Consider the following 115,343-nt stretch of genomic DNA (forward strand, 5'->3'; position numbering starts at 1 on the left):
ACAATCGCTACGTCTGGAAAATCTTTGTCGTTTTTGTTTAATAGTAATTCGATAACCACATTTTCGTCGAGCGAGCTTGCGTTTAAACTATATGTTCCAGGTAAATCGAGGATGGTTGCCTTAAGATTTGATGATAATTTGCAAACACCTTGTTTTTTTTCGACGGTAATTCCGGGATAATTTCCCACTTGTTGATTTAACCCAGTAAGTTGGTTAAATACCGAAGTTTTCCCAACATTTGGATTTCCAATTAAAGCAATATTAATGTTACCGACTTTCATTATAGTTGGTTTTCTTTAGAAATTTCTACTTCGATAATAGAAGCAGTTTCTAATCTAATGGCGACATGACTATCGTTTATGTTCAAATATAAAGGATCACCAAAAGGCGCAATTTGAATAACTTCGACCATATTTCCAGGCAAACAACCCATTTCTAATAACTTTAGAGGAATATTGTTAATGTCAAAATCTTTGATGATTGCTTTTTGACCAATGGCGAGATTTGAAATGGTTAAGTTCAAGTTTATTTAGATTGAATAAATGTAAAGCAAAATTAATCCTTTTTATTGGATTCACACAAAAAAAGAATGTCTTGCAGTAATTTTTCGACTTCTTCACGTTTGGTACCATCATAAAAACCGCGAACTCTTCTTTTGTTATCAACTAAAACAAAGTTTTCGGTGTGTACCATATCATATAATTCCGATGGTTTTCCAGTTTTTACCGCTAAATAAGATTTTCTAGCAATGTAGTAAATGTCTTTTTTGTTTCCGGTTACGAGATTCCATTTGGCATCAATAACACCTTTTCTTTTGGCGTAAGCTTTTAGCACCGAAACACTATCAATCTCTGGCGTTACCGAATGGGAGAGCAACATCACTTTCGGATTGTCTTTAATTTGGTCTTGTAACCAAACCATATTATCTGTCATCATTGGGCAAATTGTGCCACAAGTAGTAAAAAAGAAATCGGCTACATAAATTTTGCCTTCATAATCTTTTTGGGTAATTATTTTTCCGTTTTGGTTGGTAAAAGCAAAATCGGCAATGATATGTTTATTGGCAACATATTGAATTGTCGAATCGACCAACTCAGGATTTACCATCGATGGTGTAAAAACGGGAAGTGTTTTACGATTTAAGACATTATAAAATAACCAAATTATAATTACTGATAAAAAGAATAGTACTATAAATAAGGTTTTAAATTTTCGTAAAAAATGAAGCATGAGGTAATTTTTTTGCAAAAATACGAAATAATAAAATTATCAAACATTATAAAATAATTTTAAAATCATTGTTAAAAAAGCGAAAAAATGAAAAAAACTTACTATTTTTGACAAAACACACAGCAAAATGAAAAAAATATACCTACTTATTGCATTATCTTTTTTTATTAATGTAAATGCGCAGTTTTACTCAGATGCGCCTTGGATGAAAAACAAAACTTCACAAAAAAACCAAGAACCTACTTTTGACGAAATAGTAAATTCATTTAATGAATATTGGAAAGACAAAGATCATTCTAAAAAAGGAAGTGGTTTTAAACCTTTTAAACGTTGGGAAAATTATTGGGAAAATCTTGTAAAAGAAGATGGAAAAATAATTTCACCAGAAGAATTTATGTCGGCTTGGCAACAAAAAAAGCAATCAAAAAGCAATAAATCTACTTTGAGTTTACCAGTAAGTAACTGGACTCCGGTAGGGCCTTTTACGCATACCAATACAGGTTCTTGGTCTTCAGGACAAGGAAGAGTTCAAGAGATTTGTGTTGATCCATCAAACCCAAATACATTATATGTTGGTTCGCCAGCTGGAGGAATCTGGAAATCGACCGATGTTGGTATTACTTGGACACCACTTACGGATAATTTACCACAAATAGGAGTTTCTGGAATTGCGGTTGATTATTCTAATTCAAACACAATATATATTGCTACTGGCGATAAAGATGGTGGAGATACCGCTTTTGTTGGCATTTACAAATCTACTGATGGAGGAACCAACTGGATAGCTACTGGCGCAATGTCAGGAGTAACTCGTGCTGGAGATTTAGTAATACACCCAACAAACAATCAAATTTTGTGGTGTGCTACCAATTCTGGTATTTGGAAAACTATAAATGGAGGTACAAGCTGGACAAATGTACAAGCTGGAAGTTTTCATCAAGGAGCCATAAGGCTTAAACCAACTGATCCAACTAATGTTTATGCGGTAAGTAATACTAATTTTTATAAATCTACCGATACAGGAACTAGTTTTGTAAATATAATTACTGGATTACCTGCAAGTTCTAGTAGATTACTATTAGATGTTACTCCAGCAAACGCGAATTATATTTATATTTTAAGTGCAACAGGCGGTGCTTTTCAAGGGATTTATCGCTCTATTAATGGTGGAACAAATTGGACAAAAACAACATCAACTACCGATGTGTTTGAATCTAACCAATCAGGATATGATTTAGCACTTGCAGTATCTGCCACAAATGCTAACGAAATTTATACAGGTTGTTTAAATATTTGGAAATCTGTCGATGGCGGAACAACCATGACCAAAGTAAATAACTGGAGTTCTCCAACAAGCACTTCCTATTCTCATGCGGATATTCACTTTTTAAAATATTTCGGAAACAATCTTTATGCAGGAACTGATGGCGGGATATATAAATCAAGTAATTCAGGAGTAAATTTCACAAGCTTAACAACAGGACTTCAAATTAGCCAGTTTTATAAAGTGGCAGTTTCTAAACAATCGGCAGGGAATATGGTGGGCGGCTTGCAAGATAATGGTGGTCATGCCTTTAGTAATAATGGTTGGAAAAATTATTATGGTGCTGATGGTATGGATACAGGAGTAGACCCAAATAATGGCAGCAAATATTATGGCTTTATACAGTTTGGAGGCAGTATGTATATAAGTACCGATGGCGGAAACTCGTTAGGTTCTGGAGTTGGTGCTCCTGCGGCAGAAACTGGTACAAATGACGATGGTGGAAACTGGGTAACACCAATGGCTATAAATAGTCTGGGTGAAGTTTTTGCAGGTTACTCGAGATTATACATGTTAAACGGTGTGGCTTGGGCGCAACAAAGTTCAGGAACAATTGGTACTGGAGATATAGAACTAGTTTATATAGACCCAAGTAATGATAATATTATGTATGTGTCAAACGGGACACGATTATATAAAAGTATAAATAAAGGAGTAGCGTTTACACTTGCATATACTGCTGCAACTTCTATTACTTCAATTTGTGTAAATTCTTTAAATAATAATATTGTATATCTTACCACTTCGGGAACTGGAGGATTGGCATTAAAATCAACAAACGGAGGAACAGTTTTTGCTTCATTTTCGACAAATTTACCTGCAATTGGGAAAAATGTGATAAGACATCAAGGAAGAAATTCTTTAAATCCATTATATTTAGGAACAAGTTTAGGTGTTTATTATAGAGACGATTCGATGACACAATGGGAGCCATTCGATATTAATTTGCCTAACGTTTCAGTTACCGATTTAGAAATAAATTTAGAAGAAGGAAAAATTATAGCAGCAACTTATGGTCGCGGTATTTGGCAAGCTTCAATTCCTATCGAAGTTCCTACGAACGATATTGCATTAACCGCGATAACTCCAATAATCGATATTGATTGTGACGGCCTAGTTTCACCTGAAATAACCGTAAAAAACAATGGAACAAATCCTATTTTATCAGTAAGTATAACTTACGATTATAATGGAACACCACAAAATTATATATGGACTGGAAGTATCGCTACTGGAGCTTCACAAATAATTACTATTCCGAGTTTTACAATAAGCACAAGAGGTGCTTATAATTTAAATATTACTTCGACAATTACTTCCGATGCTTATTCAGATAACAATAAAGGAATTACTCAATTGTATATTGACAATTCTGGAACAATAGGAGTTTTAAATACATTTGAAACTGTTGCGTCAGAATTATTAACCTTCAATGACGGAGTTACTTCTAGCCAATGGAAAAGAGGCATAAATACAAATGGTGCTTTAGCAACGCCAGGAAACAACGTGTATACAACCAATTTTACAGGAAATTATCCAGATAGTACTAAATCTTATTTGTTTTCTCAATGTTATAACTTGACCAATGCTGTAAATCCTCAAATTAAATTCAAATTGGCTTTCGATTTAGAGCCAGATTATGATTTGGTTTACGTTCAATATTCAACAAATATGGGACAAACATGGACTGTTTTAGGAACACAAGGTGCAAATTGGTATAATAGTAATAGAACACCAGCAACTTCTGGAGTAGATTGCGAAAACTGTCCAGGAGCACAATGGTTAGGAACAAATACTACACTAACTGAATATTTTTATCCTTTAAATAGCTTAATAGGTCAGTCGAATGTTATTTTTAGAATTGTTTTTCATTCAGATAGCGGAGCAAACCAGTTGGGAGTTGTTGTAGATAATTTTATTATCGAAGGAACTTTATCTAATCAAGATTTCGAATTAAAAAATATTGCTATTTATCCAAATCCATCAACAGGATTGTTTACCGTATCTACAGGAAATAAAGCTATCGATAAAGTAGAAGTTTATGATGTAACTGGAAAAGTTGTGTTGTCAAAAAATAATTTTTCAAATGCAAATTCACAAACTGTTTTAGATATGAAAAACGTTTCAAACGGAATATATTTTGTAAAAATATCATCGGAAGAACAAAGTGTAGTAAAAAGAATCATAAAAAATTAATTGTGGATTCATTAACTAATCAAAAAATTGTTCTTATCAGACAGTTTAAAAAAAACCTTTTTTACGAAAGGTTTTTTTTTTTGATATAAATCATAGGTTTTTAAAAATTAAGGATAGAAAGTGGCATTTTAACATAATTTTTATCAATATCTTTACAAAACTAATTAAACCATCGAAATAAATGAAAACATACCTAAGAAAACAATTGGTTTTCGTGATTCTTACCATCATTAGTTTTTCGTCAATTTTTGCACAAACCACTCCGAAAACAAACACACAAGGTATCAATGTATCAAATATGGATTTGTCGGTTAGGCCTAACGACGATTTTTATAAATTTGTAAATGGAGGATGGCTTAAAAAAACTAACATTCCTTCCGACAAAACACGTTGGGGGAGTTATGATGAGTTGCGTCAAAAAACAGATATAGATGTTTTAAATATTCTAAAAGAAGCAGCAACTAATCCACTATACAAATCGAATACAGACCAAGGAAAAGCCATAAATCTTTACAAATCCATTATAGACACGGTTGGGAGGGACAAAAAAGGCTTATCTCCACTTAAACCGTATTTGGCAAAAATTAAAGCAGTAAAAAATATTCGGGATTTACAGGCGTTGTTAATTGAAATGGAACCCATTGGTGGTATAGGATTTATGGGTGTTAGCATTAGTGAAGATGCTAAGAACAGTAATAGAAATGTTATATATATTGAGCCCAGAAGTGTAGGATTGCCAGATCGAGATTATTATGTTTCTGATGACAAGGATTCTAAGGAGAAAAGAGATAAATATGTTTTACATGTGTCTAGAATGTTGCAGTTTTTAGGAGAAAAACCCAAAAAAGCAAAATCAGATGCAAACAAAATTTTGGCATTGGAAACAGCGATGTCTCAACCAAGATTTGATAGAGTGGAAAGACGTGACAGAAGAAAATCGTACAACCCTATGACTATTTCTGATTTGCAAAAACTAACACCTTCCATAGATTGGGAGGCTTATATGACAAACATTGGTTTGAAAAATGTAGATTCCTTGATTGTTTTACAACCGAAATATATGGTTGCTTTAGAAACGATTTTCAAAGAAAATAAAGTGGAAGATTGGAAAGCCTACATGCGTTGGACTTTGTTAAGTAGTTCAGCAGGTAAATTGTCTAAAAAGGTTGAAGTAGCAAACTGGGAGTTTTACGGAAAAACCTTGACAGGAGCATTGAAACAAAGACCTTATGACGAAAGAGCTTTGCAGGTAATTAATGGATCTATTGGCGAATCACTGGGTAAATTATATGTGGAGAAAAAGTTTCCGCCAGAGGCAAAAATCAAAGCAGAAAAAATGATTAAGAATATTTTTCTTGCTTTCGAAAATCGAATCAATAATTTATCTTGGATGACATTAGACACCAAGGTAAGCGCAATTAAAAAATTGCACAAAATAAAAGCGAAAATTGGTTATCCTGACAAATGGAAAGATTATTCCGCTTTAACTTTAAATAGCCCAGAAGAAGGAGGGACATTTTTTGATAATTCAAATAATATTCGTCGTTGGAATTTTCAAAAAGACAGAGATAATCTTCATAAACTTGTTGACAAAACAGAATGGAAAACATCACCACAAACAGTAAATGCCTTTTATAATCCTTCGTTTAACGAAATTACGTTTCCAGCTGGAGTTCTCCAGCCTCCGTTTTACAATTATCAAGCAGATGAGGCCGTAAATTATGGTTCAATTGGATGTACAATTGGACACGAAGTTTCTCATGCGTTTGATGATTCGGGATCACGGTATGATGCAGATGGTAATTTAAAAAATTGGTGGACCGCCGAAGATTTAAAATTATTTACTGTATTAACAGGTACGCTGGCTGATCAATTCTCTGCAATAGAGCCTTTACCAGGAATTCACATAGATGGGAAATTCACATTGGGTGAAAACATTGGAGATTTAGGAGGAGTAAACGTCTCTTATGACGGATTGCAACTATTTTTAAAAGAAAATGGAAGGCCAGAATTAATAGATGGTTATACTCCTGAACAACGGTTTTATATTTCTTGGACAACGAAATGGCGTTCACAAATACGGGATGAAGCTTTGAAAAATCAATTAAAAACCGATCCACATTCTCCGGGAATGTACAGGGCGTATGTTCCATTGCAAAATGTTGATGCTTTCTATCAAGCTTTTGATATTAAAGAAGGAGATAAACTATTTGTAAAACCAGAAAATCGTGTGAGGATTTGGTAATAGTTTTAATAAAATAAAAACGGCTTGTCGAGTTATTTGACAAGCCGTTTTTTTACGCTAAAATTTGAAAAGTATAATCTAAAGTTTCCATTAGTTTTTCGCTCGAAATTACTTTCCCAACAGATGGTTTTTCTTTATTAAATTTAGGGACAATCAAATTTAATTCAATCGCTTTTTGAGTGTAGTATTCCTCTCGTGTTGGGTGAAAAGGAGTCACGGCATTGAAAATTTGGTTCCATGAATTTATTTCAATGATTTTCAAAATAATCCCAATACAATCTTTTTGATGAATTAGATTTATGGCTCCGTCAGGATTTTCAATATTTTCTCTTCCAGCAAGGAATTTTATAGGATGACGGTCTTCGCCTATCAATCCGCCAAAACGTAATATAGTAGTTTCAAAATTTTTATTGTTTTGCAACAACTTTTCGGCTTCTAACAATTGCTTTCCACCTTCAGTTTCTGGTTTTGGGATTGTTTTTTCGTTAACCATCGAAAGGTCATCGGCATAAACAGAAGTTGAACTCACAAATAAAACTTTCGTTACCGATGATTTTTCGATAAATGGAATCAATGTTTTTATTTTGGCTACAAAATTCTCAACAGCATTTCCTCGTAATTTTGGCGGAATATCAATAATTAAAACTTCCGAATTTTCTAAAAAAGCATCAATATTCCCCGTAATTTCATTTTCATTTAACGAAAGTAAAAAGGGTTGAATCTTATTTTCTTCCAATACAGGAAGTTTATTTTGGGAAGTTGTAGAGCCTTTTACCGAAAAATCAGTTGCGATTAATGCTTTTGCCAATGGCAAACCCAACCAGCCACAACCTAATATTGAAATGTTTTTATAAATCATTTAGTTCTCTTTTTTTACTAGCATATAATAATCATCTTCCAGAATTCGATAGCCTTGATCGTACAAAAAATAATAAGTATTCCCAGTTTTTGTAGTCAAAACGGATGTAAAAAACTCGAAATCGAAACCTTTACTTAATAATTTTGTTCTAGTTGTTTTACCTTTTCCTTCAGGATTCAAATCGGACAAAATGCGATAATTTTTGCGCAACTTGTTGTTTATGTTACGCATTAAGTTGGTCGAATCCTTGTTTATTTTGTTGTTATACGCATTGCGGCAACCATCGCTACAAAACTTTTTGTCTTCGCGACCTATAATTTTTTCGTTACATTCTAAACAGTTTTTCATCTTTTTTTAAAATTTTCCTTTATGCATTAATGCCTGTTCTATATGCGCAAAATGATGGTTGCAATGCCAAGCGTACAAACCAATTATTTCCTTTAGTTTGTATGTTTTTTTGCTTTCTGGATGTATAAATGTTTTGGCTAAATCTGATGTATCAAAACTTTTTAGCAACATGGTCCATCTTGTATGAACTCCTTCCAGAATAAGTAATGAAGACGAAATATCATCGCAATTTCCATCTATAAGTTCTGCCCATTTTGATTCGTCGTAGGGTTTTATAGTCGGATTATCTTCGGTAAGTGCCAGCTTGAATCGTATAAAACTATTTATGTGGCTGTCGGCACAATGATGAATAACCTGTTTTATTTTCCAACCTTCGGGACGGTATTTCCAATTAAGTTCTTCGGCAGATAAATTGGAAACTGTATTTTTTAATTTTGATGGAAACATTTCAATTGTTTCAATCCAGTTTTTAATGTCCTTTTCTGAAATTAAATCTGGTTTTGTAAAATGTCCTATTGGAAATTTTAGGGTTTCTAGATTTTGTGTATTTTCCATCTTTTACTTTTAAAATCAATCAAATATAAATAAAAAATTCCAATTACAAACGGTTACAAACAATTACAACCGAAAGTAAATGAATGATAACCGAATACATTTTGCCAATCGCTACATCTTTGCACTGTCGAAATCAAATAACAATCGACACTAACAAAAAATAACAATTTAAATTTACACGCCATGAACACATTAAGAAACAAAGTACAGTTAATTGGAAACGTAGGAAACGATCCAGAAATTAAAATCCTTGACGGAGGAAAAAAACTAGCGAAACTAACCATTGCAACAAACGAATCATATTATAACGACAAAAACGAGAAAGTAACCGATACCCAATGGCATAATCTTACTGCTTGGGGAAAAACTGCCGAAATTATTGAAAGTTTTGTAACCAAAGGAAAAGAAATTGCTGTTGAAGGAAAACTAACACATCGTAGTTATGATGATAAAGAAGGTATAAAAAGATATTATACGGAAGTAGTAGTAAACGAACTATTGTTGTTGGGGAGCAAATAAAATATTTTAACACACAAAAAGCGGCAAGTGATTTGTCGCTTTTTGTGTATTAAATACTTGGTTATTTTGATAATTTAATAAAAATTAACACAAAATACCAATGAAATTATTAGATTTGTGTAAATTTCAAAAGCCCCATGAAAAAAACTACATTAATACTATTACTACTAACAAGCGTATTTGGCTTTTCTCAAGACGAAAAATATAGCACGGAAAATATTGCTGAGGCAGAAATGAAATCTGCTTCAAAAACAATGAATATGACCGTGAATTCTAATACATTAAATTATGATGTTACCCATCATAATTTAGAATTAACAGTCGATCCTGCAGTGTATTTTATATCAGGAAAAATCACTACTACATTCACAGCATTGTCAAATATGAATACTATTACTTTCGATTTTGCTAATGATTTAACTGTAAGTTCAGTAAAACAAGGCGCAACAAATTTAGCTTTTGTTGAGAACACAAATAATGAACTAATTATTACATTACCTACAGCCCAATTATCAGGAACTTCGGCAACTATTGAAATTGTTTATTCAGGAGCGCCTCCAGCAAGTGGTTTTAGTGCTTTTGCTACCGACACACATGGTGGCAGCGACACACCAGTTATGTGGACTTTGTCCGAACCGTATGGTGCTCGCGATTGGTGGCCTTGTAAACAAGATTTAAATGATAAAATCACATCTGTAGATATTCGTGTTACAGCTCCATCTGTCTACAATGTTGCTGCAAACGGACTAGAACAATCTAGAACAATAAATGGCGCAAATGCAACCACTCATTTTCGTCACAATTATCCTATTCCTGCATATTTAATTGCCTTTGCGGTTACTGATTATCAGATTCACAATCAACAAGGAGGATTAGGAACCGCTGGGAGTCCTTTTTTCCCTATTGTAAATTATATTTATCCTGAAACAGCTGCAAGTACAATAACAAGTTTGGCTGTTACACCAACTATTATAAATCTCTACGAAACTAAAATTGGAAATTATCCTTTTAGAAACGAGAAATATGGCCATGCCGAATTTGGTTGGGGCGGAGGAATGGAACACACAACAGTTTCCTTTATGGGCGGCTGGAGTCGAAGTTTAATTGCTCACGAAATGGCACACCAATGGTTTGGCGACAAAGTAACTTGTGGTTCTTGGAAAGATATTTGGCTTAACGAGGGAATAACTGAATATATGTCTGGATTGGTTGTCGAAAATATAGATGGAGCCGCGGCATTTGTTTCATGGAAAAACAGTAAAATTAACAATACAATTGACGGTATAACTTTAAGTCCTACAGGAAATTTATATTTATATGACTCGCAATTAACAAACATAGGCAGAATTTTTAGTAGTCGTTTAAGCTACAATAAGGGTTCTATGGTAACTAATATGTTGCGTTTTAAAATGGGTGATACAAATTTCTTTCAAGGATTAAGGAATTATTTAAACGATCCAGCATTAGCTTACGCATACGCATTAACACCACAATTTCAAACGCATATGGAAGCAGTTTCTGGCGCTCCAGGCAGTTTGCAAGAATTTTTTAATGATTGGGTTTATAACGAAGGTTATCCGACATATACAATAAATGCGTTTAATTCTGGTGCAGGACAAGCGACGGTTCAAATTAGTCAGACACAATCAATAACAAATCCAGCTCAAACAGGGTATGTTTCTTATTTCGAAATGCCAGTTCCAGTAAGATTAACAGGCGCTTCAGGACAACAATTAGATGTCGTTTTAAATAATACAACAAACGGGCAAATTTTTGTAGTTCCGGTAGGATTTACAGTAACAGGAATTTTATTTGATCCTAATAAAGATATTATTTCACGCAATAGCACTGCGACACTTGGAATAGAAAATTTTAATTATGACACAGCAATAAACATGTACCCTAATCCGTCATCGGATATTTTAAATATCGATTTGCCGTCAAATATGATTTTGAAAAAAGTAAGTTTATACAATACCTTAGGGCAAAAATCTTTAGAAACTACTCAGAATAATATTGATGTTTCAGGTCTTTCGTCAGGAATGTATATTGTAAAATTTGAAACTTCTGAAGGGACTTTTCATAAAAATTTCATAAAAAAATAAACTAGGCACATAATTTGTAAAAAAGTAAGGTGAAAACCTTACTTTTGTTTTTTACATCAAAAATTAAAATTAATAAATGGATACTTTAATACAAATAGCACAAATCTTATTTATACTTTCTGTACTTGTAATTCTTCACGAATTTGGGCACTATATTACCGCAAGAATGTTTAAAGTTAGAGTCGAAAAATTCTATCTTTTTATGGATGCTGGATTCTCATTATTCAAAAAGAAAATAAACGATACCGAATGGGGAATTGGTTGGTTGCCAATAGGTGGTTATGTAAAACTATCAGGAATGATGGACGAAAGCATGGACACCGAACAAATGGCACAGCCAGCACAAGCTTGGGAATTCCGTAGCAAACCAGCTTGGCAACGTCTAATTATTATGTTGGGAGGAATTACGGTAAATATTATTTTGGCGTTTTTAATTTATACTATAATGTTTAGTACAGTTGGACAAAAATATGCTTCAACAGAATTGTCTCAAAAAAAAGGATTAATGTTTGGAGAATCTGGACTTAACGCAGGTTTTAAAAATGGAGATAAAATTTTGAGTGTTGATGGTAAAGTTCAGCCAAAATTCAACCGAATGATTATCGATGTTTTATTGGGAGATAAAGTTGAAGTAGAAAGAGATGGACAAAAGCAAACTCTAACCATTACCGATGAGCAAAAAAGTAAAATTTTAGGTTCTGAAGGAAAAGGTTTTATGATGCCAAGATTAACCGAAATCTATGTAGATTCTATTGTTCCTAAAAGCGAATCAGATAAAGCTGGATTATTAAAAGGAGATAGAATTGTAAAAGCAAATGGTCAAAGCATTAAATTTTACGATGAACTGTCTACAACTTTACAAGCTAAAAAATCAGATTCAATTCAATTAACTGTTTTAAGAGCAGGAAAAGAAATCTTAGTATCATCTAAAGTTACGCCAGAAGGAAAGATTGGTTTTAGACCAGCTTCTCAAGATAAAGAAGATTTTATAATCACAAACAAATTAAGTCTTTTACAAGCCATTCCTGCTGCTGTAAACGAGTCTTACACGCAGTTTATTTATAACATCAAACAATTTAAATTAATTCTTAGACCAAAAACCGAAGCCTATAAGCAAGTAATGAGTCCAATAGGAATTACTCAGAAACTTCCAACAGAATGGAACTGGGAGTTTATATGGGGGTTTACAGCTATGTTTTCGATAGGATTAGCGTTTATGAACTTGTTGCCTATTCCGGGTCTTGATGGTGGGCATGCTATATTTACCATTGCCGAAATGATTACAGGTAAAACTTTGAGCATAAAAGCTGCCGAAAGAGTTCAAACAGTTGGAATGATTATCTTGCTGAGCCTAATGGCTTTAACCTTTGGAAAAGACATCTATGCCATAATAGCGAAGAATTTTTTCTAAAAAAGAGATAATTTTATTTGCATATAATAAAAATGGTGCTATCTTTGCACCGCTTTAAAAGTGAAAAACACTTTCCTTCTTAGCTCAGTTGGTTAGAGCATCTGACTGTTAATCAGAGGGTCCTTGGTTCGAGCCCAAGAGAGGGAGCAAAAAGCGAAAAGACTATCAGAAATGATAGTCTTTTTTTTGTTTAAAGTTTTTGAATTTGAAAGTTAAAAAAATTAGTCTCGCTTCAACCAACCCGTCACACTCATTCTTCTTTCGTTGGTAACCAAAACTTCATGAACCAATTCATTACTTTTGAAGAAAACCGTTTTGCCTTGCGTAGGCGATATTTTCTGGTCGTTGTCTAACTGATGAATAAGTAATTCGCCACCATCATGTTCTTGCCAGTTGGCATTTAAGTAGCTAATCATCGAGAATTGTCTGCTCGAATTATCCTGAAACTGATCTAAATGTTTCCTATAAAAACTACCTGTTTCGTACAAAGAATAATGAAACTCATAGCCTGTAATTCCTGCATAACAAGAAATGTTTAGATACTCTATAAAAGCTTCTATTTGTACAAAAAAAGCATTTTCGTGTGCGTTATTGTTCTTTTTATCGAGCCAATAAATCACATCGTTTCGTATTGCGGTGTTGTGTATCAGTTTGTCGGCGTTGCCAGTTCCTGCGGTGAGTAATTTATTATCGTGGTGCAGAGAAAGTAAATTTTCTTTGAGGTGGTTGGCTAGTTCGTCGCTCAAAAAATGTTGAGAGATACCTACTTTACTTTCAATATAAGAGGCAATTAGTGTTTCAAAACTATTTTCCATGGGATTGTTTGACTACCTGAATAGACAAGCAACGGCACAAGGTAGTCTTAATAAACTACAATCGACTTTAATTAACTTTTTGTACAGTTTGTCATTGTCTTTCCCGCGCAGGCGGGAATCTACTTTTGGGGATTTAATAGTTGTACAAATTACAAAATACTCATCTTGATATAGTTAAAAATTCTTCTAACTAATATTAATGAGATTTAAATATCATTAATATTAGTGATTGTGGAGGTGGAGGTAATAGGTTAGGTTTGGTGATATGATTGTACATGTTTATAAGTTGGCTGTAATTTTTGGCCATGAGAAGCTATAATTACATCGATTCAAATCTAGGTGTTAACAAACTGTAAATAAATATTTTAGATTAAATTATTATAAATGGAAAAAATCACAATTAAGGAATTGATAGACTTTCGCGGAAGACCTTCTGGTAAATTAAAAAATAATTTTGCTTTCAAATTGAAAACTCGCAAACCAAAAGAAAAACTAGAAGATGCTAAAGATTCTGGGGGGAATTATTGGGCAATTAGTACAAGTAGTATTTATAATACTTTCAAATCAGGAAAAGATGAGTATTATGATGTAAAAATTGATGATGTAATTTCGCGTCAGGCTAACACAGACAGCGAAAAAGACAAAGTGATGTACCAAAGAAATTTAGATATTCTTAATAATTTTAAAGAATTTGATTTACACCTTTTGCGTCCTTTAGATATTACTAATTTTGAAACTGTACATAAAGAACAGAAAATTATTTTGATTAATAGTCTTCCAATCTATATTAATCCAAGTTTAGTTTTTTGTTTTGAGCGAAATGGAAAAAAAGAAATCGGAGCTATCGCATTGATTCCACAATTGGGCGGATACCAAAAATCTCAACTAGGAATGTTTTGTGAAATGCTTTATAAATTTTTACATAAACATTATTCAAGCGAATTTCAAATTGCTGAAGATTTTTGTATTGCGATTGATACATACAATGCTCAAAAAATTATATATTTAGAGTTGTTAACTGGAAAAATTCCACGATTAGTTGATTTAACTGTAGAAGAGATAAAATCATCATAAACCCAGATAGTGCGGATTTGCAACCATACACATTTATAAATTAATGGCAAGCATACAACGACACCTAACAAACACAAGTATTGACATATGAAAATCAAAAAAATAAAGATTAAGAATTTTAGAAGCTACAAAGACGAAGTAGAAATTGAATTTGATGACTTAACTGCTTTTGTAGGTAAAAACGACATTGGAAAATCAACTGTTTTAGAAGCTTTGGACATTTTCTTCAATGATGGCAAAGGTGTGGTAAAGCTTGACAAAGATGACATAAACAAGCAAGCGGTTGCTGAAAATGACAACGAAATAGTAATATCAGTTTGTTTTGAAGAATTGCCAAGAACAATAGTAATTGACAGTACAAACGAAACTACCTTACAATCAGAATATTTATTAAACTCTAATAATCAACTTGAAATAATAAAGAAATATCCAAATGCAGGTAAAGAAAAAGTTTTTGTTAGAGCAAATCACCCGACAAACGACAATTGTAAAGACTTATTACAAAAGAAAAATACTGACTATCAAAAAACGATAAAGGAAAACTCAATTACTTGTACTAATCAAACGATAAATGCAGTAATGCGGACAGCAATTTGGACACATTTTAATTCTGACCTACAATTATCTGAAATGGAAATTGATGTAACTAAAGGTGACACCAAATCCATTTGGGACAAATTACAAAATTACTTACCCCTTTATTCGTTATTTCAATCTGATAGAAAAAATAGTGATGGAGATAGTGAAGTGCAAGACCCGTTAAAAGAAGCAGTAAAACAAATTTTGAATGACAGAATACTTAAACAAAAATTTGCTGAAATTGCATTAGAAGTAGAAAATAAATTAAGAGAAGTTTCTGCGAGAACACTTGAAAAAGTAAGGGAAATGAATCCCGAAATTGCGAATAGTTTAAATCCAATTATTCCACCCGTTGAAAGTTTAAAATGGACTGATGTATTTAAAAGTGTTTCCATTACAGGCGATGATGACATTCCAATTAATAAAAGAGGTAGCGGAGTGAAAAGACTTATTTTACTTAATTTTTTCAGAGCAGAAGCGGAAAGAAGAAAAGTAGAAGAAAATATACCTAGTATTATCTATGCAATTGAGGAACCAGAAACTTCACAACATACAGACCATCAGAAAAAATTAATTTCTGCTTTTTTGGAACTCGCTACAACACCAAATACACAAGTAATTATTACGACACATAGTGCAACATTGGTTAAAGCACTAAAATTTGAACATTTAAGGTTAGTTACAAATGCTAATAACACAAAAAACATAGAAGCCATTTTACCAAATCAACTTCCTTATCCTTCACTTAACGAGGTTAATTTCCTAGCGTTTTCAGAAGTAACCGAAGAGTATCATAACGAACTGTATGGCTACATAGAGTTAGAAGGGGAATTAAATAATTTCAGAAATTCAAAACCAACTATTACTTATAATAAACAAACGCGAGACGGAACATTGAGGGTAGAACAAATAATTCTGACAGATTATATTAGACACCAAATTCATCATCCCGAAAACACAAATAATACAAAATATACTTTTGACAATCTCAATGACTCAATAATTATGATGAGAACATTTATTCAAACAATAGCACCCTAAAAATGTCAGCAGGCAATCAATGCTGTAAATATGACATAAATCCGCACTATCAGATAGTCTTAATAAACTACAATCTACTTTAGTTATATTTTTTGATTAATTTAGTAGCATAAAATTTTTTACTATGAAAAAAATACTGCTTTCCATATTCTTATTTTCTGCTTTGGCACAAGCTCAAACCAAAGAAACGGCAAATATAAATACAGTTTTAGACAATTGGCACAAAGCGGCGGCTGAAGCAAAATTTGACACTTATTTCGGGATGATGTCCGAAGAATCTATTTTTATTGGCACTGATGCTACCGAAAATTGGAACAAAAAAGATTTTATGGCTTTTGCAAAACCTTTTTTCGACAAAGGCAAAGCGTGGAGTTTTACAGCCTTAGAACGTCATGTTTATTTCGACAAATCAGGAAAAACAGCTTGGTTTGACGAATTACTAAACACCCAAATGAAAATTTGTCGTGGTTCAGGCGTTTTGGTAAAAACAGGAAATGAATGGAAAATAAAACACTACGTTCTTTCTATGACGATTCCTAACGACAACACTAATGAAGTCATTAAAATAAAGGAAGTTATCGAAAATCCAATTATCGATAAATTGAAGAAATAAAAATGAACAATGAATTAATAATAAGAGAATATAATTCTGAAGATAAACCAAAACTACTTGAAATATTAAAACTAAATGTTCCCAAATATTTTGCAGAATCTGAAATAGTTGACCTAGATAATTATTTAGACCATGAAATAGATAAATACTATGTTTTGGTATTTGAAAATCAAATTATTGGAGCTGGAGGAATTAATTTTGAAGAGAATAACACCATTGGAAAAATTAGTTGGGATTTTATCCATCCAAATTTTCAAGGAATTGGTGCAGGAACAAAACTACTCAAACATCGTTTAGATATCCTAAAATCGATGCATGAAATTAAAACCATATCGGTTAGAACGTCACAATTGGTTTATAAATTTTATCAAAAAAATGGCTTCGTACTTAAAGAAGTACAAAACGATTATTGGGCGCCAGGTTTTGATTTGTACAATATGATATATGAACAATAAAACCGCTTTTTTAGAGCGGTTTTTTTATAGAATTCAATCAAAATTTATTGGTATATATTTTCTTTTAGTTTGGTAATCATTTCTACCGTCATGTTTTCCATATCGAAATCATTTTTCCAGCCCCAATCTTTTCTAGCTTCACTATCATCGATGCTGGCTGGCCAAGAATCGGCAATTTTTTGACGAAAATCGGGTTCGTAATCTATTGTAAAGTCAGGAAAGTGTTTTTTAATTTCTTCAGCAATTTCAGCAGGTGTAAAACTCATACCAGACAAATTGTAGGAAGAACGAATTTTTACATTTTCTGACGGAACTTGCATGATGTTTACGGTGGCTTTTATCGCATCGTCCATATACATCATTGGTAAACCTGTATTTTCAGATAGGAACGAAGTGAATTTCCCATCGGTAATGGCTTTGTGGTAAATATCTACAGCATAATCGGTCGTTCCACCACCTGGAGGCGTACTCCAACTGATAAGGCCAGGATATCTAATGCTTCGCACGTCAACACCATATTGTTTGTGGTAATATTCGCACCAGCGTTCTCCGGTTTGTTTGCTAATTCCGTAAACCGTACTTGGTTCCATAATGGTGTATTGTGGCGTATTTTCTCTTGGCGTTGTGGGTCCAAAAACCGCAATACTCGAAGGCCAAAATATTTTTTTTATTTTTCCAGCTTTCGCTAAATTCAAAACATGGAAAAGCGAATTCATATTCAAATCCCAAGCAAAAGCTGGGTTTTTTTCGGCTGTTGCCGATAGTAATGCCGCCATCAAATAAACATCGGTAATCTGATATTTTTCTAACAAATGTTCAATCTGGTTGTAATCTAAAGCATTTACCACTTCAAAAATTCCTTCGTTTACAATATCCGTATTTAGTTTCCTAATATCGGAAGCAATCACATTATCTTTGCCGTAAATCGTTCGTAATTTGTTCGTTAGCTCGGTTCCAATTTGTCCGCAAGCACCTATAATTAATATTTTTGTATCCATTTTTTGTTATGTTGAAATACAAATATACCATTTTCGTAAAATATAGCGTTAACATCTTTAACACTTTGGTAAACCAAAAACCAAAAATAACTACATTTGCTTTTTAGTTTAATATTTTGAATATGAAATATATTTTTTCACTGTTTTTGTTATTGATGGTTTTATTCACAGGCTGCAAAGACGATGATAATACACATGAAATGCAGATTGCCAAGGCTTTGAAAGAAAAAGAATTGGTTTTTAGCACCATCAACAAAACATGGAATTTTGCACCACGAACTTTAAGCCCAGAAGCGCAAAAGATTACAAACGAGTGGGGCGATTGGCGATTGTTTACCTCAGAATTGTACCAAAAACCAAAAGGAACGATTGGTGCTTTTCAGCGAAAAACCAAGGGTTTGGTTGTAAAAGTAGAAACGCTGAACTATACGATTCCTGAAAGAATTAGTAAACCGCAAATAAAAAGTAGACTGATGGCAATAGTTACAAAAGTAAAAGCCTTAAATACGTTTATAAATCTAGATAGAATTCCTGAAAAAAAAGTAGCTACTCTGATTACCGATTTGAATGTTGAATTGATGGCTTTTCAGGATCAAATAGAAGAAATTGTACGTCGTAGCCACATTCAGAAAGAAGAAGGAGAGCAAGAAATGCTTAATTCATTAAACGGTTCGCAGCCAACAAATGTTCCTCCGATTAATGAAACTAATAATATTGAAAATTGATAGTATATAATTACATTTGCAAAAAATAAAGACATGATTAAAAATTACACTTCAAAATATTTTGGTTTTTTTACTTTTTTAGTATTAATTCTAGTTTCAAACATCGGTCAAGCACAAAACGTAACTTGGGACGGAACTTCTTGGAGTCCTAATCCTCCAACCATAACGAAAAATGCTATTTTTACAGGAAATTATACTTCAACTGCAGATATTGTTGCAAAAGCGGTTACTGTTACAAATGGTGCAATTGTTACTATTAGCGGAGGTGTTTCTGCTCATACTTTTACAGTAGCAAATGGCATTACGGTTGATGTGGGTTCAAAATTAGTTTTCGAAAACAATGCTAGTTTGTTACAAAATAATGTTTCGGCAGTAAATACAGGAAGTATAAACTTCAAAAGAAACGCAACGCCAATGAGAGGTTTAGAATATACCTATTGGTCATCGCCAGTTGTAGGACAAACATTGGTTGGTTTTTCTCCACTTACTAGAGCAGATAGATACCATAGTTTTAACGCAACCACAAATGCTTGGGTAAATGAATCAGCTGCAAACACTATGGAAGCTACGAAAGGATATGCAGTTAGAGCACCTGAAAATTTCACATCGACACCACAAATTTTTAACGGAGAATTTATTGGCGTGCCAAATAATGGTGATTTGCCTACAAATGTAGTTGCTTTTAATCCAGCTTTACTAAATTATAATTTTATAGGAAATCCTTATCCGTCGGCAATTAGTGTTGCTAATTTGTTTGTCAGCCCTACTTTAGGAACTTTGTATTTCTGGACACACAATACAGCAATTGCAAGTAATGTTTTTACAACAAACGACTATGCTATTAGAACCCGAACAACTGGAACAGCAGCAATATCGGGTGGAACAGTTCCGGGAGATTATATTGCAGCTGGACAAGGCTTTTTTGCGTCGGCAGGAACCACCACCACCTTTTTATTTACAAATAGTATGAGAGTTGCGGGTAATAATGCTCAGTTTTACAAAAATGCACAAGCCGTTCCTTTAAATTATTATGTTCATTTAAACTTAACAAATACTTTAGGCGCTTTTAAACAAATTGCTTTTGGATACGAAGAAGGGGCAACAAACGGATATGATTTTGGAACTGATGCGTTGGCATCTACAGAAGGTGCCATCACTTTTTACTCGATGATTCCTACTTATACTTCTGGTTTCGGAATTCAAGGAAGAGAATATCCTTGGAATATAAATGACATAGTCGACTTAGGTTTTAATGCAACAATTGCAGGTGATTATACCATTACTATCGATCATGTAAATACTTTTTTTGATGATAAAGACATTTTTCTTGAAGACACAAGCAACGGAACTTATCATAATTTAAAAATAAGTTCTTATAATTTTAATACTGCTGTAGGAACATTTAATTCTAGGTTTAAAATACATTACCTGAATCCACTATTAAGTAACAATGATTTTACTATAAATGAAAATTCAGTTTTTGTAAACACAAATAATAATGAAATCGTTGTTAATTCTACTTCTGAAAAAATAAAATCTATTCAGGTTTATGATGTTTTAGGTCGTTTAATTTTTGATAAAAAAAATGCAAATGAAAACAAATTTGTAATTGAAAACATTCAAAAACAAAACCAAGCATTAATCATTAAAACCGAATTAGAAAACAATCAAATAGTTACTAAAAAACTAATTTTTTAATTTCAATTTGTACTAAAAAAATCCTGTCTCGTTCTAGAAATGAGGCAGGATTTTTTTTGCATAAAAAGTCAAAGTATATTTGTATAAAATAATTCCCATTGAGCACCGAAATCCTATCTAAAAAATACAGCGAACAAGCTAAAATTGTTTCAATAACTAAAGCAATTACTGGCGACAACAAGATTCATATTAAAGGATTGGTTGGTTCGTCATTTTCGTTTGTCATTCAAGCTTTGTTTGCAAAAAGCGAAAATTCGTTCTTGTTATTGTGTAACGAAAAAGAAGAAGCGGCTTATATTCTGAACGATTTAGAACAACTCGTTGGCGATCAAGACGTATTATTTTACCCAAGTTCTTACCGAAGACCATATCAAATTGAAGATACTGACAATGCAAATATTTTGCTTCGCTCGGAAGTTTTAAATCGAATAAATTCTCGCAAAAAACCAGCCATTATTGTTTCTTATCCAGAAGCCATTTTCGAAAAAGTGGTAACCAAGAAAGAATTAGAAAAAAACACGTTAAAAATCTCGGTTGGCGACCAAGTTTCTATCGATTTTATAAATGAAGTTTTATTCGAATATGAATTCAAAAGAGTCGATTTTATTACCGAACCTGGAGAATTTTCAGTTCGTGGCGGAATTTTAGATGTATTTTCTTTTTCGAACGACAATCCGTACCGAATCGAGTTTTTTGGTAACGAAGTAGATAGTATTCGAACCTTCGATGTTGCCACACAACTATCAATCGAGAAGAAAAATAAAATTGCGATTATTCCTAATTTCGAAAATAAATTTTTACAGGAAAACAGGGAAAATTTCTTGGAATATATCAATGCAAGAACAACTATTTTTATTCAAAACACCGATTTATTATTAACGCAATTAGATAAATTATTTGGCAAAGCCGAAGAAACTTTCGAGAAGTTAAATAAAGATATCAAACACGCTTCGCCCGAACAATTATTTCTAAATCAGAAGGAATTCATCAAGCAAGCTTTAAATTTTTGTGTGGTCGAAACGGCTTCGAAACCTACTTTTAGAACATCGGAAACTTTCGAATTTCATATCAAGCCACAACCATCGTTCAACAAGCAATTCGATTTGTTGTTAAATAATTTGAAAGACAATCAAGAACATAATTACAAAAATTATCTATTTTGTTCAAATCAGCAACAAGCCAAACGATTTCATGATATTTTTGAAAGTTTAGACGAACAAAATCACGAAACCATAACCAAGCAATACGAAACTATTGTTTTGCCGTTGTATCAAGGTTTTATTGATGAAGAAAACCAAATTGCGTGTTACACCGACCATCAAATTTTTGAACGTTATCATAAGTTTTCAATTAAAAATGGCTATTCAAAAAAACAAACCATAACCCTCAAAGAACTGACTTCATTAGTGGTTGGCGATTATGTAACGCACATAGATCACGGAATTGGAAAATTTGGAGGACTGCAAAAAATACAAGTTGATGGCAAAACGCAAGAAGCTATAAAACTAGCGTATGCCGATAATGATATTGTGTATGTAAGCATTCATTCGCTACATAAAATATCAAAATATACGGGTAAAGATGGTGCGCCACCCAAGATTTACAAACTCGGTTCAGGTGCTTGGAAAGCTTTAAAACAAAAAACCAAAGCCCGAGTAAAACATATTGCTTTCAACTTAATTCAGTTGTATGCGAAGCGTCGTTTAGACAAAGGATTCGCATTTGCGCCCGATAGTTATTTGCAGCACGAATTAGAAAGTTCGTTTATTTATGAAGATACACCAGACCAATTAAAATCGACACAAGAAGTAAAAACAGACATGGAAAGTGATCGCCCAATGGATCGTTTGGTTTGTGGTGATGTAGGTTTCGGAAAAACAGAAGTTGCCATAAGAGCAGCATTTAAAGCGGTTGATAACGGAAAACAAGTTGCTATTTTAGTGCCAACGACGATTTTAGCATACCAACATTATCGAACATTTACCGAAAGGTTAAAAGACATGCCGGTGACGATTAATTATGTAAATCGTTTTAGAACTGCCAAACAAAAAGCAGAAACACTCAGAGATTTAGAATCGGGAAGACTTGATATTATCATAGGAACGCATCAATTGGTGAGCAAAAATGTGATTTTTAAAGATTTAGGATTGCTTATTGTTGACGAAGAACAAAAATTTGGGGTTAATGTAAAAGACAAACTCAAAACCATTACCCAAAATGTCGATACACTAACACTGACAGCAACACCAATCCCGAGAACTTTACAGTTTTCGCTTATGGCAGCAAGAGATTTATCGGTAATTACTACGCCGCCGCCCAACCGTTATCCTATCGAAACGAATGTAGTTGGTTTTAATGAAGAAACGATTCGTGATGCTATTTCGTTCGAAATTGAACGTGGCGGACAAGTGTTTTTCATTAACAATCGAATAGAAAACATCAAAGAAGTAGCTGGAATGATTCAGCGATTGGTTCCCGATGCCAAAGTAGGAATTGGTCACGGACAAATGGACGGGAAGAAACTGGAAGAGCTCATGTTGGCATTTATGGAAGGCGAATTTGATGTTTTAGTTGCTACAACTATTATCGAAAGTGGTTTAGATGTTCCGAATGCGAATACGATTTTCATCAATAATGCTAATAATTTTGGTTTGTCCGATTTGCATCAAATGCGAGGTCGAGTTGGTCGAAGCAATAAGAAAGCCTTTTGTTATTTTATTTGTCCGCCGTATTCTGTGATGACTGAAGATGCTCGAAAACGTATTCAAGCTTTAGAACAATTTTCGGAACTGGGAAGTGGTTTGAATATTGCTATGAAAGATCTCGAAATTCGTGGTGCAGGAGATTTATTAGGTGGCGAGCAAAGCGGTTTTATAAACGAAATAGGTTTTGATACTTATCAGAAAATTATGAATGAAGCTATCGAAGAACTTAAAGAAAATGAGTTTAAAGATTTGTATGAAAACGACGACGAAACAGTAGAAAAAGAATATGTAAAAGATTTACAGATTGATTCTGATTTCGAATTATTGTTTCCAGATGATTACATCAATAGCGTGACCGAAAGATTGGCTTTGTATAATGCGTTGGCGATTATTAAAGATGAAAATGGTTTGCAGGAATACGAAAAACAACTGATTGACCGTTTTGGACCTTTGCCCAAACAAGCCATCGCTTTACTGAATAGTTTGCGAATAAAATGGATTGCTACCCAAATTGGAGTCGAAAAACTAATCCTAAAACAAGGCAAAATGGTTTGCTATTTTGTGTCAGACCAGCAAAGTGATTATTACCAATCGAAACGTTTTCATCAAGTATTACAATTTGTACAAAAGCAACCGCAATTGTGCAAAATGAAAGAAAAAGAAACTAAAAATGGACTTCGTTTACTATTAACTTTCGAAAACGTAAAAAGCATCAGAAAAGCTTTAGAGTTGATGGAAATGGTTTAGATTTTAAAAAAAAATACCGCAGATTCACAGATTTTAATAGTTAGATTTTAAAATCTGCGAATCTGCGGTAAATATTTTTAGCATTACAAATTACCAATAATTTTATCTTTAGGATATTTTACTACATAACTTATCCTTATTTTCTTGGTTTCGTTGGGTTTTAAATCTAAATCCCAAGTTAAGATTCCAGTTTCAAGATTGGCTTTGGCGCCATCTTTTTGAAGTAATTCTATTTCTATTTCCTTGTCAGAACTTAACGGATATTGGTCTTTTAGCAACATCACGATAGCCTCTTTTTTGTTGTTTCTTACTGTGATATCGTAAGTAAAAGTTTGTTCTTTTTTAGAAGACAAGAATTTAGTTCCAGATTTATCGACTACTTTTTCGCGCTTGATAGATACTTTTTTATCGCGTCCCATACTCAAATTTAAAGTATCGGAAGTTTGGTTTGGATTTATCATTGTTTTTCCAACATACATGCCTTCAAAAATAATATTTGCTTCGCCAGGTAGTAAATTGTATTTAGAATAATCGGCAATTTCTGCTAGTAAAAACGCTTCTTTTTCGACTCTTGGAGCCGCATAATATTTGTAAGAAGCTGGGAGTTTTATTTCTTTAAGTGCTACACTGTGTGCTTTTCCGTTAGATAAAATGTCGTAAGGAATATCAATATCAAAAGAAACATTCAATTGGTTTTCGTTGATAGAAGTATAATCGTCCATACCTTGTTTTGTTGTAACTATTATTGCTCCATATACTCCATCTGAGCCATATATTGCACTGGCCCTATCTCCTTTTAAACTTTCTACGCTTTTAATGCTTTGAGGAGGGATTTGGGCTAAAATTTCAGTGGTTGAAACAACTCCGTCAATTATTACTAATGCTTTATTGCTATTTGTGACACTTTTAGCTCCTCTAAAAACTATTCTTGATTCTCCTTCATCTTTTTGAACCTCTAACCCAGAAACTTTTCCAGATAAAGATTGAATTACATTTTGAGTTCCATTTTGATTATATCCATATTGTGGAGGATTTCCATATCTCAAAAACCAAGAACTCAAAATAGGCGCTTGATTGTTCTGATTTGGGTTTCCAGAAGACAACGTTAGCTTTACTTTTTTCCAATCGATACCAGTATTTTGAACCACTTGCGCTTTGTACATCATATTTATTGGAGACGTAACATTGTCTGCTCTCAAATCATAAAATGGCGACCACGAAGCATTATTTGTAATGTACGAAATTTCTAAAGGAACATTGCCAGCAGTAGTATTCATAACCTGTAACACGAGTTTTCCTGATGAGGTTTTCTCTTCTTTGGTTGTATCGAGTTCGAGTTTGTTGTTTAGTTTTGTGATTAACTCGTTTAGTTTTTTTTCTTTTTCTTCAAGAGTGTTTATTGTATTGCTAATTTCAGTTCGTTTCGATTTGTAATAATCGACCATTTTTGTTAATTCTATCACGCTCAAACCAGAATTTTGCCCAAAAACTTGTTGGTTTTTATCCAATAATTCGATGGTTTTGCTTTCGGAATTTTTAGAATTTTTCACTCGATTTAGTTCTTTTTGAACCAAAACAATACTGTCTTTTACTTTTCTAATCGCTGGCGAATTTTCATCAATATCATATTCCGACATATAATCGTTTGTAAATTGTACCGAAAGTACCGTTAGCGATGATGGCGCGCCAATTTGAACCGAACTTTCATTCAAATAATTGGCGACATTTTTTACCACAATTTCGCTAGTTCCAGAAGGTAATGCGACGTTTGTAGTTTGTGAAATTTCGGCCGCATTAAAATATACAGTTGCTGATTTTACTTTGGCAGAAGTAAAAATAGGTTTCTGTGCAAATGATAGTGCCGAAACCAAAAGAGTGAAAATTAGAATTATTTTTTTCATGACAGATATGTTTATAGTTGTATAGAGTTCTTTTCTATACAAAAGGTTGGGAAGGCAATGAAATTAATTAAAATCAAACTCATTAAAAAGAGAATCTACAGCGATAGAATCTTGCACTTTAAACTTCATGTGTGTTCTTGCACGACCCGAAATAGAAAGCGGAATTTGCTGTCCAATCGTGTCTTCAGGAGTTAATAATCCTCGACGCAACATGAGTTTACTCATAAATTCTTCATGTTTGTTTGCAAAAGATTTTAGTTTTCCTTCATCATCAAATTGATACATGAATTTTTTAGGTTTAGGTACAATCGAAGCCAGAAACAAACATTCTTTTAAGGTTAAATCGATTGGTTTTTTCTGAAAATAAAAAGCCGATGCTTCTCCAATTCCATATACATTTGGTCCCCATTCTATCACGTTAAAATAAACTTCGAGCATGCGTTCTTTGCTTGCAATTCGGTTGTTTTCTAATAAGTAAACCAATAATATTTCTTCTAATTTTCGGGATAATGTTTTCTCGCGGGTCAAAAAAACATTTTTGATTAATTGCATACTAATGGTGCTGGCTCCTCGAGAAAACTTTTTGGTTCTAATATTTTTAGTAATAGATTGTTTGAAAGCTTCATTAATAAATCCGCGATGAGAGAAAAACGAAGGGTCTTCAGATGTGAGTACACATTTTTGAAGATACGGCGAAATTTGTTCTAAAGGGGTGAAATTAGGGTTAGAATCTCCCACTAAAACAGGACGTTGCAATACATTATTTTCGATGGCGCGATATACAAATTCTCCGTTTAGCTTGTTTAAATTGGCTTCACCATATTTTAGAATTTTAAGATTCTCTTTATTTAGATTACTGTTAAAAACCAATGCGTATGGCTTGTTTTTGTTGTATTTGAAATTGAGTTTATAATCAAAGTTTCCTTCCGTTTCCATTCCTGTAAAATGAGTGAACAATCCTTCGGGAAGCGAAGAAATAAAATCTTGAGCCTTCATTTTTGGAATCAAAATTCGAAGCTTATAAATCGTGTCTTCTTCGGTATTATATTCAGCAAAAGGTTGTAATTTGATGTTATTTATTTGTGCTGATGAAGTACTGTCTATCGATACAAAATCGCTTCCTAATAAAAATCGATAATCGAAACTAGCTGTTTTTATGAGCACCTCTTTTTTTGCGATTTTAGGATGGCTTATAGTAAAATCTTCTACCGAAACCAATCCGTCAAGATGAAGTTCGTTACTTTCTAAATCGAATTTATCCAATTTCAAATGAACGTTTTTAAAACCAGATTTAAAACCAAAACGTTTGTAAATATAAGGCAATTGTATTTTTGAAGTATCACTATTATAAATTCTTACATCTGCTTTTTTAGCTCTAGGATCTACGAAACCTGAAATGTTCCATGTTTGGGAAAATTCGTTTTCTGTAACATTAATATTGGTTTGTAATTGATGGTTTTTTAATTGTAATTTGGGCAATTGCATTGTTACTTTAATCCCCAAATCGTCCATCCGTAATGCTATGTTTTCGAGCTGCATTTCGGTTGGAACTAAGTTTAGCATTTTAGATAATAATCGGTAGGCTAATTTGGCGTAATTCCTTTTTTCATTACTATCATCGCTTTTGTCTTTTTTAAGAAAAGCGTCAAAATTGCGACCTTTTTCGTTTTTTACCAGTTGAATAAATCCATTTTTCACTTCAAGATTTTGCAACTGGACATCGCCAGTAATCAATTGAAATAAACTGATTTTTGTTTTTATTTTTTCGACAGAAAACAGCGTGTCTGCTTCTTTGGGAACTAAAATAATATTATTTAATTCGATACTCGAAGTACCATCGAAATGAGCGTTTTGTACAGAAAAATTACAATTATAATCTGCTTCAAATTTTGAAGTTGCTTTCTCAATCACTTTTTGCAATAAAACATCACGGAAAAAGTAGATTCCTGCTACAGAAAATAACAAGAATACAATTAGGATTTTAAGGAACAGAAAAAACTTTTGTTTTTTGTTTCGCATAAAAAAATTATTATGATAATGAAGTTACAAAGGTATCTACTTCTTGTTTTTGTACCGCATATTTTATTTGTAAATCGGAGTTCTCACCCATTTTTGTATAATAACTTAAGGCTTTATTGGCAAAAAATAATAATTGGTGTTTGGGTAAGTTAGGAATTTGAGGGTATTTTTTATGAAAAAGCATTTCGTAATACGCTTGCCACTCCCTTTCGTTTCGGTCATCAACAAATTGTCCAGTTACTTTCTGATCTACATGAACCATTTCGTGGGCAATGAGGTTAAGCATTAATACAAATTCAAACTCGAACGTATTTTCTGGAATTCTGATGATTTGAGGCAAACCAAAAGTACCTTCGGTTGTCATGAGAATATATTCGGCTTTCGCTTTTTCTCGTAATTCGAAGCCTTTGAAGTTTGGGTGTTTGATGCTATATTCTTCAATAACAAAATTGGCGGCTTGGATGGTTTCGCCTAATTCGTGATAAGTTTGAATTAATTGTAATATTTCAGAATAAGGTTTCATAATTTAAAATTTATCCAAACAATTCACTTACAATATCTTCAATTTTTGCTACTAATTGTATTTTAATTCCAGTATTTTTCAACGAAATTTTGTTGTATTTAGACACATAAATGGTCGAAAAACCTAATTTTTCAGCTTCCTGAATACGTTGGTCTACGCGATTTACGGGACGAATTTCTCCCGAAAGTCCGACTTCTCCAGCAAAACAGAAATCTTTGTTAATAGGAATATCTTCGTTTGATGATAATATGGCAGCGACAACGGCTAAATCTATCGCAGGATCATCTACTGAAATTCCACCAGTAATATTTAGGAAAACATCTTTGGCGCCCAAACGGAAACCAGCTCTTTTTTCGAGAACGGCGAGAATCATATTGAGTCGTTTGGCATTGTAACCAGTGGTGCTTCGTTGTGGTGTTCCGTAAACAGCGGTTGATACTAAAGCTTGAATTTCTATCATTAAAGGACGCATTCCTTCGAGAGTTGAAGCAATTGCAGTTCCTGATAATTCTTCGTTTTTGTGCGAAATTAAAATCTCTGATGGATTAGAAACTTCTCGTAATCCTGAACCTTGCATTTCGTAAATTCCTAATTCCGCTGTAGAACCAAAGCGATTTTTTAGAGAACGAAGAATTCTATAAACATGGTTTCTGTCGCCTTCAAATTGCAAAACAGTATCGACCATATGTTCCAATATTTTGGGGCCAGCAATGCTTCCGTCTTTGGTAATATGACCAATTAAAATGACAGGAACATTGGTTTCTTTAGCAAATTTTATGAGTTCGGCAGTGGTTTCTCGGATTTGAGAAATACTTCCTGGAGAAGATTCAATATAGTCGGTATGTAATGTTTGAATCGAATCGATAATCACAATTTCGGGTTCAATTTCCTGAATTTGACGAAATATATTTTGGGTTTTGGTTTCAGTAAGAATGTAACAATTATCACCGTTTGTAGTAATTCGTTCGGCGCGCATTTTTATTTGTTTCTGACTTTCTTCGCCCGAAACATATAAGGTTTTGTATGGTAATTTTAACGAAATTTGAAGTAAAAGCGTACTTTTTCCAATGCCAGGTTCTCCGCCTAAAAGGATTAATGATCCTGGAACTATTCCACCACCAAGTACTCGATTTAGTTCGCCATCGCAAGTGTCCATTCGGATTTCTTGTGTCGAATCTATTTCTTTTACTAAAAGCGGTTTAGAAGCTTTTTTTACTTCCGATGTTTCGGCTTTCCAAGCTGCTTTTTCTTCTTTTTGAATAATCTCTTCAACAATGGTATTCCATTCTTTACAAGCGTTGCATTGTCCTTGCCATTTGGAGTATTGTGAACCACAACTTTGGCAAAAAAACGACGTTTTTACTTTGGCCATTATTATGGTTTTTTCTCTTCGGTTGGGGTTTCTACAGGCGTTTCAGTAGGAGCGTCTGTTGTTGGCGTATCGGTTGGAGGAGCGTCAGTTGTTGGAGTGTCAGTTGCTGGAGTTTCTTCAATAATTTCTTTGGCTTTACCACCTTTTAAACCTTTAGCTTTTACAGGGATTAATTTTTTTAAATCTTCTGCTTTATTCATCATCATGTCTTTTGTTAGTTCACGAATTTCTGTTTTCATAAACGCATTTTGATAAAATTTCATTGCTTTTTTATAGTCCTTTGTTTTTTCGTAAAACATCGCCATGTGGTAATCGTACAACATACTTTTTTCGTACTGCTGACCAGAAATTTGGGCTAATTCTTCGTATCCTTTGAAGTCGCCAGTTTTTAAAATAGCTGCTTCGATGGCTTTAAAATCTCCCAATCTGACATTCATTTTTATACCCAATGATTTTTCGATAGTTTCGTATTTGTCAACAAGATATTTTGCATGACTGTCTGGTAAAACGGCAATTTTTTCTTGGTATTCTAAAGAAGATATTGGTCTGTAAACAGAGAAAATTTGGTATAAAGCGTTCGGAATCCCGTTTAATACCAACGAATAATGTGAGGCATTTTTAAAATCATCAAATTTGTAGTTTAACAACGGATTTTTTACGGTTGCAATATTTTTGTCTAAAGCTTTTATTTGGTTTTGAAATTTTTTCAAATCGCCATCTGATGTTGCTTGGTAATAAAACAAAGGTTCTTTTGTGGCTGCGAGTCTTTCAGGAATTCTTTCTATCATTCCTTTTGCTAGCTCAGGACTTAAAGAAATATAAGCGCTAAATTGCGGAATATCTTTGTACAGAAATGAGTTTAATAATCCTGCGGTTGCGTCTAGCCCTGCAACAATTTTGAATGGTGCGATTCGGTATTTTTTCTCAAGATGTGGAATTAATTCTGCACCAATAAATTCGAAAAAAGCGCCTCCTTTTTTTGATGGTAAACCAGTTGTTTCATCAAATTCAGAATCGTCGTAACGTTCATCTTTTTTGTTTTGGTGTATTCCTATTAAAATAACTTCTGGAATATCATCCCAGTAATTTCCAAAAGCTATATTTCCTGCAAAAGGAGCAAATAAATACTCGCTATCTAAAACTAAAACTAAAGGATATTTTTTTTCGAGATTCTTTTCGTATGAAGCAGGTAACTTAATAGTTATTTCTCTGTCAGCGTCTAATTTTTCTGAGTGAATTACATCTGTGGTTTGAGAAAATAGTGTTGCAGAAAGCAATAATGATATAGCAATGAATATATTTTTCATAATATTAAAAATTATAATAGCGTGATTTTTTGAACTAGCAATATAATAATTTATTTTCTTTTACCCACGATTGGAAGCGCTAAAAAAGAAAAAACACCAAGAAGGACTGTTATGATGAGTTGTGATATCCAAATAATCCAACCCAATGCGTTTCCTGCTTGCTCAGGAATGCCATATAGCAATAATATTTTTGCAATTAGTACAGGAAAAAAACCAAAACCCCCGTTGGTGAAAGTCATCACTAATCCGCCAATAACAAAGGCTACAATTGTTGTTCCTAATGACATTGAATCCGTTGCTTCTATTGAGCAAACAGCAAAATAAAACATTAATATATAGGAAAGCCAGATAAGGAATGTATATACTAAAAAAGGAAATTTATTAGGCATTTTATAAACACTAAAAGCACCTTCTTTTAATCCTTCAACTTTAGATTTTATGAAAAGAATCCATTTCCATTTAGAATGTTTATACAAATAAACGGTTGCAATAAGTCCTAAGGAACAAAATATAGCAAACACAATTAATAACTTAATAGGAATGTAATATAAAAGGAATTTTTTGAGTGTCGAAAATTCTAATATTATTGAGGTAACAATTAAACACAAAAGAATGATAAAATCGACTATTCTTTCAGCTATAATGGTTCCGAAGGCTTTGTCGAAAGGAACATCTCGGTATTTTTTTAGTACCAAAGCTCTAGAAACTTCGCCAGAACGAGGGATTCCTAAATTCACGAAATAACCGATACTTACGGCTAAAAAATTAATTTTGAAGCCGGTATAACTACCTATTTCTGCTAAAGTGTATTTCCATCTATACGCTCTAAAAACATAGCCTAGTATGGCAATTACAAGCGAAAACGAAATGTAATTATAATTTGCAGATATTACATAGCCTTTCATTTGCGCTAATTGTGTAGCGGTAAAAGAATTATAGATATACAATGTAAGTCCTAAGCCTAGTAAAATAGGAAGAATCACGCCAGAATAGGTGCTTAGTTTGTTTCTCACGTTACGTTAACGAATTGTCTTTTTCGTTAGGAAAAACCAACCATGGTTTGAAGGTTTTTGCTTTTTCAAAATCCATACGAGCATAAGACATAATGATAATAACATCGCCTTTGTGAACCTTACGAGCCGCAGGACCATTTAGCGTGATTTCGCCCGAATTTTTTGCGCCTTTTATAGCGTAAGTTTCAAAACGTTCTCCGTTATTTATGTTTACAATATTCACTTTTTCGCCTTCAATAATATTAGACGCTTCGAGTAGAACTTCGTCAATAGTAATGCTTCCGATATAATTTAAATCGGCGCCAGTTACTGTTACTCGGTGTATTTTAGATTTTACAACTTCAATTTGCATAGCACAAAGGTAATTATTTTAACCCGTTGGGTGTAATTAAATTATTATTATTTTAACTATATAGAATCATAGAATTTGAAATTTTATAAAAGCATTTCACTTTGTTATAGTAAAATAGAGCTTTGTGAAGCAAGAATTGGTTTATCTAATTCTTGTTTCTATGTTTCTATATGGTTTTATTTTAATGAAATGTTATCAATCAATCTTATGTTGTTAACGAAAACGGCAATAAAAGCACGATATTTTTTGTTTTTACTTTTTCGTTTGCAAGTAAGAAGCGTTTGTTCATCGGCAATTTCGAAATATTCTAATTCAAACAGCGATTGGTTTTTGAACATTTTTTCAGTCCGTTTTGTTACTTCGTTAGCGGTTTTCGTGGCAAAAAGTTTTTTGGCTTCCGCCAAAGTTTTATAAATTATAGCTGCTTTTGCTCTTTCATCTGCCGAAAGGCGTTCGTTTCTAGAGCTCATCGCTAGTTTGTTTGCTTCACGAAAAATTTCGCAACCTACTACATTTACTGACATGTTGTTTTTTTGAACTAATTTTCGAACAATTGCCAATTGTTGAAAATCTTTTTCACCAAAATAAGAATTGGTTGGATTTACAATTTCGAATAACTTTTTTACAACTGTTCCCACACCGTCAAAATGTCCCGGTCTGTGTTTGCCTTCCATTTGGAATTCTAAACCATCATAATCGAAAGATTTTGAAACTGTTTTTCCTTCATAAATATCATCGACAGTAGGGGCGTAAACTATAATTTTAGGGTTTAATGTTTTTATTTTTTCGACATCACTTTCTAAAGTTCTAGGGTATTTTTTTAAATCCTCTGGATTGTTAAACTGGGTTGGATTTACAAAAATACTAACCACTGTATAATCGTTATTTTTTAGCGATTCATTCATTAATGATAAATGACCTTCGTGTAAAGCGCCCATGGTAGGAATAAATCCTACGGTTTTTTTGTCTTGTAAAAACGGTTTCAAATAAGCTTTTACCTCGGTTTGTTTATCAAAAATGATCATGCGTAAAACATTAAAATTCAGTGCAAACTTACTATTTTAGTCAATATCAACATAAATTTTCGTAAATTTGCAAGTGATTTATGTCCCATAAACAAAACAAAACTAAAAATGGAGGATAAAAGAATTTTATATGTATCATCAGAAGTAGTGCCTTATCTTGCTGAGAATGAGGTGTCTTTGATGTCATACGATGTGCCAAAAATGATTAATGATCAAGGTGGGCAAATAAGAATTTTTATGCCTCGTTACGGTAATATAAATGAAAGAAGACATCAATTGCACGAGGTTATTCGTCTTTCGGGAATGAATCTTGTGGTAAATGATGTAGATATGCCGCTAATTATTAAAGTTGCATCGATACCAAAAGAGCGTATTCAGGTTTATTTTATCGATAATGATGAGTATTTTAAACGCAAAGCTACATTTACCGACGAAGAAGGAATTATGTTTCCAGACAATGACGAACGTGCTATTTTCTTTGCAAAAGGAGTTGTAGAAACCGTTAAGAAACTAAACTGGGTTCCAGATATTATACATGTGCAAGGTTGGATGGCAGCGATGCTTCCTATATATATGAAGCATTATTATAAAGATGAAGCTTTGTTTGCGGATACTAAAATTGTAACCTCAGTCTTTAATCAGTCTTTCGACGGAAGTTTAGATGCTGAAATGGGCAAAAAAGTACAGTTTGACGGAATTCCTCAAAGCGCTATTGCTGAGCTTGACAATCCTACTTTCGAAAACATTATGATGGCATCGATAAACCACTCTGATGGAATTGTGATCGCCTCAGAAAGCATTTCTTCAAATTTAACAAAATTTATAGATGCTTCAAAAAAACCTTTTTTACCTTTCGCCCAGAAAGATACGTTTTCGGAAGCGTACACAGAATTTTACAAAAATCAAATATTAGGTTAATGATGAATACCACTTTTTTAAGAAAAGTAACTGTAGTTTTAGTTGCTGTATTTTTTGCTTCATGCGATAAAGATTACAATACATTAGGTTCAGATATTGTAGGGAATGATAATTTTACTCTTACACCTGAACTTTTTAGCGTAAAAGCATACAATCAGAAAGTTCCAGCTGTAGAATCAAGTAACATGTTTTTTAATCAGTTAGGAGTACTTGTAAATTCTAATACTGTTTTAGGAAAAATAACAACAAATTTTGTGACTCAATTGTCATTAGCAACACTAAAACCAACATTTAAATCGCATGTCGCAATTGATAGTGTTGTGCTTACTGTTCCGTATTTTAGTACAATAATATCAACAGATGCAAACGGAATAGGAACTTATCGATTAAATTCAATTTATACAACCAACACGGCTGCAAATACCTATGACCCAATAGATTTAAAAGTATTTAGAAATGGAGTTTATCTTAGAGATTCCGATCCAGTTACATTTGGAGCACAAAAACACTATTCGGACGAAGATGCTAATTTTAGTGCTAATATAGACGGACCGATGTTAAATAATAGAGTGTATAATTCTTTAACTCCAGAAATAAGAAATGAAAATACTGCTTTTGTTCCTGATACTAGAGAATACAAGAAATATAAAGTAGTTAACAACGTTATTACTGCAGAAGTAGAATCTCACAATTCGCCAAGAATGCGTTTGCATTTAGATAATGATTATTTTAAAAATAATATAATTCTAGCTCCAGCAGCTAATTTAGATAACAACAATGCTTTCAAATCTTATTTCAAAGGATTATATTTCCAAGTAAGCGAATCTATTGCGGGCAAGGGAACTTCGATGGGATTAGATTTTGCTAAAGGAGATGTTACTATATATTACAAACAAGACCTTGTAGATGCGCCAAGTTCGCCTACACCTAGTGCAAACAGAGAAATGGCCAGTCTTACACTAAACATGTCTGGAAACACCGTTGGTTTATTTACGAACACAAATGAAGGAATAGATTATACAACTGCTATGAATAACGTTCCGCAAACAGAAGACAAAAATTTATATCTAAAAGGAGGTCAGGGCTCTATGGCATTTTTAGAGTTGTTTACTTCAGATGAGTTAGCTACTTTGAAATCTAAAAATGTATTGGTAAATGAAGCAAACTTAACCTTTACTGTAAACAAAACAGCAATGAATAGTGATAAAGACAAGTCACAACGTATTCATATTTTTAATACAGACACTAATGTTCCGCTTTACGATTATTATCTAGATAGTTCTGTAAATGCAAATGATGGGAGTTTAAATAAATTTGTGCACGGTGGTATAATAGAAACTGTAGGGACAGGAAGTACAGCAAAGGACAAATATAAAATTAGAATAACAGAACATATTAACAACATACTCAAAGAAACAACTGGTGTTACAAAAAATGTACGCTTAGGAGTTGTTGTTACTAATAATATTAATGTGTCTAGCTTTGGAGTTTTAAATCCAGTAGAATTTTCAGCACCTAGTTTTACAGATTCAAGTAAAAAAATGACTAAGTTCCCTGTTTCTTCTGTAATGAGCCCATTAGGAACGGTTTTATACGGAAGTAATTATCTTCCTACAGATGGAGATTATGATGACAGAATAAAATTTGAAATTTATTATACAAAACCTAATTAAGATAAATTATGTGTGGAATTGTTGGATATATAGGTCACAGAGAAGCTTACCCAATTGTAATAAAAGGACTAAAGCGTCTAGAATATAGAGGTTACGATAGTGCTGGAATTGTACTTTATGATGGTAAAGATTTAAAATTATCTAAAACTAAAGGAAAAGTTTCTGATCTTGAGGAAAAATCATCAAAAGAAATTTCTACTAATGGGACAATAGGAATGGGTCATACGCGTTGGGCTACACATGGTGTTCCTAATGATGTAAACTCGCATCCACACTTATCAAATTCAGGAAATCTTGCTATAATTCACAACGGAATCATCGAAAATTATGAGCCGTTAAAAAAAGAATTAATCAATAGAGGTTACACTTTCAAATCAGATACAGATACAGAAGTGTTAGTAAATCTTATTGAAGACGTACAAAAGAAAGACAACCTTAAACTAGGAAAAGCAGTTCAAATCGCATTAAATCAAGTAATTGGTGCTTATGCTATTTGTGTTTTCGACAAACAAAAACCAGATGAAATTGTGGTTGCCCGTTTGGGAAGCCCATTAGCAATAGGAATAGGAAAAGATGAATTTTTTATCGCTTCCGATGCCACACCGTTTATCGAATATACTTCGAATGCTATTTATTTAGAAGACGAAGAAATGGCCATTGTACGCTTGCACAAACCATTGAAAATTCGTAAAATAAAAGATGATTCTCTTGTAGATCCTTATATTCAGGAACTTCAAATGAACTTGGAGCAAATTGAAAAAGGAGGTTACGATCATTTTATGATGAAAGAAATCTACGAGCAACCAAACGTTATCAAAGATACTTACCGTGGTCGTCTTCATGCAAATGAAGGACTAATCAGAATGGCAGGAATAGAAGATAATATAGATAAGTTTACCAATGCAAAACGCATTGTCATAATTGCTTGCGGAACCTCATGGCACGCAGGATTAGTGGCTGAATATATTTTTGAAGAATTTGCTCGTATCCCAGTTGAAGTAGAATATGCTTCAGAATTCAGATACAGAAATCCAATTATAAACAAAGATGATGTTATTATTGCCATTTCTCAATCGGGAGAAACAGCAGATACGCTTGCGGCAATAAAACTAGCCAAAGAAAATGGAGCTTTTGTTTTCGGAGTATGTAACGTTGTAGGTTCATCTATCTCTAGAGAAACTCACGCTGGCGCTTATACTCATGCCGGACCAGAAATTGGAGTAGCTTCTACAAAAGCTTTTACCACACAAATTACTGTTTTAACAATGATTGCCTTGCGTTTGGCTAAAGCAAAAGGAACTTTATCAAATTCAGATTTTCATAGATACTTACAGGAACTAGAAATTATTCCTGAAAAAGTTGCCGAAGCACTGAAAACAAACGACAAAGCCAAAGAAATAGCAGCAGTTTTTAAAGATGCTACAAATTTCTTGTATTTAGGAAGAGGTTATAATTTTCCAGTAGCATTAGAAGGTGCTTTGAAGCTAAAAGAAATCTCTTATATTCATGCAGAAGGTTATCCAGCTGCCGAAATGAAACACGGACCAATTGCGTTAATAGACGAACAAATGCCAGTAGTTGTTATTGCCCCTAAACAAGGGCATTATGACAAAGTGGTAAGTAATATTCAGGAAATTAAATCAAGAAGCGGAAAAATTATTGCCATTGTAACCAAAGGAGATACACAAGTTCGTGATTTAGCCGATTATGTTATTGAAATTCCAGATGCTGCCGATGCTATGTCACCATTGTTAACTACTATTCCGTTGCAGTTATTATCATACCATATTGCGGTTATGAGAGAGTGTAATGTGGACCAGCCAAGGAATTTAGCCAAGTCTGTTACTGTAGAATAGCTAAAAAAGAACATATTTTTTATTAAAAGTGAGATTTTATCTCACTTTTTTTATGTAATTCATTTATTTTAAAAGCTCATTATTTTTAAATTATTATTAGCATAATTCGTTTTATTATGTATGCATAGTAATTTTTGTGTAGGTAAATGTTAAATTTTTGATAAAAATTTAAAAAAGAGCAAAAACGAAAAACAAAAATAATCGACAAACTGCAAAATTGTCCCTAAATTTTTCACGAATCTTTTCATTTGGTAATAAAAATATTTGTAATTTGGCTATCTAAACCAATAAAAATCAAAACGAATGAGAATCTATTTTATTATTTTGTCATTGTTTTTTTGCGGACTTTCGTTTGCGCAAAATACAATTTCAGGAACAGTTACGGACGCTAACAATCAGCCCATTCCTGGTGCTAATGTTAAAGTTGTAGGAAGTTCTACAGGAACCTCTGCGGGTTTCGATGGAAAATTCACACTTAAGAACCAGAACTCTTTTCCTTTTTCTCTCGAAGTTTCAATGATGGGCTACTCAAGTCAAACAGTTGTAGTAAATTCGAAAGAACAAGAAATTATTGTAACTTTATCAGAAGAAGCAACCTCTCTAAACGAGATTGTGGTATCTGCTTCTAGAACTCCAGAGAGAATCCTAGAATCTCCAGTTACTATCGAAAGAATGGGACTAAAAGATATTAAAAACACAACTGCGCCTTCATTTTACGAAGGATTAGAAAATCTAAAAGATGTGCATTTTAATACAAGTAGTTTTTCTTTCAAATCAGTAAACACACGTGGTTTTGCAACCATTGCAAATTCACGTTTTATGCAGTTAGTTGATGGTATGGATAATTCTTCGCCAGCGCTTAACTTCGCTCTTGGAAACTTATTAGGAGTTTCTGATATTGATGTAGCTAGTGTTGAGGTCTTGCCAGGTGCATCTTCTGCATTATATGGTGCAAATGCATTCAACGGAATTATGTTTATGAACAGTAGAAGTCCTTTCGTTAAAGAAGGAATTTCAACTTACATGAAATACGGACAAACATCTCAAACAACAGCTGGAAACAATCCTTTTTACGATTTCGGATTTAGAGCAGCTAAAAAATTTACAGATCATTTTGCTGCAAAAGGGAATTTTTCTTATTTAGGTGCTAAAGAATGGATTGCTTCAGATGACAGAAATGTTTCTAACGGAGCTCTAGATGGTGGAGCAATAGGGCATGCAAACAATCAAAACTATGATGGAGTAAATTTATATGGTGATGAGGTTACAACTTTTATTCCAAATGTTGGACAAGTAAGTAGAACGGGTTATAGAGAACAAGATTTGACTGACAATAAGATTGAAAGCGTAAAAGCAGATTTCTCTTTACACTTTAAGCCTTGGGCAAATGATTTCGAAATCATCTTGCAACACAAATTAGGTTTTGGTAACACAGTATACCAAGGGGCTAACAGATATGCGCTTAAAAACTTCTACATGGATCAAACCAAATTGGAAGTAAAAGGGAAAAATTTCTTCGCAAGAGTTTACAGAACAGCTGAAAATGCTGGGGATTCTTACGATACACGTTTTGCTGCTTGGAATGTAAATAGAGCTGCTAAATCGGATACAGAATGGTTTACAAACTATGCAACTGCATTTCAATTATCTCAAGCCTATTTAGGTTCAAGTGCAAGTCAGGCAGCTGCTATTGGTAGAAATTATGCTGACTATAACAACTTACCTACAACTGCTGGTTTCAATACATTACCACAGTTTGCATCAGCTCCTATAGGAAGCCCAAGATTTGAGGCAGGATCTGCACAGTTTAACCAAGCATTAGCAACAATTATTAAAGATCCAGATTTTACAAAAGGAGCTAAATTCCAAGACAATTCTAAATTATATCATGCAGATGTAAATTATAATTTTAAAGATTTAGTAAAATTTGCTGAAATTCAAGTTGGTGGTTCTGGAAGACAATACGTAATGAATTCTTACGGATCTATCTTTACAGATTATACCGAACCTTTAAAATATAATGAATACGGAGTTTATACTCAAATTCAAAAGAAATTTATGGAAGATAGATTGAAATTTACAGGATCTGTACGTTACGATAAATCTAAAAACTTTGATGGAAACTTCTCTCCAAGAATATCTTTTACTTATGGTGCTGGTGCAAACAAGCAACACAATCTTAGAGTTTCTTACCAAACAGGTTTCCGTAACCCAACCACACAAGATCAGTATATTGGTTTAGATTTAGGTCCATTCGCATTAATTGGTTCTGCACCTGAGAACTTAACAAGATATGTTGAAACAAGAAGCGTAAGTGCTGCTGGACAAGCTTTAGGAAATGCAGCAACTGTTACATTAACAGGAGAAAATGCTTATTATAAAGCTTATACGGTTGAATCTTATAAATCTTATGCTGCAGCTAGAGCAAGCGGAACACCATTAGCAACTGCTTCTTCATTACTTGTGGTTGCAAGCCCTACTTTGGTTAAGCCAGAAAGAGTGCAAGCAATAGAATTAGGATATCGTACAATCATTAAAGATTTCTCTGTAGATCTTAATGGTTATTATAATAAATACAATGACTTCTTAAGTCAAACTAACACAATTGCACCTTTATACGGAGCAATTGGAACAGCTGATGCTGCAACGGCGTTAGACAATGGAGATAGAAGAACATTCAATGTATATACAAATTCTAAAGCGGTTGTAAAATCATTAGGAGTTGGAGTGGGATTGTCTAGAAAAGTGTACAAAAACTTCGAATTAGGAGGTAGTTATAACTATTCTCAATTTGATTTTGACCAATCAACAGATCCAAGTTTCGAAGCAGGTTTCAATACGCCTAAACACAGAGCAAAAGCAAGTTTTGGTAACGACAAATTATTCAAAAACTTTGGTTTCAATACAAACGTAAGATGGAACAGCGAATACTTATGGCAATCAACATTTGTAGATGGTATGATTCCAGAAAACGTTGTTTTCGATGCGCAAATTAACTACGCAATACCATTCTTAAAATCAGTTATAAAAGTTGGTGGAGCTAATCTAGGAGGTAAGGACTACATACAAGTATTAGGAGCTGGAGCAATTGGGCAACAATACTATGCATCTTGGACTATCAACCCGTAATAAAAATATAATAATTTTATAAATAAAGAATTATGATAAAAAATATCAAATGGCTACTATTAGTTTCTTTAAGCTTTGTAGCATGTAATAATGATGATGATGAAACAACTGCAGAAGTTCCTGTAACGGCAGGTTCAGCTAATTTTTCTACATACGTAGCATTGGGAGATTCATTTGCTGCTGGTTATAGCGACGGAGCTTTGTTTAAAAAAGGACAAGAAAATTCTTACCCAAACATTCTTGCAGGGCAGTTTGCTCAAGCTGGTGGTGGAGTATTTACAACACCTTTTTGTGGAGATGACAATAAAGGAGGTCTGTTGTTTAGTGGAAATACAATACAAGGAACAAGATTGTATTTTAATGGAGTTGGTCCAACACCAGTAGCTGGTCCAGTTGTAACAGAAGTACTTAATCATTTGTCAGGAACATTTAGTAACTTAGGAGTTCCGGGGGCTAAAAGTTTTCATCTATTAGCTGCAGGTTATGGTAATGCTGCAGGTGTTCCTGGAGGGTTAGCAAGTCCTTATTTTTCTAGATTTTCTTCGTCTGCAAGCACTACGATATTGGCAGATGCATTATCTCAAAACCCTACTTTCTTTTCTTTGTGGATTGGTGGTAATGATGTTTTAGGATATGCTACAGGAGGTGGGGTAACTACAACAGAATCAGCTTCGACAGGTAGTAATATTACTCCGGATGCAACTTTTGATGGTGCGTATAACTCTTTAGCTACTCAATTAGCTGCTGGAGGAAAAAAAGGTGTGGTTGCAAATTTACCATACGTAAGTACGTTGCCTTATTTTACAAGAGTTCCTTATAATCCAGTAACGCTTAATGCTGCCCAAGTAGCTCAATTAAATTCTGGTTTCGCTTCATATAACGGAGGTTTAGCATTTGCGGTGGCTAATTTAGGATTGTCTCAAGCGGAGGCAGATAGAAGAAAAGTTGTTTTTGTTGTGGGTAAAAATCCTGTAATTATTGTTGATAATTACCTGACAAATCTTACGCCATATTCTATTCCTTCATATAGACCAGCAACTGCTGAAGATTTCTTAGTATTGCCATCAAGTTCATTTATAGGGACTTTAGTAGGTGGTAATCCTGCTGCTATTAATGGGGTTAGTGTGCCATTGGCTGATAAATGGGTGTTGTCTAAGGATGAAGCAGCTGAAATAAAAGCCGCTACAGATCATTATAATATAACTATTGAAGCTGCTGCAAATACAAATGGATTAGCATTTGTTGATGCTAAAGCGATTATGGATCAGTTGGTAAATGGAGGAATCCGTTTTGGAAATTATCACATGTCTGCAACTTATGTAACTGGTGGCGCTTTCTCTCTAGATGGAATTCACCCAGGTGCTAGAGGATATGCGCTTATTGCTAATAAATTCTTAGAAGCAATTAATGCTAAATACGGTTCTACATTGAGACCTGTCGATTTAGGAAATTATCAAATACAATATCCTGCTTCTTTATAATAAAGAGCAAATAGATATCAAAACCATCAACGAAAGTTGGTGGTTTTTTGTTTTAAATAAAATACCTCAAAAATCGATTTCAAAAAGACATTAAAAAACATAAAAAAAATATTGATTTTATATTTTAAAAAATTATCTTTGCACTCTGAAAATAGACATATTTTCAACAAACCTAAATAGCTATTTAATAAATACATAAGCAATGTCAAAAGTAATAGGAAAAGTTTCGCAAATCATCGGGCCAGTTGTAGACGTAGTATTCAACGGTAAAGATGTTGAGCTTCCAAAAATTTATGATTCGTTAGAAATCACTAAGAAAGACGGTACATTATTAGTACTAGAAGTACAATCTCATATCGGAGAAAATACAGTACGTACAATTTCTATGGACTCTACTGATGGTTTAAGTAGAGGTTATGAAGTTGTTGGAACTGGAAACCCAATCAAAATGCCAATTGGAGCAGATGTTTACGGACGTCTTTTCAATGTAATTGGTGATGCAATTGATGGTTTAGGAAATTTACCAAAAGATGGTGATAACGGAATGTCTATTCACCGTCAAGCACCAAGATTCGAAGATTTATCTACTTCTTCTGAAGTTTTATTTACAGGAATCAAAGTAATCGATTTAATTGAGCCTTACTCAAAAGGAGGAAAAATTGGATTGTTCGGTGGTGCTGGGGTTGGTAAAACAGTATTGATTCAAGAATTAATCAACAATATTGCAAAAGGTCACGGTGGACTTTCAGTATTCGCAGGAGTAGGAGAAAGAACACGTGAAGGAAATGACTTACTTCGTGAGATGTTAGAGTCAGGAATTATAAAATACGGTGATGATTTCATGCACTCTATGGAAAATGGAGGATGGGATTTATCTAAAGTAGATATGCCAGGAATGAGAGAGTCTAAAGCTACTTTCGTTTTCGGACAAATGAATGAGCCACCAGGAGCTCGTGCACGTGTGGCACTTTCTGGATTATCTATTGCAGAATATTTCCGTGACGGAGCAGGAACTGATCAAGGTAAGGATGTATTGTTTTTCGTAGATAATATCTTCCGTTTTACACAAGCAGGTTCTGAGGTTTCGGCACTTTTAGGTCGTATGCCATCTGCAGTAGGATACCAACCAACATTAGCTACCGAAATGGGAGCGATGCAAGAGCGTATCACATCTACAAACAAAGGATCTATTACATCTGTACAAGCGGTTTACGTTCCTGCGGATGACTTAACTGACCCGGCGCCAGCAACAACATTTGCTCACTTAGATGCTACAACAGTATTGTCTCGTAAAATTGCTGAGTTAGGTATTTATCCAGCGGTTGACCCGTTAGATTCTACTTCAAGAATTTTGACTCCACAAATTTTAGGTGATGAGCATTATGACTGTGCACAAAGAGTAAAAGAAATTCTTCAAAAATACAAACAATTGCAAGATATTATTGCGATTTTGGGTATGGAAGAACTTTCTGAAGAAGATAAATTATCGGTATCAAGAGCAAGACGTGTACAACGTTTCTTATCTCAACCTTTCCACGTTGCTGAGCAATTTACAGGATTAAAAGGAGTTTTAGTTGATATTAAAGATACTATCAAAGGATTTAATATGATTATTGATGGTGAATTAGATCACTTGCCAGAAGCAGCTTTCAACCTTAAAGGAACTATTGAAGACGCTATCGAAGCAGGAGAAAAAATGTTAGCAGAAGCATAATTCAATTAACAATGGATAATTAACAATTGACAATTCAAATAGTTATCAATTATCAATTATCAATTATCAATTAAAAAAGATGATTTTAGAAATAGTATCACCAGAAGCATCATTATTTAAAGGAGAAATCACTTCAATTTCTGTTCCAGGAGTTGATGGTAGTTTTGAAATGTTAAATAATCACGCACCAATAGTTTCGTTACTTCAAAAAGGAACTGTAAGAATTACAGCGCCAAGTTTCAAGTTTAGCAAAGAATCTAAGGATTTGTTTACTAAAGTAAATGATCAGAATTATACACTTGCTATTTCGTCAGGAACTCTCGAAATGAAAGACAATAAAGTAATTGTTTTAGCTGACTAAAGCAATTTCAACCCGAGCGAAGCGAACAGTACGCAGTAAAATAAAACTAAAAAGCCAAGCATTATTGTTTGGCTTTTTTTATTTTTGAATAATAGATAAATCAAATATTATGAAAACAAAAATACTTAGCTTCCTTTTTGGAATTATATTGTTTAGCTTTTTGACTAGTTTCAACAAGCAACAAGCGGCGGCATCATTATTACTAACCAATGCCAAAACCAATAAAAGCATCAATGTTTGCGAAAAGAATTCTGTTCAAAAAATTGAAGCAGTTTTGGGAGGCGCAATATCATTAAACAAAGAACTTCCTGATGACAAAGAAGAGCCTGTTTTTACTTTTACCTACGATGGTTTGACAATCGAAATGCAAAACGATAAGATTATAGAAGTTATTATTTCTAATAAAAAATGGAAATTAAACACCTTGTCCGTTGGAATAACGCCACAACAAATGTCACCTAAATTTGAAAGAAGCGAATTTGATTATTTGGGCAATCCGCGTTTCAAAGTAAAGGATTCTAAAGCTAATTTATTTACAGAAATAGATAAAACCAATAAAGTAAAAAGGATAAGAATTCTTTTTTAAGAGTTTTAAAGGGTTCTTTACTTGATAAAGTTTTATATTTGTTTCTATGGGTATTTTTCCAAAATCACTTCTAGCAAAATTAGAACAACGTAAGCAAAACAATGCTTTACGTAGTTTGTCTTTGCGTAATAATTTAATCGATTTTTCTTCGAATGATTATTTAGGGTTTTCAAAATCAGAATCAATTTTTGATAAAATACATCAGTTTTTATTGGATAGAAATATCAAAATAAACGGAGCTACAGGTTCTCGGCTGCTTTCCGGAAATCATCATTTATACCAAGAAACAGAAGATTTAATCGCGAAATTTCATCAGTCAGAAACGGCTTTAATTTTCAATTCGGGTTATGATGCCAATGTTGGATTTTTTAGCGCTGTCCCGCAACGTAATGATGTTATTTTGTATGACGAATTGTGTCATGCTTCTATTCGTGACGGGATTCAATTGTCTAATGCAAAATCGTATAAATTTAACCACAATGATTTTGAGAATTTAGAAAAACTAATTCTAAAATGTCAAACTGAGCTTGTCGAAGTGTACATTGTTACGGAATCTGTTTTTTCTATGGATGGCGATTGTCCAAACTTAGAAGAATTAGCACTACTATCCGAAAAAAACCATTGCAATTTGGTTATTGATGAAGCACATGCTTTAGGTGTTTTTGGAGAAAAAGGGCAAGGTTTAGTACAAGAGTTGCAATTGCAAAATAAAGTTTTTGCCAGAATTATGACTTTCGGAAAAGGACTCGGTTGTCATGGTGCAGCTATTTTAGGAAGCCAAAATTTGAAAGAATATTTAGTCAATTTTGCTCGAAGTTTTATTTATACAACTGGATTGTCACCACATTCCGTTGCGACGATTTTAGTGGCTTATAATCAATTGAAAAATGATACAATACAAATTGATAAACTTCGTGAAAACATCATTCATTTTAACCAAGAAAAACAAATATTAGGATTGAAGCCAATGTTTGTTAGAAGTAAATCATCAATACAATCTGCAATTATTCCGGGAAATCAAAACGTAAAAAATATAGCCAAACAAATTCAAGAAAAAGGATTTGATGTAAAAGCTATTTTGTCGCCAACAGTTCCTGAAGGTCAAGAACGATTGCGTATTTGTTTGCACAGTTACAATTCTAAAGAAGAAATATCTGAAGTGTTGCGGTTGTTGAGTAATTATGTATTTTAGTCACAGATTATTCAGATTTTAATATAAAAAAACGCATCCAAATAAATGAATGCGTTTTTTTCTGCTAATGTTTTATTATTATCCTTTCAAACTCGCAGATAAATATTCTCTATTCATTCTTGCAATGTTTTCTAAAGAAATTCCTTTAGGACATTCTACTTCGCAAGCTCCAGTGTTTGTACAGTTTCCGAAACCTTCTTCGTCCATTTGGCGAACCATGTTGAGGACTCTTTCGGTAGCTTCTACTTTTCCTTGTGGTAATAAAGCGTATTGAGATACTTTTGCGCCAACGAATAACATGGCAGAACCATTTTTACAAGTTGCTACACAAGCGCCACAACCGATACAAGCAGCTGCTTCAAATGATTTGTCTGCATCACCTTTGTTTATTGGAGTTGCATTGGCATCAATCGTGTTTCCTGAAGTATTTACAGATACGAATCCACCTGCTTGTTGAATTCTGTCGAAAGAACTTCTGTCAACTACTAAATCTTTTACAACTGGAAACGCTTTAGAACGCCATGGTTCGATAAAGATAGTATCTCCATCGTTAAATTTTCTCATGTGTAACTGACAAGTCGTTGTTCCAGTATCGGGTCCGTGTGCTCTACCGTTGATGTAAAGTGAACACATACCACATATTCCTTCACGACAATCGTGATCGAATGCTACTGGTTCTTTCTTTTCGTTTACTAATTCTTCGTTTAATTGGTCTAACATTTCCAAAAACGAACTTGCAGTAGAAACATTATCTAATTTATAAGTTTCCATGCTACCTTTTGCTTTAGCATTTTTCTGACGCCAAATTTTAAGGTTTATATTGATATTTTTTGCTGCACTCATAATTGTATATTATTTGTAATTTCTAGCTGCGATTTTAATAAACTCGTATTTCAATTCTTCTTTGTTAAGAATTTCTTTGCTGATATCGTAACCCATGTATTCCCAGGCACCAACGAAAGAGAAGTTTTCATCATCACGTAAAGTTTCACCTTCTGAATCTTGATATTCTTCACGGAAATGACCTCCGCATGATTCTTTTCTTTGTAATGCGTCCATTGCCATTAGTTGACCTAAATCGATAAAATCGGCAACACGAAGTGCTTTTTCAAGCTCTTGATTCAATTCGTCTGCACTTCCAGGAACATAAACATCTTTGTAGAATTCTTCTTTTAATGCAGCAATTTCAGAAATAGCTTCTGTTAAACCAGCTTCATTTCTTCCCATTCCTACTTTATTCCACATAATTAATCCCAAACGTTTGTGAAAATGATCTACTGTTTTAGAGCCATTATTGTTTAAGAATTTATTAATAGAATCTTTTACTCTATTTTCTGCTTCCACAAATTCTGGAGAATCTGTAGAGATTTTCCCAGTTCTAATTTCGTCAGCTAAATAGTTAGAAACCGTGTAAGGCAATACGAAATAACCATCGGCCAAACCTTGCATTAAAGCTGAAGCTCCCAATCTGTTTGCTCCGTGATCAGAGAAATTAGCTTCTCCAGCAACGAAACAACCAGGAATTGTAGATTGTAAGTTGTAATCTACCCAAACGCCACCCATTGTATAGTGAACTGCTGGATAAATTTTCATTGGTGTTTCGTACGGATTTTCATCTGTAATTTTTTGATACATGGTAAACAAGTTACCATATTTTTCTTCCAACCATTGTTTACCTAATTTGGTAACCTCTTCATCTGTTGGATGATGGTTTCCTTTTGCGTAAGCAGTTTGGCGACCTTTACTTTGAATTTCAGAAGAGAAATCTAAGTAAACACCTTCGTTTGTATCGTTAGCTTCAATTCCGTGACCTTCATCACATACTTCTTTTGCTGCTCTTGAAGCAACATCACGAGGTACTAAATTTCCAAAAGCTGGATATTTTCTTTCTAAATAATAATCTCTATCTTCTTCAGCTAATTGTGTAGGTTTTAATTTCCCCGCACGAATAGCTTCTGCATCTTCTTTTTTCTTTGGTACCCAAATACGTCCAGAGTTTCTTAACGACTCAGACATCAAAGTTAATTTTGATTGATTCGTTCCGTGAACCGGAATACAAGTTGGGTGAATTTGTACATAACATGGGTTTGCAAAAGCTGCTCCTTGTTTGTGTATTTTCCAACCAGCTGTAACGTTACTTCCCATTGCATTTGTAGAAAGGAAATACACGTTTCCGTAACCTCCAGTTGCAATGATAACAGCATGAGCTGAATGTCTTTCTATTTCTCCTGTAACTAAATTACGGGCAATAATTCCACGTGCTTTTCCATCAATTTTCACTAAATCTAGCATTTCGTGACGGTTAAACATTTGTATATTTCCTTGGCCAATTTGTCTTGATAATGAAGAATAAGCTCCTAAAAGTAATTGTTGTCCTGTTTGTCCTGCAGCATAAAAAGTACGTTGTACTTGAGTTCCACCAAACGAACGGTTGTCTAAATTTCCACCATAATCACGAGCAAAAGGAACTCCTTGCGCCACACATTGGTCTATAATATTTCCTGAAACTTCGGCTAAACGGTGTACGTTTGCTTCACGAGCTCTATAATCTCCACCTTTGATGGTATCGTAGAATAATCTGAAAGTACTATCTCCGTCATTTTGATAATTTTTAGCTGCATTAATTCCTCCTTGTGCTGCAATTGAGTGTGCGCGACGAGGTGAATCCTGGAAACAAAATGCTTTTACATTATATCCCATTTCTGCTAATGATGCTGCAGCTGAAGATCCTGCAAGACCAGTTCCTACTACAATAACATCAATTTTCGGTCTGTTATTTGGGGCTACTAATTTTAAATGATCTTTATAATTTGTCCATTTGTCCGCAATTGGACCTTCTGGTATTTTTGAATCTAATTTCATGCTAAATTTTGGTATTAATGATTGAAGTGATGAAATAATGCAATAAATATGAATCCGAATGGAATTACAATAGCAAAAGCATACCCAAATTTATGTGATGCTTTTGTGAATTTATTGTTTGCTCCAACCGATTGGAAAGAAGAATTGAAACCATGCCATAAATGCAATGATAATAATAAAAAAGAAAAACAATAAAGACCTGTACGTACTGGGCTTTCAAACTTTTCTGCTAATTCATGAAAATATCTTGTTGGTTCAAGCGCATTTACATCTACATATTTGTAAATCATTTCGGGAAACCAAAAATCGTAAAAATGTAATCCCAAGAAAGCCAACACCACAGATCCTGAAATAATCATATTTCTTGATGCCCAAGAAGAATTTGCTGCTCCGTCGAACTTAACATAAGAAACTGGTCTCGCGTTTCTGTTTTTTAAATCTAAAGTAAAACCCATAATGAAGTGAAAAATCACGCCTACTATAAGAATGGGTTGAATAACATATTGAACAAGTGGATTGTTTCCCATAAAATGAGAAATAGAATTGAAAGTGTCTGGACTAAACACCGAAGTCATATTAATGAAAAAATGCTGTGCTAAAAACAGCATCAAAAAAAGTCCTGAAAGAGCCATAGCAACTTTTTTTGCTATTGATGACTTCAACATGGTTGATTTTGCCATAGTATTTTGTTAATTGTTTAGTTTATGAAAAATTTAAACAAAAATAAGGCAATTTCGCTTCATCAACAAATGTTAGTAGCTTATTTATAATGAATTTAAAATGGGTTTAACTTTTGTTGAATACCAACTAGCTAAACCCACCTTTATTTATTTGTTTTTGAAAAAAACTATCTCACATAACTAGGAATTAACCCTCGTAATCCCATATCCACGACATTCTCTCCTGCAGATGGTTCGTATTTTCCGTCAGCATTTACCTCGGTCCATTCGAAACTATTGTTAATAGAAAGCGAAAGTGTCACTTCAATATTACTTGTTTCGGTTCCTGTAATTACCAAGTTATTAGCAAATTTACCTGTTACCACGCAAGAATTAGCAGGAATAGGTGATGTCGAATCAATTGGATTAGGAACCGTAGTTGCTCCAGCTGGTGCTTGTCCTGATGTTGAATATGGGAATCCTTGCAGTCCAAAAGCCCAATAACCTTGGTCACGATTTCCGTCTATAACAAACGGATAACCAGCTACGTTGTGAGTTGTAATATAGGTTCTTGTTCCAACAAAACTGGCTAAAGTCCCAACGTAATTTGCTCCAGAGCTCCAAACATTAATATTATAATTTTGATATGAAAGAGAGCATCTAACCCATTCGTAACTTCCTGCTTGAATTTGGCTTAACGGAATGCTTAAAAACGCTTCTCCTTCTGCAACAATTTTTGCCTTACTAAAATCGAAAGCGGATAATCCGCCAGCTGTAGTTGACTCTCCTTTGTATAAAATCGTTCCCGAACCCAATAATGTATTTGCATTCGGAGCAAACTCTACATAATGAGAAGCAATGGTATTAAATATTGGCGATTGTGCAGCATTTCCAGCAGGAACAGTCGACGGTTGTCCGAGATTATCCAATCGAACTTGCGTTGGGTCAAACTTAAATTTAACAATTAATTGAGGTTCTGGGGCTTGAGGAATATCGGCTTCGTCATCTTTATCTGTACAAGCAAAAAGTGTTAAGGCAATTATAGGAAGTAACAATAGGTTTTTAATTTTCATATTTAAAAGATTTTAGGGTTCAATATTAAATAAAATTTGGAGAAAATATTTTTTTATAACGGAAGTTTTTATAAAAATATTGTTTTAAAGTTTTTAACCAAAATTATTTCCGTTAAAAAGAATATTTTTGTTTAAAATTTCTTCAAAAAATGGAACTTTCAAATTCTAAAATCGCTTTTATCAATTATTTACGTCAATTTATTGATTCTGAAAGTGATGACTTTGAAGAGGCTATACAAAAAACCAAAGAATCATTCTCAGTTTTAAATCTGAAGAAAAACGAATATTTAGTCAAAGAAGGAGAAATTTGCAACTATTTCTGTTATGTCGAAAGTGGAATTTTACAACATTCAATTCTAGTTTCAGATGAAGAAAAAACATCTTATTTGGCATTGAGAAATACGGTAACATCTTCGCTTAACAGTTTTTTATTTAACAAACCATCTCGCAAAAGCGTCAAAGCCATTTTCGATTGTAAGTTGTGGGTTATTGATATCGAAAATTTTAAAACTTTAATAAAAACCAATAAAGCATTCAATCAATTTTATTACAATCTAATCGAAAAACAAATTTGTTTGATTGACGATTACCGTATCGATTTACTTACGCTTACACCAGAAGAACGCTATAAAAAATTGCTAGCAACCGAACCTAAATTATTGCAAGAAGTTCCGTTGCATTACTTGGCTTCCTTCCTCGGAATTTCCTCTCGTCATATGAGCAGAATTCGGAAAAACATAAAATAACGCCATTTGGCTACATTTTAAAAAATTACTTTCCGTATTTTTGATAAAAATTATTTTATCATGAAATACCATCAAATAGATTCCCATCTTTTCATCAAAAACAGAGCAAAATTTACAGCTCAGATGAAACCAAATAGTGTTGCCATTTTCAATTCGAACGATATTTATCCTGTTTCTGCCGATAGTACATTGCCATTTGCGCAACACCGAGATATATTTTATCTGTCAGGAGTAGATCAAGAAGAAAGTATTTTGTTACTTTTTCCTGATGCGCCTTACGAACACCTTAAGCAAATTTTATTCCTAAAAGAAACCAACGAACATATTGCAATTTGGGAAGGCGAGAAGCTAACTAAAGATCGTGCTTTTGAAGTTTCGGGAATAAAAAGCGTGATTTGGTTACAAGATTTTCATAAAACATTGAAAGAAATTATGGCTTACGCCGAAACGATGTACATAAATACCAATGAACATTATCGTGCAACCATTGAAACCGAAACTCGTGAAACTCGTTTTGTAAAATGGTGGAAAGAAAATTATCCAGCACATAAAGTCGAAAAGTCGAATCCTATTTTGCAACGCATTCGTTCTGTCAAAGAAAGTGAAGAATTAGATTTGATTCAGGAAGCTTGTAATATTACCGAAAAAGGTTTCCGTCGTTTGCTTTCATTCGTGAAGCCAAACGTTATGGAATATGAAATTGAAGCCGAATTGATGCACGAATTTCTTAGAAATCGCTCTAAAGGTTTTGCATACACACCAATTATTGCTTCAGGAAACAGTGCCAATGTTTTGCATTATATAGAAAACAATTTGCAATGCAAAGCAGGCGATTTAATTTTACTTGACATAGGTGCCGAATATGCTAATTATTCTAGCGATATGACCCGAATGATTCCTGTTTCTGGACGATTTACTGACAGACAAAAAGCAGTTTACAATGCGGTCTTGCATGTGAAAAATGAAGCTACAAAAATGCTTACGCCAGGAACTTTATGGAAACCATACCAAGTGGAAGTTGGTAAAATTATGACTTCCGAATTACTTGGTTTAGGATTACTGGACAAAGCCGATGTGCAAAACGAAAACCCAGAATGGCCAGCATACAAAAAATATTTTATGCACGGAACATCGCACCACATGGGATTAGATACGCATGATTACGGATTATTACACGAACCAATGCAAGCCAATATGGTGTTTACTGTCGAACCTGGTATTTATATTCCAGCCGAAGGTTTCGGAATTAGATTGGAAGATGATGTTGTCATTCAAGAAAAAGGAGCGCCGTTTAATTTGATGAGAAATATTCCTATTGAAGTAGATGAGATTGAGAGTTTGATGAATTCTTAATTATGAAAAAAATATTTTTATTCACTTCTCTAATAATCTTTAATTATTCGTTTGCGCAAACCGAAGGTTTTGCCGTAAATAAAGATTTATCTAAAACTTATTACAAAATTTTTGGGTCTGGAATTCCTATGCTCATCATCAATGGTGGGCCAGGAATGAATAGTAATGGTTTCGAACCAATGGCTAAAATACTTGCTAAAAAGAATCAAACTATTGTTTATGACCAAAGAGGAACTGGAAAATCTCCATTGAAAGATTTAAATTCAAAAACCATTACCATTAAAATAATGGCCGATGATATTGAATCTTTAAGAAAACACCTCAAAATTAAAAAATGGATTGTTTTAGGACATTCTTTTGGCGGAATGTTAGCATCTTATTATGCAACGGTTTATCCAAATAGTATCGATAAATTAATATTATCTTCTTCTGGTGGAATTGATTTAAGTTTGTTGAATGGACCAAATCTAATCACCTCTCATTTATCTAAAATAGAACAAGACTCTTTACAATATTGGAATGACAAAATCGACAAAGGAGATACAAGTCACGCAACCAGATTAGGAAGAGGTCGAGCATTAGCACCAGCTTACGTATACGATCGAAAATTTATTCCCATTATTGCCGAAAGACTTACGCAAGGAAATTCGACCATAAATACATTGGTTTGGTCTGATTTTAGAAAGATAAAATTTGATTGCAATAACAAACTAAAATCTTTCAAAAAGCCAGTTCTAATCATACAAGGAAAGCAAGATATTATTAGCAAAGAAATTGCAGAAACGGCTCACAAAGCTTTTACAAATTCTAAAGTGATTTTGCTAGACAACTGCAAACATTATGGTTGGCTTGATGCTGAAGAAAAATATTTTTCTGAAATTGAAAGTTTTTTGAAATCTTAAAGAAATAAAACGGTTTGTAGAAATGCGAACCGTTTTTATTTTAATGGTAATTTAATTTGTGGTAATGGTTTGCAAAGAGTTTTGTTTACAATTTTTTCTCTCATCATTTTCTTTTTATTAAAATGGCGAGAAATATTTTGAATAATATCTGTATAATTATCTTTGATTACATTACCTTCTTTATCTTTAGTTTCATGATAAAAGACTTTTATAGATCTACAATTGCTGTGTTCAAAAATTGTATTTAGCAAAGTTCTATCAGATAATCCACAAGAATGTCCCATTAAATAGACTTGAAATTTATCTGCATCTATTAAATCTAATAAACTCTTATAATTATTGGTGTTTAAATATTGAAAAGATTTAAAATTATTCAAATATTCATTATCATCGATATTTTCAATCATTTTGTAGTCTTCATCCATTTCGTCTCCAAAACCAAAATTAATTGAATTTTCTTCTGAATTTAATTCACCATGTATCTGAATTAACTTATTTTTATTTATCTCTAATTTCTCGAAATATTTTAATAGTGTACCCGTATAATTAAAATTTACGTAAAAATGCTGTATATCAAGATTTTTTTCATATTTCTGTTTTATGTAAAACTCACTTATTTCATTATCAATTTCAACCATATCATCAAATGGTATTTCTTTAAAAAATCGTTCAAGATTTTCACCTTTTAATTCTTCAAGTTCAACAATTAAATTGGAATATTCAAGAACATTATTTATGTCAAAATCATAACTGTTTTCTACTTTAGCAACTAAATATTCATGTAATAAATCCTTAATTTCTTCAAATTCTTTATTTAATTGTGTAATGTCCCAAGGGTAATTGTTTGATAAATAATTACCCTTAACTCTTCCTTTTAATATCTCATAATAAACATTCTCAATATCTACCCAATTTTCGATTGATTTTTCACAAATTACTTCAAAGAATTTATTTGTGAAAGTTAACGAACAATCATTCTTATCTGTGTATTGATAAGAGTTATATCCACTTTCATATCTTTTAACAAAGGAATTAAATTCAGCATATGAATTAATGTTTTTATGTTCTACTATAGCAATATTAAGACTCGATGACATAAACTCATAATTCACTTCAATAAAATTATCTTTGAATGAAGATTTTTTTTCATAATTGAACACACTAGTAACACTTTTCCAATAATTATCAATAAAATGACGATACGAAGTTGGTAATCCGTGAGCCAAATCAAACCCGTTTCCAATAATTACTAATCTGTTCATAAAAATGCTTTTCTCAAAAATAAGGTTTTAACTTATAAAAATCTATATGATTTCTTAAATCTGTGTATAAAAAACTATACCGACGGAATTATTTCCTCAACCATTTCGTTTCCTGCTTTGTCGTAATAAGTACAAGTCATTTTACTCATAACAACAATCCATTTTTCGACGCCAGATTTTGCACAATCCGAAAGAAAAGTCATGTAATCAGTCTTGCCTTGTTGGTGTGATTTCAAATCGGATTTAAATTGTCCTACATTACTTTCATTGGCAATTTCAAGTGTTTCTAAAAAAGCTTCCGATGTAGTTTGAAAATCATTTTTTCCGTAATAATTGGTGTGATTATCAGTCACAAAAGTTTCAAAAGAAGTTACCCCAAGTGCAATAATGTCTTGCATGTATTGAGGGAAATCGGCACCACTTTTTACTTTAGCATGAGCATCTTTAATTTGTTTAACTGTGAACATATTATAATTTTTTAATTATTCAAACATACATTTTTTAAATTTCAAAAATCTATTTTTGCAATAATATTTAACTTGCTTTTTACGTTGAAAACCGTTCATTACAAAAACACGAAAATCTCTTATTTTGACATAGGAAAAGGAACTGCTATCATTTTACTTCATGGTTTTTTAGAAAATGCCACGATGTGGGATTCTTATATTTCATCATTTACTGAAAAATATCGAATAATCACAATCGATTTATTAGGTCATGGCAAATCGGAATGTTTGGGTTATGTACACACGATGGAAGACCAAGCCGATATGGTTTATGCTGTTTTACAACATTTAAAAATTAGAAAATCTATTTTCGTAGGACATTCGATGGGTGGTTATGTTGCTTTGGCTTTCGCCGAATTGTATCCAGAAAACACAAAAGGATTTGTTTTATTAAATTCGACCACTTATGCTGATGACCACGAGCGAAAAATAAACAGAAATCGCGCTATAAAAATGGCACATAAAGAATATACTTCTTTAGTACAAATATCTATTGCAAATTTATTCAGTATTGACAATCGAGATAGTTTTTTGGCAGAAATAAACCATGTAAAAAAAGAAGCGCTAAAAACTCCTTTGCAAGGTTATATTGCGGCACAAGAAGGTATGAAGCTCAGAAAAAATAAAGAACATTTGTTGCATCTTACTTCGTATCCGAAACTATTAATTCTTGGCAAAAAAGATGGTGTTCTTAATTACGATGACAATATCAAACAAGTAGAGGAAACAAATGTGCAACTGGTTTCTTTTCCTGATGGGCACATGAGTCATATCGAAAACCGTAATGAATTAGAAAAAGTTTTGTTGGGTTTTTTTAAGAAGATTTAGTTTTTATTAACCACAAAAGACACAAAAGAATATGGCTTACTATTTATAATTCCTTTTGTGCCTTTTGTGGTTAAATTTTTTCTTCAAAAGAAATTTCAATATTTAAAATTTCATTAATTAAAACAACAATCTCCCTTTTAAAATGCTCTAAGATTTCAGGAGTTATAGTTGTAAAAACTTCTTTGTCTTGTTTGATTCCAAAAGGTAAAAAACCGCCTTTCATATTTTTGAAAGAAATAATTCCAGCTTCCATTTCTAATCCATTTGCTTGTTTTTCGTACATAAAAGCATAACAAAGCAACTGAATAATTTTGTCATTTTTTATGTCTAAAGTCAGTCCGTTCCAATCTTTAAGCTGAACGCTGTTTTTTTCTACTTTCCCGGTTTTGTAATCGATGATTCGAATTTTGTTATTTCTAATTTCTATTCTATCTACATTTCCAGCTATTTTTATAGGAAAAGGCAAACGATTGTCTTCTAAAAGTCTTTCCAACGGAGTTTCTAATGCCAAAATTTTTACGACATCACCATTTGTAATTTGCTTTTTTTCTTCAATCAAAAAATTAAAAACATTTCGTTTTGCGACTTCAAAAGCCAACAGATTTTTTCCTTTTTTAACTTCTCCTTCTTTATAAATTTCTTTAAATTGTTTGAGAACTTCATTATTGGCAATAGCCAACATTTTATCTAAATCATCTGTGGTCAAAAATTTATTGATGACTGGTTTGTATAAAGCTTCTAATGTTTCGTGTATAATTGTTCCTAAAGTATTCAGTGCAATATTTTCTTCAACTTCTTCAGATTCTCTAATTGACAATATTCTTTGGAAGTAAAACTGAATCGGATTCCTAATATAAGTAGTTAATGCCGAAGGCGAAAATCCTTTTCCTGTTGCAATTTCTTTCAATCGTATCATTACCGATTCAGATTTTGGAATTACTATTGGTTTGGAAGCAATATTTGGCACAATTGGCTGAATAATTTCATGCGTTAAATTGTGATTTGGTTGTTTTTCGACTTCCAATTGTGTGATGAAACGGCTTTTTTCGCCACCATCTAAACCGTCACTTTCGGTGTTGTAAAGCAAATAAATATTCTTTGCACGTTGCAATAAATGATAAAAATGGTACGTATAAATTGCATCTTTTTCTTTGTAAGTTGGCAAACCTAGTTCTCGTTTTACATCATATGGAATAAACGAATTGACGGTTTTTCCTGCGGGAAATTTGCCTTCATTTAATGAAGTTATAATAACCGTTTCAAAATCTAAAACACGACTTTCGAGAACACCCATAATTTGCAATCCAGACAAAGGTTCTCCTTCAAATGAAACTTCAGCAAGATCGATAACTTGTTTGTAAATGGCATGCAAAGTATCTATGTTTTCGATGTATTCATTTTTAGAGCAATAAGTAATTAGTTTATTAATGATTTTGTATATCGAATACAAAAATGTTTTAACTAACTTATCTTCTTCTAAACTTGAATCTAAATTTGATTTAATGATTAATAATATTTCGGAAATAAGTTCTAATATTCCGATAGGTTTCTGATTCCATTTCTGAAAAAGTAATTCAAAAAGACGGTTGGAATTTTCTTGAAATGAAATTACTTTTTGATGTGTTATAAACGTATAATTATTCTTTTTAATGGTCCAAATAACCTTCGATGCGTTTACATAAGACTCGATAATTGGATTGGAAAGCACATCAAGCACATCTTTGTAATAAAAAACATAACTAGATTCACTTCTGTTTAACGCATTGTTGTGCATCTTAAATAGCTTAGCAACTAATAATTGGATTGGATTGTTTTTGCTAGAATTACCCATAGTGATATTCAGACTACCAACGCTTGCCGGAAGCGAATGTAACATTGGAATAAGCATGTTTTCATCGCCAAGTACTAAAGCGACTTTGTCTAAAGAGGCATTCGGTTTTTCTAAAATTAATTTGTCAATTATTCCAGAAACAATTTTGGCTTGACCAATGGCTTTTGCAGTACCTATAATTTGGATATTTTTCTCTTCAGAATAATTAGTAACAATCCACTCGAAAGGATTGGTTTTGTAATGTGGCCAAGTATTTTTGAAACGTCGAACAAATAATCCCGCATCGTGAGAAACATCATTTAAAAAAACTGCATCAATATCCCAAAAAATTAATGCAATGTCTTTGGCAATAAGTTGTTGTGCGATTTTTTCTTCTGCTTGATTTAAAGCGTTGAAACCAGCAAAAATAATTTTTTTATTTTTAAAATTAGAAATAAATTTTTCAAGATTTAATACTGCTTCTCTATATATTAACCCTTGATAACCAATTTCCTTGTTTTTTAAATGTGTATAAAATGATTCGTAATACAAAGGGAGTAGTTTCCAAAATTCTAAGTAATTATCAATTAATGTAGTTTTATCTTCTACTTCAATTCCCCAACGTTTGATGACTTCGATATCTTGAAGATAGGAAAACACATGTTTTGGATCAAGAAGATAACGATCAATCTCGTTAAAATCCTGTAATAGTGTTTTGGACCAATTAGAAAACTGTTCGAATGTTTGTTGTTTCCCCTTTTCTGTTACTGATAAATAAACAGTATAAAACTCAAAGAGTAATTCTATCGAATCTACAGATCTAATATTTGCAATCTCTTGAATGAAATCTTCAATACTTGTGATTTCTGGTGCAAAAGTAAAGCTTGGTAGTTTTTTTTTAAATGCTTCTAAAAGAAATATTTTAGCTCTTTTATTAGGTAGGATAATGGTTATTTCAGAAATATTTTGAGTTTCATCTGAAAGTAATTTGTCAACTAAGTTTTCTAGAAAAGTATTGTTTGTCATAGAATATAAATATAAAAAAAACGCCCCGATAAATCGAGGCGTTTTAAGAATTTATTTTGGAAGTGATTATTTAACCACTTTCACTTCTACTCTTCTGTTTAAAGCTTTACCAGCTTTAGTTTTGTTTGAAGCTATTGGCATAGATTCTCCGAAACCAGCTGAAGTTAATCTAGATGCGTCAATTCCGTTTTCAACTAAGTAAGTTTTAACAGCAGCAGCTCTATTTTCAGATAAAGTTTGGTTTACAGTGTCTTTTCCATCAGCGTCAGTATGACCTTCGATAGAGAAGTTAGATGAAGGATATTCTTTTAGTATTGCAGTCATTGCTTGTAATACTACGAAAGTTCTTTTTTGGAAAGTAGCTTTGCTAGTGTCGAACAAGATAGTTTTAGCATAATCGTTTAGTTTTTTGATAGCTTCTTCAGAAACTTCAGGACAACCATTGTTAGCTACAGTACCTTTCACATCTACACATTTGTCATCTTTGTCAAGAACTGAATCTCCGTCAGTATCTGGCCATGGACAACCACCGTTATCTCTTGGACCTGCAACTGTAGGACATTTGTCTTTCATATCTGCAACACCATCTCCGTCAGTATCAGGACAACCGTTTAATGCAGCTAAACCAGCAACTTCTGGACAAGCATCATCTTTGTCAGCAATTCCGTCTCCGTCAGTATCAGGACAACCGTTTAATGCAGCTAAACCAGCAACTTCTGGACAAGCATCATCTTTATCAGCAATTCCGTCTCCATCAGTATCAGGACAACCTTGAAATTCTTTTAAACCAGCAACTTCTGGGCAAGCATCATCTTTATCGTAGATACCGTCATTGTCTGTATCTTTACCACCAAATTTGAAAGTAAGACCAGCTGTGTTTTCAAAAAGAGAAGGAAGGTCAAAATCTGTTGACGAATTATACTCTCTATCAGTAAACGCTTTTTTGTATGTAGATGCTAATGATAAACCAACTTGCTCAGTAAACCAAAAAGTTAATCCAGCTCCTATGTTTGCAGTACCACCAGATGTTTTTCCCATCCAGCTATAACCACCACCAACGTTTACAGAAGGATCAATTACTTTTGATCCTATTAGGCTCATTAAACTATATTTAATAGCTAAATCTCCTGAATAATACATTGCATTTGGATTTACAACAGTCACTGCATTTGCAGTTGGACCAGTCCAATTTACAAATTTTGTAATTTTATTTACAGAACCTGTAACTCCTACAGAAAAATTACCACCAACATTTCTAGAAACTGTTAAGTAAGAAACAGAAGGAAGAATATTCCAGTTGTCTTTTGCATTAAAAAATTCTGAAAAGTGATCTTTGAAATTAAAATCTCTCGCACCAGCGCTAGTTCTTGTGTCTATTGCGTTGGCTCCGAAAGATATTGCCCATGGATTGTCGCTGTCTTGTGCAGAAGCACTTAATCCAGCAATCATCAACATGGAAACAAAAAGTTTGTTAAGATGTTTCATACTTAATTTTATTTGATTACATTACGTTATTGTGACAAAAGTAACTAGGAAATTATTAATTACAAAATGAATTGTTAAAAAAGTTAAATAAAAAGTGAAAAAAATTATTGTTTAATAATATTTAGCTCTTCTCCAACTTCTGTAAATGCTTTGATAGCCTTGTCTAAATGCTCTTTTGTATGTGCTGCAGACAACTGAACTCTAATTCTTGCTTTGTCTTTAGGAACAACTGGAAAAAAGAATCCGATGACATAAATGCCCTTTTCTAGCAATTTTTCGGCCATAATTTGTGATAATTTTGCATCATAAAGCATCACCGGAACGATTGCGGAATCTCCATTTATGAAATCCAACCCTGCTTTTCTTAATCCTTCTTTAAAGTAGTTGGTATTCCATTCTAGTTTATCACGAAGCGTGGTATCTTTTTCTAACAATTCAAAAACCTTGATTGAAGCTCCAACAATCGCTGGTGCTAATGAGTTTGAAAATAAATACGGACGTGAACGCTGACGTAAAATTTCGATAATTTCTTTTTTAGCGGTTGTGTAGCCACCCATGGCACCACCAAGTGCTTTTCCTAATGTTCCTGTAATAATATCTACACGACCCATTACACCTTTGGCTTCTAATGTTCCTTTTCCTGTGGCACCAATGAATCCTGCCGCATGACATTCATCAACCATAACCATGGCGTCATATTTATCGGCTAAATCACAAATTTTGTCTAACGGCGCAACTAATCCGTCCATAGAGAAAACGCCATCGGTAACAATTAGTTTAAAACGAGTTCCCGCTTCAGTAGCTTTAATTAGTTGTTGTTCTAAATCTTCCATGTTGGAATTTTCGTAACGATAACGTGCCGCTTTACATAAACGAACACCATCTATTATTGATGCGTGATTTAAACTATCGGAAATAATACAATCTTCTTCTCCTAATAATGGTTCGAAAACACCACCATTCGCATCAAAAGCTGCTGCGTATAATATAGTGTCTTCTGTTCCGTAGAAATCAGCGATTTTTTGTTCTAGTGTTTTGTGAATATCCTGTGTTCCGCAAATGAAACGAACCGATGACATTCCGAAACCATGAGAATCTAAAGCATCTTTTGCTGCCTGAACTACTTCTGGGTGCGATGATAATCCTAAATAATTATTGGCGCAAAAATTAAGAACCGTTTCGCCATTAACAGTAATTTCGGCTCCTTGTGGAGAAGTGATGACTCTTTCTCTTTTGAAAATTCCGTTTTCTTCAATCGTGTTTAACTCGTTTTGTAAGTGTTGTTTAATTTTTCCGTACATTTTTATGTGTATTTGGTTATTCGACAATTTGGTTATTTGACAAGACTAATGTCTTATTTTTACAAATGTACTATTTCTAAATTCTCTCCTATATATATGAGTGATTTTTTCTGCACATTAAATCCCATTTCTATCAGCGCCAATTCGTACTCTTTTAGCTGGTTTTCGTATTTAGATTGGTGTTTTCCTGTTTTGTAATCTAACAAATAAGCATTTTGTCCAGAAATAGTAACTCGGTCTGGTTTTATAGTTTTTGAATCTTTTTTAATAATAGCTTGTTCATTAAAAATGGTATCTTTTTCATCAAAAAAGTCTTTTAATTCGGGATGAAAAATGATTTCAGTAATCGTTTTTTCTACTTCTTGTTGCTGATTTTCGGTAATCAATCCGTTTTCTAATGCTTTTTTTATGGCCAATGGAATATCATTTTTGGTTTTGATGAATGATAAAATCTCATGCAAAACATTTCCAAACTCGATTGCTTTTTGCTGATGCGTTCCCCACATGAGCGATTCTCGTTGCGCAATTTTTATAGCATTTGGATTGATAACAGAATTTACAACTTCAATATTTTTTCTTTTAGCTTCCAATGGTTTTTGTTTCGAAATTCTTTTTGGATTACCAAATTGATAACTCAAAACGGTTGAATCGAAGTTTTTGTAATCTTCTAAAAATTCAATAAATAACGAAGCGGAGTTGTTAGGTAAATCGCCAGCTTTATTCCTTTCTTTTATACTCGAAATAATATACAATTGTTCCTCGGCACGAGTTAGCGCCACATACAAAACATTAATATTATCCAACAAATCTTCCTGTGATTTCTGATTGTAAACAGAAGCTGCATTTTCGCCATATTCGGTTACTTTGCTAGATTTGTCAATTAGAAATTTATCGAAATCTAAATCGTCAGACTGAGAATCTATCCACATTTTTTCTCGTTTGGGAGCACTATAATTTTCTTCTGCAAAAGGAAAAATCACCACTGGAAATTCTAATCCTTTCGATTTGTGAATGGTCATAATCCGAATCGCATTGGATCCTTCAGCCGACGGAATACTTAGTTTATGCCCGTTTTTGTCCCAATAATCTAAGAAATCGGAAATGCTCATTTGGTATTTTACATCGCGTTCTAAAACAATATCCAGAAAATACTGAACATAAGCATTATTATTTCTAGGATTGATGCATTTTGCTACAATCAATTCTGCAATTTCGTACAATGATTTTCTTCTACTATTTTGAAACGACAGCTGTATTCCAAAATTAGAAAGCCATTTTTCTAGCTCAATTTCTTCTTTGTGTTGAATTCCTTGGTAAATAAAATCGTGTGTTTCGATATTATCTTCAATGTTTTGATCCAAATAATACAAGCCATTTGCTAATGATTCGATATCATTTTTATCATTTAAATATCGAAGAAAATTCAAGATAAACTTCACTTCCGATGACGCGTTTATTAATAAACTTTCCGACGAAATAACAGGAATGTCGTTTTCGGTCAGATAATTTGCTAGTAAAACACCGTGTTTGTTATTTCGGGTTAGCAACACAATTTCATTAAACGAAAAACCTTCGGTCTCTACTTTTCTAATGGTTTGTAAAGTAGTTTTGAGGTAAATATCGTTTTTATTTACATTTTCTTCGTCTTCTTCCGAAATAAAATCAGCATCAATTTCTGGGATGAAAGAAATATTTACATAGCCATCTTTTTTAGTATTTGATAGTTGAGAACTATAATTTTCGTACAAATCTTTGTAATCTTCGTTGGAAAATTTTTGTGATAAAAACTTAAAAAAATCATTATTAAAATCAATTACAGTATCGAAACTTCGGTAATTGGTTTCTAGATTAAAAACTTCTTTGTCTTTATTACTAAACGGATTTTTGGTCTTGGCCAAATCTATAAATTGTTCCGCTTTTCCGCCACGCCAACGGTAAATAGATTGTTTTGGATCACCTACAATCATAAGTGAACCTTGAATTCCTTGCAAATCTTCGCTCGAAAGTGCATTGTCTATTAACGGAATGAGATTTTGCCATTGCATTTCGGACGTATCCTGAAACTCGTCGATAAAAAAATGTTTGTATTTTTCGCCCAATCGTTCGTAAATGAAAGGAGCTGGCTGGTTTTGAATGTGTTCAAATATTAATTTATTAAATTCGGAAATAGACAAAATATTTTGGTCTTCCTGAATTTTAGCCAACTCGTTACTTACTGTATTTAGTAGTGAAAGTGGTGTGATGTTTTTTAGAAAGGCTTGATAAAAATCCTTCTTCTCGTAGTTTTTGTAAACCTTATATAAGATATAAATTAGTTCGTCTGCAATTCCTTCAATGATATCTTTGTCTTTTGCGTTTTTATTGATGGCAATATCATCGACAGTTCTGAACTTTTTATGAGTTGGTTTGAGTTCACTTCTCTGAATAAAACCCAAATGATTTGGAAAAGTTTCTCTAGAAAATGATTTTGTATCAATTCCTTGACTATCAATAAGTAGTATAGCTTCGTTTGCCAAATTGATATTTTCGTTTTCTAAAGATTTACAAGTTTCTTCTAATTTTGCTTTAAGAGCAATGAATTCTGGAATCGTTTTGTCTTTGAGCGACAGTATTTCTTCGCGATAATTTTCGTTAAGAATTAGTCTTCCTGTATTCATGATTTCGCTAGAAACATCCCAAGATTTGTCATCGTCAGTTTTTTCCATCGTGAAATCGACGAGTAATTTGGTTAGGACTTCGTCTTCTCCAGCTTGTGCAACAATAGCGTCTACGGCTTCTTGCAGGAGATTTTCGGTGTCTAATGAAACGTCAAAAGTGTTTGGCAAACCCAAATCGAAAGCAAAAGCACGAATTACTTTGTGGGTAAACTTATCGATAGTCGAAATGTCGAAAGCAGCATAATTGTGAATAATATTTTTTATTATTGATTGCGCTTTGGTTTTTATTTGAATGGGATTCAGATTAATTTCTTTTGCTAAATCGTCTATTAATTGAATTGATTTTTCCGTGGGATTGTCTTTAGAAAAATCGAAAAGACTGTCTATAATTCTCGTTTTCATTTCGAAAACTGCCTTGTTGGTAAAAGTTATCGCGAGAATATTCTTGTAAGCATCGTTGTGTTTGGCTTTTAGAATAATTTTTAGGTATTCTTTGACCAAAGTGTATGTTTTTCCTGAACCGGCTGATGCGTTGTATATAGAGAATGCTGGTGTTTTCATTTTATTACCACGAATTACACGAATTATCACGAATTCGTAATGTTGAATTAAATATTGTATGTTGTTTTATGACAAATGCTCTAGCCCCGATAGTAGTGAAAATCCTTTTTTGGGTTTTTCTCCCAAAAAAGATTGTAACGGATAGCGGGAATAGCTCCTAAAAAATATTTTAATGAAATTATAACAGCTTGAAATTTTAATTCCAAAGTTAAATGATTAATTTTGAATTTAAATATATACTAATCATTTTAAATATACAATTATGGCTTTCGAATTACCACAATTACCTTATGCATACGATGCATTAGAACCACATATTGATGCAAGAACAATGGAGATTCACCATTCGAAACATCATAATGCTTATACGACAAATTTGAATGCTGCGATTGCAGGAACAGATCTTGAAGGAAAAAGTATTGAAGATATTTTAAAAAATTTAGATTTGACTAAAGCTGCTGTTCGTAATAATGGCGGAGGTTTTTTTAACCACAATTTGTTTTGGACAGTAATGTCACCAAATGGCGGAGGTTTACCAACAGGAGAATTGGCGGCTGCGATTGATGCTGCTTTTGGAACATTTGCAGATTTTAAAGCGGCTTTTGCTAAAGCTGGAGCAACACAATTTGGTTCTGGTTGGGCTTGGCTTTGTGTAAAAGATGGTAAACTTGACGTTTGCGGTACACCAAACCAAGACAATACATTGATGCTTGGTGTAGGTTGTGGTGGAACTCCAATTTTAGGAATGGATGTTTGGGAGCACGCTTATTATTTGAATTATCAAAACAGAAGACCTGATTATATTGAAGCTTTTTTTAATGTAATAAACTGGAATGAAGTAGCAAGACGTTTTGCGGAAGCGAAATAATTGTTTGAAATAACAGTTTTTTTAAATGATAGACGAATAGACTTTTTTAGGAAGTTTGTTCGTCTTTTTTTGTTTCCTTGACTTTACTCCAATAAAAAAGGTAGAAGTTTAGTTCTACCTTTTTTGCCCCAAATCTACCATAACTTAACCTACTTATGTAATGGTGAAGTAAAAGTATATGGAGACTGATTTTTTACCAAATAAAAACGATGAATTGTAAAAAAATCCGATGAAGAACATCGTCTAACTAAATTTTGTTAGATTGGTTTCTAACTAAATTTAGTTAGAAACCCTTTATTTTAGGTAGTTTTTAGGTTTAAAAAAGAATTTTGTAAGGGATTTAAGAGAAAAATATAATATTCAGCATTTTTTTTAGAAAATTTTCTGACTTTTTCTTGACTTTATTCCAATAAAAAAGGTAGAAGTATTAGTTCTACCTTTTTTGCCCCAAATCTACCATAAACTTAACCTACTTATGTAATGGTGAGGCAAAAGTATAGGTAGTTTATATGGTAACCAAATTATATCGTTGAATTGTATAAATACTCGTTGAATTGCTTAATATGCTCGAGCGTCTTTTCCTTCATAGAAATTCATAAAAGCTCGGTTTACTACTCGGTTTCCGCCAGGTGTTGGATAATCGCCAGTAAAATACCAATCGCCTAAGTTTTTTGGACAAGCAATATGCAAATCTTCTACGGTTTGAAAAATAATTTTCACTTTCGCTTTTACCGAATCTTCAGTAAGCATTTCGGCAATTTTATCTGAAATTTCTTGTGGTTTGAATGGCGCATAAATTTCGGTTACGAAATTTACAACTGCATCGTCTTTTAGGTTTTCTTGTGCTTTACATTTGGCATAAACTTCATCTACGATGTGATATAGATTTCTTTCTTTTAGTAATTCTAAAGCTGCTTTAAAAGCAACCAAACCTTCTAGTTTTGCCATATCGATACCATAGCAATCTGGATAACGAATTTGTGGAGCGGAGGAAACAACGATGATGCTTTTTGGCTTCAAACGATCCATCATTTTTATGATACTCATTTTTAGTGTCGTTCCTCGAACAATACTATCATCTATAATTACTAGATTGTCAGTTGGTTTTATTACGCCATAAGTGACATCATATACGTGGGCAACTAAATCGTCTCGGCTACTGTCTTCGGTGATAAATGTTCGCAGTTTTGCGTCTTTTATAGCTACTTTTTCGGTTCTTATTTTTACCGAAAGTAATTCTTGAAGAGATTCTGTTGTTAATGTGTTACGATTGGCAAGTATAAAGTTGTTTTTTCGTTGATTTAAAAAATCTTGTGCTGCTTCGACCATTCCGTAAAAAGAGGTTTCGGCCGTGTTCGGAATATAAGAAAAAACGGTGTTGTCAGTGTCGTTATCTATCGCATGAAGAACCGCTGGAAGGATTAATTTTCCTAGATTTTTTCTTTCTTGATAAATTTCGGCATCGCTTCCGCGAGAAAAATAAATTCTTTCAAAAGAGCAGGCTTTTTTTATAGTTGGTGTAATGATTTCTTCTTCAGAAACTTTTCCGCTTTTTTTGATTATTAAAGCGTTTCCTGGTTGCAATTCTTGAACTTTTTCGAAATCGACATTAAAAACTGTTTGAATCACTGGTCTTTCCGAAGCCACAACCACAATTTCGTCATCTTGGTAATAATATGCTGGACGAATTCCTGCTGGATCACGAAATACAAATCCGTCGCCATGTCCTAATAATCCTGCCATGGCATAACCACCATCAAGATTTTTAGAGGCTCTTTTTAAAATTTTTACTAAATCGAGTCTCTCAGCAATAACGGCTGAGGCTTCTCTTTTTGAGAATCCTTCGTTTTTACAATCTTGGTATAAATTGGTTACTTCTTCATCTAGAAAATGTCCTATTTTTTCCATCACCGTAACAGTATCTGCCATTTGCTTCGGATGCTGACCTAATTCTACTAAACTATTGAAAAGTTCTTTGACATTAGTCATATTAAAATTTCCTGCTAACAGCAAATTTCTATGCATCCAATTATTTTGGCGTAAAAATGGATGTACGTTTTCAATACTATTTTTTCCAAAAGTTCCGTAGCGAACATGTCCTAAAAACAACTCGCCTATATAAGGAATATTCTCTTTTTGAAGCGCTACATTATCCGCATATTCTGGATGCGCAATCATTTCTTCGTTTACTCTTGCATTTATTTGTGCAAATACATCTTGTATAGCTTGTGCGTCGTTAGAGCGCACTCTACTTATATATCTTTCTCCAGGTTCTACGTCTAGTTTTATACTTGCAAAACCAGCGCCATCTTGCCCGCGATTGTGTTGTTTTTCCATCAGGAGATACATTTTTTGTATTCCGTAGAAAGCTGTGCCGTATTTTTCTTTATAAAACTCAAGCGGTTTTAATAATCTTAAGAAAGCTATTCCACATTCATGTTTGATTGCATCACTCATTGGGTTGTTGTAATTTTGTAGTTATTGTTTAAATCGAAAACGCCCCGAAAATTCCGAGGCGTTTTTATTATAATGCTATATCAAATTGTGTTAGAGATTTGAATTGTTTCAATCTCGCGACAACTTCTTCTTTGTTTAATTTTAACATTCTTTCGGTTCCAAATTTCTCAACACAGAACGATGCTAAGTTTGATCCGTGAATGATAGCCGTTTTCATATTCTCGAAAGAAACATTTTCGCTTTGCGTGATAAATCCTGCAAATCCTCCTGCAAATGTATCTCCTGCTCCAGTCGGATCAAAAACTTCTTCAAGTGGCAACGCTGGTGCAAAGAAAACCTCTTTGTTATGAAAAATTAAGGCACCGTGTTCTCCTTTTTTAATCACTACATATTTAGGTCCCATTGTGTGGATTTTTGCAGCTGCTTTTACAAGAGAATATTCTCCTGATAATTGGCGCGCTTCTTCGTCATTTATAGTAATAACATCGACACGTTTGATAACGTTTAGTAAATCTTCAAGTGCGCAATCCATCCAAAAATTCATAGTATCAAGAACTACTAATTTTGGTTTTGCTTCCATTTGATCTAAAACGCTGCTTTGTACCATTGGATGCAAGTTTCCTAGCATAACAACATCAGCATTTTTGAAATTTTGTGGTACTTTAGGTTGAAAATCAGCTAAAACATTCAGTTCGGTAGCCAATGTATCTCTAGAATTTAAGTCATTATGGTATTTTCCGCTCCAAAAGAAAGTTTTTCCTCCTTTTACTACTTCAAGACCTGAAATATCGATGTTTCTAGAAGTTAATAAATCTAAATATTCTTGTGGAAAATCGTCGCCTACAACGGAAACTATTGCCGATTGCAAGTTAAAATGTGAAGCCGAAAGTCCAATATATGTTCCTGCGCCACCTAAAATCTTGTCTGTTTTCCCAAAAGGAGTTTCAATAGCGTCGAAAGCAACAGTTCCAACAATTAATAATTTATTCATTTCTTTGAGTTTCAAATTAAAGTGCAAAGATAGTTTTTAAGTTACAAAGTTGCAACGATTGAAAGTTGTAAAGTTTTCATAATAGTTTGGCTTCTTCCTTTTCGTAAAAAGCATCAATAGAAAGTGTTTTTTGATTTGATGCAAAAACGGCTAATTCATCACAGCGTTCGTTTTGCTTGTGGTTGTTGTGGCCTTTTATCCACTTAAAATCGACTTGGTGTTTTCTGTAAATAATTAAAAAACGTTTCCATAAGTCGGAATTTTTTCGATCTACAAACCCTTTTTTTTCCCAACCTAAAACCCATTTTTTTTCGACAGAATCGACCACGTACTTAGAATCTGAAACAACTAAAACCTTCATATTCGGATTTTTTAGTTTTTCTAAACCCACAATTACGGCTAATAATTCCATTCTGTTATTAGTTGTATGTCGAAAACCTTCGTAGAATTCTTTTTTGAAAGTAGTTCCAACTAATTCCATCACAACGCCATATCCGCCAGGACCAGGATTGCCTTTGGCAGCGCCATCAGTATATATGTGTACTTCGTGGTTCAATTTAGGTTTTTCGGATTAGTAGTTTTTCTATTTCTTTTGGAAAATATTCCATTTCTAGTTCGTGTATTTTTTGGGCAACTTCTTCGGGTGTTTTACAATTTATAATTGAAACATTTTTTTGAAAAATAAATTCGCCTTCATCGTAATCTTTATTTACATAATGAATGGTGATTCCGGTTTCCGCTTCTTTATTTTTCAAAACTGCTTGGTGTACATTCATTCCGTACATTCCTTTTCCGCCATATTTTGGAAGCAAAGCAGGATGAATATTTATTATTTTATTTGGATACTGTTCAATAATACTTTCTGGAAATTTTAGAAGAAAACCCGCTAAAACAATTAAATCAGGTTTTATTTCGTTTATTTTATTTAAAACCGTGCCGTCAGAAAGCTCGGTTTTGTTGAATACTTCGGTAGAAACCTCAAGCTGATTTGCTTTGTCTAAAACTTTGGCATGTAGATTGTTAGTAAATACTGCGGCTACGTTTATTTGGATTTTATTTTTAAAATATAAAATAATATTTTCGGCATTAGAACCAGACCCAGAAGCAAATATCACAACCTTTTTCATTTATACGGTAATTTATATTACGCAAAAAAAAGAATAATAAATGATAATAAATAAAAATAATTGCTCTTTGTGAAAATATTTTTTTAAATTCGTAGTCAGATTTATTAACTAAAATGTGGTTTTAAGATAAAGTTTTTTATTTTTGCCATCTATTAAAATTTAAAATTAAAGATTATGTCAGACATTGCATCAAGAGTAAAAGCGATTATCGTAGACAAATTAGGCGTTGACGAAAACGAAGTTGTAACAGAAGCAAGCTTCACAAACGATTTAGGAGCTGATTCATTAGACACTGTTGAGCTAATAATGGAGTTCGAAAAAGAATTTGATATTCAAATTCCAGACGACCAAGCTGAAAACATTGCTACGGTAGGTCAAGCAATTTCTTACATCGAAGAAGCTAAAAAATAATATTTTCAAACATCTGTAAGTGAAATACCTTACAGGTGTTTTTTTATTTTTTAATGTCTTTAAAATCTTTTGTAGATTTGTAAAAAACATTGATTGTATTACAATCATAAAAATATTTATGTAATACCCCATTGTTTCTTTTAGTAATAATTAAAAGTGCTTTGGGTTTTTTTATATTAAACAAAACGAACTAAACTATGCAACTAAAGCGAGTAGTAGTAACAGGATTAGGTGCTCTTACACCAATTGGAAATAATATTCAAGAATATTGGGACGCACTAATAAGTGGGAAAAGCGGTGCTGCACCCATCACTTATTATGACACCGAAAAACATAAAACTAAGTTTGCTTGCGAGGTAAAAAACTTCAATATTGAAGATTTTATGGATCGCAAAGAAGCTAGAAGAATGGATAAATTTGCTCAATATGCTGTTGCTGCGAGTGAAGAGGCTATAAAAGATGCTGGAATAACCGATACCAATGTAGACAGACACAGAGTTGGTGTTATTTGGGGAGCTGGAATAGGCGGACTAGAAACTTTTCAAGAAGAAGTTTTAAGTTATGCAAAAGGAGACGGAACGCCAAGATTCAATCCTTTCTTTATACCAAAAATGATTGCTGATATTGCTCCTGCTCATATTTCTATGAGAAATGGCTTTATGGGTCCAAATTATACTACTGTTTCTGCTTGCGCTTCTTCTGCAAATGCATTAATCGATGCTTTCAACTACATTCGATTGGGAATGTGCGACATCATTATTTCTGGTGGTTCAGAAGCTGCTGTTACTATTGCAGGAATGGGTGGATTCAATTCGATGCAAGCTTTATCGACTAGAAATGACAGCCCAGAAACTGCTTCAAGACCATTTGACGCGACTCGAGACGGATTTGTTCTTGGTGAAGGTGCCGGTGCCTTAGTTTTAGAAGAATATGAACACGCAATTGCTCGTGGTGCAAAAATATATTGTGAAGTTGGTGGTGGTGGAATGTCATCTGATGCATATCACTTAACTGCACCACATCCTGAAGGATTGGGTGTAATTGCGGTAATGAACAACACACTTCGTGATGCAGGTATGAATCCTGAAGAAGTAGATCATATTAATACGCACGGAACTTCAACTCCACTTGGAGATGTTGCTGAATTGAAAGCGATAAGTCATGTTTTTGGCGCTCATGCTAAAAATATTAATATCAATTCGACAAAATCGATGACTGGACATTTGCTTGGTGCTGCTGGTGCTATCGAAGCTATTGCTTCTATATTATCTATCAAACACGGAATAGTTCCTCCTACAATAAACCACACAACTGTTGACGAAAACATTAACCCGGAATTAAACTTAACACTAAACGCTGCTCAAAAAAGAGACGTAAAAGTGGCTATGAGTAATACTTTTGGTTTTGGTGGTCACAATGCATGTGTTTTGTTTAAAAAATTAGTTTAATTACTCGAATGAGTCTTATTAAAAAAATATTTTCAAATTCCCGTTCTCCAGAGGACGGGCTTTTTTTTAGTAAACTCGAAAAAATATTAGGATTTAAACCTTCAAATCTTATTCATTTTCGCAAAGCATTTACGCATCGGTCGATGAATAAATTAGACGAGAAAGGAAACCCGATGAATTATGAGCGTCTAGAATTTATGGGTGACGCTATGTTGGGAAGTGTTATTGCGGCTCATTTATTCAACATGGTTCCTACTGGAGATGAAGGATATTTGACAAAAATGCGTTCTAAAATTGTAAGTCGAGAACACTTGAACGAATTAGGAAAAGACCTTAATCTGATTCAATTTTTAGAAAGTAAAGTGACCGTGCAAAACTTTGGAGAAAACATACACGGAAATCTTTTTGAAGCATTCATTGGTGCTATTTATCTTGACAGAGGTTTTGCGTACTGCGAAAAATTTATCCATAAAAAAGTCATCAAACCTTATGTAGATATCGACAAATTAGAAGGAAAAGTCATTAGCTACAAAAGTTTACTCATAGAATGGTGTCAGAAAGAAAAAAGACAGTTTCACTATGATATTTATGAAGACGACGATGCGGGAAAACTAAAATATTTTGGTGTAAAATTAAGTATCGATGGTAAAGTTATTGGCAAAGCCAGAGCTACATCGAAAAAGAAAGCCGAAGAAATTGCCTCTAAAAGAGCGTATTTTGCATTTCAGACAAAAATAGACGGGAAATAACGACGTCGTTTTCTGAAAAATGTTTTAAGTTTATTCAAATAAGACAATTCGAACCCACAGTTTTTTAATTTGTATACTCGTTTTATTGTTGCTTTTCAAGTACTTTTGTCAAAATTTGATTCAAATGCGTACTACACTATATTTTTTACTTCTCTTTTTTACTCATGTTGTTTTTTCACAAAACAAATTTACCCTAACAGATAAAGAATACCAAGAATTACATATTAAAGCACGTTTATTAATAAACTCAAACCTAGACAGTTCTTTTATTTATGTAAACAAAATAGAGAAATCTAACAATAATTTGCACAAATCGTTTGCTTATGGGATAAAGTCCTATTTGTATCAATTAAAAGAAGGAGATAGTATTAAGTCTAAACAATTATACAAACAAGCATTTACTTATTTAGATAAAATTCCAACTTCAAATGACAAAACAAAACTTAATGCTTATTTGTTAAATTATGGTGGATTGGCTGAATGGAAAAGAAAAAATTTAAGGACTGCTTTATTAAGATATGAAGAAGGGAAAAAACTATCTGAAAAAGCAAATGATTTAAAGCAAATTATTAAGTTTAATAGAAATATTTCTTCCATTTATTTAGATGCTGGAAATTTTGATCTGGCAATTAAAGTTTCTAGAGAAAATGATGTGGTTACAGATAAAGCAGAGTATTTATTTGAGGTGGATGAATTTTATAGTATAAAAAGTTTATTATATCTAAATTTAGGGAGTTGTTACAAGAAGCATTTTTTGTTTAATCAAAAAAACAAAATTGATTTAGATTCTGCAGTATATTATTTTAAAAAATCCGTAGTTTTTGCAAAATATATAGAAATCACTAGAACAAATGCCCAGATAGGTTTAGCGAATGTTTATCTGTTAAAAAAGGATTATAAAACCGCACAGGAATACTATAATAAACTGTTGATTGAAACTAAAAATAAAGGATATAATTACTCTGTAGTTAATTATTCGATAGGTGAGTTGTATTATAAAAAAAACGAATTTGACAAAGCGTTAGTTTATTTTAAAAAAGTAGATTCTATTTATAAAATCGATAATGAAAACCTAGAAGAATTTATATACTCTAATTATTTTCAAGCAAAAATTTATGCTTCCAAAAAAGATTACGACAATGCCTCAAAATACTCTAAATTGTATCTGGAAGAATATAAAAAAAATGAACTAAAATTAAATAAAGAAATTTCGGGTGTAAATAACATATTAAGCTTTTCTGATTTAAATAAAGAAATGATTGATTTACAAAAAAAACATAAGAATGAAAATTTATTTAAATATTTTATTCTCTTATTCTTTTTTTCAATTTTTATTTTTTTAATAATAAAAAATCAAGTAGATAAAAACAAAGCAAATAGAAGGGTAAAAGAATTAATAGAAGAATTTACAAATAAAGAATCTGATCTATACAAGAATCTAAATACTCCTTCAAATAATGAGGTTAAAATAGATTCTGATGATAAATCCGTTGATTCTAAAAATATTTTGGTTCTTGACGAAGAAAAAGAAAAAGAAATATTAATAAAATTGAATATTCTAGAAGAAAAACTAGAATACATAAAAGAAGATTATACACAACAGTATGTTGCTAAAAAGATAAAAACCAACACGACCTACTTATCTTATGTTATTAATAAAAATTTTCAAAAGACATTTAGCGAATATTCTAATGGACTTAAAATTAATTATGTAATTAATCAAATGATTATTAACCCTACATATAGGAAATACTCTACACAAGCCATTGCCGAAAGTGTTGGTTTTAAGAATGCATCATCATTTACCAAATCTTTTAACAAAAGAACTGGCTTGACTCCAGTTCAGTTTGCTAAAAGTATAAAATTGTAAATCAAATTTATGGTTTAGGATTTGCCGTCCCTGCTCCTCCATCACCTCCGGTACCACCTCCAGTAGGAGTAGGGGAGTTATCAAACACAGAGAAATCCGGACTGCCTGCACCCGCACCCGAAATATTAATTAATTGTTTTCTTTCTAATTGATTTTTTTTAAAATCTTCAAAATTTAATTTTCTTGTTTTCATGTAAATTGTGATTTGTTATTATTAATAGGTCAAATTTAAACCATATTAAAATGCCATAATTGTTTTTTGAGTTTAAATTTTTTTTAGCATAATCATTATGGGTTATGCATCTTTAAATCAATACATTAAAATAAAATAAGGTTTCGATAATTTATAAATTGTCGTAGTCTTAATTTATAAATTGACGCTTCAACCCTTTTTTTTTCTGCGCAAACCGCCTAATCTTTGTCAAAATATTTAGAAAGTCATTTCGATTTTCAGAAAATAAATAAGATGATAAACATAGTAAAAAAGTATTTAGTCATAAGCCAATTTTCAGACCAGAAAGAAAATTTCGAAGATTTATTTCTTTCACATCCCAATTATCCGGGCGTATTTGCTATTACCGATTCGTTAGACATGTTGTCTATAGAAAACATAGCGATAAAAGTGCCCAAAGAGCAGTTTATAGAATTGCCGAAATCTTTTCTAGCTATATATAATAACAACCTAGTTTTGGCGACAAAATCAAATGCAGTAATAACCATAGATACTAAAGAAGGAAAGCAACAAAAACTAACTTTCAACGAATTTCTTACAGGCTGGAACGAAGTCATTTTAGCTATAGAACCCAATACAAATTCTATCATAAAAAAAGAAAAAGCAAACACAAAATGGTTATTATATACTTTGCCTTTTATTGCACTCATTATATTGTCAATTACTTACAATAAATACAATTACAATTCAACTATATTGTTAGCTACTTCAATAACAGGTTTGTTGACTAGCATATTTATAGTGCAAGAAGCGTTTGGAATAAAAAGTGAAATCGTGTCAAAATTTTGCAATGTAAATCAAAATGTATCTTGCGATTCAGTAATTAAGTCGAATAAAAACGAGATTAACAAATGGTTTGGTTTCTCAGATTTGCCTTTGTTGTTTTTCAGTATTAGTATTTTGTCTACGATAATACAAACAGAAGAAGCAAGTAATATAATAGGTTTTTTAAGTTTAGCGGCTACTCCTATAATTATGTATTCGGTTTGGTTACAAAAATTTCAACTTAAAAAATGGTGTGTGTTGTGTTTAGTAGTTTCGTTTATAATTGTATTGCAAAGTTTGGTTTTTATTTTCGCAACCACATCATTTTTTAATATAATAATAATAAATGGTTTTGGATTTTTATTTTCTGCAATACTACTCACAACAATTTGGTTGTTCGTAAAACCAGTTTTTGAAGCTAAAATAAAAGCTGAAAAAAGGGAAACGGAATTAAAAAAATTCAAATGCAATTATCAAATTTTTCGTTTTTTATCAAAGAAAATCCCTGTACTAAAAGGATTTGATAAGTTGGAAGGATTACAGTTTGGAAACAAAACAGCTAGTTTGCAACTAACAATAATTATTAGTCCAAGTTGCGGGCATTGTCACAAAGCGCTCGAAGACGGGTTTAACTTGGTGACAAAATTTCCAAAACGAGTATTTCTGAGTGTGCTTTTTAACATCAATCCAGAAAACAATGATAATCTTTATAAAATAATTGTAGAAACATTGCTGACTATAAACAACATCAATCCAGAAAATATAGAAAGTGCTATTTCCGATTGGCATATCAAAAAAATGGATTTACAACCTTGGCTTGAAAAGTGGAAAATGAATACTGTCGATATGAAAGTGAATCACCAGATTTACAAGCAATATAATTGGTGTCTCGAAAATGAGTTTAATTACACACCAGTAAAAATAATCAATAACAAATTATTTCCTAACGAGTACGAAATAAGTGAGCTAAAATATTTTCTGAATGATTTTTTGAAAGAAAAAGCAGAAAATTACATTTTAGCAGAAGCATAAAACATAAAAAATATTCTTGGCCGAGAATCAGACACAAGATCCAAGTGTCTTAAAACGATTGGATTGTTAAATCAACAAATAAATTATAATATCATGTTAAAAAACATTTTAAAATTAGACGGAGCTCAAAAAATGAGCAAAAATGAGCAAAAAAGTATTAATGGAGGAATAGGGGGTTGTAAACAACCAGTGCCTAGTGTAAATGGTACTTGTCCAACGGGCTATTGGTATGCTGGTGTGTTTGGTGGCCCAGTTGATGGACCTGAATTCTGCCAGCCAATTACGAATTCTTGTAGATAATAAATCTTTTAAACAGTCTGAAAATTACTTTTCAGACTGTTTTTCCCTATTTTTGAATCCAAAAAATAAAAATTGAAGAAATTTCCTAATTATATACAAGCCGATAGTAAAGATTGTGGTCCTACGTGTTTAAAAATTGTTGCTAAACATTATGGCAAGACACTTAACATACAAGAATTACGTGATTATAGCGAAACCACACGCGAGGGAAGTAACTTATTATTTCTGAGTGATGCGGCTGAGAAAATAGGATTTAGGACATTAGGTGTGAAACTAAATCTAGAACGACTAGATGAAGCACCGTTGCCTTGCGTTTTGCACTGGAACAAAGAACATTATGTGGTTCTTCATAATATAAAAAAAGGAAAATATTGTATTTCTGATCCAGCTTATGGTCTGATAGAATATAACCAAAAAGATTTTATAAAATTTTGGATTGGTAACAATGCAGATAATTTTACTCAAGAAGGAATTGTTTTATTACTAGAACCAACACCAGTTTTTTATAAATCGGAATTTGATAAGGAAGAAAAAAAAGGACTTGGTTTTAGTATGCTGGCACAATATGTATTGAGGTATAAGTCATTTATTGTACAATTAAGCATAGGTTTGTTTGCTGGTAGTTTGTTACAACTTATTTTTCCATTCTTAACACAAAGTATTGTAGATGTTGGGATTCAGAATCAAAATATCAATTTTATCTACATGATTCTTTTTGCGCAACTATTTTTGTTTGCAGGTAAAACAGGATTAGAACTCATTCGAAGCTGGATTATGCTTCATCTTTCTACACGAATCAACATTTCATTAATATCTGATTTTTTTATCAAATTAATGAATTTACCCATATCATTTTTCGATGTCCGAATGACTGGCGATATCATGCAACGCATCAATGATCACCATCGTATCGAAAGAATATTAACCACGTCTTCACTAAACGTATTGTTTTCGGTCATCAATATGTTTATCATGGGAGGTGTTTTAGCGTATTATAACTTGCAAATATTTTTAGTATTTTTTGCGGGAAGTATCTTCTATTTTGGTTGGATAACTTTGTTTCTTAAACGAAGAGAAGAACTAGATTACAAACGATTTTCGGAAGTTTCGCAAGAGCAAAGCAAAGTAATGGAACTCATAAACGGAATGCAAGAAATAAAACTTCACAATGCCGAAAAACAAAAACGTTGGGGTTGGGAGTATGTTCAAGCTAGGTTATTTAGAGTTTCTATAAAAGGATTGGTTTTAGAGCAAACACAAACGATTGGTTCATCAGTAATCAATCAATTAAAAAATATATTCATCATTTTTCTTTCTGCAAAATTAGTTATCGATGGTCAAATTACTTTAGGAATGATGATGGCGATAAGCTCTATTGTAGGAAGTTTAGATGGGCCGATTTCACAACTTATCAGTTTTGTTCGCGAAGTGCAAGATGCTAAAATATCGTTAGCCCGTTTGTCCGAAATTCATGAAAAAGAAGACGAAATACAACAAGAATCACATCAAACACACGATTTTACTAGAGATGTTGCTATTAAGATAAAAGATTTATCCTTTAGATATTTAGGATCTGACATTCCTGTTCTAGAAGGTTTAAATTTGACTATTCCACCTAATAAAATCACAGCTATTGTAGGCACAAGCGGAAGTGGAAAAACGACATTAATGAAGTTATTATTGAAATTTTATGAACCTAATAGCGGACAAATAAATATTGGCAACACCCAATTATCTAACATTGCACAAAAAACATGGCGAGCCAATATTGGTGCGGTAATGCAAGAAGGATTTATTTTTAATGATACCATTGCAAATAACATTGCTATTGGTGTAGATATAATTAACAAAGAACGATTGGTTTATGCTGCCGATGTAGCTAATATAAAAGAATATGTTTCTGGTTTACCATTGGGTTATAACACAAAAATAGGCTCGGAAGGAGTAGGGATGAGTACGGGACAAAAACAACGATTACTTATTGCTAGAGCGGTTTATAAAAACCCAGAAATGTTGTTTTTTGACGAAGCAACTTCAGCCTTAGATGCCAATAATGAAAAAGAGATTATGGAGAAACTCGATATTTTCTTTAAAGATAAAACTGTTGTTGTCATTGCACACAGATTAAGTACCGTGATGAATGCAGATCAAATTGTGGTGCTTGACAAAGGAAAAATTATCGAAATAGGAAACCATGAAGAATTGGTAAAACTAAAAGGGAATTATTACGAGTTAGTTAGGAACCAGTTACAATTAGGAAGTTAAAGAAATGGAAGAAAAAAATACAACATTCGAGCTTCGTAGTGAAGAAGTACAAGATATTCTTACGAAAGTCCCACATTGGATGATTCGTTGGGGAACGGTTTTGATATTTGGGATAATTATCATGTTGTTTTTTACCTCATGGTTTCTAAAATATCCAGATGTAGTAGCATCAGAAATAGTAATAACAACCAATGTTCCGCCAGAGAAATTAGTTGCTAAAAATTCGGGTAGGATAGAAGCTATTTTGGTAAAAGACAAATCGTTAATCACACAAAACACTCATCTTGCGATTATAGAAAATGCTGCAAATTATAAAGATGTATTGCTGCTAAAAAGTATTGTTGACAAAACAGATAGTAACGATTCTAAAAAGAATTTTCCTTTTAATAAACTACAAAATCTACAATTAGGTGATGTGGAAAGTGCTTTTGCCATTTTTCAAAAAGATTATATTGCCGATGGGTTAAATGCCGATTTACAACCTTTTCAAGTAGAAAATGAGGCACAAAAATCCGAATCTACTCAAATTAAAGAACGATTAAGTTTGTTATTACAACAAAAAGAAATTAATGAACAAGAGCTGAAACTGCAAAAAAATGAAATTACACGTTACACAACATTAAATAGTAAAGGAGTAATTTCAGACCAAGAATTTGAAAGCAAAAAACTGAATTATTTCCAAGCTGAAAAAAATTATAAGAGTTTATTGAGTTCTATTTCGCAACTAAAATCATCACTAATAGACAATTCGAGAGCTACAAAAGACACACAAATTAGCGGAACAAAAGAAATGATTAATTTAGGCAGAAGTGTAACGCAATCATTCTATCAACTAAAAAAAGCTATAAAAGACTGGGAATTAAATTACACTTTAAAGTCATCTATTGCTGGAGAAGTTACTTTTTTACAAGTTTGGACAGAAAATCAAACCATAACTTCGGGAGATAATGTTTTTTCGATAATTCCAACTACTCAAAAAGGATTTGTAGGAAAAGTAAAAGCGCCAGCCTTAAATTCAGGGAAGATAAAAATTGGACAACAAGTAAATATTCGTTTGGTAAATTTTCCTGACAGAGAATTTGGTGTGCTAAAAGGAGAAGTAAAAAACATCTCTCTTGTTCCGGACAAAGATGGAAATTTATTAATCGATGTAATTTTGACAAAAGGATTGCAAACATCTTACAAAAAACAGATTCCATTTCAGCAAGAAATGAAAGGTTCTGCCGAAATTATAACCGAAGACCTACATTTGTTAGAAAGAATATTGTATCAGTTTAGAGAAATTTTTAAACCAAATTAAGGTTCATTTTTCATTTGAAATAAAAAACAATTAAAATCAAAATATTACCATTCATAAATTTAACAAAAACCTAATTTGTTAAATGGTTTTTAAATGATAGAAACGTTATCTTTACATTTAATTTTTTAGTGTTTTATGGCGATTCATAAATTACATCTCGAGGATTTCGATCAAGTTGATTATAACTTAATTGCCATTCATACGGCACAAGAAGATTACAAATTAGCATTCAAACTAAATCAGAAACTAACTATTTCGCTTAGTAAGAACGAAAATGAAATTCCTGTCGAAATTCAGGAAAAAATAACTCATTTTTCTCGTTTTACTTATGATGATGAAGAAAAAATGGTCGTTTGGGATTTAATCCAGAACAAACAAAAAATAGATTTGCCTGTTCAGAATTTGCCAGCGAATTTATTTGAAAATAAAAATTTTACAAGACGAGTTTCTTTAGTTTCTGAATTAAAAAAAGTAGATTTTTTTCTGAAAATAGAACATGATTCTCAGTACAAAATAAAAGATATTATAAGTAAAATAAACAAAATTGATTCTATAAGTGCCGTTTATGAAATAAATGCAAACGAAATAAAATCAAAAAATAATTTAATTTTTTAAGAAATGCCAACAAACAAAAAAACTAAAATTGTTGCTACACTTGGCCCAGCATGTAGTACAAAAGAAGTAATAAACGATATGATTAAAGCTGGAGTAAATGTCTTCAGAGTTAATTTTTCGCATGCAGATTACGATGATGTAAAATCTAAAATAGATATAATTCGAGGACTAAACGAAGAGTTTGGTTATACAACTGCAATTCTTGGCGATTTGCAAGGTCCTAAACTCCGTGTTGGTGTGATGAAAGAAGATGTAGTGGTAAATCCTGGAGATATTATCACTTTTCAAACTGCAGAAGATGTTCCGGGAACTGCCGATAGAGTTTATATGAACTACAAGGAATTTCCAAAAGATGTAAATCCAGGCGAAAAAATACTTCTTGATGACGGAAAACTAATGTTTGAAGCCATTAAAACCAATAGAAAAACTGAAGTAATTTGTAAAGTAATTCAAGGTGGTCCGTTAAAATCTAAAAAAGGAGTAAATTTACCAAATACCAAAATTTCGTTACCTGCACTAACTGAGAAAGATATTAAGGACGCTTTATTTGCTATAGAGCATAAACTAGATTGGATTGCGCTTTCTTTTGTAAAAACACCAAGAGATTTGCAAGATTTGCAGGAATTAATTGCTAAAAATTCGGAATATAAAATCCCAATAATAGCTAAAATAGAAATGCCCGAAGCATTAGTAAACATAGATAGAATTATTGCACATTGTGATGCATTGATGGTTGCTCGTGGTGATTTAGGTGTCGAGCTTCCTGCGCATGAAGTTCCATTAGTACAAAAAGATTTAATACTAAAAGCAAAAACCGCTCGTATTCCAGTAATTGTTGCCACACAAATGATGGAAACTATGATTACAAGTCTCACGCCAACTCGTGCTGAGGTAAATGATGTTGCCAATTCTGTCATGGATGGTGCCGATGCCGTAATGCTTTCGGGCGAAACATCAGTAGGGAATTATCCTGTTCAGGTTATCGAGCAAATGACTAGAATTATTGACGCTGTTGAAGACTCTCCATTAATTCATGTTCCGCAAAACACGCCTCAAATAAAAACAAACCGATTTATAACAAAAACCATTTGTCACCACGCTGCCACTATGGCAAATGTGATTAATGCCAAAGCAATTTGTACGTTAACCAATAGTGGATACACTGCTTTTCAGATTTCTGCATGGCGACCATCGGCTCATATTTTAGTCTTTACTTCAAACAAAAGGATTCTTACCCAACTCAATTTGCTTTGGGGTGTAAAATCATTTTACTATGACAAATTTGTAAGTACAGATGATACGGTAACCGATGTAAACGAAATAGCTCGTGTAAAAGGATTTGTAGAAAAAGGCGATTTCCTAATAAACCTAGCAGCCATGCCAGTAACCGATAAAGGAATGGTAAATACGCTGAGAGTTTCACAAATTGAGTAGTTCTCGAAATTAGATATTAAAAAACCCAACAGATAATCTGTTGGGTTTTTTTGTGAAATTAAATTTAGAGTTTTTTTTAATACCACCAACCACTTACGTTATAGTTAACCGTTTTCGGCTGACCTTTGCCATAAGCAACTCCTATATCTCTATAGGCTCTTATTGTTTCGCTAACTTGAGCTTGTTCTTTTAATACGTAGTTCCATTCTCTTTTATCAAGCTCTTTTACTCTTGATGCAATTTTACCAGACAATGCTTTTACTTCACCAAAACAAGCAGCGCTTGGGTCAATTGTTGAAAGGATTTCACCAGCTTGGTTTGCGGCATCAATGTTTTGATTTGCAGTCCACAAATTATTAGCTTCATTGAGTTTTACTTTACAATCTCTATCAATTTGTTTTTTATAGATTGGCGCTACCGCAACCATACATTTATTGTAACAATCTTGACATGCATCAGGTACGCTAGTTAGGTTATAAATTGCTTCCTCAAAATTATTTTGAGCGGCAAGTCTTTGAGCGTCTTTTATAATAAAATCACACTTACTTTTGTAGTATTGAATTATTTTCGTTTTCCCCGTTTGTATAAACGACTGATAATTTGGATCATTCGATTTCAAATTCTTTAATGCTGAAAGATATGCTTTTGTTTGATTTTCTCCCACACCTTTTACTGTTATTGAATGGCTTGCGAATTTAGTTCCTTCAAAACCATCACCAATATATAGTGTAATATCTAATGTATAGGCGTGCATTGGTGGCGCGGTTGGCGTTATGTCTTTTGTTAAAACATTAATATTTGCCGTAAGAATAAAACGTTCGTTAAACTCACTACCTCCCATTCCATTTTGGGTTACAATTTGGTTTAATTTATTTGTTAGGATACTGCGAGCTGCTTCAGGCATTTCTTCTATTTGTTCTGAGACATATGTTGCTAATGTAATTTTAGCAGCATCATCGCCTTTTACAGCTGTGCCTTGCGCATAACCACTAAATCCTATTGCAATAAGAATGCTTAAAAATATTGATTTCATAATTTTATTTTTGGTTTTATTTTTCTCCTAATACGATTGATGCTTGTCCTAATCCTTTCATCATAAGTTTGTTTGTTATCATAAATGGCGCTTTTTTCAGATAACTCTGTAGTCCTTTGCAAAAACCCTTGGCGTCAATAGCCACTCCAGCTTCATTGTACAACGGAATTCTTACTTGTTTGAAAAGCATCATGTTTTCTGTTGAGTCTGTAGTACTGAATCTCCCTTGTACGCAATTTTTTGTAAGCCATTCTTCGATATATCCGTTCAATTCTTTCCCGTCGAATTCTTTTTCTAAATCACCGTCCCAAGAATCAAATTTTTTAATACGGATTACAATTTCTCTTCCGTTTCTAAACATATCATCAAAATGAGTCATTAATTGCACATTAAAATTATCGATGTGAGACAAAACAGCTGTTTGTAACATTACTGGTAAAGTAGCTCCAATTAATTCGTTCCCTGTTCCTGAAGCTCCAGCAATTTGTTTATCAGTATAGGCATCTAATCCCTGAAGAATGAAAGTAATTGATTTTTTTGGACCTACTTGATTAATTGTCCAAGTAACCTGCATCCAAATATCAGCTTTAGCCGTTTTTTTTAATTTATCAATTGGATTTTCGCTAATTCCAGCTCCTGTTTTACTAGTTAACATAGCGTCTTCAGCGCTTTCAGAGGCTAATGTTTTTAATGCCCCTTCCATAGTTTCTAATGGGAAACCTCTTTCAGCCATTAATTCACCTAGTTTTGCTACTACGAGTAATAGGTCTGTATTTTCTTGAAAGGCTCTTTTATAATCTGGCAATGTAACCAATGTTCCTTGGTTGTCAAACTCCATCACATATCCTTTTTCAATGCACCATGCGTCACTAGGAACTACCATAAGTGTTGGCTTTTTAGCTTGAGAAAACACTATTGATGTTGAGCATAAAAGCAATAAAATAAGAAAGTTTGTTTTTGATATTATTTTTTTCATTTTGGTTGATTTAATTATTTAAAATACCGTCAGTTATCATTTGTTTTTTTAGGTCGCTTCTCATAACGCGAATAACATATCCATACATCACATCTCCATCTCTTCCTTTTTCTTTCTCTTTTTTTCCAAAAGATTCATCTTTGTTTGATGTGAATTTTTTATAATCTCCGTCGTCTTTAAAAAAATTATTAAAATAGTCCGCTTTATTTTCACGAATATTAGGAGCATTTAAAAGAGGGCGACTTTCACATTCTTGTTTTCCATTCCTGATTCCTGTAAACAAAACGGCATTGATTGCCTCTTTTTTTGCTTGTTCTAAAGCATCATTTCTGTTTTTTCCCTTGCCCCATGATTTTAGGGTAACGCTTCCGTCTAATTCAGAACCAAGACATTCAATTTCATGAATGTAATTTGCACCTATTTTGCTTTGTGCCTTACAATCTATAATTGCAATACTGCAGGTAAAAAGCATTAAAATTATTTTTTTCATACGTTCAAATTTGGCAGATTAAAATCCTGAAGCTAATGATTTAATAATTCCAGCATCTTCCAAATCTTTTCTTAAAGCAGAAACATTAACCGAAACAATTACGCCTACTTTATATTCTTTTCCAATTTTCATTCTATCTTCTGCAGCAACAGCGCCATCAGTTGATGTTGAAACAAATTTCATGTACTTTCCACCATCTTCAAAGAAAGGTGCAAAAAAATCTTCTTTTTCCACTTCTAGATTTACATTGCTTGCTAATGCTTTTTGTCCTGAAACTGTTGCTTTTCCGGTAAATCCTTTAAAAATAATACCGTGAACTGCATTCTTTTTGGCTTGCTCTATGGCAACGTCTGGTTTTTTGGAATATGACCACACTTTGATTAGATATGATCCTTGCGTTCCTGTTTGAACGGCTTCAATTTCATATCTCCATTCTTGAGTGTCTCTTTCTGCTTTTTTTCTAGCTTGGGCGTTAGCTATTTGACTAAAACCTAATATTATAGCAAATAAAAGGACTGTTCTACTTAAAATATTTTTCATTTATATGTTTTTTAAAATCATATAACGCATCAAATTTGATTTAATAAATTTGATGCGTTATAATTAATTATTTTATTTGTTTAATAAGTAATCCTGGATAAAATTTCTTTCCTCCTGAAAATGTAGTTCTATCAATAACTGGTTTTTTTTCTGTACTGGCTTCAAGACCTGCAGCACCATCAGCATTGTAGGTGTTATCCCAAATCCCATCTTTCTCTACTTTTATCGTTCCAATACTTTTGTAAGTAGCAACTCCTGTTTTTTCATCAATAACTTGTTCAAGAACGTCAAATTTTTCTCCACCTTCTAAACCTTCTTTAGTTCCAATTTTAGCTGTAATAGGGTTTCCTGTAAAAAGAGGTGTTTTGGTTTTGAAAACATCGTATTTCTTTTGAAGTTTAGCATAAACATTATCCACAATTCTTACTGTTGAAAGGGCGATAATTTGCTCTTCTGTCCTTTTTTCTGATAATGAAAAAGTAACTAAAGCTGACGCTTCCTCATCTCCAACAAATTCTAATTTAAATAATTCAGATTTATCAAATGCTTCTTTCTTTTTAGCATCTACACTACCTTTTTCCATATAAAAATCAGTATAAAAAGTATTTGATACTGTTTCATTCCAAACTAATTTATATAAAAAAGATGTTGCCCAAATAGAATATCCTTCTTTGGCTTTATCGTATGCTTTATCAGCAGCTTTCATAGCCATATCTTGTCCCATTGGAAGTTTGCTAGCGGCAACTTTTGCAGCATCACGTATAACACGCGCAACAGGTTCGTTTTCTATAAATTTAAATTTGTTTACAACTACAAATGTGTTGTCAATCAATTCAAAACCAGCGGTTTTTAATAATGCTTGACCTTCTGAAGATGCTTGTGCCGTTTTTGTTTCAAGGAATGACGCATTAAAAACACCTCTATCTGCTACTAAGTTGCAATCGAAACTTCCGTCAGCTTGTCTATCAAACCATTTTGCAACTAATTTGTTGGCAATTTTTTCTTTTTCTAAATATTTTTGAATTCTAATAGGCAACTCTTTATTAATAGAATCTGTTTTACCCATTTTTGAAGAGGTATAAATCTTAGCTTTTTCTTCTGCAGTTAAAGTGTAATTAGCAGGGTTAAAAGATTTTTGAGAAATTTGATGGTCATTGTATTTGTCCGGAAAAGGAGCGTTGTTAAAAGCTTTTAGAACTACATCCTTTTGAGGGAATTTCTCTGATTCTACAACCATTGTGTGTAAAGAACTTCTGCGATACTTAACATCTAAAGGCTTTTCAGCCATTTGTGCAAATGTGTTCAATCCAACCAATAATAAACTAAGTGTAATAATTGTGTTTTTCATTTTTTAATATATTTCCTTACTCTTATGGATTTTCAGTCACTCCCCGTTTTTTGTTAGTGGTTTCTGAACTCCACTTTGAATAATTAACAAGTATAAGATTGTTAATTATTCAAAGGTAATATAAAAAATTTTGTCAAAAAATACCTACATTTAGTTATTTTTACATCTAACTGATTTTAGTTAGACAATTATGTAAACAACTAAAAATCAAATCACTTTATTTCTGTTTTTTATTTAAAACTCAAATCGTAGTTGCACGACTACGGTTTTTTTTATTTCCGTATTCAAATTAGCGAGAGAAATTCCGAGTAATCTTACCGAATCTTTCATTCGTTCTTGGTATAATAATTCTTTGACGGTTTCAAAAATAATTCCTTTATCAGACACAAAATAAGGTAATGTTTTACTTCGGGTTTGTTGGGTAAAATCGCTGTATTTTATTTTTAATGTAATTGTTTTTCCTGATATTTTGTGTTTTTGAAGTCTTCTTTCGAGTTCAGTAGCAATTCGTTCTAATCGTTCTGCCATAAATATTTCGGAAGTAAGATTGGTATCAAAAGTATGTTCGGCAGCGACCGATTTTGTGGTTCGGTTGGGTTTTACTTCACTGTTGTGAATGCCACGCACAATCTTGTAATACTGAGCGCCACTTTTGCCAAAATGTTCTTCGAGATATTCGGACGTTTTTCTTTTTAAATCTTTTCCTGTAAAAATCCCATGTTGGTACATTTTTTCGGTGGTTACTTTCCCGATTCCGTAGAATTTTTTGATATCTAAAGCTTCCAAGAAATCTTCAATTTCTTCTGGATTGATGGTTTTTTGCCCGTTGGGTTTATTATAATCGGAAGCGATTTTTGCTACAAATTTATTGGAAGATATTCCTGCTGAAGCCGTTAGGCCAACTTCATCGAAAATACGTTTTCTGATTTCTTGTGCAATAAGTGTGGCGCTAGGATTTCCTTTTTTGTTTTGGGTAACATCTAGATACGCTTCGTCGAGCGATAAGGGTTCGACCAAATCGGTGTATTCATGAAATATTTTCTGAATTTTTTTAGAGATTTCACGATATCTGTCAAAACGCGGTGGAACAAAAATTAAATCGGGGCAATTCCGTTTGGCTTGTGCGCCGCTCATCGCGCTACGAACGCCAAATTTTCGCGCTTCGTAACTTGCTGCCGAAACGACACCTCGAACTTCGTTTCCGCCAACAGCTAATGGTTTCCCTTTTAGATCAGGATTGTCCATTTGCTCGACCGATGCATAAAATGCATCCATATCGATGTGAATTATTTTTCGCTGTGGGTTATCGGACATGGTACAAATTTAAACACAGATTTTACAAATTTTCACAAAATATAAAAAAAATAATTCTTCCAAAAAATCATTTATTTGTTTTTATATTTTAGTCCAATTATTAAAACTAATTGTCATTCCGACGAAGGAGGAATCTAATTATTGCTGATTTTTTATGAGATTCCTCCTTGGTCGGAATGACAGATGGAGTTTAAAATCATATCTTTGGTAACGAAACCCATAGCCCAGATTGCTTCGCCAGTTCGCACTTTCAGGCTCGGGTGTAATGAAAATCCTTTTGCTTTTTTCTTTAAAAAGCAAAAGATTGTAATGAATAGCTGGAAATAGCTCCTGAAAAATGATAGAAATAGAACGTAAATTTTTAGTTTTAAATAATGATTTTATCGCTTTGGCTGTTGCCAAAAACAGAATCGTGCAAGGTTATTTGAATTCTAATCCTGAGCGAACGGTTCGTGTAAGAATTAAAGCGAACAAAGGGTTTTTGACTATAAAAGGCAAAGGAAACGACTCAGGAACGACAAGGTTGGAATGGGAAAACGAAATCCCATTAGCGGAAGCCGAAAAACTATTGCCTATTTGTGAAAACGGTGTGATTGACAAAATTAGATACGAAATTCCGTCAGGAAAACACACGTATGAAGTTGATGTTTTTGCTGGAGAAAATAACGGTTTGATTATTGCGGAAATAGAACTATCTGCCGAAAATGAAAGTTTCGAAAAACCAAATTGGTTGGGTCAAGAAGTTACTGGTGATAATAAATATTACAATGCTTATTTGAGTAATAATCCTTTCGGGAGTTGGTAAAAACTATTTTTTCTTCATCACTTCGATAGTTACCGATGTTTCTCCGCCGCCTTTATTAGACGTTATTTGCATGAATGCGCGTCGGGATAAGTCTATTTCCCGGCCTCTTACAAAAGGACCTCGATCGGTTACTGTAACTATGACATGTTTTCCGTTGCGCTCATTTGTAATACGCAATATGGTTCCAAAAGCAAATTTTCTATGTGCAGCCGTGAGTTTGTTATTGTCGAAACGAGCGCCACTTGCAGTACGCTTTCCGTGAAATTTTTTAGCATAATAAGAAGCGTGGGCTTTCTTTTTGTATAGTTTATACGTGAAATCACCTTCTATAAGTAAACTATCTATTGCAATCGAATCAACCTTGACAGTGTCTTGAACTGGTCTTGTAGAAAAAGATTGTTTTTCGAATTTTTTGAACGAAAAATTAGAAATTAGTATCGCTGCTATTGTTGTGGTAATTACCAGAAAAAATTTATCTTTCATCATAATTTTAATTAATTATTATTACACACTTGTCAAATACCATACCCAAAAAGAAAAAAGTCTTAATAAATAAGACTTTTTTAAATTATTAGAACCACAATGACCACGGAATTCTACTTAATATAAGTAATAATCCCAAACCATAAAATATTGTAAATGCTTTAAATTTAGGGGTACTTTCTACTATTTTTTTATGTTTAGACCAACCTATTGTAATTAATACAATCGCTATAATATTAGTTAAGGGATGCTCTAACGAGGTTAGTCGCAAAGCCGCATTTTTCATGTCTCCAAATGCTGACAAACCCAATGGTGACAGAAAATATAATACCAACCCTACGGTAAGTTGTACGTGTGTTACTATAAGTGCAAATAATGCGATTTTCTTATCTTTTGAAGTAAATTCTCTTTTAGAAAAGAATCCCAAAATGCTGTTTGCAACCGCTACAACTAGAAGTAATAAGGCTAGATATGCCCAGCCAGAGTGAAATTTTTGAATAAATTCGTACATTTTTTTTGTTTTAGTTCAAACAAATATAAGCAAAAAAGAAGACAGATTTAAAACTTGTATAATAGAAATAGAGTACTTAAAAGTCTTAACAAATAATTGATATTTTTTTGGTACAGTATTTGAATTAATTTCATACCTTTACATTATTATACATTTCGATGAAGAAAAACTACCTTTATATTACATTTTTCAGTCTTTTGTTTTCGTTGAGCGCTTTAGCTCAAGACGGGAAGCAATCGTCATCGGCAATAAAAAACCAAGAACAACAGTTTGACAATCTAAATGTATACCCAAATCCGGTAGGAAACGGGCGTGTATATATCACCTCAAAAACTACGGAACCTAAGGATGTAGAAATTTTTGATGTGTTAGGAAAACGTGTCATGCAACTCACAATTTCGACTAAAGAATTGAATGTATCCTCACTTTCTCCAGGTGTCTATATTATAAAAATTAAAGAAGGGGAGCAACGTGCTACCAGAAAGCTAATAATCAAGTAATTGATTATTTACGAATTTTAAAATTTAATGTTTTATTTACATAAGTTTCTTTTATCTTAAAGAAATTACTTACTATCTTTGTAGTCCAAAATTTAAAAAATAGAAAAAAATGAAAAAAATTTACTTATTAGGAACTTTATTAGCTTGTACTTTGTCTTTTGGACAGGTTTTTACAGGAACTTATACTTTTGCTTCTGTTACAACTACGTCTGGTCTAACTGACCCAACTCCTGTTCCTACGGCTGCAGGTATGACATTTGGTTCTTTTTCCGCAGTGAATCCTGTTGCAACTAACTCGACTGGGACTGGTCGTTTCTCGTTTACCGACCAACCTCTTGGAGCAACTCCTTCTGATAATGTTTATGCTAATTTAGTGGGATTAATTGACCTGACAAATTATATGGAAGTTACAGTTACACCAAATGCTGGAACAACCTATAATTTAACAGGTGTTACATTTAGACACCAAAGATCAGGAACTGGAGTTAGAACGTATTCAGTTAGATCTAGTGCTGATGGTTATGCGGCTAATCTTCCAGCTTCAATAAGTCCTGCAAATACAGAGTTGTCGGTTGAAACAGGAAATATTTTCTTTAGAGTTTTAGATGCAACCACAACTGGTCAAAATGGAAGTACAATTACCTTAAGCGGGGCAAGTTTTACAGGGCTAACAACTGCAGTAACATTTAGATTTTACGGTTGGAATGCTGAAGCAACTACTGGTTCTAATAGCATTGATGATGTTGCAATTTCTGGAAATGTAACAATATTATCTAGAAACAGTTTCGATGCTATTTCAGGTCTAAAAATATACCCTAACCCAGTAAAAAACTTATTAAACATTACTTCTGATAGTTTTGAAGCAAAAACTGTAGCAATTTATAATGTATTAGGAAAAGTAGTTCTTTCTGAAAAAGTTACAAATGCGCCAGTAAATGTTGCAAATCTTGCAAAAGGTGTTTATGTAGTAAAAGTTACTGAAGAAGGTAAAACAGCTACTAGAAAATTAGTTATCGAGTAATCTTACTTAACTAAAATATTTAAAAAAAGCCTAACTAAATTTAGTTAGGCTTTTTTGTACATATAACATTGTATCGATAATTTATTACCATTAAACGAGTTTATTCTTTTACTTGTTTTATAAATTCTAATTTTAGAATTCTAAATTCTAATTAAAAAAATATGAAGAAAATCTACTTATTATTAGCACTCATCGTAGCAATGAGTACAAACGCACAAGGAATTGTATCTTGGAATTTTAATTCTAGCAATACCAATGCATCAACGGGAGTTGGAATCTTAAGTTTTGTTGGAGGAACTGGAAGTTCTTCTTATGTTAATAATGGAGGAACACAAGCATTAGCTTTTGCAGATTTTCCAGCTGTAAATGTTGGGTCAGGAACTGCGGGAATTAGGTTTGCTACGAGTACTAGTGGCTATACAGGTATAAGCGTTACTTTTGACACGTATGGTCATAACCAATCATCAAAATGGCAACAGTATGAATATACCACCAATGGTAGTACTTGGATTATTTTGAGTAACAATGCTGGCGGACTAACTTCTGGTTTCTTGCCTGTAACTTTAAACTTCCCGGCAAGTTGTGACAACAACCCAAACTTTGCTTTTAGAATTGTATCTATTTTTAATCCTAGCGGTGGTACACAATACGAACAAGTGCAAGGTGGTGGTTATAATGGGAGTAATGGAAAGTGGTATTTTGATAATGTAGCCATAACAGGAGCAACATTAAATTTAAAAAGCAACAAAGAAATTTCAGGATTAAAAATATATCCAAATCCTGCTAAAAACGTTTTAAACATTGCTTCTGATAGTTTTGAAGCAAAAACTGTAGCAATTTATAATGTTTTAGGAAAAGTAGTTCTTTCTGAAAAAGTTACAAATGCGCCAGTAAATGTTGCAAATCTTGCAAAAGGTGTTTATGTAGTAAAAGTTACTGAAGAAGGTAAAACAGCTACTAGAAAATTAGTTATCGAGTAATTCGTTTTAAAATATATTAGAAAGCTCCAATTCACGTTGGAGCTTTTTTATTTTATGTACTTTTGTAAAAAAAACTTGATTTCTTCAACCGATATATTTAGTATTTCAAATCAGAAGCAATTTGAAAAAATCGCTTTGAAAGTTTTTCGTTATCAATACGAAAACAATAGAGTGTATCATGAATTTTGCAATTACTTAAAAACCGAAGTTCATAAAGTAAAAACGATACAACAAATTCCATTCTTACCTATTCAGTTTTTTAAAAGTCATACCGTTCTTTCAAATTCAAATCCTATTGAAGCTACCTTTAGTAGTAGCGGAACCACAGGAATGATTACCAGCAAACATTTGGTTACCGATGTTTCTTTGTATGAAGACAGTTATCGCAATGCATTTTCACAGTTTTACGGAAACATAGAAGATTATGTGGTTTTGGCATTGCTTCCATCGTATTTAGAACGCGAAGGTTCTTCGCTAATTTATATGGTCGATGATTTAATAAAGCTATCAAAAAATTCGGATAGTGATTTTTATCTGCACAATCACGAAGAACTAATCCAAAAACTTATTGCTTTAGATAATGAAGGACAAAACGTAATCCTTATTGGCGTGACTTATGCTTTGTTGGATTTGATTGAAAAACAGAAATTTAATCTTAAAAATACCATTGTCATGGAAACTGGAGGTATGAAAGGCAAACGCAAAGAAATGATTCGAGAAGAATTGCACGAGCAACTTTGCGATGGTTTTGGTGTAAATGCGATACATTCTGAGTACGGAATGACAGAATTACTTTCGCAAGCTTATTCGCTCGGGAATGGTGTTTTTGAATGTCCTAATTGGATGCAAATCCTAGTTCGTGATACCGAAGACGCTTTAACTTACGTTGAAACTGGAAAAACAGGTGGCATTAATGTGATTGATTTAGCCAATATAAATTCCTGTTCCTTTATTGCAACACAGGATTTAGGGAAAGAATACGCAAATAATACGTTCGAGGTTTTAGGACGTTTCGATAATTCGGATATTCGTGGTTGTAATTTGATGGTGATGTAAAATATCGATTTACCTTACAATCACGCCATCTACAAACAAAATCGGGACTTCCTCGAGTGGATTATCGTTTGCGAAATTAGTTTTGAAAATAAATTTCTTATCGTACAAAGTGTTACCAATAAAGTAAGTTACCATAAACTCATTGTTAAGTTTGAGGACACTTTTTTCTATCATTTCGACTTTTTTTACAGAAACTGGTGGTACTTCTACAAATGCGTGGCGAAGCGACGAAGTTTTTTTCATTTCTCCATCAATAGTTCCAAAAGCTTTCGAGACTAACATGACACCATCGAGCTGAAAATCGGAATCATTTATTAGATAAATATTCCAGATTTTTTCCATAAAGTCGTCACTCCATTCTTGGATTGCGGCTAGGAAAACGTTTTCTACGGTTGGTATGTTAATGTCGGATTTCATTGTATTCTTAAATCTAAATATTTGATTTGAATTGCTCTAGGAAACGAACATCATTTTCGTAAAACATTCTGATATCGCCTATTTGATAGAGTAGCATAGCGATTCTTTCGATTCCCATTCCGAAGGCAAATCCGTTGAATTCGTCTGGTTCGATACCACAATTTTTTAAGACATTAGGATCTACCATTCCGCAACCACCTATTTCTAGCCAACCGGTTCCTTTTGTGATTCGGTAATCGGTTTCGGTTTTTAGTCCCCAATAAATATCTATTTCGGCACTTGGTTCGGTAAACGGGAAGTATGATGGGCGTAGTCGGATTTTCGATTTCCCGAACATTTCTTTGGTAAAATAAAGCAAAGTTTGCTTCATATCGGCAAAGGAAACGTCTTTGTCTATATATAATCCTTCCACTTGGTGGAAAATACAGTGAGAACGCGACGAAACGGCTTCGTTACGAAAAACGCGCCCTGGAGAAATGGTTCTTATAGGCGGTTTATTGTTTTCCATATAACGAACTTGCACCGATGAGGTATGCGTACGCAACAAAATATCTGGATTTGTTTGTATAAAAAACGTGTCTTGCATGTCACGCGCTGGATGATATTCTGGCAGGTTTAATGCGGTAAAATTATGCCAATCGTCTTCGATTTCTGGTCCTTCGGAAACGTTGAATCCTATGTTAGAAAAAATATCGATTATTTGGTTTTTTACCAATGATATTGGGTGACGAGAGCCTATTTTTATTGGTTCTGAAGGTCGTGACAAATCGCCATAGAAGCTTTTTATTTCTTCTTTGCTTTCTAATTCTTCCTGAATAGTTTTTACCTTTTCTTCGGCAATGGTTTTTAGCAAATTAATTACTTGCCCAAATTCTTTTTTCTGATCGTTTGGTACGTTTTTGAATTCGGCAAAAATATCTTTGACTAATCCTTTGCTTCCTAAGAATTTGATTCGGAATTCCTCGAGTTTTTCTTTGTTTTGTGTCGAAAAAGCTTTTGCTTCGGCAATGTATTCTTTAATCTTGTCTGTCATCGTTCAGGTAATAAAGGTGCAAATTTAATGTTTTATTTGCTTCGTGCATAATTTTTTAGACCACTGATTTTACAGATTAAACGGATTTTCACGGATTCTTTCTATGTTAAAATATAAAATCGGTACAAATCCGTTTAATCCGCGTTATCTGTGGTCAAATTTCTTTATTCGATCAATTTTTTCTCTAAAAAGTAATTTACAATAGCATCTTTCATAAGCACCGATTGTTCTCCCGCTTTTAGTGGTGGTAATTCTTCTTTTACTTTATAATGTGGCCAACCATCGCTATCGAAAAATTCGAATTCGTAGTAACCATAAGGTTCTAGCAAACGACAAATGGCAATATGCATTAGATTTAGTTTTTCGTCTTTTTTATAAGTTTGATGAAATTTCCCTAATTCTTGTACGCCAATTAGATAAATGATGGCATCTAAATCTAAATCTTCTCCTTGCGAAAACTGATCTGATAATATTTTTACAAGCTGTTCCCAGCGTTCTTTGAGTTGTATATCTCTTGACATTTGAATTTTAGATTTTAGATTTGCTTCGCCAGTTCGCTGACGCTCGTGTTAGATTTTAATTCTAAAAACAAAATTTCTTGACTGCAAAGATAGTGAGTTGTACTTGTAATAAACAATTTTGATATATTTGATAAAAATAAATTTATGGGAATTATAGATATTGTTCTTGGCGCATTATTAGTTTTCGGATTTTATAAAGGTTTCAAAAATGGACTTTTTGTAGAATTAGCTTCTTTGATTTCGTTTTTTGTCGGAATTTTTGTTGCGGTCAAATTTTCGTATATCATGAGTGATTTTTTAACAAAACTGGTTTCTTGGTCTCCTAAAACTATTCAGGTTTCGGCATTTATTCTTACTTTATTGCTTGTTGTAGTTGCTATACATTTGTTAGCTAAAGTTTTTACAGGAATTGTAAGTTTTGCTTTTTTAGGTTGGGCAAATACTTTGGCGGGAGGACTTTTTGCAACGATTAAAACCGCTTTGCTCATTGGAATTGTATTGAGCTTGTTTCAGAAAGTAAATATAAACGATATGATTGTTTCTAAAGAAACACAGGAAAATTCTCTGCTTTTTAATCCGTGTGTTAAAATTTCGGAGGCTATGCTTCCTGTTTTAACAGATTGGTTTAAGGATTTAAAATTAAAAGCTGACAGTTTTGATAAAAAAGAAGAAGGTCTATCTGAAAATGCGAAATAATTAAAATATTGATTTTTAAAATGTTACATAATTTAATTTCTAAATTATGTAACATTTTTTTTACAAAAATGTCTAACTTTACAATGCAATAACAATATAAACAAACAATTAAATGAAAAAGCTACTTTTTTTAGCATTGCTGTTTTCCACCATTTGGAATTCGAATGCGCAAACCAACCCGATTTTAGATCGAGAATTATTTTTTGGTAATCCAGAAATTACTGGAGGACAATTAAGCCCAAATGGGCAATGGATTTCATTTTTGAAAGAGTACGAAGGCATCATGAACATTTGGGTAAAAAAGTTCGATGAGCCTTTTGAAAAAGCAAAACCATTGACTGACAGTAAAAGACCAATGAGTGGTTATTTCTGGTCAGAAGACGGAAAATACATTTTGTATGTAAAAGACAAAAGCGGAGAGGAAAATATGAATATTTTTGTTGTAAATCCAATGGATGTTGCTTCATCAGGCGTGCCTGAATCTAGAAATCTTACTCCATTAAAGGATGTCACTGCAAGAATTGACTTAGTTAGTAAAAAAGATGCCGATTTACTATACGTTAGTATAAACGACAGAGATAAAGCTTGGCACGATTTGTATTCGTTAAAAATATCAACTGGGGAGTTGAAAAAAGTTTACGAAAACACAGAAAGAATTACGGGTTATAATTTTGATTGGGATGAAAAACTAAGAGTTTTAAGAAAGACTGACGAGAAAGGAAACAGCATCATGTATCAAATTAACCCAGAAAACAAATTAGAACCAATATATGATTTCTCAGTTAGTGAATCTGCTTATATTACTTCTTGGAGCAAAGACAACAAACAAGCTTATATTGTTACAAACAAAGGCGATTTAAACCTGTCAACTCTTTTCTTGTTAGATCTTGCTACTAAAAAAATGACTTTGGTGGAAAGCGACCCATTAAAAAAGGTTGATTTTGGTGGTTTATCTGTAAGTGATTTAACAAAAGAAGTGATTTCAACTTCGTATACTGACAATAAAATTAGAAGATATTGGAGAAACAAAACTTGGGAAGCGAATTATAAATTCTTAACTGCTAAATTTCCAAATAGAGAAATTGGTTTTGCTAGTGTCTCTAAAGATGAAAAGAAAATGCTAATTACAACCTATGGTGATAAATATGCCTCAGATATATATTATTTTAATACCGAAACTAAGGAATTAGTGTTTCAATACACTCCAAGACCAAAATTAAAAGAAGTAGAGCAATATTTGTCACCTATGACGCCTATTACTTATAAAAGTAGTGATGGTTTAGAAATCCCTGCTTACTTAACCGTTCCTGTTGGCAGCAAAGGAAAAAACCTTCCTGTTGTTATATTGGTTCACGGTGGACCTAAAGGACCTAGAGATAATTGGGGTTATAACTCGATAGCCCAATTTTTAGCGAATAGAGGTTATGCTGTACTGCAACCTAACTTTAGAGCTAGTGGCGGTTATGGAAAAAAATTCTTAAATGCTGGAGATTTACAATGGGGTAAATTAATGCAAGATGATATTACTTGGGGAGTAAAACACCTAATTAAAAAAGGGATAGCCGATAAAGACAAAGTAGCCATTATGGGTGGTAGTTATGGTGGCTATGCAACTCTTGCTGGTCTTGCCTTTACTCCTGATGTTTATGCTTGTGGAGTAGATATCGTGGGACCATCAAATATTTTCACCCTTTTAGAGAGTGTACCAGCTTACTGGGAATCATTCAGAGCGTCTTTATACAAAATGACCGGAGACCCAAATACAGAAGAAGGCAAAAAAAGAATTCAGGAATCTAGCCCATTATTTAGCGCACACAAAATAGTGAAGCCGTTATTAATTATTCAAGGGGCTAATGATCCAAGAGTAAAACAAGCCGAAGCGGATCAAATAGTAGTATCTCTAAGAGACAAAGGAAAACAAGTAGGTTACTTATTAGCCAATGACGAAGGACACGGTTTTCGTAAGCCTGTAAATAGCATGGCAATGTATGCAGAAACCGAAAAATTCTTAGCAGGAATTCTAGGTGGTAGATACCAAAAAGAAATGCCAGAAAATGTAGCTAAACGATTAGAAGAAATAAGAGTTGATATAGCTAAAGTTAAATACGAAGCCAAAGAATAGAATAACAACTATTTAATTCCCGTTTGATACAATCAAAAAAAATCGCTGTCATTACTAATGGCAGCGATTTTTATTTCTATTTCAATTCTTTAATAGCACTTTTCTCTATCCAACCTTGTTTTAGGTCTAAAAGCTGTATTTTTTTGTAATTATTTAAACTTTCTAAAACAAAAACTTTAGTTCCTGCATGCAATACAAAAGCATCTTGAGCTGATGATTTTGGCTCGCTTTTTACTGATGTAGTATCTGCAAAAACAATAGCTGGTCTGTCATTATTGCTTTGGTTTTTTTCGAAAAATCCTGCAAAAAAACTCATCATTGTAAACAGTAATACAAAAACCATCGAAGCAAAGAAAACTCTTTTTAGTGTTGTTGTATTCGAAAAATAATAACCTACAAAACACACTAAAAACAATACCGAAAAAACAATGGCTATCCAAGCCCAAGTGTCATAATGAAAGCTTGAAGTAAAATCTCGTATTATTTTTGCAAAACCTACTTTGGGCACTTCTATAACTTCATCGATGGTCATTTTTTGTGCAAAAGCTAAGTTGTTTTGAATTTCAGAATCGTTAGGATTTAGCAACAAAGCCTTTTCGAAATTAAAAATTGCTGGCGCAACTTTGTTTAATTTATAATAACAATTTCCTAAGTTAAAATACAATTCTGCCGATTGTTGTCCTGATTTTACAACACTTTCGTAAACGATTATCGCTTCTTGGTAATTCCCTTTTTGGTACAAATTATTTCCTTTATCGAAAGCAGTTTGCGCCCAAAATGTTTGGGTGATTAGTAGGAATATATAGAGTGTTTTTTTCATTTTGGAACGCGGATTTCACGGATTCGATAAATCGAAAACGCGGATTTTTACGGATTTTAAAAAATTATCAATTGTAAATTATTCATTATCAATTATTAAATTTGTTTTTCTAAAATTGATATTATTTCAACCGCTTTGTCATAATCTTGTTGAATCGTTACGCTTGTTGACGGCGCATATCTTGCCAATTCGCAATTTTCTGTCAAAGCTATAAAACTGCTTACAGATTCTGGACTTGCATTTCTAGACAACAGAATTTCGGTTATTTTGTCTTTGCTCATTTCTGAAGTTTCGATATGTAATTTTGCTTTCAAGAAGTTGTGCATAGCTTTTTCTAAAGCAATATAAAACGGTTCTTTATTTGCAATTTGCTTGTTGGCTTCCGATAAATATTTTTTAGCCAATTTGTTAGATAATTTAATTCTGTTTCCAACAACATCACCATCTATCGCTTCTTTTTTCTTACGAATTATCATGATTGTTGGTATTAATAAAAACGGGAAGAACAACAATCCGTAAAACAATCCCGAGCCTAAAAAGTCTGTATTTTTAATATCCGATAATACTGTTTTGAGTTTTATAAATCCGAAAGTAGCGTTTGAAGCAACTTTTGTTTTATTGGTATTATTACTTGCAACGGCATCGTTATTTGCCACTGTTGGGCCATCAAGAACTTCGATATTTATTTCTTTTGAAGTAATTGTTTTATAGGTTTTTGTTGCTAAATCGAAATACGAAAAAGTAAGCGGTTGTATAGGATAATTGCCTTTATATTGTGGAATTATAGTGTATAAATCCGAAATGCTTCCCGTCATTCCCGAAAGTGGCGTGGTTACATTTTCTTTATGCACAGGATCGTACATTTCTAACGAACTCGGCACAATAGGTTTGGGTAAAGTAAATAATTTTAGATTTCCTTTTCCAGAAACAACAACATTCAAATCGAGAGATTCGCCGTTTTTTAATTTGGTTTTTGATGGAGTAACTTTAAAATCAAAACTTCCAACTGCTCCAGTAAAATCTTCTGGTTTTCCTGCTTCGGGCAATGGTTTTACATTAATAACTTTGGCACCAGCCGATATTTTTTTATTTGAAGTAGTCATAATTGGTCTTCCAAAAAAGTCTACTTCATTTGATGGAACTTCGACTTCAACATCTAATGTTAGAGGTTCGATTTCTAATTTCCCAGATTTTTGTGGATAAAGAACTGTTTTTCTAAGAACAGCATATCGGTAATCTTCTCCTTTGAACTTTCCTTGCTGAATTTGAAGTTGTTTTACATCGATATTCTGACTCCAAAAATTATTGTATTTAGGATTGTTCGTTACTTGCCAACCGCCAACTGCCGAGCGATTGCTCACGTATATTTTGTAAACTACCGTAATTGGTTCGTTTAAATACGGATTTGGATTAGAAATTTCTGCCACCAACTGAACACCACTTTTTCCTGCATAAGCCTGAGGTTGTTGTTGCTGTTGTTGCTGATAATATGGATTGTAAGGATCTCTTTCTTCGGCAACGGCATTTCCTACTGTGATTTTTATTGGATTGGTTTTGTAAACTTGTCCGTTTATTTCGATAGAAGCTGGTTTGATTATAAAAGTTCCTTTTTTTGTAGGTGATAAATAATAAGAATAAGTTTTTTCGAATGATTTTCGACCATTAACCCAAAGGTAACTCGTTGATTGGTTTGGACCACCTATGATTTTGAATCCTTCAAAGGCTGGTGCGCTAAAATTATCACCATCATCATTCATCACAAAATCGATGCGAAGACGCTCGTTGATACCCAACGAATTTTTGCTTACTTGCGCTACGAATTGCACTTGAGCAAAAATCCCTTGACAGGTTAATAGTAATATAATAAGGTATTTCTTCATTTCTTGTTTAATCGTTTAACAGATTTTGGGCTAAATCTACCAATCTTTATCGGTTTCGACAGGTTTTCCTTTTGCTTTTTTCCCGTTTACTTTTTCTTGTGTTTTCTTTTCTTCGTTATTTACTGCATCTAACAAATTTTTCATTCTTTCCTGATTTGCACCACCTTGTTGTGGTTTTGGCTGCTCCTTTTGTTTGTCATCTTTAGGCTTTTCTTTGTCATCTTTCTTATCATCACCTTCTTTTGGCTTGTCTTTTTTGTCGTCTTTTGGTTCGTCCTTTTTGTCTTTATCTTTTTTATCGTCCTTCTTTTTGTCGTCTTTTTTAGGAGGATTGTCTTTCAGCATTTTTTTGGCTAAAGCATAATTATATCTTGTTTGCTCATCTTTTGGATTATTTCTTAGCGCATTTTTATAAGCGTCTACTGCTTTTGAATAATCTTTTTCTTTCATAAAAACATTGCCAATATTATGAAAAGCACTAAATTTTTGTTGCTTTCCTTTTGCGTTTTCTATCGCTTTCGAATAAGCATATTTTGCTTCCGTTGGTTGGTTTTGTTTATAAATAGCATTACCTAAATTATAAGAAGCGGTAGCTCTTTTTTCGTTATTTGCTTTAGAAACTCTGTAATTTGACTCTGCTGAAGCATATTCTTTTTTTACATATTCTTCGTTAGCTTGAGGCAAATCGAAATCTTTTTTCTGTGAAAATATTGATATAGAAAAAAACGACATCAATATTAAAATGATATTTTTCATATTAATCTTTCTTTTTCTCGTTAAATAAATTCAATTTTTGTACCCATTTTGTTTTTCTTTCCAATAAAAAAACGTCTAACAATAATAAGAAAAATCCAATTCCTAAAAACCATTGAAATTGCGCTTGAAAACTAGCTACTTCTGTAGCATCGAATTCTGTTTTCTGAATATTATTGAGTGATTTTTTGATAAAACTTACTGCTTCTTTCGTGTTATTTCCGTTTGTATAACCGCCTTTTGCTGCTTTCGCAATAGCTTCTAATGATTCTGGGCGCAATTTAGTAACTACAACTTCGCCCGTGCTTTTGTCTCGATGAAAACTTTCGATTACACCATTTTTCTTATTTGGAATTGGTCCGCCAGCTGTTGTTCCTACTCCAATAGTTATAATTTTCATACCTATTTTCTTGGCTTCTTCTGCGGCGCTTTCTGCTCCTTCGGAATGATCTTCTCCATCGGAAATCATAATCATTAGCTTGCTCGTGTTCGGGCTTCCTTCAAAATATTTCCCTGAAAGTTTTATAGCTTCATCAAGGTTACTTCCTTGTGACGAAACCATATCTGGAGACATACTTTGCAAGAACATTTTGGCAACATTATAATCGGTTGTAATGGGCAAAACCGGAAATGCACTTCCTGCGTAAGCAATAATTCCTATGCGGTCGCTTCCTAAATTATTGATAATTTGAGATACGACTTGCTTGCTTTTTTCTAATCTGTTTGGTGCGATATCTTCGGCTAACATACTTTTAGAAACATCAATTGCAAAAACAATATCTATTCCTTCTCGTTTTACTTTTTCGACTTTAGTCCCAATTTTTGGATTAACTAATCCTAAAATAAGCATAGATAATCCTAATAAAATAACACCAAACTTTAATGCGGGTTTAAAATTTGATTTCTCTGGACTTAATTTTTTTACTAATTCTAAATCGCCAAATTCTCTTTGTTTTTTTCTTTTCCAGAATTCAACATATAAGAAAATTGCAGCCAAAATAGGCAGTAGAAATAATAAGTATAAATATTTTGATTCGTCTAATTCGTACATCTTTTCTTAAATAAAACTTCTAAAAATGGTGTTTCGTAATATAATTTCTATCAATAATAATAATCCAGCGAGCCAAACTAATGGTCGGTATTTTTCATCATAATTAACAAATTTTAAATCTTCGACTTCGGTTTTTTCTAATTTATTTATTTCGTTATAAATATTTTCTAAACTAGAATTGTTTTGTGCTCTAAAATATTTTCCACCTGTTTTTTTGGCAATATCTTTCATGAGTTGCTCATCTATTTCTACAGGCATCATTTTATACAAAAACCCTCCGTTTGGCGCCAATGCGTAGGGGAATGGTGCGTTTCCGTTTGTTCCTATTCCGATAGAATATACTTTAATACCAAATTCTTTTGCAAATTCTGATGCTGTAACAGGCTCTATAAATCCTGCATTGTTTACACCATCGGTCATTAATATAATCACTTTACTTTTGGCTTTACTGTCTTTTAGACGATTTACAGCGGTTGCCAATCCCATTCCGATTCCTGTTCCGTCTTGCAAAACATTGTCGTATTTGATTGTGTTTATTGCATCTAACACAACTGCTTTGTCGCTAGTAACAGGCGTTTTCGTATAAGCTTCAGCGGTGTAAACTACGACTCCTATTCTGTCATTTGGACGGGCTTCAACAAAACTAGCCGCCACTTCTTTTAGCGCTTCCATTCGGTTTGGCTTAAAATCTTTGGCAAGCATACTGCTCGAAAGATCTATTGCCATTACGATATCTATCCCGTTAGTAACATTTCTTTTGTTACTCACATCGACCGTTCTTGGTCTTGACATTGCAACAATTAATGCGCTTAAGGCCAACAATCGCATGGCAAACAATACTGGTTTTAGTTTTGGTAAAACTGATTGTGATGCTTTAAAACCTTGTAATGAACTTATTTTTAATGTTGGTTTTTCTTCTTTTCGTTTGAAGAAATACCAGCCCATAGCAAATGGAAGTAGTAAAAACAACCAAAAAAATTCTGGATTTAAAAAAGTGATATTGGTCATACTAATTCGTGATTTGTAATTCGACAGAATTTAACATTCGTTCGGAAATTTTTTCTGCATTTTCGTCGCCTTCTTTGTGCGCCATCATAATTTGTTGTAATCCTCCAGATTGGCTAAATAAGAGGATTTCGTAATACATTTTGTGCCTTTTATGACTAAACGTTCCGTAACCTTTTATTCCTTTAATACCTTTATCAGTAGTGAATTCCTCTTGTTTTACAACTATGTTTTGACAATCTTGAGATTCTAATGTTTGAATCGTTCCGTTGAGCGATTCGGTTAAATCTATTTGTGTGTCTTTTTTGAATTGAATTGTTGAAACAATGATGTTAAACTCTTCGATTAAGCTTCCGTAACCAAACATTTGCATATCTTTTATGAGTGCCATCGCATCATTTGGGATTGCTTTTTTAGTATCTAAACGGGTTAATACTTTTGGCGTTTCTATCATTACCGATGGATTTCCGTAATCACTTTTTATCCAATTTCCTTCCAATAATTCGGTGGTGGAATATCCTGAAAATCCGTTTATCACATAATCGAAACCTTTTGTGGTAATCGTATAAGTTAGTAGTAAAGCTATTATTCCGGCGCATACGCCAGCAAAAGTCATCTTCTTCTTTCTTTGTTCTTTTTTAAGTTTGATTTCTTGTTGCTGTAATTCCCATTTTTTACTGTTTTCATCAACTACAACGGGAATAGATTTATCAAGTATTACAATCGTTTTTTCGATTTTTTCTCTGTCATCAGCAATTTCGAAATCAAGTGGTTTTACTTTGGCAAATTTTACTAAATCGGCTTGTTTTAAAACTTTTTCAAGACTTAATAATGTTTCTTTAGAAAGTTTCATTTTTTTCTTGGTCGATGCTGCTCTAAGTGCCAAAATAAGTTCTGATGTTGTACTTTCTTTGGCTGGAATTTCAATTGCTTCTTCGATATAATCACGAGCAATATCCGTTAGTTCCGAATAATATTCTTTGATTTCGCCTTTTTCTAACAAATGTTTTTGTTCTAATAATTGCAATAAACTCGTTGCTTTTTCGATTGGAGAATTATATACAATCACTTTTTCGGGTACTTTTCGGTATTTTTTCCAAAGGAAATAGCCTAGAAACCCTAAACCTAAAAACAATAGAAAACCTAAAAGGTATTTCCACCAATTGCCCATTGGTTTTTCTACTAAAATAATAGGTTTGATGTCATACATTTTTTGTTTTAATGTATCGACTTTGATATTAAAAACTTCCACTTTTATACTATCTGAAAAAACTGGAATTCTATCTATTAAAACTGGAATTCTTGGGATCACATATTTCCCAGAATCGAATTGTGTTAATCCATATTTTTTAATTAACTCAAATTTGTCGTTATCTTTGATGGTATCTATCGGATAAGATTCGATAACTTCTAAACTTCCGAAATTTGTTGCTTTTGGAAATACAACTTTCGAAGTTGGTTTTACTTTAGCTTTTAGTGTTAATGTAAATTGTGCACCAATTTTATTTTTAGTAGTATCGATAGATGTTTCGACTTTTTGAGCAAAAATTGAAGTCGAAATAAATAGTAATATGTATAGTTTTAATTTCATTTTAATTTGTTAAACCAGACAGGTTTTTTATCTCGATTTAAAATATCCTAATAATTTTGTAACATAACTTTCGTCGACTCTTGTGCTTACGGTTCCTGAACCGCATTTTGAAAATATGTCTTTAAAATAATTTACTTTTTCGTTATAATACTTTTCATATTCAAAACGAACACTTTTAGAATTTGTATTTATCCATTGTGTTTTACCAGTTTCGGCATCTTGCATGGCAACCAAACCTATGTTTGTCATTTTTTCTTCGCGAACATCATACACGCGAACACCAGTAATATCATGTTTTTTACCAGCAATTTTTAATGTTTTTTCGTAATCATCATCTGTAATAAAATCGGAAATCATAAAAACGATGGCTTTCTTTTTTTGTGTTCCAGACAAGAATTTTAAAGCTTGAGAAATATCTGTTTTATTGCTTTTTGGCTTAAATTCTATTAGTTCACGGATAATTCTAAGAACATGTGGTTTTCCTTTTTTAGGCGGAATATACAATTCGATTTCATCTGTAAATAAAATCAAACCTATTTTGTCGTTATTTTGAGTCGCCGAAAACGCCATTGTTGCGGCAATTTCGGTTACAATTTCGCTTTTTAGTTGATTTTTTGTTCCGAAACTTTCTGAACCAGAAATATCGACCATGAGCATCATTGTGAGTTCACGTTCTTCTTCAAAAACCTTGACATGCGCTTCGTTATATCGCGCGGTTACATTCCAATCGATAGCACGAATGTCATCGCCATATTGATATTGACGCACTTCTGAGAAAGTCATTCCGCGTCCTTTGAAAGATGTATGGTATTCGCCCGAAAAGATATGATCGCTCAATCTTCGGGTTTTAATTTCTATTTTTCTGACTTTTTTTAAGAGTTCTTTTGTATCCATTTTTTAAAGGCAACAATGTTAATTACTTTTGCTTTATTGCTTTTAAGGAACTTCTATTTCGTTTACGATTTTGTTGATAATATCGACTGAAGTTACATTTTCTGCTTCTGCTTCGTATGTAATTCCAATTCTGTGACGCAATACATCATGAACAACAGCGCGAACATCTTCTGGAATAACATAACCACGACGTTTTATAAAAGCGTAGCATTTTGCTGCATTAGCCAAATTGATACTTCCACGTGGTGATGCTCCAAAACCAATAAGTGGTTTTAAAGATTCTAATTTGTATTTTTCTGGATAACGTGTGGCAAAAATAATATCTAAAATATATTTTTCGATTTTTTCGTCCATATAAACCTCACGAACTGCTTCTTGCGCACGAACAATTTGTTCTACAGAAACAACAGGATTTACTTTTGCAAAACCACCGTTTAGATTTTGTCGAATTACCATGCGCTCGTCTTCCATTTTTGGATAATCGATAACTGTTTTAAGCATAAAACGATCGACTTGTGCTTCTGGCAAAGGATAAGTTCCTTCTTGTTCGATTGGGTTTTGTGTTGCAAGTACTAAAAATGGTCTTTCTAATTTGAAAGTAGTGTCGCCAATGGTTACTTGCTTTTCTTGCATGGCTTCCAAAAGTGCCGATTGCACTTTGGCTGGCGCACGATTTATCTCATCGGCAAGGACGAAATTTGCGAAAATGGGTCCTTTTTTTATCGAAAATTCATTCGCTTTAATATTGTAAATCATGGTTCCCACCACATCGGCAGGCAATAAATCTGGCGTGAACTGAATACGGCTAAAAGAACCTTCGATAGCTTGCGATAATGTGTTTATGGCTAAAGTTTTTGCTAAACCAGGAACGCCTTCAAGCAAAATATGCCCTTGACCTAAAAGTCCTATAAGTAAACGTTCGATCATGTGTTTTTGTCCAACAATTACTTTGTTCATTTCCATGGTGAGAAGATCTATAAAAGCACTTTCTCTTTCAATTTTTTCATTAATTGCTCTAATGTCTAAAGTTGTTGTGTTTTCTTCCATTTTTATTTTTTTAAAGCCGTGAATTTAGGGTGTATTTTATTAGTGTGCAAATTGAATTTTTTTTTGGAAGTAAGATGTTAAAAAATGGTTAAAACTTCTTTGAAACATTCAATTTTAAGGATGATTTGTGATAGTATTTGTGTATTTTTAAGAAATAAAAAAAATGTTTCTGTTTTGATAAACAAACGGCTCCTTATAAAAAACCTTTTGGCTCACAATGATGAGTGTAGTTTTTATGACAAAAAGCGTCAGTTAAACTTGCATTCTCGCGAAGGAAAAGGAAAGTTTTTGAAGCATATTTGTGCTTTATCAAACTCAAATCCTACTAATAATTCTTACATCGTTGTTGGGGTTGAAGATTCTGATAATGAGATTGTAGGTGACGATTTTTTTGATGATAGCAGGATTCAGAATTTGGTAAATGCTTTTTTAGAAAATCCACCAAAAATCCAATACGAAAATGTGCCGTTTCCTAATCTTCCAAAAGATAAAGTTGTTGGATTGGTTACTATAAAACCCAATAATAAAGTATCATTTTTTAAAAAAGGAATTCATACGATTGTTGCTAATTCTACTTTCAAACGCGTGGGAAGTAATACCGTTCCTACCGAAGATAAAATTTCTTTTTCTAAACAAAATACGGAAGCTGTAATTAGTATCGAAAATAATTCCAGAAATAGCATTGGTTATACGCTGGAAGGTGTTTTAGATTTTATAAACATTCGCCACAAAGACATGTTTAGCGATTATAAGGTTTTTAAAGAATTGTTTGTGGTTTGCTGGTCTGGAAATAAGAAAAAAGTAAAAAATGAAACCTATTTTTCTAGAGTTGATATCGAATTAATAAACGAACAAATTAAATTATTTTATTCGGCACAAGACGAAGTTTCGATAGAGTATGATGACAAACATTTTGCCATTACCGAATATATTTCTCTTGGATTGAACGACAAAACGAGTTATTATCCATTAGAAAAAGTAACTATTACCTTTTTTGATAACGGTTATTATAAGATAGAAAACAAAATGCTGTTTGAACCGCCAGAATTCAATAAAAAAATGTTGTATCATATTTATAACGCAAATTTATCTTTGATTTCAAAAATAGAAAAGGGTTTTATACTGACCGAAAGAGATAACAAAGATCTTGAGAATCTGCCATCGACACTCATGATTTGCCATCTTAACGGATTTGATGAAGCGAAGCAAAAATTAATTGATGCCAAACATTTGTTAAAACCTTATCCTCAAATTTATTTGAGTTTTAAAGAAGCTTTGCGTGTTTTAAGAAAAATGAAATACGACAATGAACCAAGAGTTTAATTGAATTGCTTAAGAAAGTGTGAATAATTTTGCCACAGATTGTATGAGATTGTAGGTTGTTTTTTTATGGGGACAAAAATGGGTAAAAAATCCTTTTAATCTGTGGCATTTTAATTTGTTTTACAAACCATAGTTATTAAATACTATTAAAATCATCTAAAAAAAAGTCTAATTCATAAATGCTTTTTATCGTGTGACATGTCATTAGAAACCATGCTAGAAAAAACGCAATAATATTAAAAAAGATAGGGGCTCCTATTTTCTTGCCATTTAGCGTATAATAACCATCTCTAACGGACATTGAAATAGTTTCAAAATCGGGTTGTTTTATTAAGTCAAGCATATAAATGATTGAGATGGCAACATTCAGAACGAACATTACAAATAGGGCAAGTGCAAACGTTGTGATTAGCAAACTATATTTAGTTTGGGTGTCTAAATTTTGAATATGTCTTATCATAATATAAAAGGTTAAGGATTAGTAATAGTCTTTATATTTGAATAAATAATTGGGATATTTTGTAAAATTAAAGCATATCCAAAAACTAATTTTACGGTTTTTCCTCACATTTTGTTAAAGTTTGTGTTCGAAAAATTTAGAGCATTAGAAACTGCTCTGAAGAAGTTTAGATGTGAATTTGTATGAAATTTTAAGAATTTATACCAAGCCTAATCTTTTGGCTTCTCTGATAATATCTTCGTCGCTTCCTTTTTTTAGATTGAAATAATAGCGAATATTTACTTTCCTTTTTTCGATAGCACTGATAGAAATGTTCAGGTAGCTTGGTAAGTTTTTTGTTTTTATACCTTGTGCTAACAAAGAGATGATTTGTCTGTTTTGCTGGTCTAAAATCTTCTTTTGAGAAAACATTTCTTTCAAATTATGATTTACCGTTGCACTATGATAAATCTCGCCTTCCATTATTTTGTCGAAGGCAGAAAGTAATTCTTCGGCACTAAAATCACTTTTTACTAACAATCCGTTTGGTTCGACACTGCTAATGATGTCATAGAGTAAAATTGCTTCTGTATGCGAAGTTAGCATTACTATTTTAGCATTAGGTAAATGAATTTTGATTAACACGGCTAAGTCTTTCCCAGATTTCATATGCATTTCCTCATAAGGAGGTAAGCTATAATCTAGAAAAACCAAGTCGAAATAAATTTTATTAGACACATTAGTGATTATTTTATAAGCACTTTCGCAATTATAAGCTGCGGTAGTTTCGATTTCTAATCCTAAATTATTGTAAGACAAAATAATCTTGTATCCTTCAATCATTGAAGGATGATCATCGACCATTAGGATTTTTAATTTCGTTTGCATAAGCTTATTAACTGTTGCTAAAATACAATTTATGTAGGGATAATCAAATTAATTTGTGTCCCTTTTCCTACATTTGATTTGATGTTTAATGTTCCATTAATCATTGTTGTTCTAGATTGAATGTTCTTTAGGCCGATTCCTGATTTTGTTTTCTTCACATTAAACCCAATTCCGTTGTCGTTTATTTCGATATAAATATGGTTTTCGTCTTTACTTATATTGGCAGTAACAATATTGGCTTTTGCATACTTGCGAATATTTTGCAATGTTTCTTGAAATATTCTGTAAAGATGCATTTTGGTTGATGTTTCGATGGTTTCCCAATTTATATCATCATCTATTTCGATATGACTATTTGTTTCTGAAATGGTTTTTAAATCATCAAACAAAGCGGTTATAATTGTTTTGAAACTGTCTTTTCCGTCAAAAATATCTTTATTTAAATCATGAGAAATGGCTCTTATTTCTTTTTCTATATTTTGAATATTGGCAATATGCAAAAGACATTTTTTTATGGTTTCTTCGTCGGTTTTTTTGCTAAGAATAAACAAATTTAGCCTTGTGCTGGTTAGTTTACTCATGATTCCGTCGTGCAATTCTTGTGCAATACGTTTTTTTTCGGTTTGTCGTCCTTCATCAATTTTGCTTTGTTGGTCTAACATTAACTGATAAATTTCTTCATTTGCTTTTCGTTGTTCTTGCTCAAATTGTAATTCTTTATTTTTAGCATGTTGCAATTTTGCGAAATATAACAACGCTATAACCAATATAAAAAACAGACTAAAACCGAGAATTATCCATCTTTGGGAGGAGATTTTTTCCTTTTCGACTTCAATATTTTTTTTCTGATTTAAAATTTCATCAGTTTCAAATTCGATTCTCGCAAATTTATCACGTGTTTTTCGTTCATTATTCTGAAGGCTATCCGTTAGTTTCATAAATCGATTATTGTAAAAAGAAACATTTTTAATATCAATTTTAGCCAATAACTCGAGCGATTTTAGTTCGTCTTCAAATATTTTATTATCGTGCGCAAGTTTTTTCGCTTCGGTACTAAATATCAAAGCTTTTGGGGTGTCATTTTCATTAAAATAATATTCCGAAAGATTTATTTTACTAGATACTATTCCGGGAATATTATTTAGACTATCTCTTATTTGTAGTGCTTTATTTAAATAAGATAAAGCCGATTTATCTTGTAATTTGAATTTAGAATAGCCTAAATTATTAACTAAATTAGCATATAACAACGGTTCTTTATTACGAAAATTTGAAAATCCTAATGCTTTTTCGAAATGATAAATAGCCTTTTGATGCTTATTTTCTTTCTGAAAAACTTTGCCTAAATAATTATAGGTTTGTGCTTTGAGCGATAAATATTGCAAATCATTTTTTAGCTGATTCGTTATTTCGTCTGCCTTATTGTAGTAAATTAAGGCTTGTTTTGTGTTGTTGCTTCCTTCGAGCGCATTTCCTAAAGTGATATAACAATCATATAATAATCGAATATCTTTCTTGTTTTTTATAGTTTTTAAAATATTTATAACTGCTGTTTCGCAACCAGAAAAATCTTTTTCATAAAATAATATATTGGCTTTGTAAAGCTTGAGTCGGTCTATATTTTCATTGTTCTTTAAATGCAAATAGGTCTTTTCAGCTTTGCTATAATAATAGTAAGCACTGTCATTAGTAAATTTATTATAGTGGTAATCACCTATATATTGTAAAGCTTTTGCCATGCCAAGTGAATCTTTACTTTCTTGCGACAAAGCATAAACTTCCCTACATGTATTTAGGTATTTTTCACTTTCATTAAGATTATAATGTCTTCCTGCTAGTTTAAAATAGTAATGTCTTGTTGTCGAATCGTTTGTTTTGTTGCTTAAAACTAATAAAACCTGATTTGCATATTTGTCCCTTTGTTTCTTATCGAGTTTGAAATTGTATGATCTAGATAATAGAGTATCTATATTGTTGTCGTTTAACTCTAATGCCTGACTTTTTTCTTTCTGATTACAGCTTAAGAAAAGACAATGAAATAATATTATAAAAATTATTTTTTTCAAACTAGACAGTCTATGATTAGTAAATAAAATCAAATTTACTATTTTTAGAATTATGATTAAGATTATTCTTATCTTTATATGTTACATTGGTTTTGGTGCTGGAATTGGCGGATCAATATCAGATCCTACTTCTGTAGTTGTTTGATTTGTTGCATTCGCTATTACTTCTTCTACCGTGCATGATGAAAATGTTAGTAATAAAGCAATAATTCCTAATGTGTAAATGATAGTTTTCATAGTTTCTGTTGTATTTGGTTAGTAATTAGTTCGTTATAATTTATTTTTAAAAACAAAGCATTCTTTTTAGCTTTATAATTTTCTCAAAATTATAACCTCTCCAGAAATAAATTTTACGGTTTTTCCTCACATTTTGTTAAAGTTTCAAAAAAATAAAAATATTTAAAATCATTTTTTTTTGTAAATTACACCTGTAATATTCAAGAATGAGAACATTAGTAATAGGCGATATACACGGAGGATTAAGGGCTTTACAGCAAATTTTAGAAAAAGCAAAAGTCACAAAAAAAGATTTATTAATTTTTCTAGGTGATTATGTAGATGGTTGGAGCGAATCGCCACAAGTTTTAGATTTTTTAATTTCTTTACAAAAAACACATTACTGTATATTTCTTCGAGGCAATCATGACGAGTTGTTGTTAGATTGGCTTGTGAACAACAATGAGAATATTAACCAAGAAATGTGGTACAAACATGGCGGAGAAGCTACGGTTTTAGCATACCAGACTGTTTCAAAAGAAGCGAAAGAAAATCATATTCAGTTCCTAAAATCTTTACAAAATTATTATTTAGATTCAGATAATAAACTGTTTGTTCACGCGGGTTTTACAAATATGAATGGCGTGCATTTTGAATATTTTCCTAAATTATTATATTGGGACAGAACGCTCTGGGAAACCGCATTGGCATTAGTCGAAAGCTTAGAAACTACTCATAAATATTATCCGAAAAGATTTACATTATATAAAGAAATTTATATTGGTCACACGCCCGTTACCAGAATTGGAGAAACAATTCCTATAAACAAAGCCAATATTTGGAATATAGATACGGGAGCAGCTTTTGCTGGTCCATTAACAATTCTTGATGCGGATACAAAAGAATTCTGGCAAAGCGAAAATTTACCTGATTTATACCCAAATGAAAATGGGAGAAATAAGATTTGATGTTTTTATTGATTTTTGTCATTGCTTTTTGTTATTGTCATTGAAATGGATTTTCTATATTTGCCAATATTTAAAAATTTATATTTAAGATGAAAAAAATTATTACACTTTTACTTGTTATTTCAGCAAGTATAGCAAATGCACAGGCATACAAAGGAAAAGGAGATGTTAAGGCGCAGGTTGGTGCAAATATTCAAAGTGGCGGAACAGGAATTTTTGTTTCTGGAGATTTTGGTGTTGGCGAAAATATGTCTGTAGGTTTTTCTACAAGCTATTTGTTGTCTGCAAATAATACCTATATGACAGTTAATGAAACAACATTTGCTATAGAAGAAAACAAACCAAAATTTATAGACAGAATCGATGCAAAAGCCCGTTTTAATGTAAATTTAGGAAGTGTTATCGGTCTTGATGAAAAAATGGACGTATATCCAGGATTAAATTTAGGAGTAAGAAATTTTGGTGCACACACAGGTTTCCGTTATTTCTTTACTGATGGTTTTGGTGTTTTTGGTGAAGCTGGAATTCCTATCGCAAAATACAGTAAAAATAATGATGGATTTAAATATTACAACAACCAATTTACATTTAATGTAGGTGTATCTTTTAATTTATAATCAATTTTAAAAAATAATAAAAACCACTAACTCACAAATTTTACACACTAAATATTTGTGAATTAGTGGTTTTTTAATAAAAAAAGGCAATGACTCCAATAGAAAAAAAATTATACGACAGAAGCGATTCAAAATGTGAATTATGTGGCTCTAACGACGATTTAAGAATACATTTAACCAAAGAAGAAGCTATCTCTGTTGACAATTCGGTTTTGGTTTGCACTACTTGCAAAAACCAAATTGAAAACACCACAACAACCGATCCTAATCATTGGAGATGTCTTAGCGACAGCATGTGGAACGAAAATAAACCCGTACAAGTTGTGGCTTGGAGAATGCTAAATAGATTGCGACCAGAAGGTTGGCCACAAGATTTGTTA

At 32.8% G+C, this 115,343-nt stretch carries 101 protein-coding genes and 1 tRNA gene (2 of these 102 running past the window's edge); 48 read left to right on the plus strand and 54 right to left on the minus strand.

What is annotated here, in order from left to right; all coding sequences use genetic code 11:
• The 3 genes in view from feoB to BM053_RS05695 are tightly spaced (at most 32 nt apart) and all read right to left on the minus strand, a layout consistent with a single transcriptional unit that may run on beyond the window.
• Positions 1-281, minus strand: partial view of a ferrous iron transport protein B gene (gene feoB / locus BM053_RS05685; protein ID WP_091475007.1) — the 5' end (the start) only. Its footprint begins 1,813 nt before the window's first position; only the first 281 of its 2,094 coding nucleotides appear in the window; the start codon lies at positions 279-281; its stop codon lies beyond the left edge, outside the window.
• A complete protein-coding gene (locus tag BM053_RS05690) occupies positions 281-523 on the minus strand; it encodes a FeoA family protein (RefSeq protein WP_091475009.1) in 243 nt (80 codons plus the stop codon). The genes feoB and BM053_RS05690 overlap by 1 nt, the downstream gene beginning before the upstream one ends.
• A gap of 32 nt (positions 524-555) precedes the next feature.
• The gene (locus BM053_RS05695) at positions 556-1,230 is read right to left on the minus strand and encodes an SCO family protein (protein WP_091475011.1); all 675 of its coding nucleotides are present in this window, start codon (positions 1,228-1,230) and stop codon (positions 556-558) included.
• Positions 1,231-1,357: 127 nt separating this feature from the next.
• On the opposite strand from BM053_RS05695, the gene BM053_RS05700 reads away from it, so the two are divergent.
• Together BM053_RS05700 and BM053_RS05705 are read left to right on the plus strand one after the other, a co-directional pair.
• On the plus strand, positions 1,358-4,750 hold the full coding sequence (locus BM053_RS05700; protein ID WP_091475013.1) for a T9SS type A sorting domain-containing protein: 3,393 nt from the start codon (positions 1,358-1,360) through the stop codon (positions 4,748-4,750).
• 181 nt (positions 4,751-4,931) lie between these two features.
• Positions 4,932-6,995: a M13 family metallopeptidase gene (locus BM053_RS05705; protein WP_091475015.1), complete on the plus strand. Its 2,064-nt coding sequence runs from the start codon at positions 4,932-4,934 to the stop codon at positions 6,993-6,995.
• A 52-nt stretch (positions 6,996-7,047) separates the two neighbouring features.
• Here BM053_RS05705 and BM053_RS05710 read toward each other — a convergent pair whose 3' ends face one another.
• From BM053_RS05710 to BM053_RS05720, 3 genes are read right to left on the minus strand one after another with little or no spacing between them, the layout of a single operon-like run.
• Complete coding sequence (locus BM053_RS05710) at positions 7,048-7,854, minus strand: NAD(P)H-binding protein (RefSeq protein ID WP_091475017.1); 807 nt, start codon at positions 7,852-7,854, stop codon at positions 7,048-7,050.
• On the minus strand, positions 7,855-8,202 hold the full coding sequence (locus tag BM053_RS05715; protein WP_091475019.1) for a hypothetical protein: 348 nt from the start codon (positions 8,200-8,202) through the stop codon (positions 7,855-7,857).
• A 6-nt stretch (positions 8,203-8,208) separates the two neighbouring features.
• Entirely contained in the window at positions 8,209-8,757 is a 549-nt protein-coding gene (locus BM053_RS05720; protein WP_091475021.1) for a YfiT family bacillithiol transferase, read from the minus strand.
• A gap of 183 nt (positions 8,758-8,940) precedes the next feature.
• On the opposite strand from BM053_RS05720, the gene BM053_RS05725 reads away from it, so the two are divergent.
• The 4 genes from BM053_RS05725 to BM053_RS05740 all read left to right on the plus strand — a co-directional run bounded on the left by BM053_RS05725 (position 8,941) and on the right by BM053_RS05740 (position 12,939).
• Positions 8,941-9,276 carry a single-stranded DNA-binding protein gene (locus tag BM053_RS05725; protein WP_091475024.1) on the plus strand — a complete coding sequence of 112 codons (336 nt, stop codon included), beginning with the start codon at positions 8,941-8,943 and terminating at the stop codon, positions 9,274-9,276.
• 137 nt (positions 9,277-9,413) lie between these two features.
• The gene (locus BM053_RS05730) at positions 9,414-11,381 is read left to right on the plus strand and encodes a M1 family metallopeptidase (RefSeq protein ID WP_091475026.1); all 1,968 of its coding nucleotides are present in this window, start codon (positions 9,414-9,416) and stop codon (positions 11,379-11,381) included.
• A 76-nt stretch (positions 11,382-11,457) separates the two neighbouring features.
• Positions 11,458-12,792 carry an RIP metalloprotease RseP gene (gene rseP / locus BM053_RS05735; RefSeq protein ID WP_091475028.1) on the plus strand — a complete coding sequence of 445 codons (1,335 nt, stop codon included), beginning with the start codon at positions 11,458-11,460 and terminating at the stop codon, positions 12,790-12,792.
• 73 nt (positions 12,793-12,865) lie between these two features.
• Positions 12,866-12,939: transfer RNA gene (locus BM053_RS05740), tRNA-Asn, on the plus strand.
• 74 nt (positions 12,940-13,013) lie between these two features.
• Here the strand turns inward: BM053_RS05740 and BM053_RS05745 are convergent.
• Positions 13,014-13,607 carry a 2OG-Fe(II) oxygenase gene (locus tag BM053_RS05745; protein WP_091475030.1) on the minus strand — a complete coding sequence of 198 codons (594 nt, stop codon included), beginning with the start codon at positions 13,605-13,607 and terminating at the stop codon, positions 13,014-13,016.
• 384 nt (positions 13,608-13,991) lie between these two features.
• Between BM053_RS05745 and BM053_RS05750 the strand changes: the two genes are divergently transcribed.
• From BM053_RS05750 to BM053_RS05765, 4 genes are all read left to right on the plus strand, one after another.
• The gene (locus BM053_RS05750) at positions 13,992-14,681 is read left to right on the plus strand and encodes a hypothetical protein (RefSeq protein ID WP_091475032.1); all 690 of its coding nucleotides are present in this window, start codon (positions 13,992-13,994) and stop codon (positions 14,679-14,681) included.
• A gap of 87 nt (positions 14,682-14,768) precedes the next feature.
• Positions 14,769-16,301 carry an ATP-binding protein gene (locus BM053_RS05755; RefSeq protein WP_091475035.1) on the plus strand — a complete coding sequence of 511 codons (1,533 nt, stop codon included), beginning with the start codon at positions 14,769-14,771 and terminating at the stop codon, positions 16,299-16,301.
• Between the two features lie 124 nt (positions 16,302-16,425).
• Positions 16,426-16,914 carry a nuclear transport factor 2 family protein gene (locus BM053_RS05760; RefSeq protein ID WP_091475036.1) on the plus strand — a complete coding sequence of 163 codons (489 nt, stop codon included), beginning with the start codon at positions 16,426-16,428 and terminating at the stop codon, positions 16,912-16,914.
• A gap of 2 nt (positions 16,915-16,916) precedes the next feature.
• The gene (locus tag BM053_RS05765; RefSeq protein ID WP_091475038.1) at positions 16,917-17,369 is read left to right on the plus strand and encodes a GNAT family N-acetyltransferase; all 453 of its coding nucleotides are present in this window, start codon (positions 16,917-16,919) and stop codon (positions 17,367-17,369) included.
• A gap of 44 nt (positions 17,370-17,413) precedes the next feature.
• Here the strand turns inward: BM053_RS05765 and BM053_RS05770 are convergent, their stop codons facing one another.
• Positions 17,414-18,367: an L-threonine 3-dehydrogenase gene (locus BM053_RS05770; RefSeq protein ID WP_091475040.1), complete on the minus strand. Its 954-nt coding sequence runs from the start codon at positions 18,365-18,367 to the stop codon at positions 17,414-17,416.
• Between the two features lie 122 nt (positions 18,368-18,489).
• Between BM053_RS05770 and BM053_RS05775 the strand changes: the two genes are divergently transcribed.
• From BM053_RS05775 to mfd, 3 genes are all read left to right on the plus strand, one after another.
• A complete protein-coding gene (locus tag BM053_RS05775) occupies positions 18,490-19,092 on the plus strand; it encodes a hypothetical protein (protein ID WP_091475042.1) in 603 nt (200 codons plus the stop codon).
• 33 nt (positions 19,093-19,125) lie between these two features.
• Complete coding sequence (locus tag BM053_RS05780; RefSeq protein WP_091475044.1) at positions 19,126-20,790, plus strand: T9SS sorting signal type C domain-containing protein; 1,665 nt, start codon at positions 19,126-19,128, stop codon at positions 20,788-20,790.
• Between the two features lie 143 nt (positions 20,791-20,933).
• Positions 20,934-24,242, plus strand: coding sequence for a transcription-repair coupling factor (gene mfd / locus BM053_RS05785; protein ID WP_244148512.1), 3,309 nt, complete (start codon positions 20,934-20,936; stop codon positions 24,240-24,242).
• 83 nt (positions 24,243-24,325) lie between these two features.
• Here mfd and BM053_RS05790 read toward each other — a convergent pair whose 3' ends face one another.
• The 8 genes from BM053_RS05790 to panC all read right to left on the minus strand — a co-directional run bounded on the left by BM053_RS05790 (position 24,326) and on the right by panC (position 33,754).
• The gene (locus BM053_RS05790) at positions 24,326-26,143 is read right to left on the minus strand and encodes a DUF4139 domain-containing protein (protein ID WP_091475049.1); all 1,818 of its coding nucleotides are present in this window, start codon (positions 26,141-26,143) and stop codon (positions 24,326-24,328) included.
• A 63-nt stretch (positions 26,144-26,206) separates the two neighbouring features.
• Positions 26,207-28,162, minus strand: a complete 1,956-nt coding sequence (locus BM053_RS05795) for a transglycosylase domain-containing protein (RefSeq protein ID WP_091475052.1) — start codon at positions 28,160-28,162, stop codon at positions 26,207-26,209.
• A gap of 10 nt (positions 28,163-28,172) precedes the next feature.
• Positions 28,173-28,685: a hypothetical protein gene (locus BM053_RS05800; RefSeq protein WP_091475055.1), complete on the minus strand. Its 513-nt coding sequence runs from the start codon at positions 28,683-28,685 to the stop codon at positions 28,173-28,175.
• Between the two features lie 10 nt (positions 28,686-28,695).
• Positions 28,696-30,057, minus strand: coding sequence for a DNA repair protein RadA (gene radA, locus BM053_RS05805; RefSeq protein WP_091475057.1), 1,362 nt, complete (start codon positions 30,055-30,057; stop codon positions 28,696-28,698).
• Between the two features lie 2 nt (positions 30,058-30,059).
• Positions 30,060-31,364 (minus strand): alpha/beta hydrolase, encoded by a 1,305-nt coding sequence (locus tag BM053_RS05810; protein ID WP_091475059.1) that lies wholly within the window; start codon positions 31,362-31,364, stop codon positions 30,060-30,062.
• A gap of 50 nt (positions 31,365-31,414) precedes the next feature.
• Positions 31,415-32,377, minus strand: coding sequence for a lysylphosphatidylglycerol synthase transmembrane domain-containing protein (locus BM053_RS05815; protein WP_091475063.1), 963 nt, complete (start codon positions 32,375-32,377; stop codon positions 31,415-31,417).
• Between the two features lies 1 nt (position 32,378).
• Entirely contained in the window at positions 32,379-32,729 is a 351-nt protein-coding gene (gene panD / locus BM053_RS05820; protein WP_091475065.1) for an aspartate 1-decarboxylase, read from the minus strand.
• 176 nt (positions 32,730-32,905) lie between these two features.
• Positions 32,906-33,754: a pantoate--beta-alanine ligase gene (gene panC / locus BM053_RS05825; RefSeq protein ID WP_091475067.1), complete on the minus strand. Its 849-nt coding sequence runs from the start codon at positions 33,752-33,754 to the stop codon at positions 32,906-32,908.
• Between the two features lie 108 nt (positions 33,755-33,862).
• On the opposite strand from panC, the gene BM053_RS05830 reads away from it, so the two are divergent.
• From BM053_RS05830 to BM053_RS05870, 9 genes are all read left to right on the plus strand, one after another.
• Positions 33,863-34,672: a glycogen/starch synthase gene (locus tag BM053_RS05830; RefSeq protein ID WP_091475069.1), complete on the plus strand. Its 810-nt coding sequence runs from the start codon at positions 33,863-33,865 to the stop codon at positions 34,670-34,672.
• Positions 34,672-36,345 (plus strand): BamH family beta-barrel-assembly machinery protein, encoded by a 1,674-nt coding sequence (locus BM053_RS05835; RefSeq protein ID WP_091475072.1) that lies wholly within the window; start codon positions 34,672-34,674, stop codon positions 36,343-36,345. The genes BM053_RS05830 and BM053_RS05835 overlap by 1 nt, the downstream gene beginning before the upstream one ends.
• A gap of 8 nt (positions 36,346-36,353) precedes the next feature.
• Positions 36,354-38,201 carry a glutamine--fructose-6-phosphate transaminase (isomerizing) gene (gene glmS, locus BM053_RS05840; protein WP_091475075.1) on the plus strand — a complete coding sequence of 616 codons (1,848 nt, stop codon included), beginning with the start codon at positions 36,354-36,356 and terminating at the stop codon, positions 38,199-38,201.
• Positions 38,202-38,504: 303 nt separating this feature from the next.
• On the plus strand, positions 38,505-41,330 hold the full coding sequence (locus tag BM053_RS05845; RefSeq protein ID WP_091475078.1) for a TonB-dependent receptor domain-containing protein: 2,826 nt from the start codon (positions 38,505-38,507) through the stop codon (positions 41,328-41,330).
• Positions 41,331-41,362: 32 nt separating this feature from the next.
• The gene (locus BM053_RS05850) at positions 41,363-42,811 is read left to right on the plus strand and encodes an SGNH/GDSL hydrolase family protein (protein WP_091475080.1); all 1,449 of its coding nucleotides are present in this window, start codon (positions 41,363-41,365) and stop codon (positions 42,809-42,811) included.
• A 202-nt stretch (positions 42,812-43,013) separates the two neighbouring features.
• Positions 43,014-44,525 carry a F0F1 ATP synthase subunit beta gene (gene atpD / locus BM053_RS05855; protein ID WP_091475083.1) on the plus strand — a complete coding sequence of 504 codons (1,512 nt, stop codon included), beginning with the start codon at positions 43,014-43,016 and terminating at the stop codon, positions 44,523-44,525.
• Between the two features lie 79 nt (positions 44,526-44,604).
• Positions 44,605-44,886 (plus strand): F0F1 ATP synthase subunit delta/epsilon, encoded by a 282-nt coding sequence (locus BM053_RS05860; RefSeq protein WP_091475086.1) that lies wholly within the window; start codon positions 44,605-44,607, stop codon positions 44,884-44,886.
• 109 nt (positions 44,887-44,995) lie between these two features.
• A complete protein-coding gene (locus tag BM053_RS12140; protein ID WP_167357303.1) occupies positions 44,996-45,472 on the plus strand; it encodes a hypothetical protein in 477 nt (158 codons plus the stop codon).
• A gap of 46 nt (positions 45,473-45,518) precedes the next feature.
• A complete protein-coding gene (locus BM053_RS05870; protein WP_091475088.1) occupies positions 45,519-46,664 on the plus strand; it encodes an aminotransferase class I/II-fold pyridoxal phosphate-dependent enzyme in 1,146 nt (381 codons plus the stop codon).
• Positions 46,665-46,742: 78 nt separating this feature from the next.
• On the opposite strand, the gene BM053_RS05875 is transcribed toward BM053_RS05870, so the two are convergent.
• From BM053_RS05875 to BM053_RS05890, 4 genes are all read right to left on the minus strand, one after another.
• The gene (locus BM053_RS05875; RefSeq protein WP_091475090.1) at positions 46,743-47,507 is read right to left on the minus strand and encodes a succinate dehydrogenase/fumarate reductase iron-sulfur subunit; all 765 of its coding nucleotides are present in this window, start codon (positions 47,505-47,507) and stop codon (positions 46,743-46,745) included.
• A 9-nt stretch (positions 47,508-47,516) separates the two neighbouring features.
• On the minus strand, positions 47,517-49,526 hold the full coding sequence (locus BM053_RS05880; protein ID WP_091475092.1) for a fumarate reductase/succinate dehydrogenase flavoprotein subunit: 2,010 nt from the start codon (positions 49,524-49,526) through the stop codon (positions 47,517-47,519).
• A gap of 14 nt (positions 49,527-49,540) precedes the next feature.
• On the minus strand, positions 49,541-50,206 hold the full coding sequence (locus BM053_RS05885; protein WP_091475094.1) for a succinate dehydrogenase cytochrome b subunit: 666 nt from the start codon (positions 50,204-50,206) through the stop codon (positions 49,541-49,543).
• A 167-nt stretch (positions 50,207-50,373) separates the two neighbouring features.
• On the minus strand, positions 50,374-51,258 hold the full coding sequence (locus BM053_RS05890; protein WP_091475096.1) for a hypothetical protein: 885 nt from the start codon (positions 51,256-51,258) through the stop codon (positions 50,374-50,376).
• A 149-nt stretch (positions 51,259-51,407) separates the two neighbouring features.
• On the opposite strand from BM053_RS05890, the gene BM053_RS05895 reads away from it, so the two are divergent.
• The 3 genes from BM053_RS05895 to BM053_RS05905 are packed head-to-tail and all read left to right on the plus strand — an operon-like array spanning position 51,408 to position 54,259.
• Positions 51,408-52,004 carry a Crp/Fnr family transcriptional regulator gene (locus BM053_RS05895; protein WP_091475098.1) on the plus strand — a complete coding sequence of 199 codons (597 nt, stop codon included), beginning with the start codon at positions 51,408-51,410 and terminating at the stop codon, positions 52,002-52,004.
• Positions 52,005-52,064: 60 nt separating this feature from the next.
• On the plus strand, positions 52,065-53,357 hold the full coding sequence (locus tag BM053_RS05900) for an aminopeptidase P family protein (RefSeq protein WP_091475100.1): 1,293 nt from the start codon (positions 52,065-52,067) through the stop codon (positions 53,355-53,357).
• A gap of 2 nt (positions 53,358-53,359) precedes the next feature.
• Positions 53,360-54,259 (plus strand): alpha/beta fold hydrolase, encoded by a 900-nt coding sequence (locus BM053_RS05905; protein ID WP_091475102.1) that lies wholly within the window; start codon positions 53,360-53,362, stop codon positions 54,257-54,259.
• 35 nt (positions 54,260-54,294) lie between these two features.
• On the opposite strand, the gene BM053_RS05910 is transcribed toward BM053_RS05905, so the two are convergent.
• Together BM053_RS05910 and BM053_RS05915 are read right to left on the minus strand one after the other, a co-directional pair.
• Positions 54,295-55,521 (minus strand): AbiH family protein, encoded by a 1,227-nt coding sequence (locus tag BM053_RS05910; RefSeq protein WP_091475104.1) that lies wholly within the window; start codon positions 55,519-55,521, stop codon positions 54,295-54,297.
• 74 nt (positions 55,522-55,595) lie between these two features.
• The gene (locus BM053_RS05915) at positions 55,596-55,988 is read right to left on the minus strand and encodes a DUF1398 domain-containing protein (RefSeq protein ID WP_091475106.1); all 393 of its coding nucleotides are present in this window, start codon (positions 55,986-55,988) and stop codon (positions 55,596-55,598) included.
• A gap of 84 nt (positions 55,989-56,072) precedes the next feature.
• On the opposite strand from BM053_RS05915, the gene BM053_RS05920 reads away from it, so the two are divergent.
• Positions 56,073-56,855: an alpha/beta fold hydrolase gene (locus BM053_RS05920; RefSeq protein WP_091475108.1), complete on the plus strand. Its 783-nt coding sequence runs from the start codon at positions 56,073-56,075 to the stop codon at positions 56,853-56,855.
• Positions 56,856-56,925: 70 nt separating this feature from the next.
• Here BM053_RS05920 and BM053_RS05925 read toward each other — a convergent pair whose 3' ends face one another.
• From BM053_RS05925 to BM053_RS05940, 4 genes are all read right to left on the minus strand, one after another.
• Complete coding sequence (locus BM053_RS05925) at positions 56,926-59,691, minus strand: PD-(D/E)XK nuclease family protein (protein ID WP_091475110.1); 2,766 nt, start codon at positions 59,689-59,691, stop codon at positions 56,926-56,928.
• Positions 59,692-59,757: 66 nt separating this feature from the next.
• Entirely contained in the window at positions 59,758-61,176 is a 1,419-nt protein-coding gene (locus BM053_RS05930) for an OmpA family protein (protein WP_091475112.1), read from the minus strand.
• A gap of 104 nt (positions 61,177-61,280) precedes the next feature.
• Positions 61,281-62,477: a glycine C-acetyltransferase gene (kbl, locus tag BM053_RS05935; protein WP_091475115.1), complete on the minus strand. Its 1,197-nt coding sequence runs from the start codon at positions 62,475-62,477 to the stop codon at positions 61,281-61,283.
• 59 nt (positions 62,478-62,536) lie between these two features.
• A complete protein-coding gene (locus BM053_RS05940) occupies positions 62,537-65,695 on the minus strand; it encodes a UvrD-helicase domain-containing protein (RefSeq protein ID WP_091475117.1) in 3,159 nt (1,052 codons plus the stop codon).
• Between the two features lie 262 nt (positions 65,696-65,957).
• On the opposite strand from BM053_RS05940, the gene BM053_RS05945 reads away from it, so the two are divergent.
• Entirely contained in the window at positions 65,958-66,563 is a 606-nt protein-coding gene (locus tag BM053_RS05945; RefSeq protein WP_091475119.1) for a superoxide dismutase, read from the plus strand.
• A 558-nt stretch (positions 66,564-67,121) separates the two neighbouring features.
• Here the strand turns inward: BM053_RS05945 and BM053_RS05950 are convergent.
• From BM053_RS05950 to purN, 4 genes are all read right to left on the minus strand, one after another.
• The gene (locus tag BM053_RS05950; protein WP_091475121.1) at positions 67,122-69,020 is read right to left on the minus strand and encodes an amidophosphoribosyltransferase; all 1,899 of its coding nucleotides are present in this window, start codon (positions 69,018-69,020) and stop codon (positions 67,122-67,124) included.
• A gap of 67 nt (positions 69,021-69,087) precedes the next feature.
• Positions 69,088-70,011, minus strand: a complete 924-nt coding sequence (locus tag BM053_RS05955) for a PfkB family carbohydrate kinase (protein WP_091475123.1) — start codon at positions 70,009-70,011, stop codon at positions 69,088-69,090.
• Positions 70,012-70,087: 76 nt separating this feature from the next.
• A complete protein-coding gene (gene rnhA / locus BM053_RS05960) occupies positions 70,088-70,567 on the minus strand; it encodes a ribonuclease HI (RefSeq protein ID WP_091475125.1) in 480 nt (159 codons plus the stop codon).
• A gap of 1 nt (position 70,568) precedes the next feature.
• The gene (gene purN, locus BM053_RS05965; RefSeq protein WP_091475127.1) at positions 70,569-71,138 is read right to left on the minus strand and encodes a phosphoribosylglycinamide formyltransferase; all 570 of its coding nucleotides are present in this window, start codon (positions 71,136-71,138) and stop codon (positions 70,569-70,571) included.
• 174 nt (positions 71,139-71,312) lie between these two features.
• Between purN and BM053_RS05970 the strand changes: the two genes are divergently transcribed.
• The 4 genes from BM053_RS05970 (at position 71,313) to BM053_RS05985 (ending at position 75,616) form a co-directional block, all read left to right on the plus strand.
• Positions 71,313-71,549: an acyl carrier protein gene (locus BM053_RS05970; protein ID WP_007137004.1), complete on the plus strand. Its 237-nt coding sequence runs from the start codon at positions 71,313-71,315 to the stop codon at positions 71,547-71,549.
• Positions 71,550-71,746: 197 nt separating this feature from the next.
• Entirely contained in the window at positions 71,747-72,997 is a 1,251-nt protein-coding gene (gene fabF / locus BM053_RS05975; RefSeq protein WP_091475129.1) for a beta-ketoacyl-ACP synthase II, read from the plus strand.
• A gap of 8 nt (positions 72,998-73,005) precedes the next feature.
• Positions 73,006-73,746 carry a ribonuclease III gene (gene rnc / locus BM053_RS05980; RefSeq protein ID WP_091475131.1) on the plus strand — a complete coding sequence of 247 codons (741 nt, stop codon included), beginning with the start codon at positions 73,006-73,008 and terminating at the stop codon, positions 73,744-73,746.
• A gap of 340 nt (positions 73,747-74,086) precedes the next feature.
• A complete protein-coding gene (locus BM053_RS05985) occupies positions 74,087-75,616 on the plus strand; it encodes a helix-turn-helix domain-containing protein (RefSeq protein ID WP_167357304.1) in 1,530 nt (509 codons plus the stop codon).
• A gap of 7 nt (positions 75,617-75,623) precedes the next feature.
• Here the strand turns inward: BM053_RS05985 and BM053_RS05990 are convergent, their stop codons facing one another.
• Positions 75,624-75,809 carry a hypothetical protein gene (locus BM053_RS05990; RefSeq protein ID WP_091475135.1) on the minus strand — a complete coding sequence of 62 codons (186 nt, stop codon included), beginning with the start codon at positions 75,807-75,809 and terminating at the stop codon, positions 75,624-75,626.
• A gap of 273 nt (positions 75,810-76,082) precedes the next feature.
• Between BM053_RS05990 and BM053_RS05995 the strand changes: the two genes are divergently transcribed.
• From BM053_RS05995 to pyk, 6 genes are all read left to right on the plus strand, one after another.
• Positions 76,083-77,645 carry a vitamin K epoxide reductase family protein gene (locus BM053_RS05995; RefSeq protein WP_091475138.1) on the plus strand — a complete coding sequence of 521 codons (1,563 nt, stop codon included), beginning with the start codon at positions 76,083-76,085 and terminating at the stop codon, positions 77,643-77,645.
• Positions 77,646-77,738: 93 nt separating this feature from the next.
• Positions 77,739-77,945: a hypothetical protein gene (locus BM053_RS06000; protein ID WP_091475140.1), complete on the plus strand. Its 207-nt coding sequence runs from the start codon at positions 77,739-77,741 to the stop codon at positions 77,943-77,945.
• A 72-nt stretch (positions 77,946-78,017) separates the two neighbouring features.
• Positions 78,018-80,210, plus strand: a complete 2,193-nt coding sequence (locus BM053_RS06005; protein WP_091475143.1) for a peptidase domain-containing ABC transporter — start codon at positions 78,018-78,020, stop codon at positions 80,208-80,210.
• A 4-nt stretch (positions 80,211-80,214) separates the two neighbouring features.
• Positions 80,215-81,510 carry an HlyD family secretion protein gene (locus BM053_RS06010; protein ID WP_091475146.1) on the plus strand — a complete coding sequence of 432 codons (1,296 nt, stop codon included), beginning with the start codon at positions 80,215-80,217 and terminating at the stop codon, positions 81,508-81,510.
• 135 nt (positions 81,511-81,645) lie between these two features.
• A complete protein-coding gene (locus BM053_RS06015; protein ID WP_091475148.1) occupies positions 81,646-82,125 on the plus strand; it encodes an IPExxxVDY family protein in 480 nt (159 codons plus the stop codon).
• 3 nt (positions 82,126-82,128) lie between these two features.
• Entirely contained in the window at positions 82,129-83,559 is a 1,431-nt protein-coding gene (gene pyk / locus BM053_RS06020) for a pyruvate kinase (protein WP_091475150.1), read from the plus strand.
• Between the two features lie 76 nt (positions 83,560-83,635).
• On the opposite strand, the gene BM053_RS06025 is transcribed toward pyk, so the two are convergent.
• The 6 genes from BM053_RS06025 to dinB form a co-directional block, all read right to left on the minus strand.
• Positions 83,636-84,592 carry a hypothetical protein gene (locus BM053_RS06025; protein WP_091475151.1) on the minus strand — a complete coding sequence of 319 codons (957 nt, stop codon included), beginning with the start codon at positions 84,590-84,592 and terminating at the stop codon, positions 83,636-83,638.
• Positions 84,593-84,608: 16 nt separating this feature from the next.
• Positions 84,609-85,568 carry a DUF6175 family protein gene (locus tag BM053_RS06030; RefSeq protein ID WP_091475153.1) on the minus strand — a complete coding sequence of 320 codons (960 nt, stop codon included), beginning with the start codon at positions 85,566-85,568 and terminating at the stop codon, positions 84,609-84,611.
• A 10-nt stretch (positions 85,569-85,578) separates the two neighbouring features.
• On the minus strand, positions 85,579-86,058 hold the full coding sequence (locus BM053_RS06035) for a hypothetical protein (RefSeq protein ID WP_091475155.1): 480 nt from the start codon (positions 86,056-86,058) through the stop codon (positions 85,579-85,581).
• An 18-nt stretch (positions 86,059-86,076) separates the two neighbouring features.
• Positions 86,077-86,598, minus strand: a complete 522-nt coding sequence (locus BM053_RS06040) for a hypothetical protein (protein ID WP_091475157.1) — start codon at positions 86,596-86,598, stop codon at positions 86,077-86,079.
• Between the two features lie 67 nt (positions 86,599-86,665).
• Positions 86,666-87,946 (minus strand): hypothetical protein, encoded by a 1,281-nt coding sequence (locus tag BM053_RS06045; RefSeq protein WP_091475161.1) that lies wholly within the window; start codon positions 87,944-87,946, stop codon positions 86,666-86,668.
• 234 nt (positions 87,947-88,180) lie between these two features.
• Positions 88,181-89,260 carry a DNA polymerase IV gene (gene dinB / locus BM053_RS06050; protein ID WP_091475164.1) on the minus strand — a complete coding sequence of 360 codons (1,080 nt, stop codon included), beginning with the start codon at positions 89,258-89,260 and terminating at the stop codon, positions 88,181-88,183.
• A gap of 337 nt (positions 89,261-89,597) precedes the next feature.
• On the opposite strand from dinB, the gene BM053_RS06055 reads away from it, so the two are divergent.
• A complete protein-coding gene (locus BM053_RS06055) occupies positions 89,598-90,065 on the plus strand; it encodes a CYTH domain-containing protein (RefSeq protein ID WP_091475167.1) in 468 nt (155 codons plus the stop codon).
• A 3-nt stretch (positions 90,066-90,068) separates the two neighbouring features.
• Here BM053_RS06055 and BM053_RS06060 read toward each other — a convergent pair whose 3' ends face one another.
• Both BM053_RS06060 and BM053_RS06065 read right to left on the minus strand, forming a co-directional pair.
• Positions 90,069-90,551 carry a septal ring lytic transglycosylase RlpA family protein gene (locus tag BM053_RS06060; protein ID WP_091475169.1) on the minus strand — a complete coding sequence of 161 codons (483 nt, stop codon included), beginning with the start codon at positions 90,549-90,551 and terminating at the stop codon, positions 90,069-90,071.
• An 85-nt stretch (positions 90,552-90,636) separates the two neighbouring features.
• Positions 90,637-91,059: a hypothetical protein gene (locus tag BM053_RS06065; protein ID WP_091475171.1), complete on the minus strand. Its 423-nt coding sequence runs from the start codon at positions 91,057-91,059 to the stop codon at positions 90,637-90,639.
• Between the two features lie 158 nt (positions 91,060-91,217).
• On the opposite strand from BM053_RS06065, the gene BM053_RS06070 reads away from it, so the two are divergent.
• The 4 genes from BM053_RS06070 to BM053_RS06085 all read left to right on the plus strand — a co-directional run bounded on the left by BM053_RS06070 (position 91,218) and on the right by BM053_RS06085 (position 94,616).
• The gene (locus BM053_RS06070; RefSeq protein WP_091475173.1) at positions 91,218-91,559 is read left to right on the plus strand and encodes a T9SS type A sorting domain-containing protein; all 342 of its coding nucleotides are present in this window, start codon (positions 91,218-91,220) and stop codon (positions 91,557-91,559) included.
• A gap of 109 nt (positions 91,560-91,668) precedes the next feature.
• Positions 91,669-92,580: a T9SS type A sorting domain-containing protein gene (locus BM053_RS06075; RefSeq protein WP_091475175.1), complete on the plus strand. Its 912-nt coding sequence runs from the start codon at positions 91,669-91,671 to the stop codon at positions 92,578-92,580.
• Between the two features lie 161 nt (positions 92,581-92,741).
• Positions 92,742-93,560 carry a T9SS type A sorting domain-containing protein gene (locus tag BM053_RS12145; protein WP_167357305.1) on the plus strand — a complete coding sequence of 273 codons (819 nt, stop codon included), beginning with the start codon at positions 92,742-92,744 and terminating at the stop codon, positions 93,558-93,560.
• A gap of 75 nt (positions 93,561-93,635) precedes the next feature.
• On the plus strand, positions 93,636-94,616 hold the full coding sequence (locus BM053_RS06085) for a LuxE/PaaK family acyltransferase (protein ID WP_167357306.1): 981 nt from the start codon (positions 93,636-93,638) through the stop codon (positions 94,614-94,616).
• Positions 94,617-94,625: 9 nt separating this feature from the next.
• On the opposite strand, the gene BM053_RS06090 is transcribed toward BM053_RS06085, so the two are convergent.
• The 3 genes from BM053_RS06090 to BM053_RS06100 form a co-directional block, all read right to left on the minus strand.
• Positions 94,626-95,033: a hypothetical protein gene (locus tag BM053_RS06090; RefSeq protein WP_091475179.1), complete on the minus strand. Its 408-nt coding sequence runs from the start codon at positions 95,031-95,033 to the stop codon at positions 94,626-94,628.
• A gap of 13 nt (positions 95,034-95,046) precedes the next feature.
• Positions 95,047-96,066, minus strand: a complete 1,020-nt coding sequence (gene pheS, locus BM053_RS06095; RefSeq protein WP_091475181.1) for a phenylalanine--tRNA ligase subunit alpha — start codon at positions 96,064-96,066, stop codon at positions 95,047-95,049.
• A gap of 164 nt (positions 96,067-96,230) precedes the next feature.
• On the minus strand, positions 96,231-96,587 hold the full coding sequence (locus BM053_RS06100; RefSeq protein WP_091475183.1) for a hypothetical protein: 357 nt from the start codon (positions 96,585-96,587) through the stop codon (positions 96,231-96,233).
• A 144-nt stretch (positions 96,588-96,731) separates the two neighbouring features.
• Here BM053_RS06100 and BM053_RS06105 point away from each other — a divergent pair, with 144 nt between their 5' ends.
• A complete protein-coding gene (locus tag BM053_RS06105; RefSeq protein ID WP_091475185.1) occupies positions 96,732-97,283 on the plus strand; it encodes a CvpA family protein in 552 nt (183 codons plus the stop codon).
• A 112-nt stretch (positions 97,284-97,395) separates the two neighbouring features.
• Positions 97,396-99,405, plus strand: coding sequence for a S9 family peptidase (locus BM053_RS06110; RefSeq protein WP_091475187.1), 2,010 nt, complete (start codon positions 97,396-97,398; stop codon positions 99,403-99,405).
• Positions 99,406-99,481: 76 nt separating this feature from the next.
• Here the strand turns inward: BM053_RS06110 and BM053_RS06115 are convergent, their stop codons facing one another.
• The 8 genes from BM053_RS06115 to BM053_RS06150 all read right to left on the minus strand — a co-directional run bounded on the left by BM053_RS06115 (position 99,482) and on the right by BM053_RS06150 (position 108,446).
• Positions 99,482-100,225: a tetratricopeptide repeat protein gene (locus tag BM053_RS06115; protein ID WP_091475189.1), complete on the minus strand. Its 744-nt coding sequence runs from the start codon at positions 100,223-100,225 to the stop codon at positions 99,482-99,484.
• A 95-nt stretch (positions 100,226-100,320) separates the two neighbouring features.
• On the minus strand, positions 100,321-102,105 hold the full coding sequence (locus BM053_RS06120) for a BatD family protein (RefSeq protein WP_091475192.1): 1,785 nt from the start codon (positions 102,103-102,105) through the stop codon (positions 100,321-100,323).
• Positions 102,106-102,141: 36 nt separating this feature from the next.
• Positions 102,142-102,861: a tetratricopeptide repeat protein gene (locus tag BM053_RS06125; RefSeq protein WP_091475195.1), complete on the minus strand. Its 720-nt coding sequence runs from the start codon at positions 102,859-102,861 to the stop codon at positions 102,142-102,144.
• A 1-nt stretch (position 102,862) separates the two neighbouring features.
• The gene (locus BM053_RS06130) at positions 102,863-103,909 is read right to left on the minus strand and encodes a VWA domain-containing protein (RefSeq protein WP_091475198.1); all 1,047 of its coding nucleotides are present in this window, start codon (positions 103,907-103,909) and stop codon (positions 102,863-102,865) included.
• Positions 103,910-103,915: 6 nt separating this feature from the next.
• Entirely contained in the window at positions 103,916-104,917 is a 1,002-nt protein-coding gene (locus BM053_RS06135) for a vWA domain-containing protein (RefSeq protein ID WP_091475201.1), read from the minus strand.
• A gap of 1 nt (position 104,918) precedes the next feature.
• Positions 104,919-106,505: a hypothetical protein gene (locus tag BM053_RS06140; protein WP_091475203.1), complete on the minus strand. Its 1,587-nt coding sequence runs from the start codon at positions 106,503-106,505 to the stop codon at positions 104,919-104,921.
• Between the two features lie 27 nt (positions 106,506-106,532).
• Complete coding sequence (locus BM053_RS06145) at positions 106,533-107,399, minus strand: DUF58 domain-containing protein (protein ID WP_091475205.1); 867 nt, start codon at positions 107,397-107,399, stop codon at positions 106,533-106,535.
• 42 nt (positions 107,400-107,441) lie between these two features.
• The gene (locus BM053_RS06150) at positions 107,442-108,446 is read right to left on the minus strand and encodes an AAA family ATPase (RefSeq protein ID WP_091475207.1); all 1,005 of its coding nucleotides are present in this window, start codon (positions 108,444-108,446) and stop codon (positions 107,442-107,444) included.
• Positions 108,447-108,620: 174 nt separating this feature from the next.
• Between BM053_RS06150 and BM053_RS06155 the strand changes: the two genes are divergently transcribed.
• A complete protein-coding gene (locus BM053_RS06155; RefSeq protein ID WP_167357307.1) occupies positions 108,621-109,769 on the plus strand; it encodes an ATP-binding protein in 1,149 nt (382 codons plus the stop codon).
• Between the two features lie 136 nt (positions 109,770-109,905).
• On the opposite strand, the gene BM053_RS06160 is transcribed toward BM053_RS06155, so the two are convergent.
• The 4 genes from BM053_RS06160 to BM053_RS12150 all read right to left on the minus strand — a co-directional run bounded on the left by BM053_RS06160 (position 109,906) and on the right by BM053_RS12150 (position 113,399).
• On the minus strand, positions 109,906-110,229 hold the full coding sequence (locus tag BM053_RS06160) for a hypothetical protein (RefSeq protein ID WP_143076467.1): 324 nt from the start codon (positions 110,227-110,229) through the stop codon (positions 109,906-109,908).
• Positions 110,230-110,427: 198 nt separating this feature from the next.
• Positions 110,428-111,096 (minus strand): response regulator, encoded by a 669-nt coding sequence (locus BM053_RS06165; protein ID WP_091475215.1) that lies wholly within the window; start codon positions 111,094-111,096, stop codon positions 110,428-110,430.
• 29 nt (positions 111,097-111,125) lie between these two features.
• Positions 111,126-113,162: an ATP-binding protein gene (locus BM053_RS06170; protein WP_091475216.1), complete on the minus strand. Its 2,037-nt coding sequence runs from the start codon at positions 113,160-113,162 to the stop codon at positions 111,126-111,128.
• Between the two features lie 81 nt (positions 113,163-113,243).
• Positions 113,244-113,399 (minus strand): hypothetical protein, encoded by a 156-nt coding sequence (locus tag BM053_RS12150; protein ID WP_167357308.1) that lies wholly within the window; start codon positions 113,397-113,399, stop codon positions 113,244-113,246.
• Positions 113,400-113,605: 206 nt separating this feature from the next.
• On the opposite strand from BM053_RS12150, the gene BM053_RS06175 reads away from it, so the two are divergent.
• The 3 genes from BM053_RS06175 to BM053_RS06185 form a co-directional block, all read left to right on the plus strand.
• Positions 113,606-114,346, plus strand: coding sequence for a metallophosphoesterase (locus tag BM053_RS06175; protein WP_091475218.1), 741 nt, complete (start codon positions 113,606-113,608; stop codon positions 114,344-114,346).
• Positions 114,347-114,435: 89 nt separating this feature from the next.
• On the plus strand, positions 114,436-114,963 hold the full coding sequence (locus BM053_RS06180) for a DUF6646 family protein (RefSeq protein WP_091475220.1): 528 nt from the start codon (positions 114,436-114,438) through the stop codon (positions 114,961-114,963).
• 89 nt (positions 114,964-115,052) lie between these two features.
• Positions 115,053-115,343, plus strand: the 5' portion of a protein-coding gene (locus tag BM053_RS06185; protein WP_091475222.1) for a PhnA domain-containing protein. 291 nt of this gene lie beyond the right edge of the window; 291 of the gene's 582 nt are visible here — the first part of the coding sequence; the start codon lies at positions 115,053-115,055; its stop codon lies beyond the right edge, outside the window.

Source organism: Flavobacterium swingsii (assembly GCF_900111965.1).
GTDB lineage: Bacteria > Bacteroidota > Bacteroidia > Flavobacteriales > Flavobacteriaceae > Flavobacterium > Flavobacterium swingsii.

What these genes read in the sequence shown, in the direction of transcription:
- BM053_RS06030 (WP_091475153.1), bottom strand. Translation starts at nt 85,568, where the DNA reads ATGAAAAAAATAATATCAAAAACAAACTTTCTTATTTTATTGCTTTTA.
- BM053_RS05755 (WP_091475035.1), top strand. Translation starts at nt 14,769, where the DNA reads ATGAAAATCAAAAAAATAAAGATTAAGAATTTTAGAAGCTACAAAGAC.
- BM053_RS05720 (WP_091475021.1), bottom strand. Translation starts at nt 8,757, where the DNA reads ATGGAAAATACACAAAATCTAGAAACCCTAAAATTTCCAATAGGACAT.
- BM053_RS05845 (WP_091475078.1), top strand. Translation starts at nt 38,505, where the DNA reads ATGAGAATCTATTTTATTATTTTGTCATTGTTTTTTTGCGGACTTTCG.
- BM053_RS05790 (WP_091475049.1), bottom strand. Translation starts at nt 26,143, where the DNA reads ATGAAAAAAATAATTCTAATTTTCACTCTTTTGGTTTCGGCACTATCA.
- BM053_RS05795 (WP_091475052.1), bottom strand. Translation starts at nt 28,162, where the DNA reads ATGCGAAACAAAAAACAAAAGTTTTTTCTGTTCCTTAAAATCCTAATT.
- BM053_RS06145 (WP_091475205.1), bottom strand. Translation starts at nt 107,399, where the DNA reads ATGGATACAAAAGAACTCTTAAAAAAAGTCAGAAAAATAGAAATTAAA.
- BM053_RS05880 (WP_091475092.1), bottom strand. Translation starts at nt 49,526, where the DNA reads ATGAAATTAGATTCAAAAATACCAGAAGGTCCAATTGCGGACAAATGG.
- BM053_RS06125 (WP_091475195.1), bottom strand. Translation starts at nt 102,861, where the DNA reads ATGAAAAATATCATTTTAATATTGATGTCGTTTTTTTCTATATCAATA.
- BM053_RS06150 (WP_091475207.1), bottom strand. Translation starts at nt 108,446, where the DNA reads ATGGAAGAAAACACAACAACTTTAGACATTAGAGCAATTAATGAAAAA.
- BM053_RS06065 (WP_091475171.1), bottom strand. Translation starts at nt 91,059, where the DNA reads ATGTACGAATTTATTCAAAAATTTCACTCTGGCTGGGCATATCTAGCC.
- radA (WP_091475057.1), bottom strand. Translation starts at nt 30,057, where the DNA reads ATGGCCAAAGTAAAAACGTCGTTTTTTTGCCAAAGTTGTGGTTCACAA.
- BM053_RS05760 (WP_091475036.1), top strand. Translation starts at nt 16,426, where the DNA reads ATGAAAAAAATACTGCTTTCCATATTCTTATTTTCTGCTTTGGCACAA.
- BM053_RS06110 (WP_091475187.1), top strand. Translation starts at nt 97,396, where the DNA reads ATGAAAAAGCTACTTTTTTTAGCATTGCTGTTTTCCACCATTTGGAAT.
- BM053_RS05835 (WP_091475072.1), top strand. Translation starts at nt 34,672, where the DNA reads ATGATGAATACCACTTTTTTAAGAAAAGTAACTGTAGTTTTAGTTGCT.
- BM053_RS05800 (WP_091475055.1), bottom strand. Translation starts at nt 28,685, where the DNA reads ATGAAACCTTATTCTGAAATATTACAATTAATTCAAACTTATCACGAA.
- BM053_RS05780 (WP_091475044.1), top strand. Translation starts at nt 19,126, where the DNA reads ATGATTAAAAATTACACTTCAAAATATTTTGGTTTTTTTACTTTTTTA.
- pyk (WP_091475150.1), top strand. Translation starts at nt 82,129, where the DNA reads ATGCCAACAAACAAAAAAACTAAAATTGTTGCTACACTTGGCCCAGCA.
- BM053_RS05775 (WP_091475042.1), top strand. Translation starts at nt 18,490, where the DNA reads ATGAAATATATTTTTTCACTGTTTTTGTTATTGATGGTTTTATTCACA.
- BM053_RS06075 (WP_091475175.1), top strand. Translation starts at nt 91,669, where the DNA reads ATGAAAAAAATTTACTTATTAGGAACTTTATTAGCTTGTACTTTGTCT.
- BM053_RS05925 (WP_091475110.1), bottom strand. Translation starts at nt 59,691, where the DNA reads ATGACAAACAATACTTTTCTAGAAAACTTAGTTGACAAATTACTTTCA.
- BM053_RS05995 (WP_091475138.1), top strand. Translation starts at nt 76,083, where the DNA reads ATGATAAACATAGTAAAAAAGTATTTAGTCATAAGCCAATTTTCAGAC.
- BM053_RS05695 (WP_091475011.1), bottom strand. Translation starts at nt 1,230, where the DNA reads ATGCTTCATTTTTTACGAAAATTTAAAACCTTATTTATAGTACTATTC.
- BM053_RS06090 (WP_091475179.1), bottom strand. Translation starts at nt 95,033, where the DNA reads ATGAAATCCGACATTAACATACCAACCGTAGAAAACGTTTTCCTAGCC.
- BM053_RS06105 (WP_091475185.1), top strand. Translation starts at nt 96,732, where the DNA reads ATGGGAATTATAGATATTGTTCTTGGCGCATTATTAGTTTTCGGATTT.
- BM053_RS05970 (WP_007137004.1), top strand. Translation starts at nt 71,313, where the DNA reads ATGTCAGACATTGCATCAAGAGTAAAAGCGATTATCGTAGACAAATTA.
- BM053_RS05930 (WP_091475112.1), bottom strand. Translation starts at nt 61,176, where the DNA reads ATGAAACATCTTAACAAACTTTTTGTTTCCATGTTGATGATTGCTGGA.
- BM053_RS05955 (WP_091475123.1), bottom strand. Translation starts at nt 70,011, where the DNA reads ATGAATAAATTATTAATTGTTGGAACTGTTGCTTTCGACGCTATTGAA.
- BM053_RS06165 (WP_091475215.1), bottom strand. Translation starts at nt 111,096, where the DNA reads ATGCAAACGAAATTAAAAATCCTAATGGTCGATGATCATCCTTCAATG.
- BM053_RS05940 (WP_091475117.1), bottom strand. Translation starts at nt 65,695, where the DNA reads ATGAAAACACCAGCATTCTCTATATACAACGCATCAGCCGGTTCAGGA.
- BM053_RS05700 (WP_091475013.1), top strand. Translation starts at nt 1,358, where the DNA reads ATGAAAAAAATATACCTACTTATTGCATTATCTTTTTTTATTAATGTA.
- atpD (WP_091475083.1), top strand. Translation starts at nt 43,014, where the DNA reads ATGTCAAAAGTAATAGGAAAAGTTTCGCAAATCATCGGGCCAGTTGTA.
- BM053_RS06115 (WP_091475189.1), bottom strand. Translation starts at nt 100,225, where the DNA reads ATGAAAAAAACACTCTATATATTCCTACTAATCACCCAAACATTTTGG.
- panC (WP_091475067.1), bottom strand. Translation starts at nt 33,754, where the DNA reads ATGATCATTTTTGATAAACAAACCGAGGTAAAAGCTTATTTGAAACCG.
- BM053_RS06175 (WP_091475218.1), top strand. Translation starts at nt 113,606, where the DNA reads ATGAGAACATTAGTAATAGGCGATATACACGGAGGATTAAGGGCTTTA.
- fabF (WP_091475129.1), top strand. Translation starts at nt 71,747, where the DNA reads ATGCAACTAAAGCGAGTAGTAGTAACAGGATTAGGTGCTCTTACACCA.
- BM053_RS06100 (WP_091475183.1), bottom strand. Translation starts at nt 96,587, where the DNA reads ATGTCAAGAGATATACAACTCAAAGAACGCTGGGAACAGCTTGTAAAA.
- BM053_RS06025 (WP_091475151.1), bottom strand. Translation starts at nt 84,592, where the DNA reads ATGAAATCAATATTTTTAAGCATTCTTATTGCAATAGGATTTAGTGGT.
- BM053_RS12140 (WP_167357303.1), top strand. Translation starts at nt 44,996, where the DNA reads ATGAAAACAAAAATACTTAGCTTCCTTTTTGGAATTATATTGTTTAGC.
- BM053_RS05705 (WP_091475015.1), top strand. Translation starts at nt 4,932, where the DNA reads ATGAAAACATACCTAAGAAAACAATTGGTTTTCGTGATTCTTACCATC.
- BM053_RS06060 (WP_091475169.1), bottom strand. Translation starts at nt 90,551, where the DNA reads ATGATGAAAGATAAATTTTTTCTGGTAATTACCACAACAATAGCAGCG.
- BM053_RS05900 (WP_091475100.1), top strand. Translation starts at nt 52,065, where the DNA reads ATGAAATACCATCAAATAGATTCCCATCTTTTCATCAAAAACAGAGCA.
- rnc (WP_091475131.1), top strand. Translation starts at nt 73,006, where the DNA reads ATGAGTCTTATTAAAAAAATATTTTCAAATTCCCGTTCTCCAGAGGAC.
- kbl (WP_091475115.1), bottom strand. Translation starts at nt 62,477, where the DNA reads ATGTACGGAAAAATTAAACAACACTTACAAAACGAGTTAAACACGATT.
- BM053_RS06055 (WP_091475167.1), top strand. Translation starts at nt 89,598, where the DNA reads ATGATAGAAATAGAACGTAAATTTTTAGTTTTAAATAATGATTTTATC.
- BM053_RS05765 (WP_091475038.1), top strand. Translation starts at nt 16,917, where the DNA reads ATGAACAATGAATTAATAATAAGAGAATATAATTCTGAAGATAAACCA.
- BM053_RS06120 (WP_091475192.1), bottom strand. Translation starts at nt 102,105, where the DNA reads ATGAAGAAATACCTTATTATATTACTATTAACCTGTCAAGGGATTTTT.
- BM053_RS05875 (WP_091475090.1), bottom strand. Translation starts at nt 47,507, where the DNA reads ATGAGTGCAGCAAAAAATATCAATATAAACCTTAAAATTTGGCGTCAG.
- BM053_RS05750 (WP_091475032.1), top strand. Translation starts at nt 13,992, where the DNA reads ATGGAAAAAATCACAATTAAGGAATTGATAGACTTTCGCGGAAGACCT.
- BM053_RS05915 (WP_091475106.1), bottom strand. Translation starts at nt 55,988, where the DNA reads ATGTTCACAGTTAAACAAATTAAAGATGCTCATGCTAAAGTAAAAAGT.
- purN (WP_091475127.1), bottom strand. Translation starts at nt 71,138, where the DNA reads ATGAAAAAGGTTGTGATATTTGCTTCTGGGTCTGGTTCTAATGCCGAA.
- BM053_RS05905 (WP_091475102.1), top strand. Translation starts at nt 53,360, where the DNA reads ATGAAAAAAATATTTTTATTCACTTCTCTAATAATCTTTAATTATTCG.
- BM053_RS05850 (WP_091475080.1), top strand. Translation starts at nt 41,363, where the DNA reads ATGATAAAAAATATCAAATGGCTACTATTAGTTTCTTTAAGCTTTGTA.
- BM053_RS05715 (WP_091475019.1), bottom strand. Translation starts at nt 8,202, where the DNA reads ATGAAAAACTGTTTAGAATGTAACGAAAAAATTATAGGTCGCGAAGAC.
- BM053_RS05745 (WP_091475030.1), bottom strand. Translation starts at nt 13,607, where the DNA reads ATGGAAAATAGTTTTGAAACACTAATTGCCTCTTATATTGAAAGTAAA.
- BM053_RS06140 (WP_091475203.1), bottom strand. Translation starts at nt 106,505, where the DNA reads ATGAAATTAAAACTATACATATTACTATTTATTTCGACTTCAATTTTT.
- BM053_RS05990 (WP_091475135.1), bottom strand. Translation starts at nt 75,809, where the DNA reads ATGAAAACAAGAAAATTAAATTTTGAAGATTTTAAAAAAAATCAATTA.
- BM053_RS05710 (WP_091475017.1), bottom strand. Translation starts at nt 7,854, where the DNA reads ATGATTTATAAAAACATTTCAATATTAGGTTGTGGCTGGTTGGGTTTG.
- pheS (WP_091475181.1), bottom strand. Translation starts at nt 96,066, where the DNA reads ATGACAGACAAGATTAAAGAATACATTGCCGAAGCAAAAGCTTTTTCG.
- BM053_RS06070 (WP_091475173.1), top strand. Translation starts at nt 91,218, where the DNA reads ATGAAGAAAAACTACCTTTATATTACATTTTTCAGTCTTTTGTTTTCG.
- BM053_RS06000 (WP_091475140.1), top strand. Translation starts at nt 77,739, where the DNA reads ATGTTAAAAAACATTTTAAAATTAGACGGAGCTCAAAAAATGAGCAAA.
- BM053_RS06130 (WP_091475198.1), bottom strand. Translation starts at nt 103,909, where the DNA reads ATGTACGAATTAGACGAATCAAAATATTTATACTTATTATTTCTACTG.
- BM053_RS06015 (WP_091475148.1), top strand. Translation starts at nt 81,646, where the DNA reads ATGGCGATTCATAAATTACATCTCGAGGATTTCGATCAAGTTGATTAT.
- BM053_RS05770 (WP_091475040.1), bottom strand. Translation starts at nt 18,367, where the DNA reads ATGGATACAAAAATATTAATTATAGGTGCTTGCGGACAAATTGGAACC.
- BM053_RS06135 (WP_091475201.1), bottom strand. Translation starts at nt 104,917, where the DNA reads ATGACCAATATCACTTTTTTAAATCCAGAATTTTTTTGGTTGTTTTTA.
- BM053_RS12150 (WP_167357308.1), bottom strand. Translation starts at nt 113,399, where the DNA reads ATGAAAACTATCATTTACACATTAGGAATTATTGCTTTATTACTAACA.
- BM053_RS06045 (WP_091475161.1), bottom strand. Translation starts at nt 87,946, where the DNA reads ATGAAAAACACAATTATTACACTTAGTTTATTATTGGTTGGATTGAAC.
- BM053_RS05870 (WP_091475088.1), top strand. Translation starts at nt 45,519, where the DNA reads ATGGGTATTTTTCCAAAATCACTTCTAGCAAAATTAGAACAACGTAAG.
- BM053_RS12145 (WP_167357305.1), top strand. Translation starts at nt 92,742, where the DNA reads ATGAAGAAAATCTACTTATTATTAGCACTCATCGTAGCAATGAGTACA.
- BM053_RS05945 (WP_091475119.1), top strand. Translation starts at nt 65,958, where the DNA reads ATGGCTTTCGAATTACCACAATTACCTTATGCATACGATGCATTAGAA.
- BM053_RS06160 (WP_143076467.1), bottom strand. Translation starts at nt 110,229, where the DNA reads ATGATAAGACATATTCAAAATTTAGACACCCAAACTAAATATAGTTTG.
- rseP (WP_091475028.1), top strand. Translation starts at nt 11,458, where the DNA reads ATGGATACTTTAATACAAATAGCACAAATCTTATTTATACTTTCTGTA.
- panD (WP_091475065.1), bottom strand. Translation starts at nt 32,729, where the DNA reads ATGCAAATTGAAGTTGTAAAATCTAAAATACACCGAGTAACAGTAACT.
- BM053_RS06035 (WP_091475155.1), bottom strand. Translation starts at nt 86,058, where the DNA reads ATGAAAAAAATAATTTTAATGCTTTTTACCTGCAGTATTGCAATTATA.
- BM053_RS05910 (WP_091475104.1), bottom strand. Translation starts at nt 55,521, where the DNA reads ATGAACAGATTAGTAATTATTGGAAACGGGTTTGATTTGGCTCACGGA.
- BM053_RS05890 (WP_091475096.1), bottom strand. Translation starts at nt 51,258, where the DNA reads ATGAAAATTAAAAACCTATTGTTACTTCCTATAATTGCCTTAACACTT.
- BM053_RS05860 (WP_091475086.1), top strand. Translation starts at nt 44,605, where the DNA reads ATGATTTTAGAAATAGTATCACCAGAAGCATCATTATTTAAAGGAGAA.
- BM053_RS05810 (WP_091475059.1), bottom strand. Translation starts at nt 31,364, where the DNA reads ATGAAAAATATATTCATTGCTATATCATTATTGCTTTCTGCAACACTA.
- BM053_RS06040 (WP_091475157.1), bottom strand. Translation starts at nt 86,598, where the DNA reads ATGAAAAATATTTTAAGTAGAACAGTCCTTTTATTTGCTATAATATTA.
- BM053_RS06010 (WP_091475146.1), top strand. Translation starts at nt 80,215, where the DNA reads ATGGAAGAAAAAAATACAACATTCGAGCTTCGTAGTGAAGAAGTACAA.
- dinB (WP_091475164.1), bottom strand. Translation starts at nt 89,260, where the DNA reads ATGTCCGATAACCCACAGCGAAAAATAATTCACATCGATATGGATGCA.
- glmS (WP_091475075.1), top strand. Translation starts at nt 36,354, where the DNA reads ATGTGTGGAATTGTTGGATATATAGGTCACAGAGAAGCTTACCCAATT.
- BM053_RS05895 (WP_091475098.1), top strand. Translation starts at nt 51,408, where the DNA reads ATGGAACTTTCAAATTCTAAAATCGCTTTTATCAATTATTTACGTCAA.
- BM053_RS05950 (WP_091475121.1), bottom strand. Translation starts at nt 69,020, where the DNA reads ATGAGTGATGCAATCAAACATGAATGTGGAATAGCTTTCTTAAGATTA.
- BM053_RS05885 (WP_091475094.1), bottom strand. Translation starts at nt 50,206, where the DNA reads ATGGCAAAATCAACCATGTTGAAGTCATCAATAGCAAAAAAAGTTGCT.
- BM053_RS05725 (WP_091475024.1), top strand. Translation starts at nt 8,941, where the DNA reads ATGAACACATTAAGAAACAAAGTACAGTTAATTGGAAACGTAGGAAAC.
- BM053_RS05730 (WP_091475026.1), top strand. Translation starts at nt 9,414, where the DNA reads ATGAAAAAAACTACATTAATACTATTACTACTAACAAGCGTATTTGGC.
- BM053_RS06180 (WP_091475220.1), top strand. Translation starts at nt 114,436, where the DNA reads ATGAAAAAAATTATTACACTTTTACTTGTTATTTCAGCAAGTATAGCA.
- BM053_RS05830 (WP_091475069.1), top strand. Translation starts at nt 33,863, where the DNA reads ATGGAGGATAAAAGAATTTTATATGTATCATCAGAAGTAGTGCCTTAT.